The organism is Staphylococcus kloosii (assembly GCF_032139365.1).
Taxonomy (GTDB): domain Bacteria; phylum Bacillota; class Bacilli; order Staphylococcales; family Staphylococcaceae; genus Staphylococcus; species Staphylococcus kloosii_A.
The window spans coordinates 57,672-138,763 of sequence record NZ_JAVTDB010000078.1; the positions used below are offsets into that span (position 1 = coordinate 57,672).

Annotated in this window: 69 protein-coding genes and 3 pseudogenes (1 of these 72 only partly in view); 51 read left to right on the forward strand and 21 right to left on the reverse strand. The window is 33.3% G+C overall.

The window, feature by feature from the left end:
• Window positions 1–1,153, forward strand: the 3' portion of a protein-coding gene (locus RPL90_RS11095; protein ID WP_313549508.1) for an aminotransferase class I/II-fold pyridoxal phosphate-dependent enzyme. It extends 5 nt beyond the left edge of the window; only the last 1,153 of its 1,158 coding nucleotides appear in the window; its start codon lies off the left edge, out of view; its stop codon occupies window positions 1,151–1,153.
• Between the two features lie 55 nt (window positions 1,154–1,208).
• On the opposite strand, the gene copZ is transcribed toward RPL90_RS11095, so the two are convergent.
• Together copZ and RPL90_RS11105 are read right to left on the reverse strand one after the other, a co-directional pair.
• On the reverse strand, window positions 1,209–1,415 hold the full coding sequence (gene copZ, locus RPL90_RS11100; protein ID WP_313549510.1) for a copper chaperone CopZ: 207 nt from the start codon (window positions 1,413–1,415) through the stop codon (window positions 1,209–1,211).
• Between the two features lie 27 nt (window positions 1,416–1,442).
• Complete coding sequence (locus tag RPL90_RS11105) at window positions 1,443–3,824, reverse strand: heavy metal translocating P-type ATPase (RefSeq protein ID WP_313549515.1); 2,382 nt, start codon at window positions 3,822–3,824, stop codon at window positions 1,443–1,445.
• A 275-nt stretch (window positions 3,825–4,099) separates the two neighbouring features.
• Here RPL90_RS11105 and RPL90_RS11110 point away from each other — a divergent pair, with 275 nt between their 5' ends.
• Together RPL90_RS11110 and RPL90_RS11115 are read left to right on the forward strand one after the other, a co-directional pair.
• Window positions 4,100–4,861, forward strand: a complete 762-nt coding sequence (locus RPL90_RS11110; protein WP_313549522.1) for an ABC transporter ATP-binding protein — start codon at window positions 4,100–4,102, stop codon at window positions 4,859–4,861.
• A complete protein-coding gene (locus tag RPL90_RS11115; RefSeq protein ID WP_313549529.1) occupies window positions 4,851–6,740 on the forward strand; it encodes an ABC transporter permease in 1,890 nt (629 codons plus the stop codon). The genes RPL90_RS11110 and RPL90_RS11115 overlap by 11 nt, the downstream gene beginning before the upstream one ends.
• Window positions 6,741–7,223: 483 nt before the next feature.
• Here the strand turns inward: RPL90_RS11115 and RPL90_RS11120 are convergent, their stop codons facing one another.
• The gene (locus RPL90_RS11120) at window positions 7,224–7,430 is read right to left on the reverse strand and encodes a hypothetical protein (protein WP_313549533.1); all 207 of its coding nucleotides are present in this window, start codon (window positions 7,428–7,430) and stop codon (window positions 7,224–7,226) included.
• 113 nt (window positions 7,431–7,543) lie between these two features.
• The gene (locus RPL90_RS11125) at window positions 7,544–8,965 is read right to left on the reverse strand and encodes an SLC13 family permease (protein WP_313549536.1); all 1,422 of its coding nucleotides are present in this window, start codon (window positions 8,963–8,965) and stop codon (window positions 7,544–7,546) included.
• Window positions 8,966–9,152: 187 nt separating this feature from the next.
• Here RPL90_RS11125 and RPL90_RS11130 point away from each other — a divergent pair, with 187 nt between their 5' ends.
• Both RPL90_RS11130 and RPL90_RS11135 read left to right on the forward strand, forming a co-directional pair.
• Window positions 9,153–10,346 (forward strand): DUF819 family protein, encoded by a 1,194-nt coding sequence (locus RPL90_RS11130; RefSeq protein WP_313549541.1) that lies wholly within the window; start codon window positions 9,153–9,155, stop codon window positions 10,344–10,346.
• A gap of 21 nt (window positions 10,347–10,367) precedes the next feature.
• Complete coding sequence (locus tag RPL90_RS11135) at window positions 10,368–10,937, forward strand: sugar O-acetyltransferase (RefSeq protein WP_313549546.1); 570 nt, start codon at window positions 10,368–10,370, stop codon at window positions 10,935–10,937.
• 34 nt (window positions 10,938–10,971) lie between these two features.
• Here RPL90_RS11135 and RPL90_RS11140 read toward each other — a convergent pair whose 3' ends face one another.
• On the reverse strand, window positions 10,972–11,757 hold the full coding sequence (locus RPL90_RS11140; protein ID WP_313549549.1) for a putative hydro-lyase: 786 nt from the start codon (window positions 11,755–11,757) through the stop codon (window positions 10,972–10,974).
• A gap of 72 nt (window positions 11,758–11,829) precedes the next feature.
• Window positions 11,830–13,428: a BCCT family transporter gene (locus tag RPL90_RS11145; protein ID WP_313549552.1), complete on the reverse strand. Its 1,599-nt coding sequence runs from the start codon at window positions 13,426–13,428 to the stop codon at window positions 11,830–11,832.
• Between the two features lie 232 nt (window positions 13,429–13,660).
• On the opposite strand from RPL90_RS11145, the gene RPL90_RS11150 reads away from it, so the two are divergent.
• Entirely contained in the window at window positions 13,661–14,173 is a 513-nt protein-coding gene (locus RPL90_RS11150) for a DUF4064 domain-containing protein (protein ID WP_313549555.1), read from the forward strand.
• 86 nt (window positions 14,174–14,259) lie between these two features.
• Here RPL90_RS11150 and RPL90_RS11155 read toward each other — a convergent pair whose 3' ends face one another.
• On the reverse strand, window positions 14,260–15,330 hold the full coding sequence (locus RPL90_RS11155; protein WP_313549557.1) for an acyltransferase family protein: 1,071 nt from the start codon (window positions 15,328–15,330) through the stop codon (window positions 14,260–14,262).
• A gap of 343 nt (window positions 15,331–15,673) precedes the next feature.
• On the opposite strand from RPL90_RS11155, the gene pruA reads away from it, so the two are divergent.
• The gene (pruA, locus tag RPL90_RS11160; RefSeq protein ID WP_313549559.1) at window positions 15,674–17,218 is read left to right on the forward strand and encodes an L-glutamate gamma-semialdehyde dehydrogenase; all 1,545 of its coding nucleotides are present in this window, start codon (window positions 15,674–15,676) and stop codon (window positions 17,216–17,218) included.
• A 57-nt stretch (window positions 17,219–17,275) separates the two neighbouring features.
• Here pruA and RPL90_RS11165 read toward each other — a convergent pair whose 3' ends face one another.
• Window positions 17,276–17,731 carry a MarR family winged helix-turn-helix transcriptional regulator gene (locus RPL90_RS11165; protein ID WP_398573869.1) on the reverse strand — a complete coding sequence of 152 codons (456 nt, stop codon included), beginning with the start codon at window positions 17,729–17,731 and terminating at the stop codon, window positions 17,276–17,278.
• A gap of 145 nt (window positions 17,732–17,876) precedes the next feature.
• Between RPL90_RS11165 and RPL90_RS11170 the strand changes: the two genes are divergently transcribed.
• The 3 genes from RPL90_RS11170 (at window position 17,877) to RPL90_RS11180 (ending at window position 21,670) form a co-directional block, all read left to right on the forward strand.
• On the forward strand, window positions 17,877–19,517 hold the full coding sequence (locus tag RPL90_RS11170) for an alpha-keto acid decarboxylase family protein (protein WP_313549565.1): 1,641 nt from the start codon (window positions 17,877–17,879) through the stop codon (window positions 19,515–19,517).
• Window positions 19,518–19,716: 199 nt separating this feature from the next.
• Window positions 19,717–21,102 (forward strand): MFS transporter, encoded by a 1,386-nt coding sequence (locus RPL90_RS11175; RefSeq protein ID WP_313549568.1) that lies wholly within the window; start codon window positions 19,717–19,719, stop codon window positions 21,100–21,102.
• A gap of 34 nt (window positions 21,103–21,136) precedes the next feature.
• A complete protein-coding gene (locus RPL90_RS11180) occupies window positions 21,137–21,670 on the forward strand; it encodes a methylated-DNA--[protein]-cysteine S-methyltransferase (protein WP_313549571.1) in 534 nt (177 codons plus the stop codon).
• 113 nt (window positions 21,671–21,783) lie between these two features.
• On the opposite strand, the gene RPL90_RS11185 is transcribed toward RPL90_RS11180, so the two are convergent.
• Complete coding sequence (locus RPL90_RS11185; RefSeq protein WP_313549574.1) at window positions 21,784–22,953, reverse strand: hydroxymethylglutaryl-CoA synthase; 1,170 nt, start codon at window positions 22,951–22,953, stop codon at window positions 21,784–21,786.
• 101 nt (window positions 22,954–23,054) lie between these two features.
• On the opposite strand from RPL90_RS11185, the gene RPL90_RS11190 reads away from it, so the two are divergent.
• On the forward strand, window positions 23,055–24,206 hold the full coding sequence (locus tag RPL90_RS11190; protein WP_313549577.1) for a thiolase family protein: 1,152 nt from the start codon (window positions 23,055–23,057) through the stop codon (window positions 24,204–24,206).
• Window positions 24,207–24,211: 5 nt separating this feature from the next.
• On the forward strand, window positions 24,212–25,492 hold the full coding sequence (locus tag RPL90_RS11195; RefSeq protein WP_313549580.1) for a hydroxymethylglutaryl-CoA reductase, degradative: 1,281 nt from the start codon (window positions 24,212–24,214) through the stop codon (window positions 25,490–25,492).
• Between the two features lie 54 nt (window positions 25,493–25,546).
• On the opposite strand, the gene RPL90_RS11200 is transcribed toward RPL90_RS11195, so the two are convergent.
• The gene (locus RPL90_RS11200; RefSeq protein WP_313549582.1) at window positions 25,547–25,978 is read right to left on the reverse strand and encodes a CHAP domain-containing protein; all 432 of its coding nucleotides are present in this window, start codon (window positions 25,976–25,978) and stop codon (window positions 25,547–25,549) included.
• 234 nt (window positions 25,979–26,212) lie between these two features.
• Here RPL90_RS11200 and cidR point away from each other — a divergent pair, with 234 nt between their 5' ends.
• From cidR to RPL90_RS11255, 11 genes are all read left to right on the forward strand, one after another.
• Window positions 26,213–27,088 (forward strand): cidABC operon transcriptional activator CidR, encoded by an 876-nt coding sequence (gene cidR / locus RPL90_RS11205; RefSeq protein WP_313549585.1) that lies wholly within the window; start codon window positions 26,213–26,215, stop codon window positions 27,086–27,088.
• Window positions 27,089–27,355: 267 nt separating this feature from the next.
• Window positions 27,356–27,742: a CidA/LrgA family protein gene (locus RPL90_RS11210; RefSeq protein ID WP_313549587.1), complete on the forward strand. Its 387-nt coding sequence runs from the start codon at window positions 27,356–27,358 to the stop codon at window positions 27,740–27,742.
• Complete coding sequence (locus RPL90_RS11215; RefSeq protein ID WP_313549590.1) at window positions 27,743–28,429, forward strand: LrgB family protein; 687 nt, start codon at window positions 27,743–27,745, stop codon at window positions 28,427–28,429.
• 86 nt (window positions 28,430–28,515) lie between these two features.
• Window positions 28,516–30,258: a pyruvate oxidase gene (locus tag RPL90_RS11220; protein WP_313549593.1), complete on the forward strand. Its 1,743-nt coding sequence runs from the start codon at window positions 28,516–28,518 to the stop codon at window positions 30,256–30,258.
• A 590-nt stretch (window positions 30,259–30,848) separates the two neighbouring features.
• Window positions 30,849–32,240 (forward strand): YfcC family protein, encoded by a 1,392-nt coding sequence (locus RPL90_RS11225; protein ID WP_313549596.1) that lies wholly within the window; start codon window positions 30,849–30,851, stop codon window positions 32,238–32,240.
• 194 nt (window positions 32,241–32,434) lie between these two features.
• Complete coding sequence (gene ptsG, locus RPL90_RS11230) at window positions 32,435–34,510, forward strand: glucose-specific PTS transporter subunit IIBC (RefSeq protein ID WP_313549599.1); 2,076 nt, start codon at window positions 32,435–32,437, stop codon at window positions 34,508–34,510.
• 168 nt (window positions 34,511–34,678) lie between these two features.
• Window positions 34,679–35,206 carry a VOC family protein gene (locus tag RPL90_RS11235; RefSeq protein WP_313549602.1) on the forward strand — a complete coding sequence of 176 codons (528 nt, stop codon included), beginning with the start codon at window positions 34,679–34,681 and terminating at the stop codon, window positions 35,204–35,206.
• A gap of 84 nt (window positions 35,207–35,290) precedes the next feature.
• Window positions 35,291–35,692, forward strand: a complete 402-nt coding sequence (locus RPL90_RS11240; RefSeq protein WP_313549605.1) for an acyl-CoA thioesterase — start codon at window positions 35,291–35,293, stop codon at window positions 35,690–35,692.
• Window positions 35,693–35,759: 67 nt separating this feature from the next.
• Window positions 35,760–36,089 (forward strand): thioredoxin family protein, encoded by a 330-nt coding sequence (locus tag RPL90_RS11245; protein WP_313549608.1) that lies wholly within the window; start codon window positions 35,760–35,762, stop codon window positions 36,087–36,089.
• A 190-nt stretch (window positions 36,090–36,279) separates the two neighbouring features.
• Window positions 36,280–36,798: a GNAT family N-acetyltransferase gene (locus RPL90_RS11250; RefSeq protein WP_313549611.1), complete on the forward strand. Its 519-nt coding sequence runs from the start codon at window positions 36,280–36,282 to the stop codon at window positions 36,796–36,798.
• A 90-nt stretch (window positions 36,799–36,888) separates the two neighbouring features.
• Window positions 36,889–37,863: an alpha/beta hydrolase gene (locus tag RPL90_RS11255; protein WP_313549614.1), complete on the forward strand. Its 975-nt coding sequence runs from the start codon at window positions 36,889–36,891 to the stop codon at window positions 37,861–37,863.
• A gap of 165 nt (window positions 37,864–38,028) precedes the next feature.
• On the opposite strand, the gene RPL90_RS11260 is transcribed toward RPL90_RS11255, so the two are convergent.
• Window positions 38,029–39,186, reverse strand: coding sequence for an ArgE/DapE family deacylase (locus RPL90_RS11260; protein WP_313549617.1), 1,158 nt, complete (start codon window positions 39,184–39,186; stop codon window positions 38,029–38,031).
• A gap of 88 nt (window positions 39,187–39,274) precedes the next feature.
• On the reverse strand, window positions 39,275–39,574 hold the full coding sequence (locus RPL90_RS11265; protein WP_313549620.1) for a hypothetical protein: 300 nt from the start codon (window positions 39,572–39,574) through the stop codon (window positions 39,275–39,277).
• 273 nt (window positions 39,575–39,847) lie between these two features.
• Between RPL90_RS11265 and RPL90_RS11270 the strand changes: the two genes are divergently transcribed.
• The 5 genes from RPL90_RS11270 (at window position 39,848) to RPL90_RS11290 (ending at window position 46,272) form a co-directional block, all read left to right on the forward strand.
• Window positions 39,848–40,681: an alpha/beta hydrolase gene (locus RPL90_RS11270; RefSeq protein ID WP_313549723.1), complete on the forward strand. Its 834-nt coding sequence runs from the start codon at window positions 39,848–39,850 to the stop codon at window positions 40,679–40,681.
• A gap of 268 nt (window positions 40,682–40,949) precedes the next feature.
• Window positions 40,950–41,666: a D-ribitol-5-phosphate cytidylyltransferase gene (locus RPL90_RS11275; protein WP_313549623.1), complete on the forward strand. Its 717-nt coding sequence runs from the start codon at window positions 40,950–40,952 to the stop codon at window positions 41,664–41,666.
• Window positions 41,659–42,684: a ribitol-5-phosphate dehydrogenase gene (locus RPL90_RS11280; protein WP_313549626.1), complete on the forward strand. Its 1,026-nt coding sequence runs from the start codon at window positions 41,659–41,661 to the stop codon at window positions 42,682–42,684. The genes RPL90_RS11275 and RPL90_RS11280 overlap by 8 nt, the downstream gene beginning before the upstream one ends.
• Before the next feature lie 39 nt (window positions 42,685–42,723).
• The gene (gene tarL / locus RPL90_RS11285) at window positions 42,724–44,412 is read left to right on the forward strand and encodes a teichoic acid ribitol-phosphate polymerase TarL (RefSeq protein ID WP_313549628.1); all 1,689 of its coding nucleotides are present in this window, start codon (window positions 42,724–42,726) and stop codon (window positions 44,410–44,412) included.
• A gap of 135 nt (window positions 44,413–44,547) precedes the next feature.
• Window positions 44,548–46,272, forward strand: a complete 1,725-nt coding sequence (locus RPL90_RS11290; protein ID WP_313549631.1) for a glycosyltransferase — start codon at window positions 44,548–44,550, stop codon at window positions 46,270–46,272.
• Window positions 46,273–46,500: 228 nt separating this feature from the next.
• Here RPL90_RS11290 and RPL90_RS11295 read toward each other — a convergent pair whose 3' ends face one another.
• A complete protein-coding gene (locus RPL90_RS11295) occupies window positions 46,501–48,582 on the reverse strand; it encodes a helix-turn-helix transcriptional regulator (RefSeq protein WP_313549633.1) in 2,082 nt (693 codons plus the stop codon).
• Window positions 48,583–48,932: 350 nt separating this feature from the next.
• On the opposite strand from RPL90_RS11295, the gene RPL90_RS11300 reads away from it, so the two are divergent.
• Window positions 48,933–49,607, forward strand: coding sequence for a haloacid dehalogenase type II (locus RPL90_RS11300; RefSeq protein ID WP_313549635.1), 675 nt, complete (start codon window positions 48,933–48,935; stop codon window positions 49,605–49,607).
• Between the two features lie 70 nt (window positions 49,608–49,677).
• Here the strand turns inward: RPL90_RS11300 and RPL90_RS11305 are convergent, their stop codons facing one another.
• Window positions 49,678–50,169, reverse strand: a complete 492-nt coding sequence (locus tag RPL90_RS11305) for a GNAT family N-acetyltransferase (RefSeq protein ID WP_313549637.1) — start codon at window positions 50,167–50,169, stop codon at window positions 49,678–49,680.
• A 170-nt stretch (window positions 50,170–50,339) separates the two neighbouring features.
• Between RPL90_RS11305 and RPL90_RS12980 the strand changes: the two are divergent.
• Both RPL90_RS12980 and srtA read left to right on the forward strand, forming a co-directional pair.
• A pseudogene (locus RPL90_RS12980) lies at window positions 50,340–50,442 on the forward strand (class A sortase SrtA); the annotation flags it as partial.
• Window positions 50,443–50,498: 56 nt separating this feature from the next.
• A pseudogene (gene srtA, locus RPL90_RS11310) lies at window positions 50,499–50,933 on the forward strand (class A sortase SrtA); the annotation flags it as partial.
• Between the two features lie 62 nt (window positions 50,934–50,995).
• On the opposite strand, the gene RPL90_RS11315 reads toward srtA, so the two are convergent.
• Window positions 50,996–51,679, reverse strand: a complete 684-nt coding sequence (locus tag RPL90_RS11315; protein WP_313549643.1) for an N-acetylmannosamine-6-phosphate 2-epimerase — start codon at window positions 51,677–51,679, stop codon at window positions 50,996–50,998.
• 144 nt (window positions 51,680–51,823) lie between these two features.
• On the opposite strand from RPL90_RS11315, the gene RPL90_RS11320 reads away from it, so the two are divergent.
• From RPL90_RS11320 to nagB, 3 genes are all read left to right on the forward strand, one after another.
• Entirely contained in the window at window positions 51,824–52,627 is an 804-nt protein-coding gene (locus RPL90_RS11320; RefSeq protein ID WP_313549646.1) for a MurR/RpiR family transcriptional regulator, read from the forward strand.
• Window positions 52,628–52,747: 120 nt separating this feature from the next.
• A complete protein-coding gene (gene ptsG / locus RPL90_RS11325) occupies window positions 52,748–54,286 on the forward strand; it encodes a glucose-specific PTS transporter subunit IIBC (protein WP_313549649.1) in 1,539 nt (512 codons plus the stop codon).
• A 68-nt stretch (window positions 54,287–54,354) separates the two neighbouring features.
• Entirely contained in the window at window positions 54,355–55,101 is a 747-nt protein-coding gene (nagB, locus tag RPL90_RS11330; protein WP_313549652.1) for a glucosamine-6-phosphate deaminase, read from the forward strand.
• A 528-nt stretch (window positions 55,102–55,629) separates the two neighbouring features.
• On the opposite strand, the gene RPL90_RS11335 is transcribed toward nagB, so the two are convergent.
• A complete protein-coding gene (locus RPL90_RS11335) occupies window positions 55,630–56,508 on the reverse strand; it encodes an ROK family protein (protein ID WP_313549655.1) in 879 nt (292 codons plus the stop codon).
• A 199-nt stretch (window positions 56,509–56,707) separates the two neighbouring features.
• On the opposite strand from RPL90_RS11335, the gene RPL90_RS11340 reads away from it, so the two are divergent.
• The 6 genes from RPL90_RS11340 (at window position 56,708) to RPL90_RS11365 (ending at window position 62,577) form a co-directional block, all read left to right on the forward strand.
• Window positions 56,708–57,589, forward strand: coding sequence for an N-acetylneuraminate lyase (locus RPL90_RS11340; protein WP_313549658.1), 882 nt, complete (start codon window positions 56,708–56,710; stop codon window positions 57,587–57,589).
• A gap of 25 nt (window positions 57,590–57,614) precedes the next feature.
• Window positions 57,615–59,153 carry a sodium:solute symporter family protein gene (locus RPL90_RS11345; protein WP_313549661.1) on the forward strand — a complete coding sequence of 513 codons (1,539 nt, stop codon included), beginning with the start codon at window positions 57,615–57,617 and terminating at the stop codon, window positions 59,151–59,153.
• Window positions 59,154–59,245: 92 nt separating this feature from the next.
• A complete protein-coding gene (locus tag RPL90_RS11350) occupies window positions 59,246–59,776 on the forward strand; it encodes an NAD(P)H-dependent oxidoreductase (RefSeq protein WP_313549663.1) in 531 nt (176 codons plus the stop codon).
• 143 nt (window positions 59,777–59,919) lie between these two features.
• Window positions 59,920–60,723: a Cof-type HAD-IIB family hydrolase gene (locus tag RPL90_RS11355; RefSeq protein WP_313549666.1), complete on the forward strand. Its 804-nt coding sequence runs from the start codon at window positions 59,920–59,922 to the stop codon at window positions 60,721–60,723.
• A 111-nt stretch (window positions 60,724–60,834) separates the two neighbouring features.
• Window positions 60,835–61,494 carry an NAD(P)H-dependent oxidoreductase gene (locus tag RPL90_RS11360; RefSeq protein ID WP_313549669.1) on the forward strand — a complete coding sequence of 220 codons (660 nt, stop codon included), beginning with the start codon at window positions 60,835–60,837 and terminating at the stop codon, window positions 61,492–61,494.
• Window positions 61,495–61,581: 87 nt separating this feature from the next.
• On the forward strand, window positions 61,582–62,577 hold the full coding sequence (locus RPL90_RS11365) for a D-2-hydroxyacid dehydrogenase (RefSeq protein WP_313549672.1): 996 nt from the start codon (window positions 61,582–61,584) through the stop codon (window positions 62,575–62,577).
• 67 nt (window positions 62,578–62,644) lie between these two features.
• On the opposite strand, the gene RPL90_RS11370 is transcribed toward RPL90_RS11365, so the two are convergent.
• Window positions 62,645–63,451 (reverse strand): VOC family protein, encoded by an 807-nt coding sequence (locus RPL90_RS11370; protein WP_313549675.1) that lies wholly within the window; start codon window positions 63,449–63,451, stop codon window positions 62,645–62,647.
• Window positions 63,452–63,672: 221 nt separating this feature from the next.
• Between RPL90_RS11370 and RPL90_RS11375 the strand changes: the two are divergent.
• Together RPL90_RS11375 and RPL90_RS11380 are read left to right on the forward strand one after the other, a co-directional pair.
• A pseudogene (locus RPL90_RS11375) lies at window positions 63,673–65,454 on the forward strand (ABC transporter ATP-binding protein).
• Entirely contained in the window at window positions 65,447–67,210 is a 1,764-nt protein-coding gene (locus tag RPL90_RS11380) for an ABC transporter ATP-binding protein (protein ID WP_313549678.1), read from the forward strand. The pseudogene RPL90_RS11375 and the gene RPL90_RS11380 overlap by 8 nt, the downstream one beginning before the upstream one ends.
• A gap of 74 nt (window positions 67,211–67,284) precedes the next feature.
• Here the strand turns inward: RPL90_RS11380 and RPL90_RS11385 are convergent, their stop codons facing one another.
• On the reverse strand, window positions 67,285–67,563 hold the full coding sequence (locus RPL90_RS11385; RefSeq protein ID WP_313549681.1) for a GNAT family N-acetyltransferase: 279 nt from the start codon (window positions 67,561–67,563) through the stop codon (window positions 67,285–67,287).
• 164 nt (window positions 67,564–67,727) lie between these two features.
• Here RPL90_RS11385 and RPL90_RS11390 point away from each other — a divergent pair, with 164 nt between their 5' ends.
• Complete coding sequence (locus RPL90_RS11390; protein WP_313549684.1) at window positions 67,728–68,681, forward strand: metal ABC transporter solute-binding protein, Zn/Mn family; 954 nt, start codon at window positions 67,728–67,730, stop codon at window positions 68,679–68,681.
• A gap of 67 nt (window positions 68,682–68,748) precedes the next feature.
• On the opposite strand, the gene aldA is transcribed toward RPL90_RS11390, so the two are convergent.
• Window positions 68,749–70,173 (reverse strand): aldehyde dehydrogenase, encoded by a 1,425-nt coding sequence (aldA, locus tag RPL90_RS11395; RefSeq protein WP_313549687.1) that lies wholly within the window; start codon window positions 70,171–70,173, stop codon window positions 68,749–68,751.
• Window positions 70,174–70,353: 180 nt separating this feature from the next.
• Here aldA and RPL90_RS11400 point away from each other — a divergent pair, with 180 nt between their 5' ends.
• The 5 genes from RPL90_RS11400 to RPL90_RS11420 all read left to right on the forward strand — a co-directional run bounded on the left by RPL90_RS11400 (window position 70,354) and on the right by RPL90_RS11420 (window position 73,987).
• The gene (locus RPL90_RS11400; protein WP_313549689.1) at window positions 70,354–70,782 is read left to right on the forward strand and encodes a MarR family winged helix-turn-helix transcriptional regulator; all 429 of its coding nucleotides are present in this window, start codon (window positions 70,354–70,356) and stop codon (window positions 70,780–70,782) included.
• Between the two features lie 73 nt (window positions 70,783–70,855).
• Window positions 70,856–71,821 carry a ring-cleaving dioxygenase MhqE gene (gene mhqE / locus RPL90_RS11405; RefSeq protein ID WP_313549691.1) on the forward strand — a complete coding sequence of 322 codons (966 nt, stop codon included), beginning with the start codon at window positions 70,856–70,858 and terminating at the stop codon, window positions 71,819–71,821.
• Between the two features lie 15 nt (window positions 71,822–71,836).
• Window positions 71,837–72,733, forward strand: coding sequence for a VOC family protein (locus RPL90_RS11410; RefSeq protein WP_313549694.1), 897 nt, complete (start codon window positions 71,837–71,839; stop codon window positions 72,731–72,733).
• 24 nt (window positions 72,734–72,757) lie between these two features.
• Window positions 72,758–73,351 carry a methylhydroquinone degradation carboxylesterase MhqD gene (gene mhqD, locus RPL90_RS11415; protein WP_313549697.1) on the forward strand — a complete coding sequence of 198 codons (594 nt, stop codon included), beginning with the start codon at window positions 72,758–72,760 and terminating at the stop codon, window positions 73,349–73,351.
• An 87-nt stretch (window positions 73,352–73,438) separates the two neighbouring features.
• Complete coding sequence (locus RPL90_RS11420) at window positions 73,439–73,987, forward strand: cysteine hydrolase family protein (protein ID WP_313549699.1); 549 nt, start codon at window positions 73,439–73,441, stop codon at window positions 73,985–73,987.
• Window positions 73,988–74,038: 51 nt separating this feature from the next.
• Here RPL90_RS11420 and RPL90_RS11425 read toward each other — a convergent pair whose 3' ends face one another.
• Window positions 74,039–76,003 carry a fructose-1,6-bisphosphatase gene (locus RPL90_RS11425; protein WP_313549702.1) on the reverse strand — a complete coding sequence of 655 codons (1,965 nt, stop codon included), beginning with the start codon at window positions 76,001–76,003 and terminating at the stop codon, window positions 74,039–74,041.
• Between the two features lie 477 nt (window positions 76,004–76,480).
• Here RPL90_RS11425 and putP point away from each other — a divergent pair, with 477 nt between their 5' ends.
• Window positions 76,481–78,019: a sodium/proline symporter PutP gene (gene putP, locus RPL90_RS11430; protein WP_313549704.1), complete on the forward strand. Its 1,539-nt coding sequence runs from the start codon at window positions 76,481–76,483 to the stop codon at window positions 78,017–78,019.
• A gap of 449 nt (window positions 78,020–78,468) precedes the next feature.
• Here the strand turns inward: putP and uptA are convergent, their stop codons facing one another.
• Window positions 78,469–79,077 carry an undecaprenyl phosphate transporter UptA gene (gene uptA, locus RPL90_RS11435; protein ID WP_313549707.1) on the reverse strand — a complete coding sequence of 203 codons (609 nt, stop codon included), beginning with the start codon at window positions 79,075–79,077 and terminating at the stop codon, window positions 78,469–78,471.
• Window positions 79,078–79,372: 295 nt separating this feature from the next.
• Here uptA and RPL90_RS11440 point away from each other — a divergent pair, with 295 nt between their 5' ends.
• Both RPL90_RS11440 and RPL90_RS11445 read left to right on the forward strand, forming a co-directional pair.
• Window positions 79,373–80,641: an MFS transporter gene (locus tag RPL90_RS11440; RefSeq protein WP_313549710.1), complete on the forward strand. Its 1,269-nt coding sequence runs from the start codon at window positions 79,373–79,375 to the stop codon at window positions 80,639–80,641.
• Window positions 80,642–80,708: 67 nt separating this feature from the next.
• Window positions 80,709–80,993, forward strand: a complete 285-nt coding sequence (locus RPL90_RS11445) for a putative quinol monooxygenase (protein ID WP_313549714.1) — start codon at window positions 80,709–80,711, stop codon at window positions 80,991–80,993.
• Window positions 80,994–81,092: the final 99 nt, after the last annotated feature.

The window sequence follows — 81,092 nt, forward strand, 5'->3', positions numbered from 1 at the left end:
TATATCTGATAGATTAGTGCAAATACCAGAAAGCTATTTTGGTAAAACTATGGGTCGTGAAATTGAACATGGGCCATTACCGTTAATTAATATGGCTGTAGGTATACCAGATGGTGAGACGCCTAAAGGGATTTTAGATCATTTTGCAAATGCGTTATATCAACCCGAAAATCAAAAGTATGTGGCATTTCAAGGTAAGGATAAATTTAAACAAGCTATTGTAAATTTTTATCAACGGCAATATGGTGTTGATTTAGAGCCTGAAGAAGAAATATGTATTCTTTATGGTACAAAAAATGGTCTCGTAGGTTTGCCTTCATGTATAGTAAATCCTGGAGAATATGTACTATTACCTGGCCCTGGATATACAGATTATCTAGCAGGTGTACAATTGGCAGATGGGATACCTAAAACTTTACCATTAGCTCCGCCGTATTATTTACCAGATTGGACACAAATCAATAATGATACATTAATTAATACGAAGTTAGTTTATCTTACGTATCCTAATAATCCTACGGGTTCTGTGGCTTCTCAAAAAGTATTTGATGATGCAATAAATCAATTTAAAGGTACTAAAACCAAAATAGTACATGATTTTGCCTATAGCGCATTCGGTTTTGATGCTAAAAATCCAAGTATTTTGCAAATTGAAGGGGCCAAAGATTTAGCAATTGAAATATTTTCACTTTCTAAAGGATACAATATGTCTGGTTTTCGAGTTGGTTTTGCAGTTGGCAATAAAGAGATAATAAGGGCTTTAAAAAAATATCAATCGCATACACATGCTGGTATGTTTGGGGCATTGCAAGACGCTGCGACTTATGCACTCAATAATTATGATGATTTTTTAGAACAGCAAAATACGAAATTTAAAAAAAGAAGAGATTATGTTCAAGCGCAGTTAGACAAGGCTAATATACCTTATGAACCAATGGCAGGCGGTATATTTTTATGGCTAAAAACGCCACCAAATTACGATGGTGAACAATTTGTAGAATATTTATTACAACAACAATCAATCCTTGTAGCGCCGGGTATTCCATTTGGTAAAAACGGTAAGCATTATGTGCGCATGTCGTTAGCATTAGAAGATGAACAATTAACAGAAGCCATAGCTAGACTGAAATCACTACAATCTTTATATCAGTAACAATAAAAAAAGCACGTTCCTATAATTTTTTAGGAACGTGCTTTAGTGTGAATATTTATTTAACGTCATATCCTTGATCTTCTATAGCTTCAGTCATTGCCACATCATCAACTTTAGCTTCATCGTAATTGACATCGACGGTACCTGCTTCTAAATTAACATCAGCTTGTGATACACCTTCTAAATTAATTAAAGCACCTGATACTGCGCTTTTGCAATGTTCACAGCTCATGCCTTCTACTTGAATAGTTTTTGTTGCCATATAAATCACCTCCCTTTAAGTATATGATTATAGCTTCATGCGTTTCAATCTTAATGCATTTGTAACAACGCTGACTGAACTCAATGCCATAGCGGCACCTGCTACCCACGGTGCTAACAAACCAATTGCAGCAATGGGAATACCCGCAACATTGTAACCGAAAGCCCAGAATAGATTCTGTCTAATATTACGTATAGTATATTGGCTCACTTTTAACGCTTTAGGAATAAGCAATAAATCGCCACCTAAAATAGTAATATCTGCTGCTTCGATAGCGATTTCAGTACCGGTACCTATAGCAATGCCGGTATGTGCTTGAACTAAAGCGGGTGCATCGTTGATACCATCACCGACCATCGCTACGGTGCGGTGTTGTTGCAATTGTTTTATTTCATTAGCTTTTTGTTGTGGCAAAACATCTGCAATAACATGATCGATACCGACTTGTTTAGCAATCGCTTTTGCAGTAAGTGCATTATCCCCGGTTAACATCACCGCACTAATATTTAATGCATGTAATTGTGCTATAGCTTGTTTAGCATTCGTTTTTACGGTATCTGCGACGGCTATAATACCAGCGAATTTGCCTGATACTGCAATGCACATTGCAGTTTTACCGTCATTTTCAAAGGAAGATAACGCTTCTTGAACATGATTTATGCTTATTTCATGTTTATTCATTAATTTTAAATTACCTATTAAGATTTCTGTGTCATTTATAGTTGCTTGAATACCGTGACCTGGTATCGTTTCAAAATTTGAAGTTTCAAGTAATGTTAGTTCTTTGTGAGTTGCATAATTAACAATAGCTGCGGCTAAAGGGTGCTCTGAATAATATTCGGCACTTGCAACAAGTTGTAATGTAGATAAATTGCCTGTGAAATCAGTAACCTCGGGCTTACCATTAGTTAATGTACCAGTTTTGTCAAAGACAATCGTATCTATACTGTGTGCTTGTTCTATATGTTCTCCACCTTTAAATAAAATGCCACTTTGTGCCGCTTTACCCGTACCTACCATAATAGAAGTTGGAGTAGCTAAACCTAAGGCACAAGGACAGGCAATAACAAGTACAGAAATTGTAGCGATTAAAGCAGGTTCAAATTGACCAGTATTAACGATGGTTATCCAAATTAAAAAGGTAATTATAGCGATAGCAACGACAATAGGAACGAAATAACTTGAAATAACATCTGCTAAACGTTGAATAGGTGCTTTAGAACCTTGAGCAGCTTGTACAGATTCAATAATAGAAGCAAGTGCAGTATCTTCCCCGACTTGCGTAGCTTCCATTGTAATGGCACCATTTTTATTTAGTGTAGCGCCTATAACTTTGTCATTTATCGTTTTTTCAATTGGTAATGATTCGCCGGTAAGCATAGACTCATCAATCGCAGTTTGTCCTTTAGTTACAGTACCATCTACTGGTATTTTTTCGCCGGGTTTAACTTCGATAATATCGCCGACGACAACTTCACTTACTGGTATCATTTGAACAGTGTTATTACGAATAACGCGTGCTTCTTTACTTTGTAAACTTAGTAATTTACTTAAAGCTTGTGTCGTGTGAGCTTTTGCGCGCGCCTCTAAATATTTACCGAAAAGTATGAGTGTAATTAATATGGCACTTGTTTCAAAATATAAATGAGGCGTAATATTTGGATGAATAATCCATTTGATTGATTCGTAAACACTATAGCCATATGCAGCAGTTGTACCTAAAGCAACAAGGACGTCCATGTTTGCTGAGCCGCTACGTAAACTTTTGTAAGCCCCAATATAAAATTGCCAACCTATACCCAATTGCACAATAGTAGCTAATACAAATTGAAAGTATGGATTCATAAATATATGAGGTAATGGTAAACCAAATAAGTGTACGAACATCGTCATTAATAATGGCATGGATATAACAGCTGAAATAATGAGCTTAATTAATTTATGATGTAATGCTTTGGTTTGTTGAGAAGTTTTGTCTTTAGAGTTCGCTTTAAGTTGTGCGTCATAACCTATAGTTTGAATTTTTTCAATTAAGTCGTTTGATGATATTATTTCAGGATTGAATTTAACAGTACCTAATTCGGTAGTTAAGTTAACAGTTGCCTGATGTACGCCATGTGTACGATTAAGTACTTTTTCAATGCGTGTAGAGCAAGCAGCACACGTCATACCAAATATATCTAATTCGATAGTATCTGTTACGACATCATAACCTGTTTTTTGTATCGTCTGTGTAATGTCTGCTAATGAAATGTGTTGATTATCGTATTCAACAGTGGCTTTTTCGGTAGATGGATTTACAGTAGCAGTAACTTGATCTAATTTATTTAAATTTTTTTCTATTCTGTTTGCACAAGCAGCACACGTCATACCCGTAATTGCGAGTGTGTCTTTTTTTTGAGTGCTCATTAACTGACACCTCCTTGCTAATTTAGCAACTTTCTTGCGTTAAATATACCCCTATAAGGTATAAAAGTCAACGTAACTGTTTGGAAATTTTATTACGTTTTGTAAGGGAAATGATAAGATATAAACAATGCAATGAAATCTTAGTGGCAAATAAATGATGGGCGAGGTGACAATTTTGTCATTTTTGTCGGCTCATTTGTTAGGTCAAACGAACGTCATTCCCCCAAAATTTATTTACAATAAAATTAATAAATAGATAAAAAGGAGAGTGTGTTATGCCTATATTAAGCGCAAATGGTTTAACTAAATCATATGGAAATAGACATCAACGTCAAGAAGTATTAAAAGGGTTAGATTTCACTATTGAAGAAGGGGAATTCGTAACAATAATGGGGCCATCTGGTTCCGGGAAAACGACGTTGCTCAACGTGTTAAGTTCTATTGATTATATTACTAGTGGCATAGTTGAGATTAAAGGCCAACAAATTAATAAAATGAGCAATAAAAAATTGGCAGATTTTAGAAAAAAAGAAATGGGTTTTATTTTTCAAGATTATAGCGTACTCAACACATTAACGGTAAAAGAAAACATTATGTTACCTTTATCGATACAAAATTTATCGAAAGCTACGATGATGCAAAACTATGACGAAGTCACACAAACTTTAGGTATTGACCGTATTGGACATAAATATCCAAGTGAAATTTCAGGTGGGCAACAACAGCGTACTGCAGCAGCTCGTGCGTTTGTGCATAAGCCTTCAATTATATTCGCCGATGAACCTACAGGTGCATTAGATTCAAAAAGTGCACAAGACTTATTATTTAGATTAGAAGAAATGAATAAACAGCTCAATGCGACGATTGTCATGGTTACGCATGATCCGGTAGCTGCTAGTTATTCTAACCGAGTTATTATGTTAAAAGATGGTAGTATTCATTCAGAAATATATCAAGGCGACGATACAAATAATGAATTTTACAAAAATATTATTCATATGCAAACTACCTTAGGTGGTGTGACGAATGACGTTTAATCAAATAGTATTAAAGAACTTTAAAAAGAATATACAACACTATGGCATGTATATCTTTTCATTGATTGTGAGTATTGTCTTATTCTTTAGTTTCGTTACATTAAAGTACACACATGGTATTAACAACGCTGATTCAACTGTTGTTATTAAAAAAGGTGCTACAACAGGTGCATATTTTCTATTTATTATCATTATTATCTTTTTAATGTATGCGAGCCATTTATTTGTTAAAAGACGTACAAATGAATTCGCCATGTATCAACTCATCGGTCTGACTAAGAATAATATTATGCGAATGTTAATGATTGAACAATTAGCGATGTTTGTTATTACAGGCGTGATTGGACTAATTGTTGGTATATTTGGTTCAAAAATTTTATTAATGATTGTGCTTAAAGTATTAAATATACACACAAGTGTATCGATTAATTTCCATTATCAAGCATTGTTACAAACTATTTTGATGCTTGTATTAGCATTTGTATTAATCATGTGTCAAAATTATTTGTTTATTAAAAAACGCAGTATATTACAAATGATGAGTGACCACTCAAAATCAGATGTTAAAAATCCGAAAGTTACAGTAATAGAGACGATATCAGGTGTATTAGGCATTGTAATGATTCTAATTGGTTATTACTTATCTACAGAAATGTTAGATAAATACGTTAGTGCTGCAATGATATTACCATTTATTATTTTAGCTTTAACTGTCGTGGGAGCTTATTTATTTTTTAGAAGCTCTGTTTCACTCATTTTTAAAACAGTTAAACGTATGAAAAAAGGTAATGTTTCCATTACAGACGTCGTATTTACTTCATCAATTATGCACCGTATGAAAAAGAATGCCTTGTCACTTACAATTATTGCGACAATCTCTGCCGTGACAGTTACTATTTTGTGTTTTGGTGCAATTAGTAAAGCACAATTAGGCAATCAAATTGCTTCATCTTCCCCGCAAGATTTTACGTTTACGCAACAAAAGCAAGCTGATCATTTTGCAGAGCAATTAAAACAACACGATATTAATTACAAATTAAAATATAAAGAAGTTGCAACACCTAAGATGTTAAAAGATGATGTATTAAATGCATCTAAAACATACAGTAATGTTGAAACAATGATAGTAACGAGTAATAAATATTTCCACGACGAAGACGTTAAGGGCAACAATGCCAAACTAATTAACTTGGGAGCAATCGGACCCAACATGCATCCTAAACTTAATAAGGACATTGTATTACAAGGTTCAACAAAACATGATTTTAAAGTCACTTCTAAAAGTGAAACGACTCAATTTTCAGCAGAAACATCGTTTAATAGTCCGGTATTATTAGTAAGTGAGCATCAATATAATGATTTAAAACACCATAGTAAAGACGTGAGAACGCAGTCTGGTTTCGATATAGATAATCATAAGCAAATGACACAAGCTGAAAAAATAGCACATAAAATCAATCCTAATATCCAATCTCAAAAAGAAGTTAAGAATCAGGCAGATCAAAGTACAGGTATTTTATTATTTGTAACAAGTTTTTTAGGATTAGCATTTTTAGTGGCAGCAGGATGTATTATTTATATTAAGCAAATGGATGAAACTGAAGATGAAATCGGAAACTTCCGTATTTTAAGAAAAATGGGTTACACACATCACGATATGACTTTAGGATTAGCATTAAAAGTAGCATTTAACTTTGGTATGCCATTAGTAGTGTCATTATTACATTCATTATTTGCAGCCTTAGCGTTTATGAAACTAATGGGATTAAACACATTAATTCCTGTTTATATTGTCATGGTAGCTTACTCAATTATTTACTGTATATTTGCGATAATGGCATTTATACATTCACATAGAATAGTTAAACATTCAATTTGATAATGAGTACGTAGCGACGACTAACTTAAAATTTATTACTCCTCCAGCAAAATAAATATTGTTTCTTTTATATAAATGAGCCTGGGAAATTATAGTGTCTTCAGGCTCTATTTTTATATATCGTGATTTTGTCGTGCATGCTTGCCTGGGGTATGGCTCGAGCCTGTAGTCTCTCACTCATACGATTCCCCAAGGCGTCAGCACGATGCAAAATCGTTATCAAACTAATCTTATTTTTTATATTGATAGTTAGTGATTTTATGAATGAATAGAAAATACGCTTATATCAAGCTGGTTTCAACTTTAATCATTCTCACTACCATAAATTGTAGTTTGTTAAAAAGCATAAAAAAGACGCTAACTCATTTGTAGTTAACGTCTTTTTTTAGTGTCATTAGTCTTTGCTTATATATATGAAAAGTAAGTGCATAGGAGTTTAGAAACTTGTTTTCAGGTGCTGTATTCCCTTAATAAAATAAAGCTTTAAAAGAAGTCAGCTGGGTTCAAATCTTTAAAATCAATATGCTTTAATGATTTGAAGTTGATGTTTTCAACATTTTGCAAAATCTCGCCATTTTTAACTTGGTTGTAGTAATGATGAGCATCTTCAGTTACATTGTGTTCTTGGAACGTCTTGATAGCACCAAGTATTAATAATACTGCAATGGCACCTTTTAATAATGTTTTCATAATTAATAACTCCTTTAACTACTTGATATATATATTGTAACTGTTAAATGCAATAATATCATGCGTCCTAAGTATAGAAGTTGTATCAAACCAGAGTAGTATAGTGCTATGATTTAAATACCAAATGCAATTGGTAGCCAGAAATAAACGAATAATGAAATAATTACTATTGTGAATAAATTCAAAATAAACCCGGCTTTAATCATATCTTTCATTTCTAATTCGTCCGAACTAAACACTGCAGCATTTGGTGGCGTTGAAATAGGTAACATAAAGGCACATGTAGATGAAAGTGCTACAACTGCCATGATAAAGAATGCATCTTGGTGAATAGCGGCTGCGAGTCCAATACTAATAGGCATTAACATATTAGACACAGCAGTATTTGACATGACTTCTGTTAAGAATAAAATGGCTGTCGTTAAAATAATAACGATTAACACTAATGGTAAAGGTTTAACAATATCTAATAGACCACCAATCCATTTAGTTAAACCTGAATCTTCAAACGCGGCAGCTAATGAAAGGCCACCACCAAATAGAATTAAAATGCCCCAAGAAAGTTTAGATAAATCGTCCCATACGAGTAAACCACCTTTTCTAGATTTAGCAGGTATTAAGAAAAGTAATACTGCACCACTCATAGATATTACAGTATCCGATAAATGTAACGATGCAGGTAATGCACTGCTAGAAATCCATAAAATACTGACGAATAAAAAAACGATACCAGTAAGTTTTTCATCGATGCTCATTGGTCCTAACGCACGTAATTCTTTTTTAGCAAAGTCAGAAGATACTTGGTCTGCATCGTCAATTTTGAATAACCATTTAGTTAATAAGAAGTATAATACTACTAATAAAACGATTGTGATTGGTACTGCAAACAGCATCCATTGTGCGAATGATACTGTTCTATGTAAACTTGACGAAGCAACAGCAGCAAATACCGCATTCGGTACGGAACCGATTAATGTTGCTAAACCACCAATAGAAGCGGAATAAGCAACGGTTAATAATAATGCTTTAGAAAATTTATGTGTAGATTCAGGTGATAAAAACTTTGCTTCTTTAATTTCTTCAATAAGTGCTAATGCGATAGGTAACATCATCAAAGCAGTAGCTGCATTAGAAATCCACATTGAAATAAATGCAGTAGCTATCATTGTACCGAGAATGATACGGTTACTGTTTGAACCCATCATCGTTATTATCGTCATCGCAATACGTTTATGTAAGTTACATTTTTCTAATGCAATAGCAATAATAAAACCACCCATGTACATGAAAACAATTGGATCAGCATAAGCAGAAGCTGCAATTTTTTCACTTGTACCACCTGTTAATGGTAAAAGGATTAATGGCAATAGCGAGGTTGCTGGAATTGGAATGGCTTCCGTTATCCACCAAGTTGCTACAAATAATGTAACAGCTAATACTGCTCTAGGTGCATCGCTGAGGCCTGTAATCCCAGGAATAAAATAGAAAATTAAAAATAAGGCTGGGCCAAGTATTAATCCGATTTTTTGTTTCATATAAAACGTCCCCCTTTGTTTTATGAAACCTTATCAATAAGAATATCAATTAATGCCTGTTAGTACAATAATATTCGAATTATATTTAAAATATTCTGAAAAAGTTGATTAAATACTAATACTCATTGATAATATAGAATAAATTAATTCAAATCATTGTAAGTAATAAAACAAAGAGGTGATGCCAATGGTATTAAATGCGATAATTGCAAAAGACGATACATGGGTATTATGGGCAATTATTATCATTTGGGCAACGGTTAGTTTGTTTCTTGAACAACGCTATAAGTGGGCGAGTACTATATCGGGTGCAATCATAGCATTAGTGGGTGCGATGTTATTATCTAATTTTAAAATAATACCAACGAAAGCGCCTGTCTATGATACCGTATGGGACTATATTGTACCTTTATCTATACCATTGTTATTGTTCGGTTCGAATATTATTAAAGTATGGAAAGAAAGTAGAAGGTTATTAGTTATTTTTTTAATTGCATCAGTGGGAACAATGATTGGTGCAGTTGTTGGATTTTTAACTTTACATAAATGGATTCCATATTTGGAAAAAATCGGAGCCATGATGACAGGAAGTTATATAGGTGGAGGTGTGAATTTTGCGGCTATAAGTTCTAAACTAAATACACCTAAAGATATGATTTCATCTACTGTTGTCGCAGATAATAGCGTCATGGCGCTTTATTTTTTATTACTTATAGCAATTCCTGCTATGCCATTTGTCAAAAAACACTTTAAAACTGATTATAATGGTGCAACAACAGATGAAGCACAACAATCTTTTTGGGAACCGAAGAAAATCCAAATTTTAGATATTGCGATTTCTGTGGCTACTGCCTTTACATTAGTAGCTGTAAGTTTTAAATTATCAGAGTTAATACAACATTGGATTCCAAAGAGTAACGCCTTTTTAACGATAATTGTGGCATTCTTTGGCGATCAATATTTATTATTAACGACATTTACTTTAATCGTGGTAGCACTTTGGGGAGACTTTTTTGAAAAATTAGCTGGAGCATCTGAAATAGGAACATTTCTAATATATATTTTCTTTGTAGTTATTGGTATTCCTGCATCATTTGCTACTATTATTCAAACAGCCCCTCTATTATTTGTCTTTGTCATTATCATATTAATATTTAATTTAGGACTTAGCTTAATAGTAGGTAAATTATGCCACTTTAAAATTGAGGAAATATTATTAGCGAGTAATGCTACTGCTGGAGGTCCAACTACTGCTGCAGCTTTAGCAATAGGGAAACGATGGACCAATTTAATAGGACCTATTTTAATTATAGGTACGTTAGGTTACATTATCGGTAACTATGCAGGAACACTTATTTATCATTTATTACTGTCGATGTAATGATTATTAGGGGGATTTGAAGTGAATGAAAAAGAGAAAATGTTAGCTAGTCAGTGGTATGATGCAAACTATGATAGTGCATTAACTGAAGAAAGAATAAGAGCTAAAGATTTATGTTTTGATTTGAATCATACGAAACCAAGTGATACAGACCAACGACATAAAATATTAAATTTACTCTTTAATGATGAATTCAGTAACATAGAAATACTAAGTCCGTTTATCGTTGATTATGGATATAACATAACGCTCGGTGATAATGTATTTATTAATCACGATTGCTATCTAATGGATTGTGCACCGATATCTATAGGTGACAATACTTTTATAGGTCCTAGATGTGGTATGTATACGGCTAATCATCCGTTAAATGCAGTAGCAAGGAATAAAGGATTAGAACAAGCATTACCGATAACTATTGGCAACAATGTTTGGTTAGGTGCAAACGTTATTATTTTGCCTGGTGTAATTATTGGCGATGGCGTAGTCATAAGTGCCGGTAGCGTTGTAACGAAAAATATTAGCGCAAATCAACTTGTTATGGGAGCGCCAGCAAAAGTTGTTAAATCAATAAATAATGATGAGAATTAGCAAAAGCGCAATTTCATTTGAAATTGCGCTTTATTTAGTATGACATGTCACTGTCTCTTACGTCTGTAATAAACATGTGTCCAGGCGCATGTGTAATCATTAATGAAGGTTTGGCTTCCAAAGCTACTGATTGCGGTGTAACGCCACATCCCCAAAAAACGGGTACTTCATTATTATATATAGAGACAGCTTCCCCAAAATCTGGCTTATTAATATTATCGATACCTATTTCTTGTGGATTACCTATATGGATAGGTGTACCATGAACGTTTTTAAAATGAGTTGTGATCTCAGTTGCTTTAATCGCTTCTTGCATCGTCATAGGGCGCATACTTACGGTAATCGGACCATTAAATACGCCGCTAGAAGCTGCAGCTATATTTGTGACATACATAGGTACGTTGTGCTCTTCTTCTATATGACGCACTGGAATATTAGCATCTAACAAGGCGTGTTCAAATGTAAAGCTACAGCCGATTAAAAAGCTTACTAAATCATCATTATGAAGATGCGTAATTTCGCTAGGTGAAGAGACTAACGTGCCGTATTCATAAACGTTATACTTGGCTACATCTGTTCTAATATCCGCTGAATGTCCAAAGGTTGGAAATGATGGATCACCTACTTCAGATACATCTAATAATGGACATGTTTTAGGATTGCTAAAACAAAATTTTAAAAAATCATAGGCATAGGCAGAAGGTAAAATTACAACATTCGCTTGTACATAACCTTTTGCTAAACCACTTGTGTGTCCTTGAAGCCGTCCTTCACGAATATATTGTCTGATTTTCTTAGGCGACGCCTGACTTAAATCCATGCTAACATCCCCATTTAATTGTATTACATTATTATATCAAATCCATATGGTGTTATGTGTGTGTTAAGGGCGTTAATCGTTATTACTCGCTTTATTTTCTTCCATTTCACGTCTTTCTAACGGGATAGAGTAATCCGTATCGTCTTCAACGTAAGTCATTTCGAAGTGTTCTATAGGCTCACGTCTTAATGCTTTCATGATTGAGAACACCATGAGCAATAATATAATTGAGAATGGTAAACCAGTGACAACGGAAGCGGTTTGTAAACTTGTTAAACCACCAGCTAATGTCATGGCAATAGATACGGCACCAATTAATACGCCCCAAATAACTTTATGGATTGTCTTAGGATGTGTTAGACCGCCAGTAGCCATACTTGCTACGATATGCGTCGTAGAATCAGCGCTTGTAATAATAAATATATAAATGAGCGCTATTGCTAATGCACTTGTTATATCAGCCATTGGGAACTTAGATAAAAGTTCAAATAACGCTATCGTATAGTCTTTATCAACAAGTTGAGCAATGTTATCATTTTGTGTTAAAGCAATTTTTAAGGCAGTACCACCAAAAGCCGCAATCCAAGTAAACGAAATTAAAGGCGGCACAATGAGGACGCAAATTACAAACTCTCGTATTGTTCGACCTCTAGAAACTCTGGCTACAAAGCCACCAATAAATGGAGACCAAGAAATTACCCAAGCCCAATAGAATACAGTCCATTGTTGAATCCAAGCATTGTCACCAGTGTAAGGACTAATACGTAAACTATATTCAACAAAGTGTCGCAAATAATCTCCAACGGCTAAAGTATAAGATTCTAAAATAAATCTTAAATCACCGAAAATAAGTATGAACACAAGTAAAACAGCACCTAAACCAATGTTAATATTACTAAGCCATTTTACACCTCTGTTTAAGCCAGTAATTGCAGAGCCTAAAAATATAATAACCATTAATAGTGTTATGCCGATTTTTGTTAAGTTATTATTTGGTACATCATAAACATGATGTAAACCACCACTGATTTGCATAATTCCTAAACCTATTGATGTGGCAATGCCCATGACCGTGGCAATAATAGCTAAAATATCAATAGCATTACGGATAGGTCGTTTATAGCTTTTACCAAATACAGGTTCCATTGCAGTCGAAATTAAACCGTCACGCTTTTTTCTGAATTGGAAAAAGGCTACTGTCAATCCAGCTATCGCAAAAATTGACCATTGTGATATGCCCCAATGGAAAAATGTGTAACCCATTGCTAAACGTGCAGAAGCGGCTGATTCTCCTGATATTTTGCTTGGGAACGGTGAATGTAAATAGTGAGAGAGTGGTTCGGCCACACCCCAAAAGACAATTCCGACTCCTAGACCAGCTGAGAACAACATGCCAATCCAAGATATAAGCGAAAATTCGGGTTCCTCATTATCAGCACCTAATTTAAATCTGCCGTAACGAGATACTGCTAAACTAATTAAGAAAATATCTAAAATAAAAATTATGACTAAAAATAACCAACCAAACGTGTTAGTCAGTGCAGTGTATAAAGATTGAGCATAAGTACCAAACGGTTTTGGGAATATACCCGCAATTAAAGTGACTATTAAGATAATAGCTACTGAAATTGAGTAAACTATATATTTATGTTTTGTTGCTCTATCGTTCATATTTACTATTCATTCCTTTATGTATTTTACTATTTTATGTTCATTACCCTACACTATATAAACATATACATAATGATTATATTTAATATTAAAAGTATTAAAATAAATAGTTTGAAAGTGTAGGTTAAGGTTTAAATAATAACTATAAGCAATATAAATTATTTTGCGTTGTTTATATATCAACAGTTATAATTAACTATGAGCAAAGAATTTCGTTTGAGGAGGTACAAACATGAAACGTACAGCTGAGAGAGTTTTAACGTGGATAGGTATACTATTCCAAATATTAATGATTGCCTTAATGGCGTTAGTATTACCATTTTTAAATGATCCTAGCATTAAAAATGAAGCGATTAATCGTATTCAATCGATGAAAGCTAACGGAAGTTTAAATCAAGGTTTATCACAAGTCACACCTTCAGAGTTATTCGATCTTGTAAAACAAGGTGCGATTATTATCGTTATAATAGCGATTGTTTGTTTAATTTTAGCTATAATTATGACTCAATTAATGCGTCGTATACCTAAGACGATAGGTGTGTTATTAATACTAATGGCTATTGTTAACCTGTTGACAGGTAACTTAATCACTTCGTTGCTGTGGTTAATAGCCGGAATAATGTTAATGGCACGTAGTGATAAAGCGAAGCAATATACTAAAAAACAAGCGAAACAATTGGAGCATAAAGCGACTAAAAAAAGTTCGCAAAGAAGTGAACAATACAAACGCAGTAATAGAAAATAATATGACATTGTTATATGTGACGTAAATTAGATTGTGTATATATAAAAAGAGAGCGCTCATTTAGCGCTCTCTTTTTATATACTGATTTAATCCATTTTACCTAGTTTATAACTTTCATAGACTTTTTCATATTTAATATGACCAATGCCACCGACTATATATTTACCGAATTTAAATAGGTTCAGTAAATAAGCTAAGCAAACGGCCACTGTCAATGTAATTATAAATGTGAAAACAATATTGCTTATTGCACTATCTTCACGTAACATCCCAAGTTGATTAACGAAAAAGTAATGCAACAAGTAGATACAGAAAGAGTAATTACTTATAAATAATATAAATTTTGGCACATATTTGATATACGATGAAAATAAGAAAAACATTAAAATGACCATCGTGACATAAATAGGTATATCAAAACGTTTTGATTCTACCCAAGTACTCACGCCAAATACATAGTTACAAATTAATAACCCTGCAGCTAATATTGTTCCTATGATAATAGACGTAGTGTACTTTTTAATATTTTTCATAAGTGTTTCATAATAAACGCCAGTGTAAAAACCAAGGACAAAATAACTTATCCATCCTAGGAATAACATCCAGCCTTCACGTCCCCAAAACATAGAGATGATGTCACCATGAGCGGGCGGTACAAATTGTCTAAATGCCCAATATAGCGTGGCGAAAATAGTTGTACCAATAATGATAGGGATAGGTTTCCATCTCACTAAATATTTAGCGAAAAAGAAATGCAATAAGTAAAATTGCATAATTATCACGATGAAATATGTAACTGCCGCACCATGAAACATGGTGTCATTTAAGTGACCTATAAAGACTTTGAAAGAGTCTGGTTTATAATAAAAGTAAGAAATACCAATATTTATAAATACATAGGGGATGCCTAAATAAATTAACTTGCTTTTGAAAAATCCTTTTTTAATCGTCGTATGATAGTTTTTAGCTAATAAAAATTCAGATATAAAAACGAACAATGGCGTACTGAACATTAATAGCAATTGAACGATACGAATTAATGTGCCTTTACCTAAATTATCACTTTGGATAAAGGTGGTCGTTATAGAGTGAATGAGCACTATACTAAGACAAGCAATTGTGCGCATCCAAAAAATCACTGATGTATAAGTTTTCATAGTTAAGACTATACCTTCCTTAAAATATTGTGCATTATATAAAAATAAGTTTCAATTCACTGAATATTCGAATAGAAATCATAACATATATAAATAAAATACAATATCAATTTATATTCAATGAAGATTAAATTTTAATTACAAAACCAATGAACACAGTGATATCAATGTTTTAGCTAGTAATTATAATGTTTTAACTTTAACTAATTAATAGTGAGCAATATAAATCAGGAAAGTTTACTGCAAGCGTTTGCAATTATGCTTAGAAGTAGATAGAATATAAAATGAATGGAAGAGTCCATTTTTAGTTTTTCTATTTACAAATGACATGGGGGTAGAAAAGATGGTAGTTAAGTATAGTTATGAACCTGGAATTGATTTTACAGATCCTAAAAATGTAGAATCATTCAAAGAGACCTTAAATAAAGTTAAAGGTGAATTGAATACAAAAATTCCTTTAGTAATAAATGGAGAAACGTCGTTTACACAAGATACGTATACGTCTATAAATCCAGCAAAAACTTCTGAAGTAATCGCAGAAGTATCGAAAGCATCTAAGCAAGAAGTGGATAAAGCTTTTGATGCGGCAAATGAAGCATACGAATCATGGAGAAAATGGTCTCACAGAGATCGTGCAGAACTATTATTACGTATTGCTGCAATTATTCGCAGAAGAAAAGAAGAAATCGCGGCAGTTATGGTTTACGAAGCAGGTAAACCATGGGATGAAGCTGTAGGCGATGCAAGTGAAGGTATTGACTTCATTGAATATTATGCAAGATCTATGATGGACTTAGCTGATGGTAAACCAGTATTGGATAGAGAAGGAGAACATAATAAGTACTTCTATAAACCAATTGGCACTGGTGTTACAATTCCACCTTGGAACTTCCCATTTGCTATTATGGCTGGTACAACATTGGCACCAGTCGTTGCAGGTAACACTGTGTTATTAAAACCAGCTGAAGATACACCATTAACTGCATATAAATTAATGGAAATTTTAGAAGAAGCAGGCTTACCTAAAGGTGTAGTTAACTTTGTGCCTGGGGATCCTAAAGAAATTGGTGACTATTTAGTTGATAGTAAACATACGCACTTTGTCACATTTACTGGTTCAAGAGCAACTGGTGTGCGTATTTTTGAACGTGCAGCTAAAGTACAAGAAGGTCAACAATTCTTAAAACGCGTTATCGTTGAAATGGGCGGTAAAGATGCGATTATCGTAGATAAAGATTGTGATACTGACTTAGCAGCAGAAGCAATCGTATCATCTGCATTTGGTTTTTCTGGACAAAAATGTTCAGCATGTTCAAGAGCAATTGTACACAAAGATGTGCATGATGAAGTGTTACAAAAAGCAATCAAATTAACTCAAGAAATTGAAGTGGGCAACACTTTAAATAACACTTACATGGGTCCTGTGATTAACCAAAAACAATTCGATAAGATTAAAGATTATATCGAAATTGGTGGTAAAGAGGGTAAGATTGAACAAGGTGGCGGCGCTGACGATGGCACTGGTTACTTCATCGAACCAACTATTATTTCAGGTTTGAAATCTAAAGACCGTGTAATGCAAGAAGAAATCTTTGGACCTGTAGTAGGCTTTGTTAAAGGTTCTAATTTTGATGAGTTATTAGAAATTGCTAATGACACTGATTACGGTTTAACAGGTGCAGTAATTACTAATAACCGTGAGCATTGGATCAGAGCATGTCGCGATTATGATGTAGGTAACTTATACCTAAATCGTGGTTGTACTGCAGCAGTTATGGGTTATCACCCATTCGGTGGCTTTAAAATGTCTGGTACAGATGCCAAAACAGGAAGCCCTGACTACTTATTGAACTTCTTAGAACAAAAAGTAGTTTCTGAAATGCTTTAATATGTATAAAAACGACCTATTCGCTTAAATGACGAATAGGTCGTTTTTTTGTCTTGATTAATTGTTATCTTCTTTGATTAAGTGCTTGATGTCTCTAAATCCTTCGCGATGGTCGGCAAGTTCTTCCATTATACGATACCAATCATTATCATCTTCGCTAAAGATTTGGCGTAATAAATCGTTTTGTGCACTATTAAGCTGCTCAACTAACTCGTGTCCTTCATCTGTGATAAATAATTGTTTTACGCGCATATCATCAGGATTTGGTTGTTCGATGATTAATTTTTTCTCTTTAAGTGTTTTCAATGTTGTATGAGAACCTTGCTTTGAAATATCTAGCACTGCTAATAATTGCTTAATCGTAATACCTGGTAGTTTATTGATAAAAAATAAAAAGCGGTGATGTTGGCGATTCATGCCTGATTGTTCAATGATTTCGTCGGCTCTATTAATAAATGTTTTATAAGCAAAATAAAACAACATGTGTTCGTAATCGCGATGATTTGTCATTATAGTGTAACTTCCTTTAAATTAAATAGTTGCACTTATTATAGCAAAAAATTAGTTGTTGTCATAATTAAGTCAACATAGTTGACCTATTTCTAAGTTCCAGTTATTATATTAATTGTAAGGCCAATTGTGAAAGGTGGAATGAACTATGAAAATGAGAGTAGGACAGTATTTAATTGATGCTATTCACAACGCAGGAGTAAACGAGATTTTTGGTGTTCCAGGAGATTTTAACTTAGCATTTCTAGACGATGTTATTGAGCACAAGGACGTAAAATGGGTGGGCAATACAAATGAATTAAATGCAAGTTACGCCGCAGATGGATATGCAAGAGTGAATGGACTAGCTGCTATGATTACCACATTTGGCGTAGGAGAATTAAGTGCAGTAAATGGTATAGCTGGTTCGTACGCAGAACGTGTACCAGTAATTGCTATCACAGGTGCGCCTACAACTAAAGTAGAACAAGAACGTAAATTTGTGCATCACTCTTTAGGGGAAGGCACTTTTGATGATTATAGAAAAATGTTTGAACCTATTACGACGGCACAAGGTTATATCACTACAGATAATGCTGTAGAAGAAATACCTAGATTAATCAATGCTGCTATTAACGAACGTCGTCCAGTTCATGTACACTTACCTATAGATGTAGCAATGACTGAAATTGAAGTAGACAAAGCATTTCAACCAACTGTGAAAAAATCAACAATTAACGCGCAAGTTGTTGATATGATTTCACAAAAATTAAGTAGTGCATCACAACCAGTTATTATTACTGGACATGAAATTAATAGTTTTGATTTACATGAAAAATTAGAACAATTTGTTAATAAAACAAATATACCAGTAGCACAATTATCACTTGGTAAAGGTGCATTTAACGAAGAAAATGAACATTATTTAGGCATATACGATGGTAGCGTAGCAGAAGAAAATGTTAGAAATTATGTCGATCAAAGTGATGCCATTTTAAATATTGGTGCAAAAATTACTGATTCAGCTTCTGCTGGCTTCTCATACAAATTTGATATCGATGATGTAGTGATGTTAAATCACCGCAATTTCAAAATGAATGAAACGAGACGTGATGATATTGATTTACCGACTATACTAGATAGCTTATTGGCAATTGATTATCATAATGAAGCTTCATTCCCTGAAATAAATCGTGAACTTGATGACAATATAGAGTTGACGAGAGCGCCATTAAAACAAGCAACTTACTTTAAAATGATGCAACAATTTGTTGGTTTAGATGATGTCATTTTAGCTGAACAAGGTACTTCTTTCTTTGGCGCCTATGATTTATTGTTGTATAAAAACAATACATTTATTGGACAACCGCTTTGGGGGTCAATCGGTTACACTTTACCGTCATTATTAGGTACACAAATGGCAGATCAACAACGTAGAAATATTTTATTGATTGGTGATGGTTCATTACAATTAACTGTACAAGAATTATCAACTATGATTCGCCAACAAATCAATCCCATTATTTTTGTCATAAACAATGATGGATATACAGTAGAACGACTAATACACGGAGAACATCAACCATATAACGATATTCATATGTGGGATTACAAAGCTTTACCACAAGTGTTTGGTGGCGATAATGTAGGTATACATGAAGTAGCAAATGCACTAGATTTGAAACATACTTTCGAAAATATAAAAGCACAAGGTAATAAAATGCATTTCGTAGAGGTTAAAATGGCTCAAGGTGATGCGCCTGACAAACTAAGAAGCATTAGTCAGGTATTTGCTAATCAAAATAAATAAAATAATATTAAAGTAAGGCTGAGACGCATTGTCACAGTCTTACTTTTGTTTTAATTGTAAATTTAAAAGATTGCAACATGTATTATTATCGTGCAATATAGATTTATACATAAAACGAGTGAAACATTTATCGTTAATTATCAGATTATTCTAACAATTATATTGTTTTACTTTGACGTTGTCATTTGGAGGGAGCAAAATGAAAGATACTGAGGCACATATTTCAAAGATTCAAATCATCACAGGGATTATGTTATCAATTTTGACATATTGGTTGTTTGCGCAGGCTTTTTTAAACATAGGGCCCATGGTCCAACAAACATATCCAGTAAGTCCTGATATTATTAATGTATCAGTAAGTTTAACTTCGTTTGTAACAGGCGTATTTATGGTTGTAGCAGGTAAAGTTTCAGATCGCATTGGAAAAGTAAAGATGACCAAGTTGGCACTTATATTAAGTATTTTAGGTTCGCTATCATTGATTGTTTCTCATCATATGTTTTTATTATTATTAGGAAGAGTGTTACAAGGGTTATCTGCAGCAGTTATTATGCCGGCGACGATTGCTATGATAAATGATTTTTTTAAGGATGAAGAACGACAAAAGGCGTTAAGTTTTTGGTCTATAGGCTCCTTTGGTGGTACCGGTCTAGCTTCATTTTTTGCTGGGTCAATTGCCACTGCATCTTCTTGGCAAACGATTTTTATCATCTCGATTATAGTAGCACTCATTTCATTTTTCTTACTTAAAAATATACCAGAAAGTAATTATGAAAGTAATCGACAAACAAGCTTTGATTACATAGGTCTAGTGATATTTATTATAATGATTGGTAGTATTAGTTTTATTATTACTCAAGGTTATAAAATAGGCTGGTTAAGTAACATTACGATAACACTTTTTATAGTGTTTGTAATATTTAGTCTAGTGTTCATTATATATGAACGACATGTGAATACACCATTTATAGATTTAAGTTTATTTAAAAACCACGCTTATACAGGGGCAGTATTAGCCAATTGTTTATTAAATACAGGTGTTGGCGTTATTGCTTTAATAAATATATATGCACAAGCGGGCCATAATCTTAGTGGTTTTGAAGCAGGATTAATTACGTTGCCGTACCTTATCGCTTTATTGATTGTTGTTAGATTAGGTGAAAAAAGTATTAATAAATTTGGTGCTAAGCGAGCAATGGTTATTGGACCGACAATTACTGGAATAGGTGTATTGTTAATGTCAATCACCTTTTTACATACAGGTATGTATATGGGTTTAATGTTAATCGCTACTACTTGTTTCGGTGCAGGTACAGGATTTTTCGCTACACCTGCTTTAAGTACTGCAGTTTCAACGACGGTACCTGAGAAAATCGGTGTGGCATCAGGCATTTTTAAAATGGGGTCTACTTTAGGTGGTGCATTCGGCATCGCTATTATTACTTCAATTTATACAGCATTATCCATAAGTGGCTTCAATATTCATTTAGCTGCAAGTATCGCGTTCTTAGCGGGTGTGGTATTAATTTTTAGCGCCGTTATGATAAGTGCATTTGTAATACCTAATCGTTCAAAAAACGTTTGATAACTGATATTCATAAAGAAAGAAGGCAACATAAATGCAATATAAAATGACATATAAATCGCCAGTGGGTGATTTAACAATTACTACGGATGGTCAAAATGTAACGGGTTTATGGTTTGAAAACCAACAAAACTACGAATTATTGTTAAACGATACAGTAAAAGAACAATACCAACCTATATTTGATAAAGTAACGCTTTGGTTAGATGAATATTTCTCAGGAAATAATCCGGCGATCAATTTTTCACTTAAACCAACTGGAACGGACTTTCGTATGACAGTATGGTCGAAGTTACAAGCAATTCCATACGGTGAAACTGTCACTTATGGAGATATTGCACAACAAATTGCCACAGAAAGAGGGCAAAGCAAAATGTCTGCACAGGCAGTAGGTGGAGCAGTAGGAAGTAACCCGATATCTATTATTATTCCATGTCATAGGGTTGTAGGTGCTAACGGGAGTCTTACAGGCTTTGGTGGTGGTATTGATAGAAAGATTAAATTATTGAACAACGAAGAAGTCGATATCGCTTCATTTTACGTACCGAGCTATAGTACAAAACCATAAAAATAAAGAGGTTAAACATATGCATTAAATAATTAATGTTTATGCTTAGCCTCAATTTATTTTGTAGTGGAAAAAGATTAAATGATTAAGCATCTTTTCCAGTGATTTAAATTTTATTTTAAGGTATTATAATTACGGATATGCTCATTAATGTCGTTTAAGTAAAAAATACCGTGTTGGTCGTTTGTTAATTCGGCTTCATGATCAAATTCAAGATTATCAAAACGATTGAAGAAATGTTCATATTCCTCTACTGATAATTCAGTACGAGAGTTTAATAATGCTTTATGGTGCTCTACATTTAGCACTTCATTATAACCGTCAACAAGTTTGCCACTAAAGAATTCGCCGACAGAACCTGAACCATAACTAAATAAGCCGATAGTTTGGCCAGCTTCTAAGTCGTGTGTCTCTAATAAAGAAATTAAACTTAAATACAATGAACCAGTATAGATATTACCTACATATCTGTTGTAATAAGTTGCAGCGTCATAACCTGATGTTAAGCGGGTATGCGTTTCAGAATCAATCGCATCTGTTAAAATTGAATCAAGCGCTTTTTTGCCCATTTTTGTAAATGGTACATGGAAACATAAAGAAGCAAAATCTGAAAGTGATTTATTGTAACGTTTAGCATATTCATTCCAGCTTTCTTGGAATGATTGAATATAGGCATCTTTAGATAAAGCACCAGCTACTAAAGGATATGATTGGCCAGTGGGTCTCCAAAAATCATAAACGTCTTGCGTGTATGCTACGGCATCGTCATTTAATTCAAGAATGCGTGGATTATGTGAAATTAACATAGCAACCGCACCTGCACCTTGCGTAGGCTCACCGCCAGAATGTAATCCGTAACGTGCAGTGTCACTTGCAATTACTAATACTTTTTCATTTGGACGATTTGCTAAATAATCTTTTGCAAGTTGAATAGCAGGTGTAGCAGCGTAGCATGCTTCCTTCATTTCAAAACATCTTGCGAAGGGTTGTATACCTAGTAGATTATGTATTTGAACGGCTGATGCTTTAGCAGAATCTATCGCAGATTCAGTAGCAACAATTACCATTGAAATATTTTTTTTATCTTCTTCAGAGACGATATTTTTAGCAGCATTAGCACCCATTGAAACAATATCTTGGCTTACAGGACTTACAGACATTTCTGTTTGACCGATACCAAGTAAAAATTTATTAGGTTCTACATTGCGTGCTTCAGCTAGTTTAGCCATATCTACATAAAATTGTGGAACGTAAAAATCAAGTTGATCTATACCGATAGTCATTATGTATCGACACCTTTCTGTTTATAAATAAGCAACTGTATCATACCAAAATAGGCTTCATAAATACAATTATTTTAAAGTTTAAGAAATGGGGAATAACAATGAACAAAATAGCTATAGTTAGCGCTAAAAGAACACCAATTGGCAGGTTCAGAGGGAAATTAAGTGATTATTCAGCAGTAGAACTAGGAACTACTGCACTTAAAGCAGCATTAGATGAAGTAAATATTAATCCAAATGAAATTGAACAAGTCGTTTTTGGGAATGTCTTGCAAAGTGGTAGCGGACAAAATCCAGCTCGCCAAATAGGTATTAAAGCAGGTGTTCCCAATACAACACCTGCTATGACAATTAACGAAGTATGTGGCTCTGGTCTTAAATCTATTATTTTAGGCAAACAATTAATTCAATTGGGCGAAGCAAAAGTCGTTGCAGTAGGCGGCGTTGAAAGTATGACGAATGCACCCAAGCTACTTTTAAATGGCGATGAGTCACCAGTAGATAGTTTTATGCATGATGGTTTAATAGATGCGTTTCATCATGTGCCTATGGGTGTAACTGCAGAAAAAATAGCTCGCAAATATAAAGTCACACGTGAACAACAAGATGAATTTGCGAACAATTCTCAACAAAAGGCTGCACAAGCGACGCAACAAGGAAAATTTAATAATGAAATTGTACCAGTAAAAGACAATGAAGGTGCAATGATGACTTCGGACGAAGGTATTCGAGCAAATAGCAGTGTTGAAAAGCTGAGTACGTTAAATACTATCTTTGACGAAAACGGTACTGTGACTGGTGGGAATGCATCAAGTATTAATGATGGTGCAGCAGCAGTCATTTTAATGGATGAACAATATGCGAGAGAACATAACTACGATATTTTAGGCTTTGTAGGAGATTATGCAGAAGTTGGTTGCGATCCACAATTTATGGGTTACGCACCGTATTATGCAGTATCACAATTGTTAGAAAAAACTGGTAACACGATTGGTAATATAGATGTTATCGAAATGACGGAAGCTTTTGCAGCACAAAGTATTCCTGTTAAAGTTAATCTAGGTATTACCGATGAGCAATTGAATTTATACGGTGGTGCAATTGCATTAGGCCATCCAATCGGCGCAAGTGGTACGCGTTTAGTAACGACACTAGTAAATATATTAGAGCAAGAAAATAAATCTACTGGTATTGCAACTGCTTGTATAGGCGGTGGTTTAGGCATAGCATTATTAATAGAGAAAGGACGTTAAGTGGTATGAGTGCATTAGATAAATCATTTAGACATCTATCGAGAGCAGAAAAGTTAAATAAACTTGTATCTCAGGGTTTGTTGTCCGAAGCATACAAAGAACAGTTACTGCAAAATCAAGTGATAGACGAAGATATTGCCAATAGTCTTATCGAAAATGTTATAGGACAAGGGACAATCCCGGTCGGAATCTTACCAAATATAATAGTCGACCAAAAAAATTACGCGGTACCAATGATGGTAGAAGAACCGTCTGTCGTAGCGGCAGCAAGTTATGGTGCCAAATTAGTAAATAATACGGGAGGCTTTAAAGTAGTTGCAAGTGAGCGATTAATGATTGGCCAAATCGTGTTTGATGATGTGCAAGATACTGAAGCGTTAGCGACTAAAATTTACCAAATGGAAGAGCAGATTAAGTCAATCGCAGATGAAGCATATCCTTCCATTATTAAACGTGGCGGTGGTTATCGCCGCATCGAAATAGACACTTTTCCAACCGAAAACTTATTGTCGCTCAAAGTTTTCGTCGACACGAAAGATGCAATGGGTGCTAACATGTTAAATACTATATTAGAAGGGGTTTCAGCGCATTTAAAACTTGAACTCCAAGATAGTAATGTATTAATGAGTATATTGTCTAATCATGCTACAGCTTCCGTCGTTAAAGTTGAAGGCGAAATTGAAATTTCTGACTTAGCGAAAGGTGACTTTGATGGCGAAACTGTGGCTCATCGTATGGAGAGGGCGTCAATATTAGCTCATGTAGATATTCATCGCGCCGCTACGCATAACAAAGGTGTAATGAATGGCATCCACGCTGTTGTCTTAGCAACCGGCAATGATACACGAGGCGCAGAAGCAAGTGCACATGCTTATGCTAGCAAAGATGGACAATATCGTGGACTTGCAACATGGAAATACAATCGTGAGAGACAACGTTTAGTTGGCTCAATAGAAGTACCGATGACTTTAGCAACTGTAGGTGGCGGTACAAAGGTATTACCAATTGCGCAAGCTTCACTAGACATATTAAATGTAGCGAGTGCCCAAGAATTAGGACATGTTGTTGCAGCTGTAGGTCTAGCTCAAAACTTTTCTGCCTGTCGTGCACTCGTATCCGAAGGGATTCAACAAGGACATATGTCGTTGCAATATAAATCTTTAGCGATTGTTGTAGGCGCTCAAGGTGAGGAAATTGGTTATGTAGCTAATGCTTTAAAAAATGCTTCACAAGCTAATACAGCGACTGCAGAGCAGTTGCTAAAGGAATACCGTAATAATAAATGATAAAAAATAGACAGTTATAAGTACGCATGACGTGACCTATAACTGTCTATTTAATTAATAGATATAATGATATTTATTGGCACTACTTTTACTTAATGTTCGTGTGCCATAAGCATGGGCACGACTGTAATTATACTCAGATATTTTAATACTACCGTTGCTATAGACTCTTTCTACAAACGCAACATGCCCATAGTAACCAGCAGTTGATTGAAGAATTGCTCTTGGCGCAGGTTTTGTCCCAACACGATAACCTGAGCGTTTGGCGTTAATATACCAATATTTTGCATTACCCCAACCATTTGGGATTGGCTTATGTATGTGCGCTCTTTTGTTGAATACATACCAAGTGCAGTTGTATTTTGCATAATAATTTTTAGCACCATAAGAAACGTTCGTGTTGTTAACCATTTGAAAAGTAAAGCTCGTCGTGAATAACAAAGTGAAAGTGATAGAAATGCGACACAATAATTTCTTCATCCTCATAAATTGTCCCCAGTTCTTTTATTATTAATACTTTTTAATAATAAAAGAAATAATTAAGTTGAACAATATTCGTTACTTTAACAACAACAAGCCTTAATAGAACAGCAATATATATAATGTTACTGTAATATAAGATAGTATTTAAGTTGAAAGTATACTTTATATAACGTGTGGCGACTATTCGTGATAAACTTTAGTTACTATAGAGATATGAACAGGTAGGTGTAAAGAGCTGTGGATATTAAACAAATGAATTACTTTGTAGAGGTAGTAAATCATGGTGGTATGACTAATGCGTCGAAAGCGCTCTATATAGCTCAACCCACGATTAGTAAAGCAATTAAAGATTTAGAAAATGAGTTGTCGATGCCATTATTCGACCGCAGTAAAAGGCAAATTGTACTAACAGACGCTGGTGAAATATTTTATAAGAAAAGTAAAGAAATATTAGCCTTGTATAATAATCTGCCTACCGAAATAAATAGTTTGCTAGGGCTAGAAACAGGGCATATAAGTATAGGATTGTCAGCAGTCATGAATATGAAGCAATTTATTAAACTATTAGGTGAATTCCATCAATTATATCCGAATGTGACTTATAACATGGTTGAAAATGGTGGGAAAATGATTGAATCTCAAGTATATAATGACGAAATTGATATAGGCATAACGACTATCCCTGTTGACAGTACCATTTTTAATTCTATTCCTTTGTACCAAGAAGATTTAAAACTCGTACTTAATAGTGAACATAGGTTAGCTAATCATACGACTGTGTCTATGTCTGAATTAAAGGAAGAAGATTTTATCTTATTCAATGAAGATTTTTACCTAAATGATAAAATCAGAGAAACAGCAAAGAATGCAGGTTTTATACCTAACACGATTTCCAAAATCTCACAATGGAACTTCATAGATAATTTGTTAAATGCTCATTTAGGCGTTAGTATCCTACCTGAAAGTATTGTCCAAATGTTAGATAGCGATTTTAAAGCTATTAAATTTGATGATCCTTCAATGAAATGGCAATTAGGTGTTATTTGGAAAAAAGATAAATATCTTAGTCATGCAACACGAAAATGGATTGACTTTATGGAACAAAGACTATAAATCGTATAAAAATTTGACTATATAAAATAAGAGAGATGCTATAAGTGCACGAATGTTCAATAATCTTGAATTATCTAAAAAAAAGTTTGTGGCTCATGTTGGCATCTCTCTTATTATATTGCGTAATGTAAGTAATCGTTTTCATAGAAAAAAGTAATAGTTATTATGTAAAATCAATATTTTTATTATGAGAGCTTTGGGCTTACAATTATAACTGTAATCAAAACAACCACTGTTAAGAATCATTAAGAAAAGGGTGATTATTGAATGCAGTTAGCTTTAAAAGTAGTCAAAATTATAATTCAAATTGCTGTCATTTCAGGAATAACGTATTTAGGTAATGTCTTACAACAAGTATTGCATATACCGATTGCAGGTAGCATTGTTGGACTCGCGTTGTTTTTCGTATTATTACAATTCAAAGTAATCCCAGAAAAATGGGTTAAAGAAGGCGCGAACTTCTTACTTGCAACAATGGTCTTTTTCTTTGTGCCATCTGTCGTTGGTATAATGGATATTGCTTCTAATATTAATTTAAATTACATTGTATTTTTCTTACTAGTTATTGCCGGTACTTGTAGTGTGGCATTGATTTCAGGTTATATCGCTGAAAAAATGTTTAAAACTTCAGATGGCAATAATGGGAGTCATTAGATGTTGATTTTACAAACACTCATTATGATTGCCTTAACAGTTGTAACTTATCTGGTTGCCAAAAAGTTACAAGAAAAATATAAACATCCATTATTAAATCCAGCGTTAATATCTTCATTATTTATCATTATTATCTTACTAATATTTAGTAAGGATTATAGTGATTATATGACAGGCGGAAAATGGATTAATTACTTGTTAAATTCAACGGTCGTTTGTTTAGCATATCCACTATATAAAAATAGAAAAATGATTTTACAACACGCTAACATTATTTTTACGAGCGTTATTGCAGCAGTTGTAATTAATTTCTTTCTGCTATTTATTACTTTAAAGCTATTAGGCTACTCAAAAGAAGTTATAGTAACTTTACTTCCAAGATCGATCACAGCTGCAGTAGGCATTGAATTATCACAACAACTCGGTGGTACGGATACAATTACTGTCATGTTTATTATATGTACAGGATTAATTGGTAGTATTTTAGGGGCATATTTGTTAAAACTAGCGAAATTCCAAACATCAATTGCACGAGGATTAACTTATGGGAATTCATCTCACGCATTTGGTACAGCTAAAGCACTTGAACTTGATATCGAATCTGGTGCATTTAGCTCGATTGGTATGATATTAAATGCTATATTAAGTTCAATTATCATTCCTATATTATTGTTATTACTTTATTAAAACTATGGATTAAGCATTTATTTTGAAAGAGAAAATTCTAAATCGTATAATTTAAAACATTGAGGTTTTGAAAGGAGCTTTTTACATTGGCAAAAATTAAAGGAAATCATGCATTAGTTAAAGCGTTACAAGCTTGGGACATAGATCATATTTATGGTATCCCTGGAGATTCAATAGACGCAGTCGTTGATAGCTTGAGAACAGAAAGAAATAATATTGATTTTCTACACGTAAGACATGAGGAAGTTGGAAGCTTAGCAGCTGCAAGTTACACTAAATTAACTGGTAAAATTGGTGTGGCATTAAGTATCGGTGGGCCAGGTATCGTTCACTTACTGAATGGTATGTATGACGCTAAGATGGATAATGTACCTCAATTAATCTTAGCTGGCCAAACTAATTCTACTGAACTTGGAACTAAAGCATTCCAAGAAACTGACATTTATAACATGGTTGAAGATGTGGCTGTATATAGATATCAAATTACAGAAAAAGATAAAGACATTTTTGGTATTGTCAATGAAGCTATTCGTACAGCATATGAGAAAAAAGGTGTAGCGGTATTAATATTACCTAATAACTTATTATCTCAAAAAGTTAAAGACACTACGAATACAAAAGTAGATACTGCACCTCCTGCTCGTGTAGCTCCAAAACCACGTAATATTAAAAAAGCGGCAAAATTAATCGATAAAAGTAAACGTCCGGTTATGATTATCGGTACTGGTGCTAAACATGCTAAAGATGAAGTGAGAGAATTTATTGAAGCGGCTAAAATACCTTCAATTATTACTTTACCAGCGAAAGGTATTTTACCAGATTCACATCCTTATAATTTAGGGAACTTAGGTAAAATTGGTACTAAAGTATCTTATCAAACAATACAAGACGCAGATTTATTAATTATGTTAGGTACTAATTATCCTTATGTTAACTATTTACCTAAGAAAAATATTAAAGCTATTCAAATCGATACTAACCCTGAAGCTATCGGCCATCGTTTTGATGTCAATGTAGGTATCGTTGGAGATAGTAAATATGCATTACAACAATTAACAGACTCTATTAAACATGTACCTAATAGAGACTTTATGACTAAAACATTAGAACGTAAAGCGACATGGGATTCTTGGATGGATAAAGATAAAGCTGACGAAAGCAGTCCAATTCGCCCAGAACGTGTTATGGATGCAATTAACAAAGTTAGAGATGATGACGCAATCTTTTCTATCGATGTAGGTACTTCTACTGTTTGGTCTACGCGTTATTTAGATTTAACAGTAAACAACAAATTTATCGTGTCTAGTTGGTTAGGTACAATGGGTTGTGCGTTACCAGGTGCAATTGCTGCTAAACGTGCATATCCAAATAGACAGGTCGTAGGTATTGCCGGTGACGGAGCATTTCAAATGGTAATGCAAGACTTTGCAACAGCTGTTCAATATGATATGCCAATGACAATATTTGTTATGAATAACGAAGAATTATCATTTATTAAATATGAACAACAAGCTGCAGGTGAATTAGAATATGCAATTGACTTTACAGATGTTGATTTAGCTAAATTCGCTGAAAGTGCAGGCGGTGTAGGCTATACGTTGAAAGATCCAAATCGTATTGACGAAGTTGTAGAAGAAGCTATGGCACAAGATAGACCTACAATTGTAAACGTTTATGTTGATCCAAATGCTGCACCATTACCAGGTAAAATTGTAAAAGATGAAGCTCTAAACTATGGTAAATGGGCTTATAGATCAATTACTGAAGATAAAAAATTAGACTTAGACGAAATTCCACCACTTTCAACAGCGGCTAAACGTTTCTTCTAAGTACAATATAATTAAATTTAAAAATACTAATGTTGAGCCTGAGACATATTATTGTCTTCAGGCTCTATTTTTTTGCCAGTAGATGACTGAATTGAAAATACGCTTATATCAAGCTGCTTTCAACTCTAGTCATCCTTGTCGGGGTGGGGCTACAAAATCTTTTTATAAAAATAAGATTTTTGTCCCGCTCCCTTGCTATTTTGTCGTGCATGCTTGCCTGGGGTATTGGTTCGAGCCTGTAGTCTCTCACTCATATAATTCCCCTAGGCGTCAGCACGATACAAAATCGTTAACAAATTATGTAATTGGCTTACAAAATATTTAAGAGACTGGGGAATAATATTATCTCCCCACTCTACTTTATATTGCGGGTAGATAAATGAATTAAAAATGTACTTGTATCAAATTTTTAAAAGCTAGTAATCTATTGCATAGCAGAGCTATAAAATTTTAAAAAATTAAGAATTTTGTTTCTCTACATTTTTTATAGTTATATAGATAAGTAGATCTTGTTGACGCTTGGATTAATTTTTCTTTATTAGGTTATAATCTTAATAATCATTAAAACTTTGAATAAAGGGGGTCATGTTATGAAAAAATTATTGCGGTTTTTTAAAATAAAGACACCACATACATATGCTTTATTAATGTTAATTATCGTTATTGCTTGTTTATTAACTTATTTAATTCCTGCAGGAACTTACGAACGTGAGCAAAAAGGTGGGCAAACTGTCGTAGTGTCAGGTACGTACGAGCATATTTCACAACACGGTGTCTCATTTTTGGATATATTTCGCGCCATTCCAGAAGGCTTGTTAAGTGGTGGAGAAATTGTGTTTTACATTTTTTTAGTCGGTGGCGCTTTTGGAATTGTGCATAAAACAGGTGCCTTTGAAAATGGTGTGAAACAAGCCATGAGAAAATTAGGTAGTTTTCAAGTATTAATGATACCGCTGACGATGACTGTTTTTTCAATATTAGGCTTTTCGATAGGCCTTGCCGAAGAAACTATTATCTTTGTGCCGATAGGTATCATTATAGCGCGTACGTTAGGATATGATGCTTTGACGGGGGCTTCAATGGTTATACTCGGTGCGGCTAGTGGGTTTATTGGCGGAATGTTGAATCCATTTACTGTTGGTGTAGCTCAAAAAGTTGCTGAATTACCAATGTTTTCGGGATGGGGCTTGCGCTCAATTATTTATGTCTTTATTTTGATAGCGGCGATTGCTACTGTGATGCGCTATGCAAGAAAAATAAAGCATGACAAGACGAAGAGTTTAGTTTATGAATTAGAACAAGAAGAAGCGGCTACAGTGCAAGATGAACATTATGAGCGATTTACTAGAAGACAAGCCGCAGGATTAGCATTTATTGTTTTGACTATTATATTCAATGTCTATGGTATTTTTCGTTTTGGTTGGTCGTTTAATGAAATGAGTGCCAATTTTGTTATGGCTGGATTATTAGCTGGTTTTGTAGGGGGACTAGGTATTAATGGTACATTTGATGCGTTAATAGAAGGTATGAAAGATATTTTATTTGGTGCCATGATTGTAGGTTTCGCAAAAGGAATCATAGTTATTTTAGACAATGGTAAAGTCATAGATACTATTGTTCATGGGATGACTACACTATTAACTGATGTTGATCCAGCATTCGTCATTATAATGATGTTTCTTTTACAATTCATGCTAAATTTCTTTATTCCTTCAGGGTCTGGTCAAGCATTAACGACCATGCCATTGATGGTCCCAATTGCTGATTTATTACATATTAATCGCCAGATGACTGTCTTTGCATTCCAATATGGTGATGCGATAAGCAACGTGCTATTCCCAACTTCGGCTATTTTAATGGGAGCACTTGCCGTAGCAAAGATTAGTTACATACAATGGTTAAAATTTGCATGGAAACTTATAATGCTATGGGTATTAATTTGTATTACTGGGATGTCGATAGCTTTAATTTTACATTATTAGCAATCTTAAAAAACTAGAGTGACAGTTGTTTGAAGGTGTGCTTTCATATATAATATTTATGAAATTATCGACTACGCGTGTTACTGGTTAGGCAGGCATGAGCAAATCAAACTATTTATACTAATAGTTTTTTTGCTCATGCCTTTTTTTGTGCACATTGTCGATAATAATATAATGAAGGGATGTTATATACAATGTTTAAACGGTTTTTTGGTCATTTGCAACGCATTGGTAAAGCCTTAATGTTACCTGTTGCTATTTTACCTGCTGCCGGTATTTTATTAGCGTTTGGTAATGCTATGCACAACGAACAACTTGTGTCATTGGCACCTTGGTTAAAACATGAAATATTTACAGTTATTTCATCAATCATGGAAGTTTCTGGTCAAATTATATTTGAGAACTTACCATTACTCTTTGCAGTCGGAACAGCGCTAGGTTTGGCTGGTGGAGATGGCGTAGCTGCATTAGCGGCACTTGTAGGATACTTAATTATGAATGCAACGATGGGTAAAATATTAAATATTACAATAGATGATATTTATAGTTATGCAGAGGGTGCTAAAACATTGAGCCAAGCAGGTAAATCACAATCACATGCGCTTATTTTAGGGATACCAACCCTTCAAAGTGGTGTATTTGGTGGTATCATTATGGGTGCTTTAGCAGCGTGGTGTTATAATAGGTTTTACAATATATCGTTACCACCATTTTTAGGATTCTTTGCAGGTAAACGTTTTGTGCCAATAGTAACTTCTGTAGTAGCTATTTTAGCAGGAGTAGCATTAACTGTTGTTTGGCCACCGATTCAAGAAGGCTTAAACAGCTTATCCAATTTCTTATTAAACAAAAATTTAACTTTAACTACGTTTGTCTTTGGAATTATTGAACGTTCCTTAATTCCATTTGGTTTGCACCATATTTTTTATGCACCGTTTTGGTTTGAATTTGGTCAATATGTAAACTTAGCTGGTGATGTAGTACGTGGTGATCAACGTATTTGGATAGCACAAATGAATGATGGCGTGCCATTTACAGCGGGTGCATTTACGACGGGTAAATATCCATTTATGATGTTTGGTTTACCAGCGGCAGCATTTGCAATATATCGCTGTGCACGCCCTGAAAGTAAAAAACTAGTAGCTGGTTTAATGTTATCAGCTGGACTTACTTCTTTTTTAACAGGTATTACAGAACCACTAGAATTTTCATTTTTATTTGTAGCACCAGTACTATATATTGTTCATGTATTTTTAGCAGGAAGTTCATTCTTGATTATGCACCTATTAGATGTGAAAATAGGCATGACTTTTTCAGGTGGATTTATAGATTACATATTGTATGGTCTACTTAATTGGGACCGTTCAAATGCGTTAATGGTCATACCAGTTGGTCTTGTGTATGCAATCATCTACTACTTCTTATTCAGTATAGTTATTACTAAATTTAATTTGAAAACACCTGGTAGAGAGGACGAGGAAATTAAGCAAGAGCAAACGGCGATGTCTAGTTTGCCATCTAAAGTGCTGTATGCTATGGGAGGTCAAAGCAATATTGCTCATTTAGATGCATGTATTACGCGTCTGCGTGTAGAAGTGAATAATAAAAATAGGGTTAATGTTGATTCATTAAAATCGTTAGGTGCATCAGGTGTGCTAACGGTAGGTAACAATATTCAGGCAATTTTTGGTCCTATGTCGGATCAGCTTAAACATGATATAACCCGTATAATTAATGGTGAGGTAATAGATAACCCTGATTCAGACTACAATGCAGAGAAGCAAGCAATGCGTTCTACAATAACTAATGGACAAATCATTCCAATTGTTGCACCATTTAAAGGTCAACCCATACCATTAGAAGACGTACCTGATAAAGTATTTGCTTCAAAAATGATGGGCGATGGTATTGGAATTATACCTCAAAGTAATGTGGTAACAGCGCCATTTAATGGTAAAGTCAAAACAGTATTTCCTACTAAACATGCTATAGGTTTAGAATCAGATGAAGGATTAGAGTTACTCATTCATATTGGTATCGATACTGTGAAATTAGGTGGACAAGGATTTGAAAGTTTAGTTGAAGTGAATCAACTTATCGAACAAGGCCAACCACTAGTTAAATTTGATTTAGACTATATAGAACAACATGCGCAAAGTATTATTACGCCATTAATAATTACTAATTTGAAACGACAAGATGTAGAACTTGTTACTACTAATGAAGTAAATGAAGGCGACTTAATTATAAACATTAAAATAAAAGAATGAATTTTGCAGTAAACATAAATAAATGTACTTTCAATTATAAAGGCTGAACATCATAAGATGGTTAGCCTTTATTTTTATATTAACTAGATATGATTCTGGTAATGAAGCTTTAACTATTAGCCTTTTAGGGAATAGTAAAATATAGCTTATTTAATAGAGGTGAAATTTGTGTCTATAACTAGAGGTATAAATCATATTGGATTAACTGTACCAAATATTGAAGAAGCAACAAAATTCTTTAAAGAAGCCTTAGATGCTAAAATAGCATATGATAGTCAGACAAAGGCTGATGATCCACGTGCTGGTACCTTTGTAGAACATGTTTTAGGTCTAGAACGTGGCGCTAAAATAATTAAAAAAAGAATGCTCGTATTTGGCAATGGTCCTAATATCGAAATGTTTGAGTTTAAGGATGCGCATCAATCAGGCGCAGAAAATTTACAAGATATAGGGTATACACATATATCATTTTATGTAGATCATTTTAATACTGCATTAGAACGAGTGAAACGTGCAGGAGGCGTTCCTTTATCTAAAGCGCATGAAAACACGCGTTATGAAGATACTGAAGGTAATGCAACCGTGTATATTAGAACGCCATGGGGGAGTTTGCTTGAATTACAAACAATGCCTAATGGTTTTTATTATCCAGAAAGTAGTGAAAGCACTGTGTTTACACCTGAAGCTGATGAATGATAATAACATGTAGCTGCTAGATGAAATTTAGGAATTTAACTTTTATAATAGAACTATAAAAGTTGGGTTTGGGGAGAGAAAAGTATGACACAAAGAATATTAGTAGCAGAAAGAGAATTAGAAGTAAATGGTTATGACATTGATGCTATGGGGATAGTAAGTAACATCGTTTACGTAAGATGGTTTGAAGATTTGAGAACAAATTTTATTAATCAATATATGAGTTATTCCGAAATGATGAGCAATAATATATCGCCTATTTTAATGAAAACAGAAGCGGAGTATCAAATGCCTATAACGATACACGACAACCCAGTTGGACGTTGTTATTTAGTTAAAGCGAGTCGTTTGAGATGGGAATTTGAGTTCGAAATCGCTTCGGAACATAAAATGCACTGCATTGGTAAACAAAGTGGTACATTTTATAATTTACAAAAGCAAGCAGTAGAAAGAGTGCCAGAAGTTTTCCAAAACCTAATAAAATAGACATTTATGAAGGTAAAACATGCGAGGTTATTTAACAATTCGTAAATGTTACGAAGAAGGTGTGAGTATGAGGCAAGTATTACATTCCCTAGAAGAATTTCACAATTTTATTGAAACACATCGTTTAACAGTCCTGCATGTGATGCGAGATAACTGTAGTGTATGTCATGCCGTTTTGCCTCAGGTAGAAGATTTAGTAAAAGAATACGATGGTGTAGCTTTTGGGATCATTAATCAAAGCGAAGTTGAAGCGATTGCAGGAGAACTTTCGATTTTTACCGTACCAGTTGATATTATTTATATGAATGGTAAAGAGATGCATCGTCAAGGTAGATTCATAGATATGCAACAGTTAGAAAGACAATTGTCTCTTATGTATGACAGTTTAAATAAATAATACTAAAGGCAAATTAAAGCATATAGCTAAGATGAGGAGAAGTTACATTTTCCTCATCTTTTTTTATCAAATGGAGAAATAAGTTTATTATTGTGCGTAGTTAGGTATAGTTAAAAATATATTAGATATATCACAATATTATTGTATAATGTGATTATGATATATAAATAAATCGTAGGTGGGGTTAGTAATGAGAGTCGAGCGCATTAATGCAGATGAAGCTATTAATTTATATCAATGCATGAAACAAATAGATAAAGAAACTCAGTTTATGCTTTATTTACCAGATGAACGTACATTTGAAACTTTGAAATTATACGAAGATATACAACACAATTATTACGTTGGCGTAAAAAAGAATGATGGAACGATTGTGGGTTATATTTCATTACATATTAGCAATATAGCAAAAGTGAAACATAAAGGATACATAACGACTGGTTTAATGGAAGACTATCAACAACAAGGCTTCGCGACGAAAATGTTTGAAGCAACAATTGCTTGGGCAAAAAACCAAGGGCTAAGACGTTTAGAATTAACTGTGCTTACTCATAATAATCCAGCAATAAGTCTCTATGAAAAAATGGGCTTTATGATAGAAGGTATTAAACGAGAATCTATCTATATGGAAGGTTTGTATCATGACGAATTATACATGGCTAAAATGTTAAATAAAGAAGAGTCATTAGTAGCAATGAATATTTGGTAAAGGTACATACAACGACATGTAATTGTTTTTACTAAAAATTTGTGGTTCTTTCATTTAAAATAAATGTAATAGCATTATGGAGGAATAACAATGATACGAAAATTATTAACTATTGCAAGTGCGAGTATATTAGCATCTTATGTTTATACTAAAGTAAAAGCTAAAAGGAGTTATGCTAGCTTTTTGTTTGAGACAATGTTTAGACTAAGTGGGATGAAAAAAACTTTCTCAAATATAGAGCATGCTCAAGCCTCTCTTGAAAAAACTAAAGCAACAACGAAAGGCAAATATGAAGGTACAAGTTATAAATTTAACAATGACGTTGATGTACATACTATCGGTGATTCGAGTGTATATGTTGTCAATGCAGAAGAAAATAGACAACAAAACGTTATACTCTATATTCACGGTGGCGCATGGTATCAAGACCCATTAAAACAACACTTTGAATTTATTGATTTGTTAGCTTCATCAATGAATGCCAAAGTGATCATGCCTATTTATCCTAAAGTGCCTCATGCTGACTATCAACAAACTTTTAATTTACTTATGAAAATTTATAAACAAATCATAACCACAGTTGAAAGTGCGCATCAAATAACAATTATGGGTGATTCTGCCGGCGGTCAAATTTCATTGTCCTTTGCACAATACTTAAAGCAAGCGCAATTCATACAACCTAGCAATATCGTGTTAATCTCACCCGTATTAGATGCTAGTTTTAGTAATCCAGAAGCGCCTATATATGAAAAGATAGACCCGATGTTAGGCATAGAGGGCAGTAAATTCTTTACAGAACTATGGGCAAATGATTTACCTCTATCTGATTGGAAAGTATCCCCGATAAATGGCGATTTAGAAGATTTAGGTCATATTACTATAGTTATAGGTACTAAAGAAACTATTTATCCAGATAGCTTAAAGCTATCTAAAATACTAAATAGAAAAAATATAAAACACGATTTTATACCTGGATATAATTTGTTTCATATTTTTCCTATCTTTCCAATTCCTGAAAGACAACAGACAATTGAACAATTAAAACGTATCATTAGTAGATATTAATGATATAAGACACTCGCTATTACTTTGTATAGTGGGTGTCTTTTTAAATACATTGATAGTTGCGTATATAACGGCATTTTTGAATATATTTATAACGGAAAAAAACAGCCCAACCAAGACTGTGGTGAGCTGCATAATCATGTTGATGACTGCAATTCAATTGTATTATTTAAAGTTTTTAATATAGTTAGGTAACATTTCAGTGAACAGGTCAATAAAAGTAAGGTAAATGTCTTTATCAACATGCTCGTTCACTTGGTGGGCTTGGCTAATATGACCAGGACCAAACATAATGAACGGAAAGTTTTCATCTTTGTGTTCTAATAAATCTGAAGCGTCTGTAACACCTGGGGATGCGAGTGCTTCTAATTCAGTATTCAAATATTTTCTACCCATCTCTTGTGCTAATGTTACCAAGCTGTTTTTACCGGTTGTATAAACTGGGTCACGAGACATGTACGTGTCGATCTCGATATCAGTATCTTCCGTTTCAACTTCTTTTAAAAGTTCGTTGAAGTAAGATACAAATTGATCGTTGTCATGTTCAGGTATTGTTCTAATATTAAATTCAGTTTGCGCAAATTCAGGGATTGAATTAACCTGTGTACCACCATTAAATAAAGTCGCGTTTAAAACAGGGTCTCCTAATAAATCATTTGTTTTATCGAATTTTTTGAAGTTTTCGTCTGCTTTATAAATAAATTTCACTAATGGGGAAATCGCATTGAATCCTAATTTAGGCATGGAACTATGTGCAGCTTTACCTGTGGAACTAACACGAATATCCATAGAACCTTTATGTGCATATATAATTCTATCTTGAGAAGGTTCAGCGATAACGAGCGCATCAACGTCATCCATGTATCCTTGTTTATGATAAAGTTTGGCACCTTCGCCCACAATTTCTTCGCCAGCAGTTGCAAGTAAGCGGATAGTACCTTCTTGTAATAAGCCTTGTTCATGAATATCGATGAGACTAATTACAAATGCAGCTAAACCGGATTTCATGTCTGCAGAGCCACGACCATATAATTTCCCAGACGCTTCAGTTAATTGAAATGGATCATAAGTCCAATTATCGACATTACCTGCTGATACAACGTCCATATGACCGGATACGCCTAATACAGGTTTACCTGAACCGATTTCTGCAACTAGGTTTGCCCTTGTGTCACTAATGTTAATAATTTCAGAATAAATATTATGTGCTTTGAATAATTGGTGTAAATAGTTGCATACATCAAGTTCATTGTCATTAACTGATTGAATATTAACTAAATCACTTAAAATCTGAACCTTTTCATCCTCTGAAAATATACTCATAAAAAAACCCCCTTATTTTATCTCATCTTAATTGTAACTAAAAGCTTACAAATTAATGAAATAAAAGGGTTTATAGTCATAGTCTTAATTATAAAATTGAAGGGATTTGAGTTGGAAGTTTATATAAAGCATGTGCTAAATAGTACTCAGATGGCGTTGATGTAAGTTGTAATTGTAAATTTTGAGAGAGTTTATATAATTTTGAGTTACTGTTTGTTGTAGTTGAAGTAGAACTTTTTACTTGTTCAGTGTGACTAACGTCAGTAACAGCACCTTTCATATCATTGCCTTGCACACTGCCGATTAATATTAAGATTAAATAACTACAACAAATGATTAGAATTGTCCCTAAATAAATACCGATAGCTAACTTTACAGGTTTACGCATAGTATACAACCTCCTAAATGGCTTATATCTGTGTACACTTACAAATTACCACGCGTTTATTAAGGAAATGTAAATTGAAAGTAAAAATTCAATGAAATACACTTGAGATAAATGTTGTATTGTTTTCTATTAAAAATAAGGCCACTATATTAAACTTTTCATGTTATTTAAGCTGTGATTTCAGCTATCGTTTTTAATATTGAGTGTAAAGTTATATAATTATATAATTAGTATAACTTAATGACCTTACGATTGATTTAGGAGGCGATTCAAATTAACTACATCAAACATATAACATCGTCCGATGGAACTAAATTGTATACTAAAATTAATGAAAGTTACGAAGAGGAGTTTAATGAATGTATTAATATCGTTATTGTTCACGGCCTTGCTGAGCATCTAGACCGGTATGATACATTGGCAGACAGATTACAAATAAATGGCTTCAATGTCATTAGGTATGATCAAAGAGGTCATGGGCGTTCAGAAGGTGCACAAACGTATTATGATAATGATAGTCAAATTATAGAAGACTTACAGGCAGTGATTTCTTTTGTACGCACGACTTATGGGAATAATATATTTCTGATTGGTCATAGTATGGGCGGTTATGCTGTAGCGCTCTATGGCACATTTTATCCTAATCAAGTACGAGGCATTGTTACTTCTGGCGCGTTAACTCGTGATATAAAAGGATTGTTTAGTGAAATACTTGAGGATAGCACATTACCTAAAGATAGCTATATTGACAATGCATTAGGTGATGGTGTGTGTTCTGATAAAGACATACAAGAAAAATATGAACGAGATGACTTAGTAGCTAAGCATATTTCGAGAGGTTTAATTTACAGTATTGATAGTGGTGTCAATAAATTAAAATCACATGCAAGCCGCTTTGTTGATGACGTACTTATCATGCATGGGTTAAATGATGGACTAGTGAGCTATGAAGATGCTTTACAATTTTTTAACGAAATAGGTTCTACAAACAAATCTTTACGTATTTATGATACATTAGAACACGAAATTTTTAATGAGCATCAATATAATAGTACAATTTTCGAAGACATTATTAATTGGATTCAGTTAAAACAAAGCGAACAATAAGTTATAATGCTACGCATTGTTTGCAATCGTACTAATGCACATAAATAAAGTTGAATTAGATGCGTTAAATTGCATCTTGTGCGCAATAGATATAACTAGAAATGACATATGAAAATTGCTATTATAAAACTCATAGCCAACATAATTTTTATAAAAAATATAACGTTAAAATTAAAATGACGATTGCAAGTAATGCAATAAAAAAGATTTATAAATCTGCATTTAAATCAAACGAGAAAATAGATTGAATATTTAGGAGGACAATGAAATGATATATGCTGGAATATTAGCTGGTGGCGTAGGTTCAAGAATGGGAAATGTTCCGTTACCAAAACAATTTTTAGATTTAGACGGAAAACCCATTCTTGTACATACGGTGGAGAAATTTTTGTTAACAAGTGAGTTTGACAAAATTTATATTGCTACGCCTCAAAAATGGATTTCGCATACGAAAGACACACTTCGTAAACACAATATTACTGACGAAAGAGTTGTTGTCGTGCAAGGTGGTGCTGACAGAAACGAAACAATTATGAGTATCATTAGCGCCATCGAAGCGGAAAATAAAATTACTGATGAAGATGTTATCGTAACTCACGATGCAGTGAGACCATTTTTAACACGACGCATTATTAAAGAAAATATCGATGCAGTCATTAAACATGGTGCAGTAGATACAGTCATTACAGCAACGGATACAATTATTAGCTCTAAAGATGGCGAAGCAATTAATTCTATTCCAGTACGTGACGAAATGTATCAAGGCCAAACGCCACAATCTTTCAATATTAATTTATTAAGAAATAGCTACAATGCTTTATCAGAAGACGATAAAAAAATACTTACGGATGCGTGTAAAATTTTAGTCGTTGCTGATAAAAAAGTAAAACTCGTACTAGGCGAATTATATAACATTAAAATTACAACACCTTATGATCTTAAAGTCGCAAACTCAATCATAAAGGGTGGGATGCTGAGTGATTAACCAAGTTTATCAACTCGTAGCGCCGAGACAAATTGAAGTGACATACAATAATGAAAATATTAAAAGCGATAAAGTTATCGTGCGACCTTTATATTTATCAATTTGTGCGGCCGATCAAAGATATTATACTGGCAGTAGAAACGAATCAGTATTAGAAAAAAAATTACCAATGTCTCTCATCCATGAAGGTGTCGGTGAAGTTGTCTACGATAACAAAGGTCAATACAAAACAGGTACTAAAGTAATTATGGTACCTAACACACCAACTGAAACGGACGACGTTATTGCTGAAAATTATTTACCTACGAGTAAATTTAGATCAAGTGGTTTCGATGGTTTTATGCAAGACTATGTCTTTTTAGATCATGACCGTATCGTTGAAGTTGAAGACGATATTGACTTAAGCACGATTGCTTTTTCTGAACTTGTTTCAGTGAGTTGGCATGCTCTGCAACGTTTCGAACGTAAATCAATTTCCAACAAAAACAGTTTTGGTGTCTGGGGCGACGGTAACTTAGGCTACATTACTGCTATATTGTTGCATAAACTATACCCTGAAGCTAAAATTTATGTATTTGGTAAAACAGATTATAAATTAAGTCATTTTTCATTTGTAGAAAATGTTTATCATATTCATAACGTGCCAAAAGGCGTAACATTCGACCATGGTTTCGAATGTGTCGGTGGTAAAGGTAGCCAATCAGCGATTGATCAAATCATTGATTTAATTTCACCTGAAGGTAGTATTGGTTTACTCGGCGTAAGTGAATATCCGGTTGAAGTTAATACGCGTTTAGTTTTAGAAAAAGGATTAACGATGATTGGCAGTAGCCGTAGTGGTGCGCAAGATTTTCAAGATATAGCTACATTTTATAAAGAAAACCCTGATGTCGTTGAAAAACTATCCTTACTAAAAGGAAATGAATTTGAAGTGAAAACAATCGATGATGCTGTTAAAGCCTTTGAAGCAGATTTATCTACTTCATGGGGCAAAACAGTAATTAAATGGACTATGTAATATAAATGATCATGAATGGTAAAAGAGAGGATTTTGAAATTGAGTAAATCAAAAATAATAATTGACGATATATACTGGGAACGTATCCAATTATTTATTGAAGGTCATGTTGAAGCATTGCAAATTAACAATAAAAATTTCATGCTTAGAAATTTAACTGAAACAAAAGAATTATATGCAAATGATGTGAAAATAGATGGCAATAAGTTTACAGCACGCTTTAATGTGGCCATTTTAGACGACGGTAACTACTTACCAAATGGTGAATATCTACTAGTTTATAAAGGTGATTTTGATTATATTGCAAATATTAATGAATCACTTTTAAATCCTACTAATTATGAATTAGATGAAGAGCAACTAGAAAAATATGAGCTTATTGAAACTCAAAACGGTAAAAATAATTTCTTGTTGGATCATTTTAAGTATGTGTTTAGAAGAGGTGGTAATTCTAAGAAAACGAATTATACCGTAAAACCAATGATTTCAAGTGAAGTTAATGAATTTGTGTTGAAAATAATTTTCAAAAAACCTGCGGAAAAGTTAAATCCAGTTAGAAAGAAAATTATGGAATATCAAGTCAAAGTCAATAAATACACTTATAATATTCGTAACTTTATGTTCAAAACAATATTTAATGTAACGAAATTCTTCCATATGAGAAAAGGGAATCTAGTACTATTCACTTCGGACTCAAGAGCTGAAATGTCTGGGAACTTTGAGTACATTTATGATGAAATGTTACGTCAAAACCTTGATAACAAATACGATATCCGTTCTCTTTTTAAACACAATATTTCAGCACGTCGTAATTTCGTCGATAAATTTAGATTTCCGTATTTATTAGGTAAAGCAGATTATATTTTCGTCGATGATTTTCATCCTTTACTTTATACAGTGAATTTTAGAAAGAGCCAAGAAATCATTCAAGTATGGCATGCCGTTGGAGCTTTCAAGACTGTAGGGTTTAGCCGTGCTGGTAAAAGTGGTGGACCATTCTTCAATTCTGTAAATCATAGAAATTACACAAAAGCATTCGTTTCTGCGGAAAACGATATTCCATTTTATGGTGAAGCGTTCGGTATTAAAGAACGTAATATTATCCCGACAGGGGTACCTAGAACTGATATTCTATTCGATAAAGATTACGAACGTAAAATAACTGAAGAAATGGAAGAAGAATTACCGATTATTAAAGGTAAAAAAGTTATTTTATTTGCGCCAACGTTCAGAGGGCATGGACACCATACGGCGCATTATCCTTTCTTCAAAATAGACTTTGCTAGACTGGCAAAATATTGTAAAGATAATAATGCGGTTGTGTTATTTAAAATGCATCCATTTGTTACGAATAAACTTAACATTCCAAGAGAATATGAAGAGTATTTTGTCGATGTTTCTGACATTCGAGAAGTAAATGATATTTTATTTGTTACTGATATTTTAATCAGTGATTACTCATCTCTTGTATATGAATTTGCCGTATTCAAAAGACCGATGTTATTTTATGCATTTGATCTTGAGGATTACATTACGTCAAGAGATTTCTATGAACCTTATGAAACGTTTGTACCAGGTAAAATTGTACAATCATTTGATGACTTAATTACAGCACTTGATAACGAAGATTTTGAACAAGAAAAAGTACCTAAATTTTTAGACAAACACTTTAAATATCAAGATGGCCGTTCAAGTGAAAGGGTAGTAAGAACACTATTTGGTAGCTAATTAAAATAACGTGATATATATGAACTGAGTGCAAAATAATATAAATTAAGTTAAAGTTTATTGCTCTAACTTAATCTAGTCGAGGGAACATTTATTTTGAAACTCAGTTCATTTTTTAGGAGTGAAGTATATAGTATGAAGTTTTCAATTATTGTGCCAACATACAACTCAGAAGCCTATATAGAAGAATTAATGAACAGTCTTAAAAATCAAACTTATGATAGCAATGATTTTGAAGTCATCGTGGTAGATGATTGCTCTTCAGATGATACTTTAAAAAAAGTAAATAAATATAAAAAATATTTAAACTTAACTGTTAAAAAGCTAGATGCTAATTCAGGTGGTCCAGGGAAACCAAGAAATACTGCACTCGCTTTAGCAAAAGGTGAGTTTGTATTTTTCGTTGACTCTGATGACTATATTAATATAGAAACATTGCAAGACGTAGCCAACTTTGTAAATGAAAATAAACCAGATGTTGTGTTAGTGAAAATGGAAGGTGTGAATGGCAGAGGTGCGCCGCGCTCGATGTTTAAAAAAACTGAAGACGGTTTAACTTTAGCAAACTCACGCATAATTTATACGCTAAGCCCGACGAAGTTTTACCGCACAGCGTTGTTAAAAGAACATAATATTAACTTTCCAGAAGATTTAAAAAGTGCAGAGGATCAATTGTTTACGATGCAAGCTTATGTTCATGCAGATAATATAGCAACTTTAGCCGATAAATCTTATTACTATGCTACAAAGCGTGAAGGTGAACATATGAGTTCTGCATACGTGAAGCCCATTGACTTTTATAAAATTATGACGCTTATTGTAGAAGAAGTATTAAATAGTGATTTAGAAAATAAAAATGAAATCATTGGTAAATTTATCACGCGTCATTTTCTATTTTCGCGTACGCGCAATTTTTCTTTGAAAATTAAGTCAAATCAAACGGCAGTTTGGATGGAAGCGCTTGGAGACTTTGTTCAAACTGTGCCTGAAGAAGCCGATAAGTATGTAAATGAAGAGATACGACCACTATTATATTATGGACGTAATAAAGACTTCAAAAATTATAAAATTGTCGAACAAAGCTATAAGGATAGTGCGTTTTATAATACAGAAGTAGGTAACAAAGCGATGAAAATACAATTCGCTGAGAATGAACCTTTTTTTAATTTTGAAAATATCTCAGATCCTGATGTTAAAATGACACAATTTGATTTCAACGAGCAAAATATAACTATTGAACTACAATTTATAAGGTCGGTATTTCCTCCTAACCAGGCGACTTCAATGAAAATAAAATTGTTGTCACGAAATAAAAAAGAAGTTATTTATATTCCTGTGACCGTGAATAATCGAAATTCATTTAAATTTGTGGCTAATTTAAATGAAATGATGGCATATTTACAACGAGAAAAAGTATGGGATGCCATTCTTGAAATAAAACTAGGTGAAAAAACTATTAATAAACGTATTGGTAGTAACCGTAACCAGTATCCATATGAAGCTGAAACAAGTACAATAGCTACAAATGGGCATAAATATTTTAGGTTTACGCCTTACTTTACTAAAGACTATGACAATCTATCGTTTTATGTCACGCCCACAGAACTTAGCGATATGTTTACAATTACTACTAAAAATAAACAAAAACTAACATTAAGTTGTAAAGCATTTAACTATATTTTATCAGAAGGGTTAACTTCTATTATAGTTAAAAATGGTTATACCTATGGTTATTTAAATAAAGTGAGTCATAGTGATACGTTCAAATACGAAGTAGTGTTCAATGATAAAATTAAAACAAGAATGTTTAAAAAGCCCTTTAAATTAGAAATGCCACAATTAACGTTATATTTTAACTAATATTAATGTTTACACTTATAAAATAAAAATGATGGGATTGGCACAAAAATCTTAATTTTGTAAGAAGATTTTGTAGTCCCGCTTTCGCAAGGATAACTAGAATTGAAAGCAGCATGATGCAAGCGCATTTTCAATTCAGTCATCTACTGACCATATAAAAGATGAGCCTGAAGACGATATAATGTCTCAAGCTCATCTTTTTTAACTTTTGATAAAGGTTCATTGTGATCATGTATAAAACTTTAAATAATGTATTGAACCTTGATCTAATAGCACATCTAGTGGTGAATACGGTTCATAAACATTTATGTAGTCATTTGGAGCATTGACTTTATTAAAATTAACTAGTGGCATTTTATCTAAGTCTAACGTATCTATCGATGCATTGTTAGAAATTGCATTTGAAAATAGATGAGAAGATGTTTTTAATACACGATTGAACACGTGAAAACGTTGTGTAAACTTATGTTGAATTGTTATAAGATATTGCAATGAGTAGTGCACCGGCTTATCATCATAAAGTAATATTTGAAATGTATTGTCTTTACTCATTAATAAACCTAATTCATGGAATTGAATTTGTTGTCCCATAAATGGCAAAAGCATGCCGTATATGTGAACGAGTGACAGACTGTGAGTGGATGCATTTAATACTACAATATCATCGTTGTATTCTAACAATAAAGGAAAGCCGAATCCCCCTATATATTGTGATAATTCTATAAGAAAATGAAGTATTTTTACAGCATTTATTTTAGTATAAGAGTTAAAATAGCTATTAATATCGTCCGTAGAAATACGTGTAAATATAAGTGACTTAGCGTATTCTTTAAGTTCTTTAATAAAAGAAAGTAAAGCTTCGCAACCATGCATACTTTGTGTAGTATGCGTTAATTTGTAAATTAATGTAGTGAAATTTTGATTAATCATATAGAAGTCCATATTTAAATCGCGCACATATTTAATAGTGGATGCAAAGGTACTTTGAGAATGATTAATATAATTATCTAGTGAAACGCCCAAACTAATATCAGGGTATCTATTACGTATAAGTCGTTTTATAGAATCGTGTTGTGTGGTTGTCATACATTTATCGTATATAACTAACTTAATAAATTTATAGTAAGGAAAGTAAGCGCAGTTACTATCTATGACTTTTAGCAACTGTCGTTCGAGTAATTGGTAAAATTCTATAGAATATATAGGTAAGACTAAGCAACAATTTTTGATTTTTAGTTTAGGCAGTATTGCTAATAATAATTTGACATTGAAAGGCGTGAGATCGCTTGTCTTCAATTGTTCTATACATATATGTGGTTTAGAGAAGTGCGACAAATTAAAATAATCATCTTGAATATGCATCAACTTACTTAATGTAGCAACATCTTTTATAGTGATAAATGTCTTTGGTATTGGTAATGATATCGTTTGCTTTGTCGAGTTTAAATTTAATGTATAAACTAATGGTGTTGTCGTTTTTTGTTGATTATTTGTGGTTAACTTATGATAATCCTCAGTTATTGAGTTGATTCTTAAAGTACTTTGGCAAATAGACATTTGACTTTTGAATTGATGAATATATACTTTGGGAGGTACGTTCAAGTACGCTTTGAAATGTTTGGTGAAAGTACTTAAATTCGTAAAGCTATAACTTCTCGCGACACTTTGTATACTTTGGTTAGTTGACAATAAATCAGTTAACGATAATGCTATTTTTAAGCTCATCACATAATTTTTAAAATGCAAGTGCATAACATTTGAGAACAAAATCGAAATATAAGATTGTGAAACAAAAAAATGTTGTGCGACGGTTTTAGTATGTATGGCATCGTTCAAATGCTTATTAATATAAGTTAATATATCATTCAATAATTTATGATTTGCTTTAAATTGCGGTAAATATTGATGGGTCAAAGTACATTTAGCCTCTTTGAGCAACAAGGAAATAATATTGGCAATATCACGCGTTGAAATTGTAGTATTACTATTATGAATGGATAAATGGCGGGTAATAATACTATGTAATGACTTTGGATTATTAAGTAAATCAAAGTCGAAATAACAATTTGAAAGTGATGGTTCACGTTCTATGAATAACGTTAAAGGGATCCTTAACTCAACAAGTTCATTTATGTTGAGGTATTGATAAAGATCACAATTATTAATTATAAGTCCATTTTGAATATTACGAATGGTACCATTTAAATTGACTAAACTTGTTTCTGCAAGGGGTATTAAAATGATGACCTCATTAATGCAACGCTTAAGTGGCGTAGTAACATTATTAAGAATTGAAAGTGTACTCGTCATAATAAAACCTCATGTAATTAGTTATTTTATTTATTTTAACTGTTACTTTAACAATTATGGAGGTTAATAACTTATTATTATTTAGATAATGTGTAAAAGTAATAAAATAAGGGGTCGGTTTTGTATATTTTGTAGTAATCCTAAATTTTAGTAATAAATTGCCATGTAGCATTAATGAAATTTGGCGGATAGTTATATAATGTAAACGTTCAAGTATTGTATTAATGACGCGCAAGCAATAGCCATATAGATAGTAACAGTTTTGTATTGTGAAAAATGTATTGTTTCAAATTTTAAATATTGGCTAAATAAATAGGAAATACGTGTGTTTTTAAGAGGGGGCCAGTGATATGTATAAAGTAATCGTTTTTGATGTATATGGCACGATGTTTGATGTAAATTCAATTAGTGATTATCTTGAAAAGTATGATGCTGAAAATGCTCAAGAAATAGCTGATCTTTGGAGAAAAACACAGTTGTACCACGCCGCTTTAAGACAAGTAATGCAACGCTATACGCGTTATGATGAAATAACGAAAAACGCGTTGCGCTATGCATTAGATGTTTATGAAGTTAAACATAATAGAGAAGATATTAATGAATTATTCGATGGTTATTTACATTTAGATTATTTTAAAGAAATACCTAAGTCTTTTGATGAATTAAAAAATAAAAACGTAGAATTGGCAATATTATCTAATGGCAATGATAATATGTTAAGAACTTTAGTAGATAATTCAGCTATATCAGAACATATCGATGCGATTATGAGCGTTGATGAAGTTAAACAATACAAGCCGAGTCCAGCAAGTTATGCGCTCGTATTAAAATATTATCAAGTTAAAAGAAGTGATATTTTATTTGTTTCATCTAATACGTGGGACGTAAATGGTGCAGCGAACTTTGGCTTTGATACGGCATGGGTTAATAGAAACAATGCAATATTTGATGAAAATGGTGCAGCGCCTACGATTACGGTAAATAACCTCAATGAATTAGTAAAATGGTTAGAAATGAGAACATAAAAAAGCTCAGTACAATCAATGTCGATATGTGCTAACCACATGATGTACTGACTACAATATAATGATTGCATTATTCAGTTAAATCTAATTGATAGAAAGCTAAGTCTAGCCAGTGATCAAATTTATAACCTACATTTGTTATTGTACCTGAATAAGTGAAGTTGAATTTTTTATGGAGATGGATACTTTTATCATTTGTGGCATCTATTCCAGCAACAATCGTCTTATAGCCTTTTGCTTTAACATCAGTTAATAATTCAGTTAATAATTTTCGTGCAATACCATTTCCACGATAGTCTTTATCAACATAAATTGAATGTTCAATTGTATATTGATACGCTGGCCAATCTCTAAATGAACCATAAGTAGCAAACCCGACTGCTTTATTATCTAACTCAAAAACAAAGATAGGCTCATTATGAGTTGATTTAATATCGAACCATTGTACTCTGTTCTCAAGTGTTTGTGCCTCGTATGTATATACTGCTGTGGTATTTAATATGGCGTCATTATAAATTTCTAGTATTGCAGGTAGATCTTCTTTCGTAGCAAAACGAATCATACAATAATCATTCCTTTATTTTTATTTATTGATTTCTTTGTACAAGAAATTTACTATAATTGCAAATCAGTGTAAGAACACTGTACACGTAAATAAATGAAATTTAGCTTAAAAATATTTCTATATCGTGCTATATTTAATAATAACTAAATCGATAAAGGAAGTTATGCATGAAACGATGGACAAATCGAGCCATGACCGTCATTGGGGTTTTACTTATTTTAGCTGCACTTGCTATTTTCATAAAGCCTCATGTAGAAAATTATCTACAACAGCGTCATGATCAGCAACAAATTACTCAGTACGAAAAAAGACATGCGCATCGGTCAAAGGTAACTATACCAAAAGATAAATCACAGGCGGTAGGCGTGCTTTCAGTACCGGACGCTAAAATTAAAACGCCAGTATATCCAGGACCAGCGACACCAGCACAACTAAATCGAGGTGTGAGTTTTGCAGAAGACAACGAATCTCTCGAAGATCAAAATATTGCCATTGCCGGGCATACTTTTACCGATAGAGAACATTACCAATTCACAAATTTACCAGCCGCCAAGAAGAATAGCAAAGTATATTTTAAAGTAGGCAACCAGACAAGAAAATATAAAATAGTACAAATATACGATGTAAAACCTACTGATGTGCATGTACTCGATGAACATCAGGGACAAAAAAATCAATTAACACTCATCACTTGCGATCACTATAATAAACAAACGGGTGAATGGGATGACAGAAAAATATTTATTGCACAAGCAAGTTAAAAAGGCTAGGACAAAGTAATGGGATACGCATCACTTTATTGTCCTAGTCTTTTTATGTTTTATCATTTTAGTTCGTCTACAAAACGTTTTGTTATTTCTTTAGGTCTTGTAATTGCTCCGCCTACAACTGTGCAATAAACACCTAATTCTGTAACTCTCGCAAACATTTCAGGCGTTATAACATTACCTTCAGCAATCACTTTCGTATTTACCGTCTCGAGCACTGATTTTAAAAATTCAAAATCATTGTCATAAAGTTTATGACTCTGTGTATATGAAGTATAACCTCTTAGTGTAGTACCTATATAGTCAAAGCCTAATTCTTCGGCATGCTTTGCTTCTTCGATTGTAGAAATATCTGCCATAATTTCTACGTTTGGTGCTTTTGTTCTAATATAGTCTACTAATTCAGCTAATGTTTCTTTAGGACGTTCTTGATCAGTAGCTTCAAGTGCTATCACTTCACATTGGCTTTCAATTAATTCATCCACTTCTTTAGACGTCGCTGTGATAAACACTTTTGAACGATCATAGTCTCGTTTAACAATACCAATAACTGGTAAGTCAACCGTAGACTTAATTGCGCTAATATCTTCTTTCGTATTTGCTCTAATACCTACCGCTCCACCTTCGTAAGCAGCTAATGCCATTTTTGACATGATGAACGACGAATGTAAAGGTTCGTCAGGTAAAGCTTGGCATGAAACTATAAGTCCCTGAGGTAACATAATATATACACGCTCCATTACATAGAATTTATAAAAATAGTGTTGTGCTTTTTGCAATAAGTACAATATAACATTAAGAAAATATTAATCAATAGTTTGTCTTATAATGAAAAAATTTTTCTTTTATATTACAATATATATAAATAAAAGGGGGATATAACAATGAAATTTGATAATAGGGTACAGCGCTATAAGCATCTATTTACAAAAACAGATAAACAAATTGTTGCATATATAAAAAGTAGTGAGTTTGACGATACATTTTCAACTATAAATTCATTGGCACATGCTGTAGATGCCTCACCTGCTACTGTTACAAGGTTTTCTAATAAGTTAAAATATGAAAACTTTCAAGATATGAAATTTAATTTATTACAAGAGATGACGAATAATGAAATTGAAAACAGCCCATTAATTCAAAAGATTCATAATTATCATCAAAACACAATTCAACAAACAGGTGAGTTTATTTCAGATAGTAGTATTAAGAGTTTTGTAAATCAAATTATGCGCAGTAGACAAATTATATTTGCAGGCATAGGTAGTTCAGGACTTTCAGCAACAGAATTTTATTACAGAATGATGCGTATGGGATTAAAAGGAAATGTTTCTACAGATTCACATCAAATGAAAATATTTGCTTCGTTATTAACGGCTTCCGATACTTTCGTCGCCATTTCAAATAGTGGTGAAACGGACGAACTGATTACTGCTGCAAATATTGCACATGAAAGGGGGGCTTTTGTAGTTGCAATTACTAACTACCAAGGCAGTGGACTAACTGAATGTGCAGATTTAGTATTGATTACCACTGATCAATCTAGAACGAATGACAATCGTTTCGTTAATACACAAATAGCGACGTTATTTTTAATCGATATCGTTAGTTACTTATTGTTAGATGATGCTCATCTGCATAAAGTTTATAACAAAACGACAGATGTCATTTTAAATGATAAAAATTAATAATGCGAGGCACTTTAATAGAGAATGTCTACAATGATTGAAAATGTTTTTCATATTATAAAAATATATTGATAATAATTTTTATAAAAGCTATATTATAGGTAATCAGGGGGTGCCAGAGTGAAAAACATTTTTGAAAAAGCACAACAATTCGGAAAATCATTTATGTTGCCAATCGCAATTTTACCTGCGGCAGGTTTGCTATTAGGTATTGGAGGGGCATTGAGTAATCCTAATACGATAAAAGCCTATCCGATGTTAGATATTGGACTATTACAAAATATATTGACGTTAATGTCGTCGGCCGGAAATATTGTCTTTCAAAATTTAGCCGTCATATTTGCAGTTGGTGTTGCTATTGGCTTAGCGAGAAGTGACAAGGGAACTGCTGGTTTGGCAGCGATGTTAGGTTTTCTAATCATGAATGCATCGATGAATGGTTTGTTGAACATAACTGACACGCTAGCTAAAAGTAGTTTGCCAGAGCATGGCCAAAGTATGGTCCTAGGTATTCAATCCGTCGAGACAGGGGTCTTTGGTGGTATTATTACTGGCGTAATGACTGCGAATCTGCATAATAAATTTCACAAAATAGAGTTGCCACCCTATCTTGGTTTCTTTGGTGGCTCAAGATTCGTGCCTATTGTTACTGCCTTCCTTTCTATTGTATTAGGCGTAGTGATGTTCTTTATTTGGCCAACTGTTCAACATTGGATTTTTAATGTAGGTGGCTTAGTTAATAAAACGGGCATAATTGGTACATTTTTCTTTGGATTTGTTTTACGTTTGTTAGGACCATTTGGTTTGCATCATATTTTTTATCTACCGTTTTGGCAAACTGCGCTTGGAGGCAGTATGGAAGTTAAAGGTCAACTTGTACAGGGCACACAAAATATTTTCTTTGCACAACTTGGTGATAGTCACGTGACTAAATTTTATTCAGGTGTTTCCCGTTATATGTCAGGTCGTTTTATTACGATGATGTTTGGCTTATGTGGTGCCGCATTGGCGATTTACCATACCGCTAAGCCAGAACATAAAAAAGTGGTAGGTGGACTTATGTTATCAGGTGCGCTTACTTCATTTTTAACTGGTATTACGGAACCATTAGAATTCAGTTTCTTATTTGTTGCACCAGTATTATATATTGTTCATGCATTTTTAGATGGTTTAGCGTTTATGATGGCTGACATTTTTAATATTACGATTGGTCAAACATTCAGTGGAGGTTTTATCGATTTTCTATTATTTGGCGTTTTACAAGGTAATAGTAAAACAAACTATTTATTAATCATACCTATAGGCATAGTTTGGTTTATACTCTATTACGTTATTTTTAGAGTATTGATTATGAAGTTGAATTTGAAAACACCAGGTAGAGAAGATAAAGCCGCAGTCCAACAAGTGGATGCTACAGATCGAGCAAGAACGATTGTTGAAGGATTAGGCGGCAAAGAAAATATCGAAATTGTTGATTGTTGTGCGACACGCTTGAGAGTTACCTTAAAAAGTAATGATGTCGTTGATAAAGAAAAACTTGAATCTACTGATGCAAGAGGCGTAGTGCAAAAGGGGAATGGTGTACAAGTTATTTATGGCCCGCATGTAACAGTTATCAAAAATGAAGTCGAAGAATTACTAGAGCAAAATGATCAATAATTAATCTTAAGAAGTATAGTATAGATAATGTATCAGACATGAAGCTATATAAAATGGGTGGTATAAATATGAAAGTTATTAATTTAAAAGATAAACAATTAGCAAGTGAACATGTCGCTACAGAAATTGTAAAATTAATTATTTCAAAACCAAATACGGTATTAGGTTTAGCTACGGGAGGAACAATGACTGAACTATATCAATATTTGGTTGAATTAATTAATGCTAATAATTTAGATTTGAGTGATGTTGTCACATTTAATTTAGATGAATATGTAGGTTTAAGTTCAGAAGATAAGCAAAGCTATCATGAATATATGCAAGAACGTTTGTTTAAATATAACGATAGTTGGAACGACAATAATATTCATATACCAAGTGGTGTAGGTCCGGATTTAGAAGTGGAAGCATATAATTATGAACAACAAATTGAACAATGTGGACCAATAGATTTACAACTATTAGGTATAGGAGAAAATGGTCATATAGGTTTCAATGAACCAGGTACTTCTTTTAATAGTCGTACAAGAGTAGTCAATTTAACACCTTCTACAATTCATGCTAATAGTGTAAACTTTAATAATATTGATGATGTGCCAGTCCAAGCTGTATCAATGGGCTTGTCATCTATAATGGGGGCCAAACATATTATATTATTAGCCTTTGGTGATAAAAAGGTAGACGCTGTTAAACGTTTATTACAAGGTGATGTTTCAACTGATTTACCTGCCTCTATATTGCATCAACATCAAAACGTAGATATTTATGTCGATGATGTTATTTTTAATAAGCTAAAAGAAGATAATGAAGTGTAAGTCATATATTTATAAAGTAAAAACTATAAAAGTATGTAATAGGGAGCATAGTTTTATAATAGTGACTGTGGAAAAAAGCTTAGTCATAACCCCCATTAAAATAGCACGCAGATGATTTAATTCAATTCATCTGCGTGCTTCTTTTTATTCAATAGTTTGTATTGTTGGCTCGCTTACTTAAAAAACAGCTGCAGTCTAAAGTCTTCAGCGTATCCTGTTACTCCAAGCGTCTTGCTAAAATAAGTCGCATTCATATATGATTTCACATTAAAATACTTTAGAAATTAAGGCTATTTTGAGTGTCACTCGAATGTCAATTCGAAGCATAATTAAAGTCAAAAGAGCACTTAACTTTGTATTAATAACATTTAATATAAGAAAAGTTGTAGTGCAACGCGCTAACTATAATCAAACAATAATGAAACCGACAATTACTATATATTTCAATAGTAATTGCCGGTTTTACATGTCCATACCATGCACTTTTATATTTTACGATTATTTTAAAAATGAAAGTGTCTGTCATTTTTAAAGTAAGTTAGCGATTGCCCCGATAAGCGCTGCGTTATTTAGTGACAAAGCAGTTTGGATTTGTGCGTGACCATAATGATATGGTAAATAACATTCTATTTTTGGAACGATAAAGTTTAATAGATTTTCGCCTTGTGCTGATATAGCGCCCCCAATAAGAATAACATCGGGATCATAAATAATTTGTATTTGCGCAATACCTTCAGCTAAATAAGTGCTCCATTCGTTTAATATGTCGTTAGCTAATGTATCGCCTTGCTTGGCATCTTTAAAGAGTTGTTTTACATTTGAATCATATAGATAATGTTTAGTTTCCATTAGTTGTTTGAGGCCAGAAGTAGAAGCCCGAGTTTCGAAAGTCGTTTCGCTATGGCTGTCGTAAAGTAAATAACCAATTTGATTAGCACGATGTCTAGCACCTGTATGAATCCCTAAAGTGCGATTATAAAATGCACCACCGATACCAGTACCGATAGTTAAGCAAAAAATATTATCTTGTGGATAATTATGGTAAGTTAACTCTCCAAGTAAAGCTGCATTAACATCATTAAGAACGGCTATATTAGAATATAAAGGGGCTAAGTAATCTTTAAAGTTTGTACCTTTATAATTAGGTATGGTAGGCCCACTATATATCACGCTTCCTACTTCGTCATCAATTACGCCTGCACTTGAGATACCTAAATCTAAATTACTGATACGATATTTTTCTTTATAATATTTAACAATACGATAAACTTCGTCGATGATTAAATCTGTGACATTGTTAGGTGTTGGCACACTGTTATTTTCAATAAATGATAAATCAGTGGCATTGATAACTGCCGACTTGATATTTGTGCCACCAATATCAATTGCTACTTTATAATTGCTCATTTCGCTCCTCCTCAAAGGTTTTTTGCGTAATTATGAAAAATATTTTCATTAACTTAACACTTAATTGATTAATATTTTCAAAAATCTATTGATAAGTTAAATGTTAGCGTTTACAATTCAACCTGTAAAGTAAAAATTTTAACGAGCTATTTATTGAATAGTTACGTTTCGACATTATGAAAGCGGAGGTTTTTATATTATGCGTGAAGAAATGAAAGGTTTATATGCAGCATTATTAGTTCCTTATGATGAACAAGGTCAAGTTAAAGAAAAAGCTTTGAAAGAATTTGCGTTAAATGCTATAGATAATGAAGGTTTAGACGGCTTGTACGTTAACGGTAGTTCAGGAGAGAATTTTTTAATTAGTACAGCTCAAAAAAAACAAATCTTCAAAGTCGTTAAAGATGTGGTTGGAGATAAAGCACAATTAATCGCACAAGTTGGTTCTTTAGACTTAAATGAAGCAATCGAGTTAGGTAAATATGCTACCGAATTAGGCTACGACGCAATTTCCGCAGTGACACCGTTCTATTATCCTTTCTCATTCGAAGAAATTAAAGATTACTATTTTGAACTTATTAAAGAAACTCAAAATGACTTAATTATTTATGCGATTCCTGGATTAACAGGTGTAGATATTTCAATGGATCAATTTGGAGAATTATTCTCGAACGACAGCGTTATTGGTGTTAAATATACTGCTCCTGATTTCTTCTTACTTGAAAGAATTCGTAAAAAATTCCCTGATAAATTAATCTTTTCTGGTTTTGATGAAATGCTAGTTCAAGCAGCTATTTCAGGCGTTGATGGTGCTATTGGTTCTACTTATAACGTCAACGGTAAACGCGCACGCGAAATTTTTGAAAATGCTCAACAAGGAAATATTGACAAAGCTTATGAATTGCAACACGAAACTAACGACATTATTGCGCCTGTATTAGAAATGGGTCTGCATGGTTCATTAAAAGAAATTCTTGCTTCTAGAGGGTTAGAAAGTGGTTTGCCAAAACGTCCATTTAAACCATTTAATGAAAACAATAGACAAAGATTAGAAACATTAATTAAACAATATAATTTATAGATTGTAGCAAAGGGGATGAGCTATTATGCAACAAGTGGGATTTGGCGCATGGAACTGGATCGCGTTATTTATCTATCTAATTGTCATGTTAATAGTAGGTGCGTACTTTACTAAACGTGCAGGTAAAAATACCGAAAGCTTCTTCACTGCAAGTGGTAGATTACCATCTTGGGCTGTAGGATTTTCTATTTACGCAACAACGTTAAGTGCCATTACTTATATGTCTACACCAGAAAAAGCGTTTTTAACAGATTGGTCTTATATCGCAGGTAATATAGCTATTATTGCTATTATTCCGTTATTAATTTATTTTTATATACCATTCTTTAAAAAGCTAAAAATCACTTCAGCTTATGAATATTTAGAAGCACGTTTTGGACCAAGTATTCGTGTAATTGGATCATTACTATTTGTACTTTTCCATTTAGGTCGAATAGCTATCGTCATTTATTTACCGACGTTAGCTATTACTTCAGTATCTGATATGAACCCATATCTTGTAGTCACTTTAGTAGGTTTACTATGTATTGTTTACACATTCCTAGGTGGTTTCGAAGGGGTCGTATGGAGTGACTTTATCCAAGGTGTTATTTTATTAGGTGGCGCAATTTTAATTATTATTCTAGGTATAATTTACATCCCAGGTGGTTTCCATACAATGGCTCACGATGCGATTGAGCATAAGAAAGTCATTAGTGTCGATAACTGGAAAATTAACAGCGCCGCAGCAGCAATACCTGTTATTTTTATTGGGAATATTTTCAACAATTTACATCAATATACGGCGAGTCAAGATGTTGTGCAACGTTATCAAGCATCACCTTCATTTAAAGAAACAATTAAATCTTTATGGACAAACGGGGTTTTAGTAATCATCTCTGCACCAATTTTCTATGGTATGGGGACAATGTTGTACTCATTTTATCGTCATGCGGATAGTCTGCCAAAAGGTTTTAATACATCTTCAATCGTACCGTACTTTGTGTTAACTGAAATGCCTCCATTTGTAGGTGGAATTGTTATTGCAGCAATATTTGCTGCTGCACAATCTACAATTTCATCAAGCTTGAATTCAATTTCAGCTTGTATATCTGTTGATATTAAACATAGATTCTTTAGTAAAAGAAGCGAAAAAGAAGAAGTTAAATTTGCCAGATGGGTCATTATCATTGCAGGGATCTTTGGTTATGTAATGTCACTTTATCTCATCGCGTCAAATTCAAACGATTTATGGGATTTATTCTTATTAATTACTGGATTATTTGGTGTGCCGTTAGCGGGTGTGTTCGCCGTAGGTATCTTTACAAAACGTGCAAACAGCTTTGGTATTATCATTGGTTTAGTTTTAGGTGCGATAGTCGCATATACAATGAATAAATTTGGTGGAGATAACTCACCATTTATCGTTTCAATATTATCATTTGCTATCGCATTTGGTGTTTCATACTTCGCTAGCTTCTTGGCTCCAAAATATAATAAAGATATTACTGGACTTACAATCTATGAGAAAAATAAACCTGCAACATATATTGCTAAAGTTAAACATACAGAAGCAAAAGCTTAAGTTAAAATGTTCAGGCAAAAAATTATGCAAAAATTGTGTAGTTATGTAATATAGGTTGGTATTAATTAACTAACATAGAGAGGAAGAAATTAATGTCAACCTTAGTCATCATAACGCACCCAGATATTGATAATTCAACAGTAAACAAAGCGTGGAAAGAAAAACTTGCAAATAGTGGAGAATTGGTCACAATTCATGAGCTTTATGCTACTTACCCAGATGGGAAAATAGATGTAGAGAAAGAGCAACAACGTTTAGCAGCTCATGATAATGTTGTTTTCCAATTTCCATTATATTGGTATAGTTATCCGCCGTTATTAAAACAATACTTTGATGAGGTATTCACTTATGGTTGGGCATATGGATCAACAGGTAATGCGTTGAAAGATAAAAAGTTTGCAGCTGCAGTTTCTATAGGATCACCGGAGTCGGCGTATACTACAGAGGGAAATGTACAATATACAATCGATACGTTGCTAACACCTTTAAAAGCAACAGCACGCTTCGTAGGTGCTCAATATGTCGCTACGCATAAACTATATAGTACTTTGAATATTGAGGCAGAGTTACTAGAAGCAAACCAGCAGGACTATGCTACTTTTGTCCAACAATTAAGCGAATAACGCATATGTCTAGGTTAAGTATATTACTATGATAGTAATGACTTAAGCTAGACTTTTTTTATTTCATGTAATTGTGACTTTGAAACCATATTTGAAATATATATAATGAACATAAATACAAAATAAAACTTTGAGGGGTAAATATGATAAAAGCAATCGCAGTTGATATGGACGGAACATTTTTAGATAGCAATAAGCACTATGATGAAACACGATTTAATCGCATATTCCAGCAATTACAACAACAGGGTACAAAATTTATCGCTGCAAGTGGCAATCAATATGCCAAATTATTATCGATATTTGGAGAACGTGATATGTTTTTTATTGCGGAAAACGGGGCAGTAATTTATAACGGAAATGAATTATATGATTACAAAGCTTTTGATTTTGACGTTTATAAAAATTTAATTGATTATATACATTTCGAACGAGGTATGTCAGAAATTATTGTTTGTGGTTTGAAAAGTGCATACATGTTAAAAAGTACAAATGATAAATTTAAAAAAGATGCACATTTCTATTATAGGCAACTACAAGAAATAGATTCATTTGCCACGTTACCTCAAGATGAATACGTTAAAGTTGCTTTTAACATCAATAGACAAACACATCCAAAATTAGACACAGAGTTACAAGAAAAATTTGAAAATGACATCGACCTTGTTTCTAGTGGACGTGATAGTGTCGATGTTATTATTCCAAATATGACAAAGGGTAATGCTTTAAAAAGGTTGCTAGCTAAATGGCACTTATCTGCTTCACAATTGATGGCTTTTGGAGATGCCAATAACGATTACGATATGCTGGCACTTGCCGAATATAGTTACGTTATGCAAAACAGTGAAGATCAATCATTATTTGATATCTCAAATTATGTTGCACCTTCAAATGATGAACAAGGTGTGTTAACTGTTATTGAAGCGCAAGTCCTCAAAAATAAGTAAATAATAATATGTTGAAACCATTGCGTATAAACATATTATTTTAAGCATACGTAATTTGTCTATTATACTAACGATAGTGAAATTTATTCATGAAAGGATGGCAACAAAGTAATGTCAAATATTAAAGAGACTATTTTAGATGCATTCCAATTTAGGCATGCTACAAAACGTTTTGATGCAACTAAAACAGTAAGTGATGATGATTTTAATACTATATTAGAAACAGGACGTTTATCTCCAAGTTCATTAGGTTTGGAACCTTGGAAATTTATAGTGATTCAAAATCGCGAATTACGCAATAAATTAAAAGAAATCAGTTGGGGTGCACAAGGACAACTAGACACAGCAAGTCATTTCGTCTTAATATTAGCGCGTAAAAATGTGACTTTTAAATCAGATTATGTGCAACATATGATTCATGATATTAAACAATATGATCCTGCAACCATTCCTGCAGTAGAAGAAAAATATGATAATTTCCAAACAAGTGCACACATTAATGATAATGAACGTACATTAGTCGATTGGGCAAGTAAGCAATCATATATTGCTTTAGGTAACATGATGACGACTGCGGCATTTTTAGGTATCGACTCATGTCCTATGGAAGGATTTGACTACGATGGTGTAACAAAATTACTAGCTGACGAAGGTATTCTTGATACGGAACACTTCGAGCCTGCCACAATGGTAGCCTTTGGATACAGAGAAACAGAACCTAAAGCCAAAGTACGTCAACCACAAGAAGATATTGTTGAATGGTATAACTAATTAAAACTGACCTAGAAATAGGTCAGTTTTTTTAATGCAACATACAGGGTATAACATTACTAACAATGTCAAAAAGGGGTAATAACGATGAAGTTAAAATTATTTGATGTCGGTAATGATGAAGCACCATTCGTAGAAAAGTGGGCAGACGAAAATAATATAGAGGTAGACTATGTCCCTGATTCACTTACCCGTAAAAATATTAATGAGGTTTCTGGATATGATGGTTTATGCTTAAGTCATAATGGTCCATTTGATAATCGTTTGCTTAAAAATTTAAACGATATGGGCATTAAACAAATAGCGCAAAGAAGCGCAGGGTTTGATATGTATGATTTAGAGGCAGCAACAGCAAATAATATTAAAATTACTAACGTACCAAGTTATTCTCCGAATTCTATAGCAGAGTATGCTGTAACAGGGGCTTTATATTTTGTTAGAAAGATACCAACAGTTCAACAACACGTTGCTAAACAGGATTTTAGATGGCAGCCAACGATTATGGCGCGTCCAATTAAAGGACTAACTGTTGCAGTAATTGGTACTGGTAGAATTGGCTATATTACTGCTGAATTATTTCATCATATGGGATGTAACGTTATCGGTTATGATATACAAATTAATCCACAGGCCGAAAACTTTATTACATATAAAGATACGATACAAGAAGCGGTTAAAGATGCAGATGTCGTAACTTTGCATACACCAGCCACTAAAGATACTATAAAGATGTTTAATCAAAAGTTGTTTAGTCATTTTAAAGATGGCGCAATTTTTATTAATTGTGCACGTGGGATACTTGTTGATACAGCAGCTTTAATTCATGCATTAGATACTAACAAATTAAGTGGGGCTGTTATTGACACGTACGAAAATGAAGCGACTTATTTTAGGAAAGACTTTAGCTCTATAAAAATTGAAGACGACTTATTAACATCACTAATACAACGAGATGATATACTGCTGTCTCCGCATATCGCATTTTATACTAATGAGTCCGTTGAAAATTTAGTAGAACGAAGTTTAAATAGTGCAATGGAAATATTGCGTCATGGAGATTCGGAATGTGTAGTAAATAAGTAACAACATAAATAAAAGTGCTAACAATTAACCACGTATACGACATGAGATTGCTAACACTTTTTATTAATTATGAGTTTGGCACTACCGAAGTATTACTATGAAGAGAAACAGCAATACCTTCAGAACTCGTTAAATGCTTATTCGTAGCGTGAGGTTTATAAATATCAATGTGCGCAAGTCCTAGACTTTGATCACTATCGATTCTCTTTTTGATAGATTGCCATGTGTTTGCAGCAATATGATGATGATAATTGTTCGTAGACATAAATAAGGCTTGCGGAAATTTTGAAATATGTTGTAGTCCCAACTCATTAATATAAAATTGACGAGCGTCTTCAAGCGTCACCGTTTTTAAATGTAAATGTCCTATTTGGGCTTCGTCTGGCATACCAGTCCAACCATCTACTGTACGTTGAGCTAATAAGTCTTCTACGTCTACTTGTAGCGTATCCATCTTTACAAATGCATCTTGCCATTGCCATGTTTCAGGGCTACGGTCGTAATATACTTCAATACCATTACCTTCAATGTCGTTGAAGTACAGTGCTTCGCTCACAAGATGGTCTCCTCCTCCAATTTGCACACCTTGTGAAGAAGCATAATGTAAAAAATCAGCCAAGTCTGCTTTAGTAGGCAATAATAATGCGATATGGAATAAACCAGCTTCAGTTATAGATGGTCTACGTGGGTTGTCAATTTGTTGTAGCGTTAAAGTATGACCGCCGTTACCTATAGCTAAGACAATAGTATTTGTTTGTTCATCTATTATTTTCAAGCCTAATAAATTTGTGTAAAATTGCGTCATTTGTTCTAAATGTTGTACGTTTAGTGTTATACCTGTTACTTGAGTAGCAGTTGTATCATGAAATGTCATATATTTACCTCTTATCTAATAACTTGTATTTATTTTTGATACAAGTTAAATCTATAGTATGTAAGAAGTTTAGTCAATAAATAAGTTTGACTAGGCAAAATGTTTTAATAAATATTATGTAATACTATTTTAGTATTGAATAAAAATAAACGAGTATTTTAACTTTTTCGATTACTATTGTGTTATTATGTAACGTAATAATGAGTAAAGGGGTGGGGCGTATGGATGTGTTTTTCAAACTTGCTTGGTTTTTTAAAGCACAAAAGAAATATTATATTTTAGGGCTTATTATGTTACTCTTCATAGCATTATTAGAACTGTTACCACCTCAAATAATTGGTAAAACGATAGATGGTATTACAAAGAAAACATTGACGCCTCAATTACTAACAATATATTTGATTGTTTTAGCAGTAGCCGCTGTTTTAATCTACATAAGTCGTTATATTTGGCGTATTTCAATTTTTGGAACGAGTCAAAAATTAGGCAATATTTTAAGAAGATATTTATATCATAAATATACTGAAATGAGTGCACAATTTTTTCAAAAAAGACGTACTGGTGACTTAATGGCGCATGCCACAAATGATATTAATGCAGTACAAAATGCAGCTGGTGCAGGCATTTTAATGATTGCTGATTCATTAATAACTGGTGGTATGGTTATTATTACGATGGCTATTACTATAAGTTGGCAATTAACGCTTATCGTGTTAATTCCATTACCAATCATGGTTTTATTAACGCGTTACTATGGCAGATTATTGAGCAAAGGATTTAAAAAAGCACAGGCTGCTTTCAGTAGGTTGAATGACAAGACGCAAGAAAGTGTTGCTGGGATAAAAGTAACTAAAACTTTTGGTTATGAGCAAGAAGACCAAGCAGATTTTCGTAATTTAAGTGATGATGTGGTTAAGAAGAATTTAACAGTTGCAAAAGTGGATTCGCTATTCGACCCGACAATCATGTTAGTGTTTGGTACGAGTGAGTTTTTAGCCATAGCCTTTGGTGCTCATATGGTTTTTGCAAAAACTATTACATTAGGACAACTTATCACCTTCTCTACATATCTAGGTATGTTAGTATGGCCTTTGCTTGCGTTAGGTCTCTTTTTTAATATAGTACAAAGAGCTAAAGCTTCATACGAACGTATAGATAACATTTTAAACACACCGAACGCCATCGATACATCTTATATTATGGATGATCAACCACAAGGTAACATTCAGTTCAATGTGCCTATATTTCATTACCCAGGCTATGAATCTAGAGGTATAAAGGATGTCTGTTTTACGATTGAAAAAGGGTCTACAGTGGGTGTGGTGGGGAGAACCGGTTCAGGAAAAAGCACATTGATTAAACTATTGTTAAGAGAATTTGATACATTACGACCAGAGGATATCACATATAACGGTAAGCCCATATCCTCATATAGCCGTAGCGCTCTAAGGACACAGTTTGGCTATGTGCCGCAAGAGCATTTCTTATTCTCAACAACAATTCGAAACAATATCGCTTTTGGAAATATAGAGGTTCAAGACCAACAGCTGTATCATGTAAGTAAGATGAGTCATATTCATGATGATATTATTGCTTTTCCTAAAGGGTACGATACAGTTGTTGGCGAACGTGGTGTTTCGCTATCAGGTGGGCAAAAACAACGTATATCTATTGCACGTGCTTTATTGTTAGACCCAGAGGTCCTCATATTAGATGACTCATTATCGGCAGTGGATGCACAAACTGAAGAAGCCATATTAAAAAATTTACAAACATTAAGGAGCAAAAAAACAAATATTATTACTGCGCATCGTATGAGTGCAGTAAAAGATGCAGATTTAATTTTAGTTATGGAGCAAGGAACAATTGTCGAAAGAGGTACGCATACACAACTAATACAAAATAAAGGTTGGTATTATGATACCTAAACAGCACAAGCGTTGCAATCAAAGTATGCTCAAAACTTAGATGACTTGACGAAGGGGGATGGTCAAGATGAGTGAGATGATTAAATTATCTGCAAAACAACAAAGTGCCACGATTAAACGATTGTTTAAATATACCGTCCCTTTTAAAGGCACTATCGCGCTTGCATTTATTATGCTTACTATTTCAACAGTAGCCAGTATGATTGGACCGTATTTGATTAAAATATTTTTAGATGACTTTTTAACGCCGAGACATTTCCCGGGGAATAAATTGACGCTACTTATAGCGACATTTATTATTGTGCAGATTTTGGGTGCAATTGCAACGTACTTAAATAGTTATATGTTTCAGTACTTATCTTTTAAAGTAATACAACAATTAAGAATAGATGCATTTAACAAACTTGGGAAATTAGGTATGCGTTATTTTGATAAAGTTCCCGGGGGTAGCATCGTTTCACGTTTAACTAACGATACAGAAACGATCGTAGATATGTTTATAAATGTATTTTCATCCGTATTAATGGCACTGTTTATGATGATATCGAGTTACATTATGATGTTTGTTTTGGACGTAAAACTTGCGTTAATTGCACTTGTGTTTATGCCGATTATATTTCTGTTATTAGCAATTTACCGCAAATACTCGGCTATGCTTTTTAATAAATCAAGACAGTTATTATCTGACTTAAATACGAAATTAGCAGAATCTATCGAGGGCATGAAAATTATACAAGCTTTTAATCAAGAGCGTCGACTCAATAGAGAATTTAATGATATTAATGATGAGCACTACGGTTACATGCTTAAAACTGTGAAATTAGACAGTATTTTATTAAGACCAGCTATTAGCATGATTTCAATTTTAGCTACTATCGTCATTTTAGCTTATTTTGGAATAATTAGTTTCAATACTTCAATAACTGCGGGCGTTGTTTTTGCATTTATTCAATATATGGAACGTTTTTTTGAACCAGTCAATCAAGTGAGTCAAAACTTGAATGTGTTACAACAAGCGCTCGTGTCGGCTAATCGTGTATTTAAACTTATAGATGATGATACCTATGAACCTACACAAGATACACAAACGGATTATGCCATAACTGATGGTAAAGTTGAATTTAAGAATGTCAGTTTTAGTTATGATGGAGAGACACAAGTACTTAAAAATATTAGTTTTACTGTAAATCCTGGGGAAACTGTAGCTCTAGTTGGTCATACAGGTTCAGGGAAAAGTTCAATTATTAATTTATTTATGCGTTTTTATGAGTTCGAGCATGGACAAATTCTAATAGATAATCAATCTATCAAAAAGCTAAATAAAGCAGAAATGAAAAATAAAATTGGTTTAGTATTACAAGATGCCTTTATATTTTATGGCACTATAACGTCAAACATTAAGTTGTATCATCCAACGATGACATTCGAGCAAGTTAAAGCTGCAGCAGAATTTGTTAAGGCTAATCAATTTATTGAACAATTGGACAATAATTATGAACATGCCGTTATTGAAAAAGGTAGCGCGTTTTCGAGTGGTGAAAGACAGTTAATCTCTTTTGCTCGTACCATTGCAATGGATCCTAAAATATTAATTTTAGATGAGGCAACGGCCAACATTGATTCTGAAACTGAAGAACAAATACAACAGTCATTACGTCAAATGCGTCGAGGAAGAACGACTATCGCGATTGCACACAGACTGTCGACAATTCAAGATGCAGACCAAATATTCGTGTTAAATCATGGAGAGATTGTTGAAAGAGGGACACACGAACAACTCGTTGCTCAAAATGGGATTTATAATAATATGTATCGTTTACAAAACGGTTAAACAAAATAATTGGTAATAAATGAAAAAAGGCAGTATCTTTCACTATATGAAAGATACTGCCTTAATATTATAAACTAGCCTGCGTATACATCTTGATATTCGTCATGCTGTTCTATTACTTTTTTAGCAAATGGGCATGAAGCACTCACTGTTAAATTGTTTTCGCGCGCATATTTAACAACAGACTCTACTAATTGAGATCCTATGCCTTGGCCACCTAATTCATCAGGTACACCAGTATGATCGATATCAATTTGATTATCGTTTACTGTTACGTATGTGATTTGAGCTTGAGGGTCATTTTCGTTATCGCCAATGTAAAATTTATGATTACCTTGTTTAATTTCAGCCATATGATTACCTCCTGATATAATTACTACTATTAATATATCACTGATAGGCTCTTTTTAAACACAGATTTATCGAAACTCAAGGTTAATACAAGTCTTATTATTGATATTATAAAAAAGAAGGTTTATAGTTTTAACGGAATAATAGCGAGTTGGAGGGGCAAATTTTGAGGAAAGTATTTCCACTTTTAGCTTTGGTACTGATATGTACAATATTAAGTAGTTGTAGTTCTCAAAGCAAGCAGCATAAAACCATAACAAAAGATCACAAATTAAATATTTATACTACAGTGTTCGCTTTTCAAAGTTTCACACAACAAATAGGTGGCAAATACGTACATGCACAATCGATTTACCCACCAGGAGTTGATACGCACTCTTATGAACCAACGCAGCGCAACATGATAGATATAGCTAAAAGTGATTTATTTATATATACCAGTGATGATTTAGATCCCATCGCTCATAAAATAGCATCATCTATTCGTAATAAAGGCGTTAAACTGCCTGTTGCACAAGGGTTGAATCATTCGGATTTATTACCTGGAGATGAAGACGACGAACACGAAGAAAGTCATGATGCGCATCATCATGCGGGGGAGAGCAATGATCCTCACGTATGGTTAGATCCAGTTTTAGATCAACAGTTTGCGCTAAAGATTAAAAATAAGTTAGTTGAAAAAGACCCTCACCATAAAACATATTATGAACACAACTACCGTCAACTTAATAAGGATTTAAATAATATTGATCAACAATTAAGTAAGATTACTAAGGACCCTAAAAGAAAAACGATAGTTATTTCTCATGATTCATTAGGGTATTTAGCACAGCGATATCATTTCAAACAAGTTGGCGTGACGGGAATGAACAATGAAGATCCAAGTCAGCAAGAAATCATGTCAATTATTCATAATATTAAACAAACACACCAACCGTATGTACTATATGAACAAAATATCTCATCTAAATTGACTGATATTATTCAAAAGGAAACACAAACGAAACCTTTAAGTTTTAATAACTTAGCAACGCGTAATAAAGATGACAACAACAATGTTAAATACCAAACAATCATGCAGCATAATATTGAAACGCTAGATACTGCATTAAATAAATAACTATATTAAAAAACACCACTTCTATTGATAACTTAATAGGAGTGGTGTACTTTTCTGTAATTAGATTTTAATCATAGCGAATATAAGAAACGGTGGTATTATAATATTCTTCGAAACCATGTATGCCATCTGCACCACCTAAACCAGATTCTCTCCAGCCAGCATGGTAGCCATTTACTACTTCTTCGGCTTCGCAATTAGCATATACTTCTCCGAATTTAAGTCGTTCCGTTGCAGTCATGACTTCTTTTAAGTTTTCAGAAAAAATATAAGAAGAAAGTCCAGCATTCGTATGATTAGCATGATTAATCGCTTCTTCAAAATCAGTATAAGTCACAATCGGAATAACTGGTCCGAAGATTTCATTTTTGAATGCTTCATTCTCTGGATTGATATTATCTAAAATTGTCGGCGCATAATAATAACCACTATTACCTATTTTAGTGCCTCCTAATACTAACTTGGCGCCATTGTCGACAGCTTGTTTAACTTTGCTATCGATACTGTCGAGTTGCTTTTGATTAATAATGGCGCCGTAATCAGTATTTTCATCAAACGGATCTCCAACTTTTAATGCTTTCATTTTTGTTGTTAATTTAGTCACGAAATCACTATGAACATCGTCATGAACAAATATTCTTTCAGGACACGTACAGACTTGACCAGCATTATTTATACGTGCTGTAACGATATAATCCACTGCTTTATCAAGATTTGCATTGGCAGTAACCAGTACAGGTGCATTACCGCCCAATTCTAAATTCATCTTTTTAACATTACTTGCACTATTTTCAAATACTGATTTACCGGCTTTCATACTACCAGTTAATGAAATAAGTTGTATATCAGGGTGTTGTGCTAATTGGGTTCCAACAGTTTCACCTGTGCCAGGTAATATTTGTACTAGTCCAGCTGGAATTGTAGATTGTTTAAATAATTGCGCTAATTTTAAAGTGAGCAATGATGTTTCTTCACTAGGTTTAATAACGACGGAACAACCAGTGATTAATGCGGGAATGACTTTACGCATTAACACCATAATAGGTGCATTCCATGGCACAATGCCGGCAGTGACACCGATAGGCTTTTTCGTTAGCTGTATCGTTTCATTTTCACGTGTGTTCTGCAATACTTCGCCTTTATTAGACATGCTTAAACTCGTCATATAGTCGATAAATTGTATTGCTTTATCAATTTCACCAATGGCTGAGGATAAAATTTTACCTTGTTCTTTGACATAAAATTCTGCGATTTCATTTTTGTTTTGTTCTAATAAGGGGATTAACATTTTCACGTGTTCGGCACGGTTGGGTTGTGTGACTTTTTCCCATTCTTGTTGTGCGTGTTTAGATTTTGCTACTGCATCATTTACTTCCTCAGCAGTAGCGAATGTAATCGTATCAAATGCTTCTCCAGTAGCTGGATTTATAACATTCATAGATTCTGTTGACTTGCTTTCGATGAATTCGTTGTTAATAAATAATTGGTTCATTTACGACACCTCCACAATATATAAATACCACGAATTAACACTTAGGAAACCGAAACTAATGTATAGTGAAAGTTAACGATAACAAGGTAGTATACTTTTTATACTTAAAAATGTTGACTTTCATCTATAACCGTCATATAATTATCTCGAATTCGAAATAAATAGGAGGTTGATAACGCAATGGATCGAACGAAAGCATCACTTAATTCATTTGTCGGTTTAAATCGCACGTTAGATTATTTAGAACAAATAGTACGTGAAGATATTAAACAGTATGGTTTAAATGTGACGGAGTTTGCAGTGTTAGAGTTGTTGTATAACAAAGGAGATCAACCTATTCAACGCATACGCCAACGTGTGTTGATAGCAAGTAGTAGCATTAGTTATGTTGTTGATAAACTAGAAGAAAAGGGTTGTGTAGCACGTGTGAAAGACCCTCAAGACAAACGAATTTATAATGCTACTTTGACTGACAAAGGTTATGCATTAATGGATCAAATATTCCCACAACATGCTCAGGCATTAACGTCAACTTTTGCAGTATTAACCGAGGAAGAGTTAAAGTCATTACAACATATATTAAAGAAATTAAGTGCTCAGGCTAGATAAAGTCGTAGCACTTTAAAAAATAATTATTTATATCTCGAAATCGAGATAAATTTATGAAAGAAGGTTTTTTTAAATGACAAACAATCAATTATTAGGTATTCATCACGTAACTGCAATTACAGACGATGCAGAACGTAATTATAAATTTTTCACTGAAGTATTAGGTATGAGACTAGTTAAAAAAACAGTCAACCAAGATGATATTTATACGTATCATACATTTTTTGCTGATGATGTTGGATCGCCAGGCACAGACATGACATTCTTTGATTTTCCAAATGTACCAAAAGGGGTAAGTGGAACGAATTCAATTTCCAGACCTTCATTTAGAGTGCCAGATGATAATGCGTTAGCGTATTATGAACAACGCTTCAATGACTTTGGGGTCAAACACGACGGCATACAAACACTGTTTGATAAAAAAGTTTTGCCTTTTGAAGAAGCTGATGGACAAGTTTACCAACTTGTGTCTGATGAAAATAATACCGGTGTGGCACCTGGTAAACCATGGGTAGATGGTCCAGTACCATCTGATAAAGCAATCTATGGTTTAGGTCCAATAGAAATAACAGTTAGTTATTTTGATGAGTTTAAACAAATTTTAGAAGGCCTATATGGCATGGTAACGATTAATGAAGATGACAATGTTGCTTTACTCAACGTCGGAGAAGGCGGTAACGGCGGCCAAGTCATTTTAAGACATGATAAAGAAAGTGATAGTGCAAGACAGGGCTATGGTGAAGTGCATCACGTCTCATTTAGAGTGAAAGATCACGATGCAATCGAATCATGGTTACAAAAATATCAAAATCAACATATTGGAAATTCAGGTCTAGTGGATCGTTTTTATTTCGAAGCATTATACGCAAGAATTGGTCATATATTAATAGAAGTTTCAACTGATGGTCCAGGATTTATGGGGGATGAACCATATGAAACGCTAGGAGAAGGGTTATCGTTACCACCATTCTTAGAGGAACAACGTGATTATATAGAATCACAAATTAGACCATTTGATACTTCTCGTAATCATGAATAAGTGAGGAGGAATATTATGAAAGCAATACAACACATTCATCATATTTCAGCTATTGTAGGCAATCCAACAGAAAATATTAAGTTTTATAGAGATATATTACAACTAAAATTAATTAAAAAAACTGTGAACTATGATGATCCATCAACATATCATTTGTATTTCTCAAATGACTCCGTTGATAATGGTACGATTTTGACGTTTTTTAATTGGCCTGATGCATACAAAGGTAGAGTGGGTGCAGGCCAAGTTAGTACGATTGCTTTTAGAATTCCTCAGGGTACGAGTGATGTTTGGGAACAACATTTAGTAAATCATAATGTACACGTATCCCGAATGGAGTTGTTTGATAGTCGTGCACTGATGTTCAAAGATACACATGGACTATCGCTCGCCCTTGTAGAAGATACAGACGCTAGGGATACAACTGCGATTATTGGTTTTCACGGAGTGACAATGTTATCTAATCAGCCTGAACAAACGATACAATTGCTAACTGCAGAAATGGGCTTAAAACAACTTAGCGATAAACCAAATGAAACGCACCTTGTTACTGTTGGAGAATGGCAACATCATGTTGTAGTTAAAAAAGTGTTTCCTAACGTAGCTGGAAGATGGGGCGTAGGCGTAGTACATCATATTGCATGGTCTGTGCCTAACAAACAAGCACAATTAAATTGGCGAACTAGCTTAGCCAATAAAGGATATAAACTGACAGACGTCAAAGAGCGTTTTTACTTCAAAGCAGTTTATATGGCTGAACCTGGCAACATTATTTTTGAATTTGCTACAGCTGGCCCAGGTTTCACAATTGATGAACCATTCGATAAATTAGGGCGTAACCTTATGTTACCGCCACGTCTTGAAGAACAGCGTGAAGAATTAGAAAGACAATTACCGACGATAAATATTTGATTTTAAACTTAGGAGATGATGTTAATGGAACACATTTTTAGAAAAGGGCAAGAAGGTGCTCCAACTTTCTTGTTATTGCATGGTACGGGTGGAGATGAAAAAGATTTATTACCGTTAGCAGAATCATTAAATGCTGATTATAATGTTTTAAGTGTAAGAGGCGAAATTTCAGAAGGCGGTTTGAATAGATTTTTTAAACGTCATGGGGAAGGTCAATATGACGTTGAAGATTTAAACTATCGTACGCAGCAGTTAATTGAATTTATAAAAGAAGCGTCAGCGCAATATCATTTTGATATAGATAATATTATTCCTGTAGGATTTTCTAACGGTTCTAATATTGCCATTAGTATGATGTTGAAAGATGATATAGCATTCAAAAAAGCATTGCTCTATGCGCCACTTTATCCATTAGAAATAAGTAGTAATCATGATTTTAATGCTGTAACGCTATTATTATCAATGGGTAAAAATGATCCAATAGTACCAGTTGAACAAAGCGAAAGATTAGAACGTATATTTACAGACTTAGGCGCTGATGTAAATACAGTTTGGGTTAATAGCCATGAATTAACGCCAGCTGGTGTGTATTTTGGTAAAGAAGTTTTGGAAAAATAAAGTTATTGTGCTGTTGATTTGGAATAAACTTACATGTTGGTCTATAATTTAATATGGTTTTAGAATTTATAAAAAAGGATGAGTTATATGCCACAAAATACAGCATTATTAGTGATGGACATGCAAAATGGCATTATTAATGGATTAGAAGGAAAAGATGAAATTATCAAGGCGAATCAACGTGCGATAGAAAAGGCGCGTCAGGCTGACATTCCGGTAATATTTGTACGTGTAGCATTTTCACAAGGCTTATTAGAAATAGCGCCGAACAATAAGATGTTTGGACCAATGCGTGAAAATCAAGCACCAATGGAAAGAGACAGTGACGCTACACAGATTCATCCAGAATTAAATAGACAAGAGCAAGAGCCAATTGTCACCAAACACCGAGTTAGTGCATTTACAGGAAGTAATTTAGAAGTGTTATTAAGAGGTTTAGAAGTACGTCATATAGTGTTAACTGGTGTAGCTACAAGTGGCGTCGTATTATCTACTTCAGTAGAAGCAGCAGATAAAGATTTTAATATCACAATTTTAGAAGATGCGATCGGCGATAGAGAACAAGATAAACATGAATTTTTAGTAGAACGTATTTTACCAAGATATGCAACAATAACTAGCGTTGAAAATTGGTAATTAAAATAAAAAATGGGACCGAAATTTAAAATTTCAGTCCCATTTTTTATTTTAATTTAAGAAACGGTCATGCATTAATTCATTTAAAATCTTAATCTTTTCTTGAATTTGTTGACCAGTATTCGTATCACGTATCTGTTTTCGATTTAATTCTTTATCGACGACACGACGTGTAGACAATTCATCTGCGCCGTTAAGCAACACATGTTTTTTTGAATTAAAATGTTGGTGTGCGACTAGTTGCATACCAAAAGAATTGTATAACAATGTGTAACCGGCAATACCTGTTGTTGATTGATAAGCTTTAGAGAAACCACCATCAATAACAATCATTTTGCCATCAGCTTTAATTGGATTTTCCCCGTCTATTTCTTTAACCGGTGTATGCCCATTAATTATATGTGCTTCTTCAGGGTTTAAGCCGAAGTCTTTTAACATTTTTTTACACATTTCTACGTCTTCGCGTAAATGATAGTACGGATTCTTAGTTTCTTTATGGGCTTTTTTATCAGAGATAAAGTAACGTTCAAATGTTGTCATTGCGCGTTTACCAAATAAAGAAGAATATTTACCAGTCCATAAATACCATACGAGATCGGTAGCTAAATCGTCTTGAGCATCTTTGTCATCAAAAGCTTTACGTACATATTTTTCGAAATGGTCTAATAAATCACGGCCGTAATGTTTTACACCATCTATCGTCATAGATTCCATCTCACCATTTTCATCGACAGGGATACAACCATGAATTAATAAATTACCATTATATGGGAGGTATAAGTTACCTTTTTGCATTAAGAAAGTCATGTGACGTTTTAATTTTTCAGATTGTTGTACGGATAATAATAATTTATCAATAACCTCTGCTTCTTCATCTGTTAATTTATTAGGATCTTCAGGGTCAATCGTTTGGAAACATGTATGTTCTAAATCATAAGTTTTGCCATATAAAGTAGCACGATTATTGTCATAGTCTATACTTTCTAGCACAAGTCGTTCGTCCATATCGAAACATGGTCGGCGTTTTATAATAGGTGCTTCTAATTTAAATTGAATAATAGCAATAGCTTGATGTATTTTAGTAATTTGATCAATTTCTCCAGGCGATGTTTGTTCATCATCTGCTGTTTTATTTTTAGGTTTAAACGCTACGTTATCACCACTATAATGTTTTTCGGCGAAAGTTAATAATGGACGTAAGTTTATACCATAGGCATCTTCAATAATATCTAAATTATCATAACGTGCGCATATTCTTAATAAGTTTGCTAGACAAACTTTAGAACCGGCATAGGCGCCAATCCAAAGTACATCGTGATTGCCCCATTGAATATCAATAGAAGGATAATTGATTAGTGTTTCCATAATTTTATCTGGTTCAGGGCCGCGGTCGTATATGTCGCCAACAACGTGTAAATGATCAACGACAAGATGTTGAACAGTAAATGATAAGCCAATGATTAAATCATCTGATTGTTCTAATTCAATAATTTGTTTAATTAATGTATCGTAGTACGATTTTTTATTATTATATTTATTACTTTTATAAAGTAATTCTTCAATAATAAATACGAAGTTTTTAGGTAATGATTTACGCACTTTTGTACGCGTATATTTAGAAGATGCATATGTAACTAATTTGATTAATCGATGGATTGTTGTTACATACCACTCATTAAGTTCATTTTTTGAAGAAAATGAATTTTTGACGAGTTTAAGTTTTTCTTCTGGATAGTAAACTAAAGCAGCAAAGTCGTTAATTTCTTTGCGTGTTAACGTATCTTGGAAAATATCGTGAATCTTTGCGCGTACATTACCGGAACCATTTCGTAATACGTGTTGGAAAGCATGAAATTCACCATGTAAATCACTGACAAAGTGTTCAGTGCCTTTCGGTAATTCTAAAATAGATTCTAAATTTATAATTTCAGTTGCTAACGCTTCTTTATTATCATAATTTGTCGCTAACAAGTCTAAATATCTACTTTTAATGCTTTTTTCAGTCGGTTTTTGCATTATCGTCACTCCATTTACTTAGTTCAATTTATTTTAACATGATTAGTTAAACGCTTACATATTTATTTTATTCATCTTACTTCTTATTATAAGACGAATTATCACTATTTTCTAAAAAAATAAACTAAGCTATTAAGAAATCAAGTTTATTATTATCAATCTATTTTTTCAAATATATAGCGAGTGATATAATTATTGTATGTTACTCAAATATAAAAATACTTGAATTAAGGTAGTGTTTTTTATGAATGATTTCAAATCAGAGAAAATTTATACATTTAAACTTTAATAAAAGCATAAATAAACAGAAAAAAATTATTGTGTTTAAATGCTTTTATATCAATGTTTTTAGAGTTTTTATGCACCGTGGGTAAGAAAGAATTTTACACATTAATTTCCAAAAGGTGTTTTAAAAAGGTGTATGCTTTTGTATAATAATGTCATGTAACAAAATTATAGTCAAAGGGGGATGTTGCTATGTTTACATTGGGAAGTACTTTAGCAAGTCAGGTTAACCCTGATTGGCGTACTTATATTATGTTATCAGTGTATTTCATTATCTTACTAGTTATTGGTTATTATGGATATAAGCAAGCAACTGGCAATATTAGTGAATACATGCTCGGTGGTAGAAGCATAGGTCCATATGTTACTGCACTTTCTGCTGGTGCATCCGACATGAGTGGTTGGATGATCATGGGGTTACCAGGTGAAGTATATACAACAGGTCTTTCTGCTGCATGGTTAGCAATTGGTCTGACATTAGGCGCATACATAAATTATATCGTAGTTGCACCTAGACTACGTGTATATACTGAAAAAGCAGGAGATTCAATTACCTTGCCTGACTTTTTTAGAAATCGCTTAAATGATAAATCAAATGTTATTAAAATCATCTCTGGTGCCATCATTGTCATATTCTTTACATTATATACGCACTCAGGCATGGTTTCCGGTGGTAAATTATTTAATAGTGCATTTGGTCTGAATTATCATTTTGGTCTTATTTTAGTTGCAGTTATCGTCATTGCATATACATTCTTTGGTGGATATTTAGCTGTATCAATTACAGACTTCTTCCAAGGTGTAATTATGTTAATCGCAATGGTAATGGTACCAATAGTTGCTATGATGCAATTAAGTGGCTTAGATACTTTATCTCAAGCGGCTGATTTAAAACCAACAAACTTAGATTTGTTTAAAGGTACAACTGTAATAGGAATTATTTCTTTCTTCTCATGGGGATTAGGTTACTTTGGCCAACCGCATATCATTGTACGCTTTATGTCTATTAAATCTGTTAAACAATTACCTACGGCACGCCGTTTTGGTATTGGTTGGATGGCCATTAGTTTATTAGGTGCCGTTCTAGTTGGTTTAGTTGGTATCAGTTTTGTTAACGACAAAAGTGTAGAATTAAAAGACCCAGAAACATTGTTTATTTTAATGGGGCAAATATTATTCCATCCTCTAGTTGGTGGATTCTTACTCGCGGCTATTTTAGCGGCAATCATGAGTACAATTTCATCACAATTACTTGTAACATCTAGTTCATTAACAGAAGACTTTTATAAGTTGTTCAGAGGTGAGCAAGCTGCTAAAGAACATGAAAAAGAGTTTGTGTTAGTCGGTCGTTTGTCAGTCGTTTTAGTTTCAATTGTTTCAATTGCTATTGCATGGTCGCCAAATGACACGATTTTAAATTTAGTAGGTAATGCTTGGGCAGGTTTTGGTGCTGCCTTTGGTCCGTTAGTATTATTATCATTATATTGGAAAGGATTAAGTCGTACTGGCGCTGTCAGCGGTATGTTAGCTGGAGCAATCGTTGTAATAATATGGATTGCCTTTGTAAAACCAATGGGTTCAATTAACGATTTCTTTAACTTATATGAAATCGTGCCTGGGTTCTTAACCAGCTTAATCGTCACAGTGGTTATTAGTAAAATTACTAAAAAACCAGATCTTGATGTTGAAGCCGATATGAATGATGTTAAACAAACAATTAAAAATGCTTAATTTTGTTGCATAGGGTGTTAATTGAATTAAAGGGGTTTAAATCTTTTAATACCATTATCAGGGAGAATTTAATATAACTTGTGTGATTAAATGAACGTTTATATTGCTAAAATGTAAGGGGCATATTAGCAATTTATAACAACTTTTGTGCATTGTTAGTAGCATTTATAATGTAAGTTGTTCATTATAAACAACAAACAATGTTGCAATTAAACAACCTAACGGATAATTAATCTGTTAGGTTGTTTTTTTATTTTGTTTTAAAGAACTATAGCCCATTATTTAAGCGGTGTTATACAATTAAGGAGCTTTTTATTATAAGACGCACTTTCATAAATCTAAAAGCAGAACGGCGTATTGAATAAAATAAAGCGCCTGGGACATAATATTCACGGTGACCCCGATTTCTAGGAATTATGCCTCAGGCGCTTTATAACTTTTAGTGCCTATTATTCAACTCTGCGACGTTTTAGTAAATGATAAATGATATAAACTACAATAATAAATAAGATAATGTACATTACGAATGAATAGGTGTGCAATGCATTCATTAATATATCCCAACTGCCACTTAATAATTTACCTAAATAAATAAGTAAGAAATTCCAAATCGTAGTACCTAATAGTGATAAAAACATAAATTTCAATATGTTCATTCTGTTAATACCTGCAGGGATAGTAATTAAAACTCTTAATACTGGAATAAATCTACATATTAATACGGCTAATGCACCGTAATGTTTAAACCAATCATTTGCTTTAGCTACATCTTTGCTTCTAAGTTTAATCCATTTACCATACTTATCAACGAAACGATACAAAAGTTGCTCGGAAACAAGTCTACTAATATAATACAATATTAATAATCCGAAGAAGGAAGATACTGTGGATATAATAAATAAGACCGGAATTGATAAATTGGATTTTTCAGATAGTAAACCTGCAAACGTTAAAATAATTTCCGATGGTATAAATGGTAATATATTTTCGAATAAAATTAAGATCGCTATGGCGACATAACCCCATGAACGAATAAATTCAGTTATTATTTGTTCCATAACTTAATAAATATCTCCTTTTAAAATTACATATACAATAATAGTCAACTTTTGCCAACTATCCACTAATTATAAGCTATTTTAATATAAAATGTATAATATTATTGTTAATTAATTATAAAAATATAGTGGAGAAACATTTCTCACGCGCACTAAGTGAAATGTAAGTATTTTGTTTGTTGAACATGAATTTTTATTGAAAACTTATTGTAAACGCTTACACCTTATGGTAATATCATAAAAAGAATAAACAATAGGTCATATGATGAGTGACCTAAAAGAAAGTTGGGTAACTATGAATAAAAAAAGAAGTAACGTTAGATGGTATTTTGCTATCGCATTCTTTATTATAGGTATTATCGCTTATATGGACAGATCTAATATATCAGTTATAGCAAAACCGATGATGGAAGATTTACATATGAATAAAACGCACTTCGGTTTACTGGCATCATTATTCTCGTTAGGATATGCATTAATGCAAGTGCCTTCGGGATTTTTAGCCGAAAAATATGGTCCTAAAAAGATGTTATCTATTGCATTAGTGTGGTGGAGTGCCTTTACAATTTTAACAGGGGTTGTTAAAAACCATGGCTTACTTTATACAGTACGATTCTTATTTGGTGTAGGGGAAGCGCCAATGTATCCATCCAATGCGGTATTCAATTCATTTTGGTTTGCTAAAGGTGAAAAAGGGAGAGCATCGAGTATGTTACTCGCAGGTTCTTATTTTGGACCAGTTATTGCACCAATAATTACAATTGCAATTTATAATGCTTTCGGCTGGCAAGCAGTATTTTATATTTTCGGTGGAATTGGCTTTTTAATTGCCATTTTATGGTCAATTATTGCTAAAGACTTACCCGAACAACATAAAATGGTAAATGAAGCAGAAAAAGAATATATTATGAATAACCGTGATGTAGTTTCTACTGAAAAATCTGTGGCACCTTGGAATAACTTTTTAAGAAGATTTAGTTTTTATGCTTTAGCTGCACAATATTTTGTCGTACAGTTTGTAATCTCATTATTCTTAATCTGGTTACCTACATATTTAACTGAACAACATGGTGTGCAACTGAAAGATTTAGGTCCAGCCTCAGGTGCACCTTGGCTAGTAATGTTTATTTTAATTTTAACTGCTGGTACTATATCTGATAAAATATTACAGCAAGGTAAATCTAAATTCATGGCTAGAGGACTATTAGCAATTATAGGTTTCGTCGTATTCTGTATTGCATTATTCTTCGCATTAAAAACTGATAACTTAGTCGCTAATGTTAGTTGGTTATCATTATGTCTAGGAGGTATTGGTATCTCGATGGGCATGAGTTGGGCTGCTGCTACTGACTTAGGTCGTAACTTTGCTGGAACAGTTTCTGGTTGGATGAATATGTGGGGAAATATTGGTGCATTATTAAGTCCTTTATTAGCAGGTTTCTTTGCAGATAGAATTGGATGGAATAATACATTAATGCTAATTATGGTTCCAGTTGTTTTCGCCATTATCATGTGGTTCTTTGTTAAACCAGATCGCTCATTAGTACAAGATAAGTCACAATAATTGATTATTTCTCACTTTGATAATAAGCTAGTGTAATAATTATACACTCGCTAAGGAGGAACGTTTTATGATAACTATAAACGCCATTATGAAAGTGAATCCAAATAAAAGAGCACAATATTTAGAATTAGTAAGTCCATTAATTGAAGCGGCTAATAATGAAGAAGGTGCTTTATATTATGAACATTTCGAAAAGACGGATGAACCTAATACATTTGCTATGATTGAACGTTATAAAGATGAAGAAGCTGCACAAGCTCATAATAACTCTGATCATTTCAAACACTTTTTTGCTCATGTTCCTGAATTATTAGTCGCTGAGCCAGACATTTCAATAAGTACAAGTAAATAATATCTAAGCAAAGACTTCTTTAAGAAAATGAAATCTTAAAGAAGTCTTTTTGTTATGCATAAAATAAGGCATAAAAACATGAAATTATGATAAAGATTT

Excerpts from the sequence above, each read along its gene's own strand:
- copZ (WP_313549510.1), bottom strand. The coding sequence starts at position 1,415 with ATGGCAACAAAAACTATTCAAGTAGAAGGCATGAGCTGTGAACATTGC.
- RPL90_RS11105 (WP_313549515.1), bottom strand. The coding sequence starts at position 3,824 with ATGAGCACTCAAAAAAAAGACACACTCGCAATTACGGGTATGACGTGT.
- RPL90_RS11110 (WP_313549522.1), top strand. The coding sequence starts at position 4,100 with ATGCCTATATTAAGCGCAAATGGTTTAACTAAATCATATGGAAATAGA.
- RPL90_RS11115 (WP_313549529.1), top strand. The coding sequence starts at position 4,851 with ATGACGTTTAATCAAATAGTATTAAAGAACTTTAAAAAGAATATACAA.
- RPL90_RS11120 (WP_313549533.1), bottom strand. The coding sequence starts at position 7,430 with ATGAAAACATTATTAAAAGGTGCCATTGCAGTATTATTAATACTTGGT.
- RPL90_RS11125 (WP_313549536.1), bottom strand. The coding sequence starts at position 8,965 with ATGAAACAAAAAATCGGATTAATACTTGGCCCAGCCTTATTTTTAATT.
- RPL90_RS11130 (WP_313549541.1), top strand. The coding sequence starts at position 9,153 with ATGGTATTAAATGCGATAATTGCAAAAGACGATACATGGGTATTATGG.
- RPL90_RS11140 (WP_313549549.1), bottom strand. The coding sequence starts at position 11,757 with ATGGATTTAAGTCAGGCGTCGCCTAAGAAAATCAGACAATATATTCGT.
- RPL90_RS11145 (WP_313549552.1), bottom strand. The coding sequence starts at position 13,428 with ATGAACGATAGAGCAACAAAACATAAATATATAGTTTACTCAATTTCA.
- RPL90_RS11150 (WP_313549555.1), top strand. The coding sequence starts at position 13,661 with ATGAAACGTACAGCTGAGAGAGTTTTAACGTGGATAGGTATACTATTC.
- RPL90_RS11155 (WP_313549557.1), bottom strand. The coding sequence starts at position 15,330 with ATGAAAACTTATACATCAGTGATTTTTTGGATGCGCACAATTGCTTGT.
- pruA (WP_313549559.1), top strand. The coding sequence starts at position 15,674 with ATGGTAGTTAAGTATAGTTATGAACCTGGAATTGATTTTACAGATCCT.
- RPL90_RS11170 (WP_313549565.1), top strand. The coding sequence starts at position 17,877 with ATGAAAATGAGAGTAGGACAGTATTTAATTGATGCTATTCACAACGCA.
- RPL90_RS11175 (WP_313549568.1), top strand. The coding sequence starts at position 19,717 with ATGAAAGATACTGAGGCACATATTTCAAAGATTCAAATCATCACAGGG.
- RPL90_RS11180 (WP_313549571.1), top strand. The coding sequence starts at position 21,137 with ATGCAATATAAAATGACATATAAATCGCCAGTGGGTGATTTAACAATT.
- RPL90_RS11185 (WP_313549574.1), bottom strand. The coding sequence starts at position 22,953 with ATGACTATCGGTATAGATCAACTTGATTTTTACGTTCCACAATTTTAT.
- RPL90_RS11190 (WP_313549577.1), top strand. The coding sequence starts at position 23,055 with ATGAACAAAATAGCTATAGTTAGCGCTAAAAGAACACCAATTGGCAGG.
- RPL90_RS11195 (WP_313549580.1), top strand. The coding sequence starts at position 24,212 with ATGAGTGCATTAGATAAATCATTTAGACATCTATCGAGAGCAGAAAAG.
- RPL90_RS11200 (WP_313549582.1), bottom strand. The coding sequence starts at position 25,978 with ATGAGGATGAAGAAATTATTGTGTCGCATTTCTATCACTTTCACTTTG.
- RPL90_RS11210 (WP_313549587.1), top strand. The coding sequence starts at position 27,356 with ATGCAGTTAGCTTTAAAAGTAGTCAAAATTATAATTCAAATTGCTGTC.
- RPL90_RS11215 (WP_313549590.1), top strand. The coding sequence starts at position 27,743 with ATGTTGATTTTACAAACACTCATTATGATTGCCTTAACAGTTGTAACT.
- RPL90_RS11225 (WP_313549596.1), top strand. The coding sequence starts at position 30,849 with ATGAAAAAATTATTGCGGTTTTTTAAAATAAAGACACCACATACATAT.
- ptsG (WP_313549599.1), top strand. The coding sequence starts at position 32,435 with ATGTTTAAACGGTTTTTTGGTCATTTGCAACGCATTGGTAAAGCCTTA.
- RPL90_RS11240 (WP_313549605.1), top strand. The coding sequence starts at position 35,291 with ATGACACAAAGAATATTAGTAGCAGAAAGAGAATTAGAAGTAAATGGT.
- RPL90_RS11245 (WP_313549608.1), top strand. The coding sequence starts at position 35,760 with ATGAGGCAAGTATTACATTCCCTAGAAGAATTTCACAATTTTATTGAA.
- RPL90_RS11250 (WP_313549611.1), top strand. The coding sequence starts at position 36,280 with ATGAGAGTCGAGCGCATTAATGCAGATGAAGCTATTAATTTATATCAA.
- RPL90_RS11255 (WP_313549614.1), top strand. The coding sequence starts at position 36,889 with ATGATACGAAAATTATTAACTATTGCAAGTGCGAGTATATTAGCATCT.
- RPL90_RS11260 (WP_313549617.1), bottom strand. The coding sequence starts at position 39,186 with ATGAGTATATTTTCAGAGGATGAAAAGGTTCAGATTTTAAGTGATTTA.
- RPL90_RS11265 (WP_313549620.1), bottom strand. The coding sequence starts at position 39,574 with ATGCGTAAACCTGTAAAGTTAGCTATCGGTATTTATTTAGGGACAATT.
- RPL90_RS11275 (WP_313549623.1), top strand. The coding sequence starts at position 40,950 with ATGATATATGCTGGAATATTAGCTGGTGGCGTAGGTTCAAGAATGGGA.
- RPL90_RS11290 (WP_313549631.1), top strand. The coding sequence starts at position 44,548 with ATGAAGTTTTCAATTATTGTGCCAACATACAACTCAGAAGCCTATATA.
- RPL90_RS11295 (WP_313549633.1), bottom strand. The coding sequence starts at position 48,582 with ATGACGAGTACACTTTCAATTCTTAATAATGTTACTACGCCACTTAAG.
- RPL90_RS11300 (WP_313549635.1), top strand. The coding sequence starts at position 48,933 with ATGTATAAAGTAATCGTTTTTGATGTATATGGCACGATGTTTGATGTA.
- RPL90_RS11305 (WP_313549637.1), bottom strand. The coding sequence starts at position 50,169 with ATGATTCGTTTTGCTACGAAAGAAGATCTACCTGCAATACTAGAAATT.
- RPL90_RS11315 (WP_313549643.1), bottom strand. The coding sequence starts at position 51,679 with ATGGAGCGTGTATATATTATGTTACCTCAGGGACTTATAGTTTCATGC.
- RPL90_RS11320 (WP_313549646.1), top strand. The coding sequence starts at position 51,824 with ATGAAATTTGATAATAGGGTACAGCGCTATAAGCATCTATTTACAAAA.
- nagB (WP_313549652.1), top strand. The coding sequence starts at position 54,355 with ATGAAAGTTATTAATTTAAAAGATAAACAATTAGCAAGTGAACATGTC.
- RPL90_RS11335 (WP_313549655.1), bottom strand. The coding sequence starts at position 56,508 with ATGAGCAATTATAAAGTAGCAATTGATATTGGTGGCACAAATATCAAG.
- RPL90_RS11340 (WP_313549658.1), top strand. The coding sequence starts at position 56,708 with ATGCGTGAAGAAATGAAAGGTTTATATGCAGCATTATTAGTTCCTTAT.
- RPL90_RS11345 (WP_313549661.1), top strand. The coding sequence starts at position 57,615 with ATGCAACAAGTGGGATTTGGCGCATGGAACTGGATCGCGTTATTTATC.
- RPL90_RS11350 (WP_313549663.1), top strand. The coding sequence starts at position 59,246 with ATGTCAACCTTAGTCATCATAACGCACCCAGATATTGATAATTCAACA.
- RPL90_RS11355 (WP_313549666.1), top strand. The coding sequence starts at position 59,920 with ATGATAAAAGCAATCGCAGTTGATATGGACGGAACATTTTTAGATAGC.
- RPL90_RS11360 (WP_313549669.1), top strand. The coding sequence starts at position 60,835 with ATGTCAAATATTAAAGAGACTATTTTAGATGCATTCCAATTTAGGCAT.
- RPL90_RS11365 (WP_313549672.1), top strand. The coding sequence starts at position 61,582 with ATGAAGTTAAAATTATTTGATGTCGGTAATGATGAAGCACCATTCGTA.
- RPL90_RS11370 (WP_313549675.1), bottom strand. The coding sequence starts at position 63,451 with ATGACATTTCATGATACAACTGCTACTCAAGTAACAGGTATAACACTA.
- RPL90_RS11380 (WP_313549678.1), top strand. The coding sequence starts at position 65,447 with ATGAGTGAGATGATTAAATTATCTGCAAAACAACAAAGTGCCACGATT.
- RPL90_RS11385 (WP_313549681.1), bottom strand. The coding sequence starts at position 67,563 with ATGGCTGAAATTAAACAAGGTAATCATAAATTTTACATTGGCGATAAC.
- aldA (WP_313549687.1), bottom strand. The coding sequence starts at position 70,173 with ATGAACCAATTATTTATTAACAACGAATTCATCGAAAGCAAGTCAACA.
- RPL90_RS11400 (WP_313549689.1), top strand. The coding sequence starts at position 70,354 with ATGGATCGAACGAAAGCATCACTTAATTCATTTGTCGGTTTAAATCGC.
- mhqE (WP_313549691.1), top strand. The coding sequence starts at position 70,856 with ATGACAAACAATCAATTATTAGGTATTCATCACGTAACTGCAATTACA.
- RPL90_RS11410 (WP_313549694.1), top strand. The coding sequence starts at position 71,837 with ATGAAAGCAATACAACACATTCATCATATTTCAGCTATTGTAGGCAAT.
- mhqD (WP_313549697.1), top strand. The coding sequence starts at position 72,758 with ATGGAACACATTTTTAGAAAAGGGCAAGAAGGTGCTCCAACTTTCTTG.
- RPL90_RS11420 (WP_313549699.1), top strand. The coding sequence starts at position 73,439 with ATGCCACAAAATACAGCATTATTAGTGATGGACATGCAAAATGGCATT.
- RPL90_RS11425 (WP_313549702.1), bottom strand. The coding sequence starts at position 76,003 with ATGCAAAAACCGACTGAAAAAAGCATTAAAAGTAGATATTTAGACTTG.
- putP (WP_313549704.1), top strand. The coding sequence starts at position 76,481 with ATGTTTACATTGGGAAGTACTTTAGCAAGTCAGGTTAACCCTGATTGG.
- uptA (WP_313549707.1), bottom strand. The coding sequence starts at position 79,077 with ATGGAACAAATAATAACTGAATTTATTCGTTCATGGGGTTATGTCGCC.
- RPL90_RS11440 (WP_313549710.1), top strand. The coding sequence starts at position 79,373 with ATGAATAAAAAAAGAAGTAACGTTAGATGGTATTTTGCTATCGCATTC.
- RPL90_RS11445 (WP_313549714.1), top strand. The coding sequence starts at position 80,709 with ATGATAACTATAAACGCCATTATGAAAGTGAATCCAAATAAAAGAGCA.